General features: G+C 71.9%; 86 protein-coding genes (1 of these 86 only partly in view). 37 read left to right on the plus strand and 49 right to left on the minus strand.

Features of this window, described 5'->3' with window-relative positions:
• The 4 genes in view from AB0K03_RS22065 to AB0K03_RS22080 are tightly spaced (each overlapping or abutting the next) and all read right to left on the minus strand, a layout consistent with a single transcriptional unit that may run on beyond the window.
• A protein-coding gene (locus AB0K03_RS22065) for an NADH-quinone oxidoreductase subunit L (RefSeq protein ID WP_364687634.1) crosses the window boundary here: on the minus strand, positions 1 to 508 show its 5' end (the start). Its footprint begins 1,376 nt before the window's first position; only the first 508 of its 1,884 coding nucleotides appear in the window; the start codon lies at positions 506 to 508; the stop codon falls past the left edge of the window.
• Complete coding sequence (nuoK, locus tag AB0K03_RS22070) at positions 505 to 825, minus strand: NADH-quinone oxidoreductase subunit NuoK (RefSeq protein WP_249609509.1); 321 nt, start codon at positions 823 to 825, stop codon at positions 505 to 507. Before nuoK ends, AB0K03_RS22065 begins: the two co-directional genes overlap by 4 nt.
• Positions 825 to 1,379 carry an NADH-quinone oxidoreductase subunit J gene (locus AB0K03_RS22075; protein ID WP_364687636.1) on the minus strand — a complete coding sequence of 185 codons (555 nt, stop codon included), beginning with the start codon at positions 1,377 to 1,379 and terminating at the stop codon, positions 825 to 827. Before AB0K03_RS22075 ends, nuoK begins: the two co-directional genes overlap by 1 nt.
• Positions 1,376 to 2,053, minus strand: a complete 678-nt coding sequence (locus tag AB0K03_RS22080; protein ID WP_364687638.1) for an NADH-quinone oxidoreductase subunit I — start codon at positions 2,051 to 2,053, stop codon at positions 1,376 to 1,378. The genes AB0K03_RS22075 and AB0K03_RS22080 overlap by 4 nt, the downstream gene beginning before the upstream one ends.
• A 106-nt stretch (positions 2,054 to 2,159) precedes the next feature.
• Here AB0K03_RS22080 and AB0K03_RS22085 point away from each other — a divergent pair, with 106 nt between their 5' ends.
• Both AB0K03_RS22085 and AB0K03_RS22090 read left to right on the plus strand, forming a co-directional pair.
• Entirely contained in the window at positions 2,160 to 2,729 is a 570-nt protein-coding gene (locus tag AB0K03_RS22085) for a Uma2 family endonuclease (RefSeq protein WP_364687640.1), read from the plus strand.
• A 146-nt stretch (positions 2,730 to 2,875) separates the two neighbouring features.
• Entirely contained in the window at positions 2,876 to 3,298 is a 423-nt protein-coding gene (locus AB0K03_RS22090) for a hypothetical protein (RefSeq protein ID WP_364687642.1), read from the plus strand.
• 218 nt (positions 3,299 to 3,516) lie between these two features.
• On the opposite strand, the gene AB0K03_RS22095 is transcribed toward AB0K03_RS22090, so the two are convergent.
• A complete protein-coding gene (locus tag AB0K03_RS22095; RefSeq protein WP_364687644.1) occupies positions 3,517 to 3,903 on the minus strand; it encodes a helix-turn-helix domain-containing protein in 387 nt (128 codons plus the stop codon).
• Positions 3,904 to 3,999: 96 nt separating this feature from the next.
• On the opposite strand from AB0K03_RS22095, the gene AB0K03_RS22100 reads away from it, so the two are divergent.
• On the plus strand, positions 4,000 to 4,407 hold the full coding sequence (locus AB0K03_RS22100) for a RidA family protein (protein WP_364687646.1): 408 nt from the start codon (positions 4,000 to 4,002) through the stop codon (positions 4,405 to 4,407).
• A gap of 9 nt (positions 4,408 to 4,416) precedes the next feature.
• Here the strand turns inward: AB0K03_RS22100 and AB0K03_RS22105 are convergent, their stop codons facing one another.
• The 3 genes from AB0K03_RS22105 to AB0K03_RS22115 form a co-directional block, all read right to left on the minus strand.
• On the minus strand, positions 4,417 to 5,376 hold the full coding sequence (locus AB0K03_RS22105) for a complex I subunit 1 family protein (RefSeq protein ID WP_364687648.1): 960 nt from the start codon (positions 5,374 to 5,376) through the stop codon (positions 4,417 to 4,419).
• Positions 5,376 to 6,479, minus strand: coding sequence for an NADH-quinone oxidoreductase subunit C (locus tag AB0K03_RS22110; RefSeq protein ID WP_364687650.1), 1,104 nt, complete (start codon positions 6,477 to 6,479; stop codon positions 5,376 to 5,378). Before AB0K03_RS22110 ends, AB0K03_RS22105 begins: the two co-directional genes overlap by 1 nt.
• Positions 6,480 to 6,613: 134 nt before the next feature.
• Positions 6,614 to 7,918: a DUF2252 domain-containing protein gene (locus AB0K03_RS22115; RefSeq protein ID WP_364687652.1), complete on the minus strand. Its 1,305-nt coding sequence runs from the start codon at positions 7,916 to 7,918 to the stop codon at positions 6,614 to 6,616.
• A gap of 144 nt (positions 7,919 to 8,062) precedes the next feature.
• Between AB0K03_RS22115 and AB0K03_RS22120 the strand changes: the two genes are divergently transcribed.
• A complete protein-coding gene (locus AB0K03_RS22120; RefSeq protein WP_364687654.1) occupies positions 8,063 to 8,569 on the plus strand; it encodes a sigma-70 family RNA polymerase sigma factor in 507 nt (168 codons plus the stop codon).
• On the plus strand, positions 8,562 to 9,245 hold the full coding sequence (locus tag AB0K03_RS22125) for a hypothetical protein (protein ID WP_364687656.1): 684 nt from the start codon (positions 8,562 to 8,564) through the stop codon (positions 9,243 to 9,245). The genes AB0K03_RS22120 and AB0K03_RS22125 overlap by 8 nt, the downstream gene beginning before the upstream one ends.
• 7 nt (positions 9,246 to 9,252) lie before the next feature.
• Here AB0K03_RS22125 and AB0K03_RS22130 read toward each other — a convergent pair whose 3' ends face one another.
• Genes AB0K03_RS22130 through AB0K03_RS22140 form a run of 3 tightly spaced genes read right to left on the minus strand, consistent with a single transcriptional unit; the run spans position 9,253 to position 12,631 of the window.
• Positions 9,253 to 9,837, minus strand: coding sequence for an NADH-quinone oxidoreductase subunit B family protein (locus AB0K03_RS22130; RefSeq protein WP_364687658.1), 585 nt, complete (start codon positions 9,835 to 9,837; stop codon positions 9,253 to 9,255).
• 16 nt (positions 9,838 to 9,853) lie between these two features.
• On the minus strand, positions 9,854 to 11,302 hold the full coding sequence (locus tag AB0K03_RS22135; protein WP_364687660.1) for an aminotransferase class V-fold PLP-dependent enzyme: 1,449 nt from the start codon (positions 11,300 to 11,302) through the stop codon (positions 9,854 to 9,856).
• 9 nt (positions 11,303 to 11,311) lie between these two features.
• The gene (locus AB0K03_RS22140; protein ID WP_364687662.1) at positions 11,312 to 12,631 is read right to left on the minus strand and encodes an MFS transporter; all 1,320 of its coding nucleotides are present in this window, start codon (positions 12,629 to 12,631) and stop codon (positions 11,312 to 11,314) included.
• A 117-nt stretch (positions 12,632 to 12,748) separates the two neighbouring features.
• Between AB0K03_RS22140 and AB0K03_RS22145 the strand changes: the two genes are divergently transcribed.
• Positions 12,749 to 14,167: a gamma-glutamyltransferase gene (locus AB0K03_RS22145; protein ID WP_364687664.1), complete on the plus strand. Its 1,419-nt coding sequence runs from the start codon at positions 12,749 to 12,751 to the stop codon at positions 14,165 to 14,167.
• Positions 14,168 to 14,195: 28 nt separating this feature from the next.
• On the opposite strand, the gene AB0K03_RS22150 is transcribed toward AB0K03_RS22145, so the two are convergent.
• On the minus strand, positions 14,196 to 15,113 hold the full coding sequence (locus tag AB0K03_RS22150; protein ID WP_364687666.1) for an NAD-dependent epimerase/dehydratase family protein: 918 nt from the start codon (positions 15,111 to 15,113) through the stop codon (positions 14,196 to 14,198).
• Positions 15,114 to 15,212: 99 nt separating this feature from the next.
• On the opposite strand from AB0K03_RS22150, the gene AB0K03_RS22155 reads away from it, so the two are divergent.
• Complete coding sequence (locus AB0K03_RS22155; protein ID WP_364687668.1) at positions 15,213 to 15,896, plus strand: TetR/AcrR family transcriptional regulator; 684 nt, start codon at positions 15,213 to 15,215, stop codon at positions 15,894 to 15,896.
• Here the strand turns inward: AB0K03_RS22155 and AB0K03_RS22160 are convergent.
• Positions 15,880 to 16,182 carry an MGMT family protein gene (locus AB0K03_RS22160; RefSeq protein WP_364687670.1) on the minus strand — a complete coding sequence of 101 codons (303 nt, stop codon included), beginning with the start codon at positions 16,180 to 16,182 and terminating at the stop codon, positions 15,880 to 15,882. The genes AB0K03_RS22155 and AB0K03_RS22160 overlap by 17 nt on opposite strands.
• A gap of 61 nt (positions 16,183 to 16,243) precedes the next feature.
• Here AB0K03_RS22160 and proB point away from each other — a divergent pair, with 61 nt between their 5' ends.
• Positions 16,244 to 17,356: a glutamate 5-kinase gene (gene proB / locus AB0K03_RS22165; protein ID WP_364687672.1), complete on the plus strand. Its 1,113-nt coding sequence runs from the start codon at positions 16,244 to 16,246 to the stop codon at positions 17,354 to 17,356.
• A 30-nt stretch (positions 17,357 to 17,386) separates the two neighbouring features.
• Positions 17,387 to 18,625 (plus strand): glutamate-5-semialdehyde dehydrogenase, encoded by a 1,239-nt coding sequence (locus tag AB0K03_RS22170; protein ID WP_364687674.1) that lies wholly within the window; start codon positions 17,387 to 17,389, stop codon positions 18,623 to 18,625.
• Positions 18,626 to 18,807: 182 nt separating this feature from the next.
• Here the strand turns inward: AB0K03_RS22170 and AB0K03_RS22175 are convergent, their stop codons facing one another.
• The 5 genes from AB0K03_RS22175 to AB0K03_RS22195 all read right to left on the minus strand — a co-directional run bounded on the left by AB0K03_RS22175 (position 18,808) and on the right by AB0K03_RS22195 (position 25,134).
• Positions 18,808 to 19,614, minus strand: a complete 807-nt coding sequence (locus tag AB0K03_RS22175) for a prenyltransferase/squalene oxidase repeat-containing protein (protein ID WP_364687676.1) — start codon at positions 19,612 to 19,614, stop codon at positions 18,808 to 18,810.
• A 174-nt stretch (positions 19,615 to 19,788) separates the two neighbouring features.
• On the minus strand, positions 19,789 to 20,970 hold the full coding sequence (gene moeZ / locus AB0K03_RS22180) for an adenylyltransferase/sulfurtransferase MoeZ (RefSeq protein ID WP_364687678.1): 1,182 nt from the start codon (positions 20,968 to 20,970) through the stop codon (positions 19,789 to 19,791).
• Positions 20,971 to 21,255: 285 nt separating this feature from the next.
• On the minus strand, positions 21,256 to 22,101 hold the full coding sequence (locus AB0K03_RS22185) for a DUF3152 domain-containing protein (RefSeq protein WP_364687680.1): 846 nt from the start codon (positions 22,099 to 22,101) through the stop codon (positions 21,256 to 21,258).
• A 46-nt stretch (positions 22,102 to 22,147) separates the two neighbouring features.
• Positions 22,148 to 23,107, minus strand: a complete 960-nt coding sequence (locus tag AB0K03_RS22190) for an alpha/beta hydrolase (RefSeq protein WP_364687682.1) — start codon at positions 23,105 to 23,107, stop codon at positions 22,148 to 22,150.
• Positions 23,107 to 25,134, minus strand: coding sequence for a Daple (locus AB0K03_RS22195; RefSeq protein ID WP_364687683.1), 2,028 nt, complete (start codon positions 25,132 to 25,134; stop codon positions 23,107 to 23,109). The genes AB0K03_RS22190 and AB0K03_RS22195 overlap by 1 nt, the downstream gene beginning before the upstream one ends.
• Positions 25,135 to 25,295: 161 nt before the next feature.
• On the opposite strand from AB0K03_RS22195, the gene AB0K03_RS22200 reads away from it, so the two are divergent.
• The 3 genes from AB0K03_RS22200 to AB0K03_RS22210 all read left to right on the plus strand — a co-directional run bounded on the left by AB0K03_RS22200 (position 25,296) and on the right by AB0K03_RS22210 (position 28,173).
• Complete coding sequence (locus AB0K03_RS22200; RefSeq protein ID WP_364687685.1) at positions 25,296 to 25,958, plus strand: TetR/AcrR family transcriptional regulator; 663 nt, start codon at positions 25,296 to 25,298, stop codon at positions 25,956 to 25,958.
• Between the two features lie 36 nt (positions 25,959 to 25,994).
• The gene (locus AB0K03_RS22205; RefSeq protein ID WP_364687687.1) at positions 25,995 to 26,219 is read left to right on the plus strand and encodes a DUF3107 domain-containing protein; all 225 of its coding nucleotides are present in this window, start codon (positions 25,995 to 25,997) and stop codon (positions 26,217 to 26,219) included.
• A gap of 253 nt (positions 26,220 to 26,472) precedes the next feature.
• Complete coding sequence (locus AB0K03_RS22210; protein ID WP_364687689.1) at positions 26,473 to 28,173, plus strand: DEAD/DEAH box helicase; 1,701 nt, start codon at positions 26,473 to 26,475, stop codon at positions 28,171 to 28,173.
• A gap of 51 nt (positions 28,174 to 28,224) precedes the next feature.
• On the opposite strand, the gene AB0K03_RS22215 is transcribed toward AB0K03_RS22210, so the two are convergent.
• A complete protein-coding gene (locus AB0K03_RS22215; protein WP_364687691.1) occupies positions 28,225 to 29,172 on the minus strand; it encodes a biliverdin-producing heme oxygenase in 948 nt (315 codons plus the stop codon).
• A gap of 87 nt (positions 29,173 to 29,259) precedes the next feature.
• On the opposite strand from AB0K03_RS22215, the gene AB0K03_RS22220 reads away from it, so the two are divergent.
• On the plus strand, positions 29,260 to 30,396 hold the full coding sequence (locus AB0K03_RS22220; protein ID WP_364687693.1) for an SAM-dependent methyltransferase: 1,137 nt from the start codon (positions 29,260 to 29,262) through the stop codon (positions 30,394 to 30,396).
• A gap of 143 nt (positions 30,397 to 30,539) precedes the next feature.
• Here AB0K03_RS22220 and AB0K03_RS22225 read toward each other — a convergent pair whose 3' ends face one another.
• The 3 genes from AB0K03_RS22225 to AB0K03_RS22235 form a co-directional block, all read right to left on the minus strand.
• Positions 30,540 to 31,712 (minus strand): hypothetical protein, encoded by a 1,173-nt coding sequence (locus tag AB0K03_RS22225; RefSeq protein WP_364687695.1) that lies wholly within the window; start codon positions 31,710 to 31,712, stop codon positions 30,540 to 30,542.
• Positions 31,705 to 31,917, minus strand: coding sequence for a cation transporter (locus AB0K03_RS22230; RefSeq protein ID WP_364687697.1), 213 nt, complete (start codon positions 31,915 to 31,917; stop codon positions 31,705 to 31,707). The genes AB0K03_RS22225 and AB0K03_RS22230 overlap by 8 nt, the downstream gene beginning before the upstream one ends.
• A gap of 217 nt (positions 31,918 to 32,134) precedes the next feature.
• Positions 32,135 to 32,437, minus strand: coding sequence for a metal-sensitive transcriptional regulator (locus AB0K03_RS22235; protein ID WP_364687699.1), 303 nt, complete (start codon positions 32,435 to 32,437; stop codon positions 32,135 to 32,137).
• A gap of 575 nt (positions 32,438 to 33,012) precedes the next feature.
• On the opposite strand from AB0K03_RS22235, the gene AB0K03_RS22240 reads away from it, so the two are divergent.
• A complete protein-coding gene (locus AB0K03_RS22240; protein WP_364687701.1) occupies positions 33,013 to 33,933 on the plus strand; it encodes an NlpC/P60 family protein in 921 nt (306 codons plus the stop codon).
• Positions 33,934 to 34,017: 84 nt separating this feature from the next.
• On the opposite strand, the gene AB0K03_RS22245 is transcribed toward AB0K03_RS22240, so the two are convergent.
• Entirely contained in the window at positions 34,018 to 36,174 is a 2,157-nt protein-coding gene (locus tag AB0K03_RS22245) for a DEAD/DEAH box helicase (RefSeq protein ID WP_364687703.1), read from the minus strand.
• 134 nt (positions 36,175 to 36,308) lie between these two features.
• Between AB0K03_RS22245 and AB0K03_RS22250 the strand changes: the two genes are divergently transcribed.
• Positions 36,309 to 36,698 (plus strand): hypothetical protein, encoded by a 390-nt coding sequence (locus tag AB0K03_RS22250; protein WP_364687705.1) that lies wholly within the window; start codon positions 36,309 to 36,311, stop codon positions 36,696 to 36,698.
• 204 nt (positions 36,699 to 36,902) lie between these two features.
• On the opposite strand, the gene AB0K03_RS22255 is transcribed toward AB0K03_RS22250, so the two are convergent.
• From AB0K03_RS22255 to AB0K03_RS22265, 3 genes are all read right to left on the minus strand, one after another.
• The gene (locus AB0K03_RS22255; RefSeq protein ID WP_364687707.1) at positions 36,903 to 38,756 is read right to left on the minus strand and encodes a hypothetical protein; all 1,854 of its coding nucleotides are present in this window, start codon (positions 38,754 to 38,756) and stop codon (positions 36,903 to 36,905) included.
• Positions 38,757 to 39,016: 260 nt separating this feature from the next.
• Entirely contained in the window at positions 39,017 to 39,316 is a 300-nt protein-coding gene (locus tag AB0K03_RS22260; protein WP_364687709.1) for a hypothetical protein, read from the minus strand.
• Between the two features lie 431 nt (positions 39,317 to 39,747).
• Entirely contained in the window at positions 39,748 to 40,473 is a 726-nt protein-coding gene (locus AB0K03_RS22265) for an SDR family oxidoreductase (RefSeq protein WP_364687711.1), read from the minus strand.
• Positions 40,474 to 40,964: 491 nt separating this feature from the next.
• Here AB0K03_RS22265 and AB0K03_RS22270 point away from each other — a divergent pair, with 491 nt between their 5' ends.
• Complete coding sequence (locus AB0K03_RS22270; RefSeq protein ID WP_364687808.1) at positions 40,965 to 42,260, plus strand: potassium transporter TrkG; 1,296 nt, start codon at positions 40,965 to 40,967, stop codon at positions 42,258 to 42,260.
• A complete protein-coding gene (locus AB0K03_RS22275) occupies positions 42,253 to 42,924 on the plus strand; it encodes a TrkA family potassium uptake protein (protein ID WP_364687713.1) in 672 nt (223 codons plus the stop codon). Before AB0K03_RS22270 ends, AB0K03_RS22275 begins: the two co-directional genes overlap by 8 nt.
• 9 nt (positions 42,925 to 42,933) lie before the next feature.
• Here AB0K03_RS22275 and AB0K03_RS22280 read toward each other — a convergent pair whose 3' ends face one another.
• From AB0K03_RS22280 to AB0K03_RS22295, 4 genes are all read right to left on the minus strand, one after another.
• Positions 42,934 to 44,652, minus strand: coding sequence for a serine/threonine-protein kinase (locus tag AB0K03_RS22280; RefSeq protein ID WP_364687715.1), 1,719 nt, complete (start codon positions 44,650 to 44,652; stop codon positions 42,934 to 42,936).
• 116 nt (positions 44,653 to 44,768) lie between these two features.
• Positions 44,769 to 46,274, minus strand: a complete 1,506-nt coding sequence (locus AB0K03_RS22285; protein ID WP_364687717.1) for a fused MFS/spermidine synthase — start codon at positions 46,272 to 46,274, stop codon at positions 44,769 to 44,771.
• A 29-nt stretch (positions 46,275 to 46,303) separates the two neighbouring features.
• Positions 46,304 to 47,314, minus strand: a complete 1,011-nt coding sequence (locus tag AB0K03_RS22290; protein ID WP_364687719.1) for a hypothetical protein — start codon at positions 47,312 to 47,314, stop codon at positions 46,304 to 46,306.
• 65 nt (positions 47,315 to 47,379) lie between these two features.
• The gene (locus AB0K03_RS22295) at positions 47,380 to 48,171 is read right to left on the minus strand and encodes an SDR family oxidoreductase (RefSeq protein WP_364687720.1); all 792 of its coding nucleotides are present in this window, start codon (positions 48,169 to 48,171) and stop codon (positions 47,380 to 47,382) included.
• Between AB0K03_RS22295 and AB0K03_RS22300 the strand changes: the two genes are divergently transcribed.
• Positions 48,161 to 48,517 (plus strand): VOC family protein, encoded by a 357-nt coding sequence (locus AB0K03_RS22300; protein WP_364687722.1) that lies wholly within the window; start codon positions 48,161 to 48,163, stop codon positions 48,515 to 48,517. The two genes, AB0K03_RS22295 and AB0K03_RS22300, sit on opposite strands and share 11 nt — an antisense overlap.
• 45 nt (positions 48,518 to 48,562) lie before the next feature.
• Complete coding sequence (locus AB0K03_RS22305; RefSeq protein ID WP_364687724.1) at positions 48,563 to 49,846, plus strand: serine hydrolase domain-containing protein; 1,284 nt, start codon at positions 48,563 to 48,565, stop codon at positions 49,844 to 49,846.
• Positions 49,847 to 49,849: 3 nt separating this feature from the next.
• Here the strand turns inward: AB0K03_RS22305 and AB0K03_RS22310 are convergent, their stop codons facing one another.
• From AB0K03_RS22310 to AB0K03_RS22330, 5 genes are all read right to left on the minus strand, one after another.
• A complete protein-coding gene (locus tag AB0K03_RS22310; protein WP_364687726.1) occupies positions 49,850 to 50,656 on the minus strand; it encodes an inositol monophosphatase family protein in 807 nt (268 codons plus the stop codon).
• Positions 50,649 to 51,104 (minus strand): response regulator, encoded by a 456-nt coding sequence (locus tag AB0K03_RS22315; protein WP_364687728.1) that lies wholly within the window; start codon positions 51,102 to 51,104, stop codon positions 50,649 to 50,651. The genes AB0K03_RS22310 and AB0K03_RS22315 overlap by 8 nt, the downstream gene beginning before the upstream one ends.
• Complete coding sequence (locus AB0K03_RS22320; protein WP_364687730.1) at positions 51,101 to 52,693, minus strand: ATP-binding protein; 1,593 nt, start codon at positions 52,691 to 52,693, stop codon at positions 51,101 to 51,103. Before AB0K03_RS22320 ends, AB0K03_RS22315 begins: the two co-directional genes overlap by 4 nt.
• A complete protein-coding gene (locus AB0K03_RS22325; RefSeq protein WP_364687810.1) occupies positions 52,690 to 53,850 on the minus strand; it encodes a fused response regulator/phosphatase in 1,161 nt (386 codons plus the stop codon). The genes AB0K03_RS22320 and AB0K03_RS22325 overlap by 4 nt, the downstream gene beginning before the upstream one ends.
• A 214-nt stretch (positions 53,851 to 54,064) precedes the next feature.
• Entirely contained in the window at positions 54,065 to 54,412 is a 348-nt protein-coding gene (locus AB0K03_RS22330; RefSeq protein WP_364687732.1) for a hypothetical protein, read from the minus strand.
• 77 nt (positions 54,413 to 54,489) lie between these two features.
• Between AB0K03_RS22330 and AB0K03_RS22335 the strand changes: the two genes are divergently transcribed.
• Positions 54,490 to 56,865, plus strand: coding sequence for a M28 family peptidase (locus AB0K03_RS22335; protein ID WP_364687812.1), 2,376 nt, complete (start codon positions 54,490 to 54,492; stop codon positions 56,863 to 56,865).
• A 9-nt stretch (positions 56,866 to 56,874) separates the two neighbouring features.
• Here AB0K03_RS22335 and AB0K03_RS22340 read toward each other — a convergent pair whose 3' ends face one another.
• Both AB0K03_RS22340 and AB0K03_RS22345 read right to left on the minus strand, forming a co-directional pair.
• Complete coding sequence (locus tag AB0K03_RS22340) at positions 56,875 to 57,159, minus strand: Smr/MutS family protein (protein WP_364687734.1); 285 nt, start codon at positions 57,157 to 57,159, stop codon at positions 56,875 to 56,877.
• Between the two features lie 9 nt (positions 57,160 to 57,168).
• Positions 57,169 to 57,558, minus strand: a complete 390-nt coding sequence (locus tag AB0K03_RS22345) for a tetratricopeptide repeat protein (protein WP_364687736.1) — start codon at positions 57,556 to 57,558, stop codon at positions 57,169 to 57,171.
• 137 nt (positions 57,559 to 57,695) lie between these two features.
• On the opposite strand from AB0K03_RS22345, the gene AB0K03_RS22350 reads away from it, so the two are divergent.
• Entirely contained in the window at positions 57,696 to 59,858 is a 2,163-nt protein-coding gene (locus tag AB0K03_RS22350) for a hypothetical protein (RefSeq protein WP_364687738.1), read from the plus strand.
• Here AB0K03_RS22350 and AB0K03_RS22355 read toward each other — a convergent pair.
• Complete coding sequence (locus AB0K03_RS22355) at positions 59,845 to 61,263, minus strand: hypothetical protein (protein WP_364687740.1); 1,419 nt, start codon at positions 61,261 to 61,263, stop codon at positions 59,845 to 59,847. The two genes, AB0K03_RS22350 and AB0K03_RS22355, sit on opposite strands and share 14 nt — an antisense overlap.
• Positions 61,264 to 61,442: 179 nt before the next feature.
• Here AB0K03_RS22355 and AB0K03_RS22360 point away from each other — a divergent pair, with 179 nt between their 5' ends.
• Together AB0K03_RS22360 and AB0K03_RS22365 are read left to right on the plus strand one after the other, a co-directional pair.
• Entirely contained in the window at positions 61,443 to 62,180 is a 738-nt protein-coding gene (locus tag AB0K03_RS22360) for a response regulator transcription factor (RefSeq protein WP_364687742.1), read from the plus strand.
• An 82-nt stretch (positions 62,181 to 62,262) separates the two neighbouring features.
• On the plus strand, positions 62,263 to 63,738 hold the full coding sequence (locus AB0K03_RS22365) for a HAMP domain-containing sensor histidine kinase (RefSeq protein ID WP_364687814.1): 1,476 nt from the start codon (positions 62,263 to 62,265) through the stop codon (positions 63,736 to 63,738).
• Here AB0K03_RS22365 and AB0K03_RS22370 read toward each other — a convergent pair.
• Positions 63,685 to 64,089 carry a hypothetical protein gene (locus AB0K03_RS22370; protein ID WP_364687744.1) on the minus strand — a complete coding sequence of 135 codons (405 nt, stop codon included), beginning with the start codon at positions 64,087 to 64,089 and terminating at the stop codon, positions 63,685 to 63,687. The two genes, AB0K03_RS22365 and AB0K03_RS22370, sit on opposite strands and share 54 nt — an antisense overlap.
• 276 nt (positions 64,090 to 64,365) lie before the next feature.
• On the opposite strand from AB0K03_RS22370, the gene AB0K03_RS22375 reads away from it, so the two are divergent.
• The 4 genes from AB0K03_RS22375 to AB0K03_RS22390 all read left to right on the plus strand — a co-directional run bounded on the left by AB0K03_RS22375 (position 64,366) and on the right by AB0K03_RS22390 (position 69,350).
• Entirely contained in the window at positions 64,366 to 65,445 is a 1,080-nt protein-coding gene (locus tag AB0K03_RS22375) for a 3-deoxy-7-phosphoheptulonate synthase (RefSeq protein ID WP_364687746.1), read from the plus strand.
• Between the two features lie 73 nt (positions 65,446 to 65,518).
• The gene (locus AB0K03_RS22380) at positions 65,519 to 67,567 is read left to right on the plus strand and encodes a glycosyltransferase family 39 protein (RefSeq protein WP_364687748.1); all 2,049 of its coding nucleotides are present in this window, start codon (positions 65,519 to 65,521) and stop codon (positions 67,565 to 67,567) included.
• A 119-nt stretch (positions 67,568 to 67,686) separates the two neighbouring features.
• Entirely contained in the window at positions 67,687 to 68,928 is a 1,242-nt protein-coding gene (locus tag AB0K03_RS22385) for a bifunctional glycosyltransferase family 2/GtrA family protein (RefSeq protein ID WP_364687750.1), read from the plus strand.
• A 122-nt stretch (positions 68,929 to 69,050) separates the two neighbouring features.
• Positions 69,051 to 69,350 (plus strand): DUF3040 domain-containing protein, encoded by a 300-nt coding sequence (locus tag AB0K03_RS22390; RefSeq protein ID WP_364687752.1) that lies wholly within the window; start codon positions 69,051 to 69,053, stop codon positions 69,348 to 69,350.
• A 149-nt stretch (positions 69,351 to 69,499) separates the two neighbouring features.
• Here the strand turns inward: AB0K03_RS22390 and AB0K03_RS22395 are convergent, their stop codons facing one another.
• The 4 genes from AB0K03_RS22395 to AB0K03_RS22410 form a co-directional block, all read right to left on the minus strand.
• A complete protein-coding gene (locus AB0K03_RS22395; protein WP_364687754.1) occupies positions 69,500 to 70,594 on the minus strand; it encodes a DNA glycosylase AlkZ-like family protein in 1,095 nt (364 codons plus the stop codon).
• Positions 70,595 to 70,612: 18 nt separating this feature from the next.
• On the minus strand, positions 70,613 to 71,221 hold the full coding sequence (locus AB0K03_RS22400; RefSeq protein ID WP_364687756.1) for a GNAT family N-acetyltransferase: 609 nt from the start codon (positions 71,219 to 71,221) through the stop codon (positions 70,613 to 70,615).
• A gap of 71 nt (positions 71,222 to 71,292) precedes the next feature.
• Positions 71,293 to 72,090: an IclR family transcriptional regulator domain-containing protein gene (locus AB0K03_RS22405; RefSeq protein WP_364687758.1), complete on the minus strand. Its 798-nt coding sequence runs from the start codon at positions 72,088 to 72,090 to the stop codon at positions 71,293 to 71,295.
• Between the two features lie 3 nt (positions 72,091 to 72,093).
• Entirely contained in the window at positions 72,094 to 73,524 is a 1,431-nt protein-coding gene (locus AB0K03_RS22410) for an amidohydrolase family protein (RefSeq protein ID WP_364687760.1), read from the minus strand.
• A 155-nt stretch (positions 73,525 to 73,679) separates the two neighbouring features.
• On the opposite strand from AB0K03_RS22410, the gene AB0K03_RS22415 reads away from it, so the two are divergent.
• From AB0K03_RS22415 to AB0K03_RS22440, 6 genes are read left to right on the plus strand one after another with little or no spacing between them, the layout of a single operon-like run.
• Positions 73,680 to 74,804, plus strand: coding sequence for a CoA transferase (locus AB0K03_RS22415; protein ID WP_364687762.1), 1,125 nt, complete (start codon positions 73,680 to 73,682; stop codon positions 74,802 to 74,804).
• Complete coding sequence (locus AB0K03_RS22420; protein WP_364687764.1) at positions 74,786 to 75,568, plus strand: citryl-CoA lyase; 783 nt, start codon at positions 74,786 to 74,788, stop codon at positions 75,566 to 75,568. Before AB0K03_RS22415 ends, AB0K03_RS22420 begins: the two co-directional genes overlap by 19 nt.
• 11 nt (positions 75,569 to 75,579) lie before the next feature.
• Entirely contained in the window at positions 75,580 to 76,443 is an 864-nt protein-coding gene (locus tag AB0K03_RS22425; RefSeq protein ID WP_364687766.1) for an extradiol ring-cleavage dioxygenase, read from the plus strand.
• A complete protein-coding gene (locus AB0K03_RS22430; protein ID WP_364687768.1) occupies positions 76,440 to 76,799 on the plus strand; it encodes a hypothetical protein in 360 nt (119 codons plus the stop codon). Before AB0K03_RS22425 ends, AB0K03_RS22430 begins: the two co-directional genes overlap by 4 nt.
• Positions 76,799 to 77,737 carry a zinc-binding alcohol dehydrogenase family protein gene (locus AB0K03_RS22435; RefSeq protein WP_364687770.1) on the plus strand — a complete coding sequence of 313 codons (939 nt, stop codon included), beginning with the start codon at positions 76,799 to 76,801 and terminating at the stop codon, positions 77,735 to 77,737. The genes AB0K03_RS22430 and AB0K03_RS22435 overlap by 1 nt, the downstream gene beginning before the upstream one ends.
• Before the next feature lie 39 nt (positions 77,738 to 77,776).
• Entirely contained in the window at positions 77,777 to 78,349 is a 573-nt protein-coding gene (locus tag AB0K03_RS22440; RefSeq protein ID WP_364687771.1) for a hypothetical protein, read from the plus strand.
• A gap of 3 nt (positions 78,350 to 78,352) precedes the next feature.
• Here the strand turns inward: AB0K03_RS22440 and AB0K03_RS22445 are convergent, their stop codons facing one another.
• Positions 78,353 to 79,222, minus strand: coding sequence for a LysR family transcriptional regulator (locus tag AB0K03_RS22445; protein WP_364687773.1), 870 nt, complete (start codon positions 79,220 to 79,222; stop codon positions 78,353 to 78,355).
• Positions 79,223 to 79,292: 70 nt separating this feature from the next.
• Between AB0K03_RS22445 and AB0K03_RS22450 the strand changes: the two genes are divergently transcribed.
• Both AB0K03_RS22450 and AB0K03_RS22455 read left to right on the plus strand, forming a co-directional pair.
• Positions 79,293 to 79,658, plus strand: coding sequence for a nuclear transport factor 2 family protein (locus tag AB0K03_RS22450; RefSeq protein ID WP_364687775.1), 366 nt, complete (start codon positions 79,293 to 79,295; stop codon positions 79,656 to 79,658).
• Between the two features lie 40 nt (positions 79,659 to 79,698).
• Positions 79,699 to 80,463: an SDR family NAD(P)-dependent oxidoreductase gene (locus tag AB0K03_RS22455; protein ID WP_364687777.1), complete on the plus strand. Its 765-nt coding sequence runs from the start codon at positions 79,699 to 79,701 to the stop codon at positions 80,461 to 80,463.
• Positions 80,464 to 80,675: 212 nt separating this feature from the next.
• On the opposite strand, the gene AB0K03_RS22460 is transcribed toward AB0K03_RS22455, so the two are convergent.
• From AB0K03_RS22460 to AB0K03_RS22470, 3 genes are all read right to left on the minus strand, one after another.
• Complete coding sequence (locus AB0K03_RS22460; protein WP_364687779.1) at positions 80,676 to 82,235, minus strand: hypothetical protein; 1,560 nt, start codon at positions 82,233 to 82,235, stop codon at positions 80,676 to 80,678.
• 109 nt (positions 82,236 to 82,344) lie between these two features.
• The gene (locus AB0K03_RS22465) at positions 82,345 to 83,295 is read right to left on the minus strand and encodes an ABC transporter ATP-binding protein (RefSeq protein WP_364687781.1); all 951 of its coding nucleotides are present in this window, start codon (positions 83,293 to 83,295) and stop codon (positions 82,345 to 82,347) included.
• Complete coding sequence (locus AB0K03_RS22470; protein WP_364687783.1) at positions 83,292 to 83,933, minus strand: TetR family transcriptional regulator; 642 nt, start codon at positions 83,931 to 83,933, stop codon at positions 83,292 to 83,294. The genes AB0K03_RS22465 and AB0K03_RS22470 overlap by 4 nt, the downstream gene beginning before the upstream one ends.
• Before the next feature lie 221 nt (positions 83,934 to 84,154).
• Between AB0K03_RS22470 and AB0K03_RS22475 the strand changes: the two genes are divergently transcribed.
• Complete coding sequence (locus AB0K03_RS22475; protein WP_364687785.1) at positions 84,155 to 84,757, plus strand: SDR family NAD(P)-dependent oxidoreductase; 603 nt, start codon at positions 84,155 to 84,157, stop codon at positions 84,755 to 84,757.
• Positions 84,758 to 84,907: 150 nt separating this feature from the next.
• Here the strand turns inward: AB0K03_RS22475 and AB0K03_RS22480 are convergent, their stop codons facing one another.
• Both AB0K03_RS22480 and AB0K03_RS22485 read right to left on the minus strand, forming a co-directional pair.
• Entirely contained in the window at positions 84,908 to 85,432 is a 525-nt protein-coding gene (locus tag AB0K03_RS22480; protein ID WP_364687787.1) for a hypothetical protein, read from the minus strand.
• Between the two features lie 151 nt (positions 85,433 to 85,583).
• Complete coding sequence (locus AB0K03_RS22485) at positions 85,584 to 85,955, minus strand: nuclear transport factor 2 family protein (protein WP_364687789.1); 372 nt, start codon at positions 85,953 to 85,955, stop codon at positions 85,584 to 85,586.
• A gap of 61 nt (positions 85,956 to 86,016) precedes the next feature.
• On the opposite strand from AB0K03_RS22485, the gene AB0K03_RS22490 reads away from it, so the two are divergent.
• A complete protein-coding gene (locus AB0K03_RS22490; RefSeq protein WP_364687791.1) occupies positions 86,017 to 86,616 on the plus strand; it encodes a TetR/AcrR family transcriptional regulator in 600 nt (199 codons plus the stop codon).
• Positions 86,617 to 86,910 lie beyond the last annotated feature (294 nt).

The following is an 86,910-nucleotide window of genomic DNA, read 5'->3' on the forward strand; positions in this document are numbered from 1 at the left end:
CGAGAAACGCCTTCACCGCCGCCGCGGGCGCCTCCGGCAGGCGCCGATCGTGGCCGATCAACAGGTACGAGCAGACGCCCATGACCTCCCAGCCGAGCAGCAGAAGTATCAGGTCGTTCGCCGAGACGACCAGCAGCATGGCGCCCGTGAAGAGGCTGATCTGCGCGGCATACGGCGCGTACCGGCGGTCGTCGTGCAGGTACGCGACCGAGTAGACCTGCACGCACAGCGCGACCACGGCGACGGCCAGGGCCACGTACAGGGCGGCCGGGCCGAGCGAGAAGCCGAGCGTGACCGGCAACTCCCCGAAGGTCACCCAGCGGTGCGTCACCTCGACCGGCTCGTCCACCACGATCAGCAGCACGATCGTCACGAGCAGCGCGATCGCGGCGCCCGCGATACCGAGGGCTTGGCCGTTCCTCTTGTCGCCGCGCTTGAGGACGAGACCGATCAAACCCAGGAGCAGGGGTACGCCGGGCAGCAGCGGCGTCAGGACGTCGGCGGTCATCCGGCCTCCGGCTCGTGGTGCAGCGCGACCTCGTCCACGTGCACGGCGGAGCGCATCCGGTAGTACTGCAGGACGATCGCGAGGCCCACACCCACCTCGGCGGCGGCCAGCACGATCACAAACAGGGCGAACGCGCCGCCGCGGTGCCCACCCGGAGCGGGCAGCGTGACGTCGGCGGTCACCAGCAGCAGGTTCACCGCGTTGAGCATGAGCTCGACGGCCATGAGTACCAGGATCGCGTTGCGCCGGCGCAGGACGCCGTAGACGCCCAGCCCGAACAGCAGGGCGGCCGTGACGTACGGGATGACCGCGTGCATCAGGCCTCCACCTCTGCCGCGTTCCGTTCCGGCTTTTCCGGCGTGCCTTCTGCCTTTGGCGCTCCGATGTCGGGGCGGGACAGGACGATGGCGCCGACCAGGGCGGAGAGCAGCAGGATCGACAGCACCTCGAACGGCAGCACCCACGAGCCGAACAGCTCGGCGCCCATGCGGTCGGTCGTACCCGGGACCGGCAGGGCGTGGACCGTCCAGCGGAAGGCGTCCACGAGCAGGGCGGTGAGCCCCACCCCCACGCCGCCGCCGACGACGAGCGCGGGCCAGGCCGGCCGATCCAGATCCGGGGAGGGGCCGATCGGCGCGTGGGTGAGCATGACCGCGAACAGCAGAAGGACGACGACGGCGCCGACGTACACCAGGACCTGCACCCAGGCGACCAGCTCCGCGCCGAGGACGAGGTACAGGCCGGCCATCGCGCCGAGGCTGACCACCAGGTAGAGGCCGGCACGCACGATCTGGGTGCTGGTGACGACGAGGGCGCCCGAGCCCACGGCGATGGCGCCGAGCGCCACGAGCAGCGCGTCGGCGACGGTCACTGCTTCTCCCCCGGCGTCGTCTCTCCCGAGGTCTTCTCGCCCGGCGTCCCGGTCGGCTTTCCTCCCGGCGTCTCTGTCGGGCCGGCTTTCGGGGCGGCGCCGGGGCGGGCCGCTGCCGGGCGGGCAGTCTTGGCGGGGGTGGCCGCGCCCGGGCCGGCGGCCTTGCGGGCGGCCGTGGCCTCCTCCTTCGACGGCTCGCCGAGCACGTCGTGGGCAGGCGGCGGCGGCACGGTCGGCATCCACTCGCCGAGGCGCTGCTTGTCGTGCAGCAGGTCGAGCACGTCCAGCTCCGAGTACTCGAACTCGGGCGACCAGTGCAGCGCGTCGAACGGGCACACCTCGATGCAGATCCCGCAGTACATGCACAACGAGAAGTCGATGTCGAACCGGTCGAGCACGTTGCGCTGACGGGCCCGCGCCGCGCCGGGGACGACGACCTCCTCCTTGTGGGAGTCGATGTAGATGCACCAGTCCGGGCACTCCCGGGCGCACAGCATGCAGACCGTGCAGTTCTCCTCGAGCAGCGCGATGACCCCGCGCGAGCGCGGCGGCAGCTCGGGCTCGACGTCGGGATACTGCTGGGTGCCGGAGCGCCTGGTCATCGTCTTGAGCGTGACGGCGAGCCCGTTGACCAGGCCCTTGCCGGGCGCGGACCGCTCCCCGTGCTCACTCATAACCGCATATCCTGCCCGGTCGCCGGACCGGAGGCGAGCACACCCCCACCAGATCTTCCAGTACGGTGATGAGAGGGGTGAGAGACCCCGTTCCTGGAGGCCCGTGATGACCGCTGCGCTGAGCGACCACCCGCCGTCCGACGGCTGGACCACGGACGATCTTGACGCCCTGCCCGATGACGGCTTCCGCCGCGAGTTGCTCGATGGAGTGCTCCTCGCGTCCCCCTCCCCCACGGACATCCACCAGGTGATCGCCGCCCGTCTCGTAGTCGCATTGGAGGACGGCTGTCCGGAGGATCTTCATGTGACGCAGGCTGTGGAGATTCGGATCAACCCGCGACGGTCGTTCATTCCCCACGTCCTGGTGACGACGGACGAGGCCGCGAGCCGGGGCGGGCGCTTCTACACGCCCGAGGAGGTCGTGCTGGCGGTGGAGATTGTTTCGCCGACCTCGCAGAGCATGGACCGCGTGATGAAGCCGGCCCTGTACGCGAAGGCCGGCATCCCGCACTACTGGCTGGTCGAGACGCAGGGCGGCCTGGAGGTGCAGACGTACCGCCTCGACCCGGAGGATGAGGTTTACCACCCGTCCCGAACCTTCAGCGAGACCATCGAGATCGATGAGCCGTGGCGGATCGAGATTCCCGTGGCGCGGCTGCGTCCGCGTCACCTCTGATCGCCGCGCCCGGATTACCCGGACAATCTCTGTTCAGCGGTTTCACAGTTTTCTTCGCGAATAAAGATGATCGTCAGTTTGCGACCCGTGTGTCCGGTTAAAGGGCTGCTCGACAGGCAGCAACCGACCACATTGGAGGAACGCTGATGACCGTCACCACCCGTACCCGGGCCGGTCTGACCGCCGCGCTCGCCGCCGCCGGAGCCACCGCCCTGCTGGGCGCCACCGTTCAGCCCGCTGCGGCCGCGCCCACCGCGCAGCAGGCGACGCCGTGCGTGCAGAAGATCGCCGTCGTGAACAACGGCGGGTTCGTCATGAACTTCCAGATCACCACCCGGGACGGGCAGCTGTCCGCGCCGACCGACGACTACCCGATCAACCAGTGGCGGCTCGTTGATCTGACCTCCACGGCGCTGGCCGAGGGTGTGGACGTGCGCCCGCTCGTGCACGCCACCGCCGGGGACGACGTGCTCGGCAACAACTTCGTGTCGTACTGCACGAACGGGCAGACGGCCACGTACACGGCCAGCGGCACGACCCTGAACTACACGGTCACGCTGCTGACCTGATCCATTCCGGCTCACGACGGCCGGGCGGCCCCGCCGCCCGGCCGTCGAGTCGCGGCCCCGCCGCCCGGCGGCCAGGTCGCGGCCGCGGATCGCCGCCCGGCCGTGAGGTCACGCAACCCTGCCGCCCGGCCGTGAGGTCACGCAACCCTGCCGCCCGGCCGTGAGGTCACGCAACCCTGCCGCCCGGCCGTGAGGTCGCGCGGCCTCGCCGTCCGGCGTCAGGTCGTCGCGTCGAAGGCGCTGCGGGCCGCCTCGATGTGGGTGATGTACCGGTGGGTCCAGTCGCACATGCCGCTGACCGTCTCCCGCAGCGCCCGGCCCGGCTCGGTGAGCGCGTAGTCGACGCGGGGCGGGACCGTGGGGTGGACCGTACGCTCCACCAGGCCGTAGCGCTCGAGCATGCGTAGGTTCTGGGTGAGCATCTTGTGGCTGATGCCCTCGATCTCGGCACGGACCTCGGTGAAGCGCAACGTGCGGTCGCCGAGGCTTTCGATGATCAACAGGGCCCACTTGTTGGCGACGTCGGAGAAGATCTCCCGCGCCAGCGAGTCGGCGCGGGTCAGATCCGCCTCGTCGAGATGGCCGCCGGCCTGCTTGGTTCCCATCGGGTTCCCCAGTCACGGAAAAGTGCGCTCTACCCTGCCGCGTAACACTCTCCTACGGTTCCTGGGTAACCACAAGTGACCGCAGGAGGCAGGCACATGGCCATCACACTGGTGAACCCCGACGGATTGCCGACGATCGACGTGTACCGGCAGGTGTCCGTCGCGACCGGGTCGAGGCTGGTGTTCGTCGCCGGCCAGGTCGCCTGGGACGCCGACGGGAAGACGGTCGGCGAGGGCGACCTGGCCGCGCAGGTCGAGCAGTGCTACCTCAACGTGGGCACCGCGCTGGCCGAGGTCGGCGGTTCGTTCCGCGACGTGGCGAAGCTCAACGTCCACGTGGCCGGATGGACGCCCGATCAGATGCCCGCGCTCCTGGACGGCATCGCCCGGGCGGTGGCGCGGCTCGGCATGCCCGTGGCGCCGCCGGCCACGCTGCTCGGCGTCGCGGCTCTCGACGTACCCGAGCATCTTGTCGAGGTTGAAGCCACCGCGGTCCTCGACTGAGCGCGCGGCTCAGAGCGCGACCTTCACCGCCGCGGTGAGCACGAGCTGGCCCAGCGAGACCGGCACCAGCACCAGCCAGCAGAGGCGCTGGAGCTGGTCCTCGCGCAGCCGTGGGTAGCTCACCCGCAGCCAGATGATCACGAACGAGACGGCGAAGACCTTGACGAGCGTCCACAGCCAGCCGAGGTGGTCGGCGGCGGGCCCGTGCCAGCCGCCGAGGAAGAGGACGGTGGTCAGCGCGGCGATCACGACGATGCCGACGTACTCGGCGAGCAGGAAGAACGCGAACCGCAGGCCGGTGTACTCGGTCATGTAGCCGAACACCAGCTCCGAGTCGGCGATCGGCATGTCGAACGGCGGCCGGCGGATCTCTGCCAGCCCGGAGATGAAGAAGACCAGGGCGGCCGGCGCCTGCCACAACAGCCACCACGGCGACCACGCCTCGACGATGCCCGGCAGGCTCAAGGTGCCCGCGGCCATGGCGACGCTCGCCGCGGACAACACCAGCGGCAGCTCGTAGCCGAGCAGCTGCGCCGCGCCGCGCAGGCCGCCGAGCAGGCTGTACTTGTTCGCCGACGCCCACGCCGACATCAGCACGGCCACGACCCCGACGCCGAGCACGGCGAGGACGAAGAACAACCCCACGTCGAGGGTCTGAGCGACCAGACCGCCGGGCCCGAGCGGCACGGCCAGCAGCACCAACAGGTACGGGAACAGCGCGACGAGCGGGGCCAGCTGGAACACCCGGCGGTCGGCGTCCCGCGGGGTGATGTCCTCCTTCTGCACGAACTTGACGCCGTCCGCGACGAGTTGCGCCCAGCCGTGGAAGGCGCCGGCGTACATGGGACCGAGGCGGCCCTGCATGTGCGCCATGACCTTGTGCTCCGCCTGCCCCACGACCAGCGGCAGGACGAGGAAGGCGGCGACGACCGCGACGACCCGGACGAGCAGGTCGAGCCAGAGCGGCATCAGCGCTTCCCCTCATCGGTGTCGGTGTCGGCGTTCTCGGCGGCCGCGGCGTCGGCGGCGTCGGCCGCCTCCGCGGCGTTCTCGGCTCCCGCGGCGTGGGCCGGGGTGGAGGGCGGCCCGGGCGGCGGGGTGACCGGCTCCGGGGCAGGAGGCGGGGTGACCGGATCCGGGGTACCGGGCGGGGTGACCGGTCCCGACGCGGGCGGAGTGGTCTCCGCCTTGGGGTCGCCGGGGGCGCCGGGGGTCGCGCGGTCGGGGATGTCGCGAACCGGGCGGTCGCCCGGCGCGGGGCGCGCGGCGGGGCCGGCGGGGCCGGCGGCCGAGCGTTCGCCCGGCGGAGCTGCGGGCCGGGCCGGGCGCTCACCCGTCGGGCGGGCCGGGCGGTCACCCGCCGGGCGTGCGGGGCGGTCACCCGCCGGGCGGTCACCTGCCGGGCGGGCCGGGCGGTCTCCCGAGGCGCGGCGGGGCGGGGTCTCCGGGGGTGGGACCTTCCCCTTGAGCGGGCCCCAGTCGTTCGGGTCCGGGACGCCCGGCGGCCGCATGGGGGCGCGCTTGGCCACGCCGGCCTCGGACTCGCCCGGCTCCTTCGCGCCGGGCCAGGCCTTCGCGACGCGGGACGCCAGGACGAACTCCTTGCGCAGCGGGTGGCCCTCGAACTCCGGGGGCAGCAGCAGCGGGCGCAGGTTCGGGTGGCGGTCGAAGCCGATGCCGAACATCTCGTGGGTCTCGCGCTCGTGCCAGGCGGCGCCCGCGTAGAGGTCGACGACGGACTCGACGATCGGGTCCGTGCGGGGCACGCGGGTGCGGACCAGCAGACCGTGCCGGCGCCGGGTGGACCACACGTGCGCCACGATGGTGAAGCCCTCGTCCAGCTCGTCGACCGCGGACAGCCAGTCGAAGAAGTCGCAGCCCAGCGCGCCGGGGTCGCGGGCGGCGCGGAGGGCCGTCCACCACAGCGCCGGCGGCACGTCGATGACCGCGCGTTCGTGGCCGGTGCCGCCGCCGGACACGCTCGTGGTCAGCGCCGAAGGGTCCACGGGGGCGTCGGTGTCGGCGGCCGTCAGCAGCGCGACCATCCGCTCGCCGACCTCTTCGGGCGTCATGCCGCCCATCCTATGATCCGGCCCGGCCGGTCCCGGTCCCGCGGCCGCGAGCCTGTGGACAACCCTCCGGTCCCCTGGCCGCGGGCACCCCACCGGTGGGGAGAAGCGAAAGGCATGCCGGCCGGAGCGAACCGTCAGGCGAGGCCGGGGAGGCGGCCGTTGCGGAAGAGGTCGACGAAGTCCTGGTGGTCCTCGCGGGCCTGGTCGCCGTACCGGTGGGCGAACTCCACCAGCAGGGCGACGAAGCCCTTCTCGTCCTTGTCGACCGCCGCCACGATGGCCTCCTCCGTGGAGAAGTCGACCAGGTCGTGGCTGGACTCGTCGTCGGCGACCGAATGCATGCGGGCCACCGCGCGGCCCAGGTCGGCCAGGACGCCGGTCAGTTCCTCCGGTTCGTTGACGTCGGACCAGTCGAGGTCGTTCGCGTACGGGGAGACCTCCGCGACCAGCTGCCCGACGCCGTTGAGCTCGGTGTAGCCCAGCCACGGGTCGGCGTGCGCCTGCAGGGCGCGCTGGGATTCGGCCGTACGGTGGCCCTGGTGCTGGAAGTAGCCGCGGACCCGTTCGTCGTCGATCCAGCGGGCGACCGCCGGGACCTGGGCCTGCTTCATGTAGATGATGACGTCGTTCTCGAGGGCCTCGGTGTGCCCCTCGAGCAGCAGGTTGTACGAGGGCAGCCCCGCCGAGCCGATGCCGACGCCCTTGCGCAGCTTGATGTCCTTGATGTTCGTGGACACGCCCGTGCCCTGGGACGGCAGCGTACGCAGGTAGTCGCGGAAGGCCGCCGTCACCGTGGCCGCGGTGGCCTCATCGACCTCGTACACCCCGTCGCCGAGCGAGAAGCGGCGCTCGTACTCGTCGATCGTGGTCTGTGCGGCGAGCAGGTCCACCCGGGTGTTGAGCCGGGCCTCCTGCAGCACCCGGCGCAGGACGCCGTCGGCGTTCTTCAGGGTGATCGAGCCGATGGCGTCGTCGCCGCCGTGGGCGATGGCCCGCAGTTCCGTGAGGTACGCGTCGGCGAACGCGGTCACCAGCGAAGTGATCACGTCGTCGGAGAGCGCCTTGCTGTAGCCGATGAGGGCGACGCTGGCCGCGAAGCGTTTGAGGTCCCAGATGAACGGGCCGACGTACGCCTCGTCGAAGTCGTTGACGTTGAACACGAGCTGGCCGGAACTGTTCATGTACGTGCCGAAGTTCTCGGCGTGCAGGTCGCCGTGGATCCAGACCCGGCTGGTCCGTTCGTCGAGGAACCGGTCGTCGCGGAACGGACCGGTCATGTCGGCGTAGAACAGCGACGCGCTGCCGCGGTAGAAGGCGAACGGGGACGCCGCCATCTTCCGGAACTTGCGCCGGAACGCCGCCGGATCGATCGCCATCAGTTCGCCGAATTCCCTGGTCAGCACGTCGATGATGACGTCGGCCCGCGGTTGGTCACTCATGATCGGAAGAGTAGACCGCCACGGCTATAGCTGTATGTCACAGATACGACGAAGCGGCGGGCGAGCCGTGACCTTTTCGTGATCTTCCCGCGCAATCGGGTGCCGGCGCGGGGCGTGTGTGAGTCACATCCGGGGAAGGAGCCCATGCGCGACGCGGAGGACTTCGACACCTTCTACGCGACGTCCGCCCGTCGCGTGCTCGCCCATGTCTCGATGATGGTGGGCGGGCAGGCCGAGGCGGAGGACGCCGTGGCGGAGGCGTACCTGCGGGCGTGGAACCGGTGGCAGCGGATCAGCCGGTACGACGACCCGGAGGCCTGGGTACGCCGCGTCGCGTACCGGCAGGCGGTGAGCACCTGGCGCAAGGCCGTCAACCGCTTGCAGGCGCACCGCCGGGACGCCGTGGACCAGCACGTCGAGGCGCTGAACCCGGACCACGTGGCGGTCGTCGAGGCACTGCGCAGGATCCCCGCCGGCCAGCGCCGCGTGATCGTCCTGCACCACCTCGCCGGGCTGAGCGTGGCCGAGATCCACCGCGAGACCGGCCTGCCGGCGGGGACGATCACCACCTGGCTGGCCCGGGGGCGCCGCGCCCTGGCGGACCATCTGACCGAGGACACTGCGATGGGTCGGGAGGGACGCGATGTCTGACGACCGCATCGAGGAGGGGCTGCAGGCGTACGCCGACCACGTGCAGCGCACCGCCGTCGTGGCTTCCGCCCGGGACATCCGCGAGCGGGCGGCCCGGCGGCGGACACGCCGGGCGGCCGCGGCGGCCTTCGTCGCCGTGCTGCTCGCGGGGTTCGGGGTCGGTCTCACACTCGGCCGGGGCGGTGGCGAGACGCCCGCAGTGCCGCCGGTGAGCGTGTCGCCACGGGTCCTGCCGTCCAGCACGGTCAGCTCCGACGTGACGCAGCTGGAGGAGATCGGGATCGACCTGAACGTCGCCGTGCTGATCGACGTCCCGGACGACGGCGTCGACCGCTTCCTGGAAGTGGGCCGGGACGGCGTCGTGGACTTCACGGGTACGGCGAAAGCCGACTCCACGAAGATGGCGCTGCGCCCGGCTCCCACGGCCGGGAGGAACGAGGTGTGGATCGCTCCGCCGGTCTGGAACGAGTGCGTCACGGCCACGTCCCGGGCAACCCTGAGGCTGGAGCCGTGCCGGTTGGGCGACGAGTCGCAGACGTGGCGTGTCGTGCCGGCCGGGGACTCCGGGCAGTTCGAACTGGAGGGCCGCTACGGCATCCTGCGGGTGGACAACGGCCTGCTCACCGCCGGCGAGACCGGGCGTACGGGCCTGCAGACGATCCCGTTCGAGCGGTGAGTCCCGATCAGGTGGCGGGCCGGCGCACCATCGGCGCCGTCAGCGACGCGGCGTCGCGGACTGCCGCGGGCTCCGGCGGCCCCGGGACGAGCTCGCCGGCGCTCAGCGGGTCACGGCGCGAGACACCGCCCGGGCCCGACTCCTCGGCGGCGATCTTCTCCTGCAGGCGCAGGATGCCGTGCAACAGCGCCTCCGGCCGCGGCGGGCAGCCCGGCACGTACACGTCGACGGGGATGAGCTGGTCGACACCCTTGGTCACCGAGTACGAGTCCCAGTACGGCCCGCCGCAGTTGGAGCAGGAACCGAACGAGATGACGTACTTCGGCTCGGGCATCTGGTCGTAGAGGCGCTTGATTGCCGGGGCCATCTTGTCGGTGACCGTGCCCGACACGACCATGAGGTCGGCCTGGCGGGGGCTGTGCGCGAACGGGATCACGCCGAGCCGCATGAAGTCGTGCCGGCCCATGCTGGTGGCGATGAACTCGATGGCACAGCACGCGAGCCCGAAGTTGAAGACCCACAGCGAGTAGCGGCGCCCCCAGTTCAGCACGAACTTGATGGGTTCCCCGAGCACTCCTGGCAGACCGGCCACGGTGCCAACCTACCCTTCACCAGGAGGGTCGTTGGAGCAGGCTCAGGAAGCCGGCGAGCAGCGCCTCGCGCAGGGCCGGCGGCGCGGCGTCGAGCAGCGTGTTCACCGCCGCCATCGGGCCGCCGGCGCCCTCGCCGAGGCCCAGTCCGCCGGCGAGCCCCTCGATGAGCTCCGGCGTGACGGCCTCCGGGGTCAGCGCACCCGCTGCCTGCATCAGCTCGGCGGGCAGCTGCACCGGGCCGCGGGCGCGGGTCGCCGCCACCGCCTCGGCGAGGCCGGGCGCGAACTGGTCGGCGGTCGCGCCCACCGCGGCGGTCACGGTCAGGTGGATGGTCGGCGGGAGGTTCGCGTACGCCATCTGCGGCTGGGTGTGCCAGCCCCGCGCGGCGAGCTCGTCGGCGAGCACGAACAAGTCGACGCCGTCCGTGGTGGTCAGGCAGACGACGGTCGTCTCCGGCGGGGCGAAGAGGCATACGCCGTCGGTGGCCTCGACCGCGCCGGCGAGCACCGCGACCGCGTCCCGCGTCGTGGTGGCCAGCTTCAGGTAGCCGTCGTCGCCGAGATGCCGCAGGGTGGCCAGGGCCGCCGCGATCGGGCCCCCGGACCGGGTGGAGGAGATCACCGGGTTGACCATCGTGTAGCCGGGCCAGTCCGCGTACGCGAAGAACTGCGGCAGCCGCAGACCCGCGTCGCGATGCAGCAGGACCGAGACGCCCTTGGGCGCGTACGCGTATTTGTGCAGGTCGACCGAGACGCTCGTGACACCCGGCACGTCGAAGCCGAAGGCCGGCAGATCCGCGCCCAGCCGCCGGAGATAGGGCAGCACCCACCCGCCGAAGCAGGCGTCCACATGGAAGCGGGCGCCGCGTTCGGCAGCGAGCGCGGCCAGCTGCGGGATCGGGTCGACGACGCCGTGCGCGTAGGAGGGCGCCGACCCCACGACGAGGACGGTGTCCGGACCGATGCGCTCGGCGGTCGCCGCGACGTCGGCGCGCAGGCCGGCGCCGACGGGCACGACGTCGAGGGCGACGCGCAGATAGTGGGCCGCCTTGGCGAACGCGGCGTGCGCGGTGGACGGCACGACGATCCGCGGCCGATCGGTGGCCGCCGCGTCGCGGGCCGCCTTCACGGCGAGGATCAGGGATTCGGTGCCGCCGCCGGTCACGCTGCCGACCACGTCCGGCGCGGCCGTGCCCGGGCCGCCCCCGAGCAGCCGGCCGGCCGCGGCGACCAGCGCGTTCTCCATCGCGAGCAGCGACGGGAAGGCGGTCGGGTCCAGGCCGTTGACGTGGGCGGAGATCGCGTACGCCGCCCGCGCCAGCTCGTCCAGGCCCGCGACGGCCGGGTCGTAGACGTACGCGAACAGCCGGCCGCCGTGCGTGGGCAGATCCGCCTCCCGCAGCTTGCCGAGCTCGGCGAGGACCTGCTCGGCCGGCACGCCGCGGGGCGGCAACGCTTCGATCATCGCCTCAAGCTAGTCCTCGTACCGGCGCAGGAGCAGGACTGCCGCTCCGACGAGGATCGCGGGCACGACCGTGAAGCCGAGCAGGATGCCCAGCCGCGCGGTGTCGTCCTGGGCCGCTGCCGCTCCTGTGGATGACGGCACGTAGCCGAAAAGCTGCAGGACCAGGGCGAACACGCCGGGTCCGAGGGCGAGTCCGAGGGTCTCCCCCGCTGTCCACAGGCCGGTGAAGACGCCCGCCTGGCGGCGGCCCGTTCTGGCAGTCTCGTCGGCGATGCGGTCGGGCAGCATCGCGAGCGCGAAGACCTGCTGGCCGGCGTAACCGCAGCCGATCAGCGCGACGATGAGGTAGGTGAGCGTGACGGGGATGTGGCCGGCCGAGAGCAGTCCGAGGGCTCCCGCGGCGAAGAGGAGCGAGGCCAGGATCAGGGCGCGGAGCTTCCCGGCGCGCGCACCGACGCGGGTCCACAGCGGCATGACGAGCAGGGCCGGGCCGACGAACGCCGCGAAGAGGAAGGTCGCCCCGGCCTCCTGGACGATGACGTGGTCGGCGAAGTACTGCACGCCCGCGAGCATCGTGCCGATGCCGGCTGCCTGCACCACCCAGCAGGCCAGCAGGCCACGGAACGGCACATTCGATGCCGCGATCCGCAGTTGCCCGCGCCAGCTGGGTTCCGCACCCGGGGCTGTCCGGGACTCTGCTGTGCGCGTACCGAAGAAGACGCCCAGCGTGCCCACCACGATGAGGGCGCCGACGAAGGCGCCGGACCACCGGTGGCCGGTGCGGCCGCCACCGCCGAGGTCGACGACCAGCGGGGCCAGCGCGCCGGAGACCAGGATGGCCAGTGCCAGGACGGCGACGCGCCAGGTCATGAGCCGGGTGCGCTCGGCGTACCCGTCGGTGAGCTCGGCCGGCATCGCGACGTAGGGCACCTGGAAGAAGGCGTACGCGGTCGCCGCGGCGAGGAAGGCGACGGCGACGTAGGCACCGGCCGGGCCCGTGCCGCGGAAGGGCCCGGCGAACATGGCCGCGAACAGGACGGCTAGCAGCAGGCCGGCGCCGAGCAGGAACGGGCGGCGGTCGCCGGTGCGGTCGGAGATGCGGCCGGCGACCGGGTTCACGAGCACGTCCCATGCCTTGGGCAGCAGGACGAGCAGACCCGCCACGCCTGCGGCGACGCCGAGCGTGTCGGTGAGATACGGAAGGAGGAGCAAACCGGGAACAGTGCCGAAGGGGCCCGTGACCAGCGAGCCGAGCGCATACCCGGCCAGCGTCCGGCGCGGCAGCGGGGGCTGCTGCCGTACGTCGGGCGAGGGACCGGCCGCTGTCATGGACGCAGATCGTCACCACGCACGGGCTGCTGCTGCCGTACGTCGGGCGGGGGACCGGCTGTCGTCATGGACGCGGATGGTAACCACGCATGGGCCGCTGCGCCTACGCTTCGCCGAATGGAGATGTCCGCAAAGTCCCAGCGGGTCGCCGCCGGGATCGCCGCCAGCCACCCGGAGACGGCCGCCGCGGGGCTGCGGATCCTGCGCGCCGGGGGTACGGCCGCGGACGCCGCTGTGGCCGCGGTGCTCGCGACCTGCGTGGCCGAGACCATCTACACCGGACTGGGCGGCGGCGGGTTCGCCACCTACCTCGACGCCGCGTCCGGCGACGTGACGTGCTTGGACTTCTTCGTGTCCGTGCCGGGCACGGACGGCGATCGCCGGGCCGGCCCGATGGTGGCGGTGGACGTGTTCTTCGGTGGGGTGCCGCAGGTCTACTCGATCGGCGGGGCGAGCGTCGCGGTGCCCGGGGTGCCGGCGGGCTGCGGTGAGGTGCATCGGCGCTGGGGACGGCTGCCGTGGGAGTCGCTGGTGGCGCCGGCATACGAGCTGGCCGTGTCGGGGGTGCCGCTGCCTGCCGCGCACGCGCGGACCCTGGAGTCGTGCGCGCCGGCCCTGGCGTACGGGGAGGGAGCCGCGATCTACGCGCCGGGCGACCGGCTGCTCGAGGGCGGCGACCGGCTGTTCCATCCCGGGCTGGCGAGCGCGCTGGAGGCTCTCGCCGCGGAGGGGCCCGCGCTGTTCTACACCGGCGCGTACGCGTCCCTGATGGTGGACACCGTACGGGCGGCCGGCGGCTCGCTCGGGCCGCACGACCTCGCCTCGTACCGGGTGCTCGAGACGCACGTCGACCACGCGCGGCTGGGCGCGCACCGGGTGCGGGCCCGGCACGACCTCAACCGGACGGTGGACACGATCGCCGCCCTGCCGGCCTCGCTGCCGGACCTGCCCGGGCCGGCCCGCGCGGTCGCCCTGGCCGCGGCGCTGCGGGACCGCGGCCGGCAGAAGATCGGCGACACCACCAACGTCTCGGTGGTCGACGGCGAGGGCAACGCCTGCGTCATCACCACGACGATGGGCCTCGGCGCCGGCGTCTGGCTGCCCGGGCTGGGCATCAACCTCAACTCGATGCTCGGCGAGGGTGAGCTGATCACCGCCGACCTCGCCCCCGGCCGCCGGATGTCGTCCAACATGTGCCCGCTCGTGGTGATCGACCGGCAGGGGGCGCTGGCGGTGGCGGCGGGATCGGCCGGCGCCTCCCGCATCCGGACCGCGCTGATCGGCACGCTGATGGGCGTGCTGGTCGACGGGCTCGACATGGGGGCCGCGATCCAGCGGCCCCGCTTCCACGTCGTGGACGACACGGTTCATGCGGAACCGGGTTGCCCGCGCGAGGAGTTGGAGGCGCTGGCGGAGGCCGGGTGGTTGATCCACGAATGGTCGGAGATCAACCACTACTTCGGCGGGGTGACGGCCGTGGGTGCCGGCGGGGCGGCCGGCGATCCCCGGCGCGGCGGGGTGGGACTCCTCCTTTAGCGAGTGCGGCGGGGGTCGGGTTGCTGCTTCAGCGGGCGCGGGTTGCGGTCGCTGCTTCCTCCTTGAGGGCGATCTCGAGGTCCGTCGCCCTCAGGCCGAAGGTCTGCTCGGTCTCGCTGGAGTCGAGCAGGAACGGTCCGTAGAACTGGTAGTCCATCTCGGCCAGTTCGCGGGCCATCGGGATCACCAGGCCTGCCGTGCGCATGACGGCCCGTGGCAGCTTGCGGACCCGTACCGCCGGGGAGCCGGTCAGTGCGGCGTAGCGGGCCGCCAGCTCGCGGACGCTGATCGCCGGCGCGGACGGCACGTGCCACGCCCGGCCCCAGGCCCGCTCGTCGCGGGCGAGCGCGATGAGCGTACGGGCCATGTCGCCGACGTAGGTCCAGGTGTGCGGGGCGTCCGGGTCGCCGGGCATCCACGCCGTGCGGCCCTTGGCGATCGCCGGGTTCAGCACCGACGAGACCACCCCGGTGGCGCCCGCGCCGACGTAGTCCGAGCCGCGGGCTTCGAGCGTACGGATGCCGGCGGCGAGGGCGTCCTGCCACATGGCGATGCGTACGCGGCCCTTGCGTCCGGTGGCCGCGAGCGGCGTGTGCTCGGACATGCGGCCGCCCGGCTGGGGGCCGTACCCGTAGAGGTTTCCGGTGATCGCGAGGACCGCGTCGTTCTCCCGCGCGGCGGTGATCATCGCCGCCGACATCGGCGGCCACAGCTCCCGCCATTTCGTGTACGCCGGGTTCGCGCAGTTGTAGAGCACCTCGGCGTCGCGGGTGAGCTCGGTGAGCCGCCGGGCGTCGCTCGCGTCGGCTGCTACGCGCTCGATCAGCGGATGGTCGGGGCCCGAGCCGCTGCGCGTCACGATGCGGACGGTCTCGCCGGTCTGGGCGAGGAGGCGGGCGACCGTGGAGCCCACCGGGCCGGCACCGACGATGACGTGATTCGACATGGCGCTCTCCTTTGCGAGCAGTGCTCTCTGTTGGGACCACCTTCCCGCTTCCGGCCGCCGCCGTCAAGAGCAGTGCTCTCGTTGTGGCACACTGTTCACATGACTGCCGCTTCGATCCGGGCGCGCCTGCGCGCCGAGATGACCGACGAGATCAAGGCGGCCGCCCGGCGCCACCTGGCCACCGACGGCGCGAACCTCTCGCTGCGGGCCGTCGCGCGGGATCTGGGGATGGCGTCCTCCGCCGTGTACCGGTACTTCGCCAGCCGCGACGAGCTGCTCACCGCGCTGATCATCGACGCGTACGACTCGCTGGGCGCGGCCGCCGAGAACGCCTCCGGCACGGGCTCCGCCGTGGACCGGTGGTTGGCCGTCTGCCACGCCGTACGCGAATGGGCGCTGGCCAACCCGCACGAGTGGGCGCTCGTCTACGGCAGCCCCGTACCCGGGTATCAGGCGCCCACCGACACGGTCGGACCGGCGATCCGGGTCATCCTGGCCCTCGGCCGCATCGTCCAGGACGCGTCAGCGTCCGGCGAGGTGGTGCCCGGCGAGCCGATCGGCGGCCGGCTCGGCGAGGAACTCGCGGTCGTCGCCGAGCAGGCCGCTCCGGGCGCGCCGCCGCAGCTGGTCGCGCGCAGCATGGCGGGCTGGATCCACCTGTGCGGAGCGGTCAGCGCGGAGCTGTTCGGGCAGCTCAACAACACCATCGACGCGCGGCGCGACTTCTTCGACTTCCAGATGCGCGGCGCGCTGACGTGGATCGGCCTCAGGGCATCCAGCTAGCGCGGGCCATGTCGACATGGTCACCCTTCAGCGGTACGCCCTCGCTGAGCAACCGCTGCCGCGCCTCCTGCTCGTGGCCCGGTGGCAGCCGCCCCGCGCTGGTGACCACCCGGTGCCACGGCACGCCGCCGCCGTGGCGGGCCATGATCGTGCCGACCTGCCGGGCCGAGTTGCGCCCCGCGCGGTCGGCGAGCGCGTCGGCCACCGCCCCGTAGGACATGACCCGGCCCTCGGGGATGCTCTCCACGAGCCGGAGAACCTCTTCGACGTACTCCTGCGGTGTCACCGTCGCCACGATATGGGATCTCCCGGCGGCCGCGGACGTCGCGGCGAGCAGAATGGGCCTGGTGCGTGAAGAGGTGACCGGCGCCCGCCGGATCGTGGTGAAGGTGGGGTCGTCCTCGCTGACCACGGCCGCCGGCGGCATCGACGAGCAGCGCGTCGACGCCCTGGTCGACGTGCTCGGCAAGCTGGCCGCGCAGGGCCGCGAGGTGGTCCTGGTCTCCAGCGGCGCGATCGCCGCCGGCCTCGCCCCGCTCCAGCTCCGCCGCCGGCCACGCGACCTGGCCACCCAGCAGGCGGCGGCGTCGGTGGGCCAGGGCCTGCTGATCGGACGGTACGCGGCCGGCTTCGCCCGCCACGGGCTGACCGTCGGACAGGTGCTGCTCACCGTCGACGACGTGACCCGGCGGGCGCACTACCGCAACGCGTACCGGACTTTGCGCAAGCTGCTCGACCTGCGCGCCCTGCCGATCGTCAACGAGAACGACACGGTCGCGACCGAGGAGATCCGCTTCGGCGACAACGACCGGCTCGCCGCGCTCGTGGCCGCGCTCGTCCACGCCGACCTGCTCGTCCTGCTCTCCGACGTGGACGCCCTCTACACCGGCGATCCGTCCGCGCCGTCGTCGCGGCGCATCACCACCGTCCGCGACGACTCGGACCTGGCCGGCATCGCCATCGGGTCCGCCGGAAAGGCCGGTGTGGGCACGGGCGGCATGGTCACGAAGGTGGAGGCCGCGCGGATCGCCACCGGCTTCGGCATTCCGGTCGTGCTGACGGCCGCGCCCCTGGCCGGAGCCGCGCTCGAGGGCGACGAGGTCGGCACGCTCTTCCACGCCGCCGCCCAGCGGCCCACCGCCCGGCTGTTCTGGCTGGCGCACGCCACCGCCCCGCGCGGCCGCCTGCACCTCGACCCCGGCGCGGTCGCCGCCGTGGTGGCCCGGCGCAAATCGCTGCTCCCGGCCGGCATCACCGCAGTGGACGGTTCCTTCGCCGCCGGCGACCCGGTCGACCTGGTCGACGCCGGCTCCGGCGCGCCGGTGGCCCGCGGGCTGGTGAACTACGACGCGGTGGAGCTCCCGGCGCTGCTCGGCCGCTCCACCGGCGAACTGGCCGCGGCGCTCGGGCCAGGATATGAACGAGAGGTTGTCCACCGCGACGACCTGGTGCTTCTCTGACCACACACCGTTCTCTCCCCAGGAGTCATCATGAGTGTCCTGCAGCAGGCCGCCGAGGCCCGGGTCGCCGCCATCGACCTCGCCGCCGCCACCCGGGCGGAGAAGGACGCCGCGCTGTTGCTGATGGCGGAGCGGCTCGTCGAGCGGACCGAGGACATCGTCGCCGCGAACGCCGTCGACGTGCAGAACGCGCGTACCGGAGGCCAGACGGACGCGATGGTCGACCGGCTGACGCTGACCCCCGAGCGGGTCGCCGCGATGGCCGACGGGCTGCGGCAGCTGGCCGCCCTGCCCGACCCGATCGGCGACGTGGTCCGCGGCTCGACCCTCGCCAACGGCCTGGAGCTGCGGCAGGTGCGGGTGCCGTTCGGCGTGGTCGGCATCGTCTACGAGGGCCGCCCCAACGTGACCGCCGACGCGGCCGGCATCTGCCTCAAGTCCGGCAACGCGGCGCTGCTGCGCGGCTCCGGGTCGGCGATGAGCTCCAACGCGGCCATCGTGTCGGTGCTGCGCAAGGCGGTCGCCGACGCCGGCCTGCCGGCCAACGCCGTCCAGCTGCTCGACGCCACCACCCGCGACTCCGTGAAGGAGCTGATGCGCGCCCGCGGCCTCGTGGACGTGCTCATCCCGCGCGGCGGCGCGTCGCTGATCAAGACCGTGGTCGAGGAGTCGACGGTCCCGGTCATCGAGACCGGCGTCGGCAACTGCCACGTGTACGTGGACGAGTCCGCCGACCTCGAGAAGGCGCTCGGCGTGGTGATGAACTCGAAGACCCAGCGGCTGTCCACCTGCAACACCGCCGAGTCCCTGCTCGTCCACTCGGCGCTGGCCGAGTCGTTCCTGCCGCTGGTGATCGAGGAACTGATGAACGCGGGCGTGACCATCCACGGCGACCCGCGCGTGGCCTCGTTCGACGGCGTGGTCCCGGCGACCGAGGAGGACTGGGGCAAGGAATACCTCTCGGCCGACATCTCGGTCGCGGTGGTCGACTCCATCGACGACGCGCTCGACCACATCCGCCGCTACGGCACCGGCCACACCGAGGCCATCGTCAGCGAGAGCACCACGGCCGTACGCCGCTTCGCCGCCCGCGTCGACGCCGCCGCCGTGATGATCAACGCGTCGACGCGGTTCACGGACGGTGGCGAGTTCGGATTCGGGGCGGAGATCGGCATCAGCACGCAGAAGCTGCACGCACGCGGACCGATGGGGCTGCCGGAGCTGACCTCGACGAAGTACATCGTCACGGGCAACGGCCACACCCGCTGACGCCGCCGCGCCGGGGGCCGGGCGGGCAACGGCCAGGCCGGGAGCGGGCGGGCAGCAGCCGGGCCGGGTCACGCCGGCCCGGGGCCACGCCGACCCGGGGCCACGCCGGGCCCGGGGCCACGCCGGGCCCGGGCGGCTCGGCGCGGCCCAGGCGCGGGGTCGGGCCGCCCCGGCCACGCGGGTCAGCGGCAGGCGCGGATCGCGGTCAGGGTGGTGTTGACGTCGAAGATGGGGCCCTCGTCACTGTCCCAGCCGCCGTCCGTGCGCTGCGTCTCCGCCAGCCGTTTGCGGGCGGTCTGCAGCAGCCAGTCGTCGCCGAGGTTGACCCGGCGCAGGGCCGCCGCCATGTTCGCCACGTCCGCCGGGGTCATGTCGCCCATGCGGTCGCCGAGGACGAGCTGGACGCGGGCCGACTCGTAGAAGAACTGCTGTTCGTGGAGGAGCCCGGCCGCGTGCCAGCCGGTCGCGAGGAAGGACGGCCAGCTGCCGTCCGGGCGAAGCTGGGCGACCACGTAGCGGGCCGCCGCGGCGAGGGTGGTCGCGTACCGGGGTGGGGCGTCATGGCGGGGGTGGGCTTCGAACTCGGCGACCGTCATCCAGAAGCCGGCGACCGCGGTCAGGTAGAGGGTGGCTTCGGGGTCGCCCGGCATCGCCCAGGGCGGCGCCTCCGGGGCGAGGGATTCGTCTTCCTGCCAGGTGCCGTCGCTGCGCTGGACGCCGGCGAGCCAGGCGAGGGCGCGGTCGACCTGCGGGCCGCGGAGGCCGCCGAGGTCGTCGAGCTCGGAGAGGCGGAAACAGGTGGCGTCGACGGACGGTACGGGGCTGTCCCCGCTCGCCGGCCAGCCACCTTCGGGGGTCTGGCCGCTCTCGATGCGGTCGAGGACGCCGGGCGGTGGTTCGCTGCCGGTCCTCAGGTAGGACAGCCGCGCGCGTTCCACCGGGTCACCGTGCGCTATGACGTACCCGATCGCGGCATCCATGTCGACCACGACGGTGACGCTACAACCCGGCCCGCGTTTTCGCCGTGTCGTTTCGGTAGTTGTCTATAAGGTCGCTTCCGTCCCCCACGATCAGCGGACATTGACAGCGGGTGATGCGTACGTCATCACTTACAGCGAACGGCCGCTCACCCACAGCGGGGTGAGCGGCCGTTCCTGTCGACCTCAGTACGACGGCAGCGACGGATCCACCGTGTTCACCCAGGAGACGATGCCGCCCTGGACGTGCACGGCATCCTTGAAGCCGGCCGACTTGAGCGCCGCGAGCGCCTCCGCCGAGCGCACGCCCGACTTGCAGTGCAGCACGATCTGGCGGTCCTGCGGGAAGCGGGACAGCGCCTCCCCGGAGAGGATCTCGCCCTTGGGGATCAGCGTGGCGCCCGGGATCCGGTTGATCTCCCACTCGGCGGGCTCGCGGACGTCGACCAGGAACAGGTCCTTGCCGGCGTCCTGCCAGTCCTTGAGCTCGCGCGCGGTGATCGTCGCGCCGAGGGTGGCCTCCTGCGCCTCGGTCGAGACGGCGCCGCAGAAGTCCTCGTAGTCCTCGAGCAGCTCGGTGACCGTCGGGTTCTCACCGCAGAGCGCGCAGTTCGGGTCCTTGCGGACCTTGATCTTGCGGTATTCCATCTCGAGGGCGTCGTAGACCATCAGCCGGCCGACCAGCGGCTCACCGATGCCGGTGATGAGCTTGATCGCCTCGTTGACCTGGATGGAGCCGATCGACGCGCAGAGCACGCCGAGCACGCCGCCCTCGGCGCAGGACGGGACCATGCCGGGCGGCGGGGGCTCCGGGTAGAGGCAGCGGTAGCAGGGGCCGTGCTCCTCCCAGAACACCGACGCCTGACCGTCGAAGCGGTAGATCGAGCCCCAGACGTACGGCTTGCCGAGCAGCACCGCGGCGTCGTTGACCATGTAGCGGGTCGCGAAGTTGTCGGTGCCGTCGACGATGAGGTCGTACTGACTGAAGATCTCTTTGACGTTGTCGCGGTCCAGCGCGGTGTTGTGGATGACCACGTTCACCAGCGGGTTGATCTCGCGGATGCTCGCCGCCGCGGACTCGGCCTTGGGCCGCCCCACGTCGGAGACGCCGTGGATGACCTGCCGCTGCAGGTTGGACTCGTCGACGGTGTCGAAGTCCACGATGCCGAGCGTGCCGACGCCGGCCGCGGCCAGGTAGAGCAGCGCCGGCGAACCCAGGCCGCCCGCGCCCACGACGAGCACCTTGGCGTTCTTGAGCCGCTTCTGGCCGTCCATCCCGACGTCCGGGATGATCAGATGACGCGAGTAGCGCCGGATCTCATCGACGGACAGCTCGGCGGCCGGCTCGACGAGCGGGGGCAGTGACACGGTGAACTCCCCGGGTTGACGGAAGGTGCGGCCACCATTGTTGCTCGTGAATCGCCGTCATGGGCATGACGTGGACCACCGGCCCGGCATGCGGGAAACGGGAATCAAATCTCACCCGCCGGGGTTGCCGCCGCGGGCCGTCTCGGCCGCCACGAAGACCGCGACGGCGAGCGTGAACAGGATCAGCGCCGTGATCCACCGGCGCCGCAGGTACGGACGCATCTTCTCCATGACACGGTCAGGCTGCCAGAACGTACCCGCCGACACGGGACATTTGCCCTGATTTCATCTGAGCGCCGGGCCCTGGAAGAGGCGGTTGTCGCGGCGGGGCCACGCGTACGGCACACAGCCGCGCAGCGTCAGCGTCTGCTGCACCATCACCGGCGCCGGACCCCCGCGCTTCGGGCAGCCCTGGTGGCCGTGCCCCAGCTCGTGGCCGACCTCGTGGTTGACGACGTACCGGCGGTAGATCGGCAGGGGCACCTTCGCGGCCACGTAAGGCGGCGCCGACAGCCGCCAGCGGTCCAGGTTGACGATCGCACGCCCGGTCGTCCGGCAGGACGTGTACGGCCGCCCGCCCACCGTGATGTTGACGCCCCCGTCGGCGCACATCCGCCCCGCGGTCTCCCGGGTCGCCAGGAACACGGTGAAGTCGACCTTCTCCCCCGCCGGTACGCGTTGCAGCCGGAACCGTCCGTCGCCGATCCAGCTGCGCCGGTCACCGAGAGTGGCCTCGACCTGGGTCGCGAAGGCCGCCAGGTCCTCGCCGCTGCCATGTTCCACCGCCACACGGAAACGGCGTACGCCGCCAGCCGTACCCAGAATCCTGCCGCGGCCCGGCGCGTACGCGAATGTGCCCGACCCTCGCGCAGGCACCGCGCCCGGCAGCGAGAGCAACGTCTGCGGGACGGACCGCGCGGGAGCGGGCTGGACCGCCGCCGGCGGCGCGGCGGAGGCCGCGAGGGCGGGAGCGGGCACGACGGCGGATGCGACGGGCATCGGGACCGGCGGGCCGGAGGCCCAGACGGTGGGCAGCAGCAGACCACCGGCCACCAGCAGCGCCGCCACCATGACGGCGGCGAACCAGATGCGGCGCCGCCGGACGGGCAGGGGCGTACGGGTGTCGATCATTTGCCGCCAGCGTGCCACATCACGGGTGCGCAGGCAGCCGGAGTCGTCACCCCACCGGGGAAGCGACGTCCTCGAGCAGGCCGATGATCGCCCGGGCGGCCAGCCGGGGCACCTCCATCTGCGCGACGTGACCCACGCCGGGCAGGACGAGCAGCCGGCTGTCCGGGATCGCCTTCGCCACCTGCGCCGGCACCCGCGGGTCCACCAGGCCGTCCTTCAGGCCGCCGATGACCAGCGTCGGCGCGGCGATGCGGGCGGCGAGCCGCCACTGCGAGTTCACCCCCGGCAGGTACGCCCGCAGGAAGCTCGACACCAGCCCGCGCAGCGTCCCCGTGTACGCCTTCGAGTAGTGCGCGACCGTGTACCGGAGTTTGATCTCCTCGATCGCCTCGGCCCGGCGCTGGGCGCTGACCTTGGTGGTGTCGCCGAAGCACGCCAGCAGCACCTGCTCGGCCATCTCCTCGGCGGTCATCCGGGCCATGCCCCACGCGATGATCCGGTCGGCGCGGGGCAGGGCGAGCACCGGCAGCACCGGGCCCTGGGCCGTACGCCGGGGGTCGAGGAACGGCATCGCCGGGCTGATCAGGCTCAGGGTGCGGACGAGGTCGGGGCGCAGGGCCGCCACCCGTACGCAGATGGACCCGCCGAGCGAGTTGCCGACCAGGTGGACCGCACCGCGCCCGGAGTGCTCCAGATAGCCGATGAGCCGCTCGGCGAACGCGGCGATCGAGTAACGCCGGCTCGGGTCGCTGTAGCCGAACCCGGGCAGGTCCACGGCCTGGCCGTCGAACCGGTCGGTGAGCAGCCCGGCCAGGTCGGTGAAGTTCTGCGACGAGCCGCCGAGGCCGTGCACGTACACCGCGGGCTCGGCGCCGGGCGTGGTGGCCGGGGTGTCACGGACGTGCAGCATCGCGCCGTCGATCATCACTTTGCGGGCCGGCCACGGCGGTGGCAGGCTCCCGTCCGGCGGCAGGACCTCGTCCGCCGCGAGTTTCGCGCCCTTCATCAGGACAAGAGTGCCTCGAGCCGCCGGTTGACGGCCGCCAGAGTGGCGCGGACCATCGCGTGCCGGTCGTCACCCGTGACGACGGCCGAGCCGGCGAGCTGCTCCACCCAGCCGTCGGTGGCCAGCAGGACGACCACCACGGCCACCTGGATCGAGCCGAACGGCACGGCCGCCGCGTGCTCCACGAAGCACTTCGCCGGGCCGTCCGCGTGGTCTGAGTGGGTCAGCAGGTCGTCCACGGCCGTGGCGGTCGCCATCGCACAGAGGCGCAGCAGGTAGCCGTCCACTGCCGGGCCGGTGGCCTCCCCCACCGCGGCCTGACCCCCGACGATCAGCTGCACGCGCACGGTCGCCTCGCTGCCGAACGTGTTGACCTGCACGTTGTCGATCATCACGCGGGGCCCGGGGCGCTCCCCCGGCTCGAGCAGCGGTCGCGGCGGCGCCGGGTCGATGCCGGTGGGCATCCGCGGCGTCGCGGCGGGTGCCGGCATCGCGGAAGGGCTCGGCATCGCGGCGGGACTCTGCGGCACGGCCCGCCCGGCCGGGTTGGGCTGCGACGGCACGAACGGCGCCGGTGCGACCGGCGGCGCCGAGGCCTGCGCGGCCGAGGAGGTGCGGGTCGGCAGACCCCGGGTGGTGGCCTGCGCGGGCGGCGCGGACCGGGGTGTGGGAGCCGGGGGAGCCTCCTCCGGCGTCCGCGCGGGCGCGAGCGGAGAAGCGCCCTGCATGGCGGCGTCCAGGCCCATGCGGTCCTGCAGGAGACGGGCCACCTGGCGGCTCACCTCGGCCGGGTCGGCGCCCTCGGCGAGGTCCAGCCGCAGGCTGTGGGCGCCGGCCGGGGTGGTCCGCAGCGCGGCGTCCCGGACGCCGTCGACCTCGCGGACCGCCTCCAGGATCGCGTTGACGTCGAAGCCGTCCTGCCGCTCCTGCGGGGAGAGCGCGTCGTCGCGGCGCAGGTGCGTCGCGATCCGCGCCAGCGCGGGGGTCTCGGCCGAGGGCTCCACGGACGGCGGCTCCGGGACGGTGGGCACGTCCGGCTGGGCCGGCACGCGCTGCGGCAACGCGGCGAAGGGCGGCTTCCCGGCCGGGCCGGCTCCGGGGTCGCCGGCGGGCCGTCCGGGGTACGCCGGCTGCGGGGATTCGTACGGCAGCCGGCGCGGAAAGCTGGAGGGATCGTACGACGACCGGCCGAGCCCTTGATCGCCGGAACGTGACCCGCCGGTAGCTTCCGGCGTACCCACCCGGGGCATGCCCTCGGCCGGGGTCGGCGGGTCCAGCGCGTGCCGCGCGGACTCGGCGGTCGTCCACTCGGCGCGGCGGCCACCGGGGGTCGCCGGCCGCACGGCGGGGAACGGCGCCCGCTGCTGGGCGGCCGGGGGCCGGTTCGCGTCGTCGAGATCGCCCTCGTACGGGTACGGCGGGGCGCTGGCCGGCAGGGGCGGCGGGGTGGCGCGCAGCTCGGTGGTCTCCTGGCCGCCGCGCAGCATCTCGGGCGAGAGCGGATCGGGGCGCGGCGGCGGCTCGGGCGCCCGGGGCTCCTCCTGCCGCGGCTCGCCGCCGGTGGGCCGCCGCTCGCCGTCCGTGGGCTGTCGCCGCTCCCCACCGGTCGGCAGTCGCCGCTCGCCGGCGGGCGAGAGGGGCGAGAGCAGGTCGTCGTAGCGGGCGCGGCTGTCGGACCAGCGCGACGATGCGGCGTTCTCGAGCCCTTCCCTCCGCGTGGGCGTGCCCTCGGCGGGCGCCGCGGGCGACTGCTGGGCCGGGGTGAACGACGGTGGCGGCGGTGGGGTGGCGAACGGGCGGATGTCACCCGACGGGGGGTCGGTCGGAAGGGGCCGGTTGAACGGCCGCACCTCCGTCGCGGGCCGGCGCCACGCCGGGACCTCGGTCTCCGGGTCCAGGGCAGCTCCGGCGTTCGACCACGGGCTCTCCCGTGCGGCCCATCCGTTCAACAGGGTGCGGTCACGCGATTCAGCACCGGCACCGCCCTCGGCGGCCCCGGCGTCACCGGAATGCCCTGTTTCGTCCACCACGCGCTCCTCGCTTGCCCCCTGCTGAGGCTACCGTGTGGTTGCAGTGGCGATAAGTTGCAGCGTCGCGACAATTGCCCGCCCGGAACGCGACAGACGACGAACCGGGCAATCCGCGTCGCTTCAAGCGCGGTGGGAATCGAGCTGAAGAGGATGGTGACATGACCGCTGCGTCCGGCGGGGCACAGACGGCGGGGCGCCCCACGCGCCTGCCGCGCTCCGCGCGCCGTAAGCAACTGCTTGCCGCCGCGCAGCAGATCTTCGTGGCCCAGGGCTACCACGCCGCCGCCATGGACGAGATCGCCGAGCGGGCCGGCGTTTCGAAGCCCGTGCTCTACCAGCACTTCCCCGGCAAGCTGGAGCTCTACCTGGCCCTGCTCGACACACACTGCGACGCGATAATCGCCAAGGTGCGCGGCGCGATGCTGGCCACTCCGGACAACAAGGAGCGGGTCAAGGGCGCCGTACGGGCGTACTTCGACTTCATGGACCACGAGAGCGAGGCGTTCCGGCTCGTCTTCGAGTCCGACCTGCGCAACGACCCGCAGGTGCGCGAACGGGTGGAGCGGGTCGAGCAGGGCTGCATCGCCGCGGTCACCGACACGGTGGTCGCGGACACCGGCCTGACCCAGGCGAAGGCCGAGCTGCTCGCCGCGGGACTCGTCGGCGTCTCCGGCCAGGCCGCCCAGTACTGGCTCGCCACCGGCCGCCAGGTGGCCAAGGACGAGGCGGAAGCGCTGGTCGCGGCCCTGATCTGGCGCGGCATCGCGTCCTTCCCGCTGCAGGGTGAGTCAACGCCGGGAACGTCTGCGGAAATCGGCTAGCCTTCATGTCGGAAGACTGCTGAGAGGGAGGGCCCCGTGGAGGTCAAGATCGGCGTGCAGCACGCCCCGCGTGAGCTGGCGCTGGAGAGTGCGCAGACGCCGGCCGAGGTCGAGCAGGTGGTGACCGAGGCACTGGCCAAGGACAGCGTCCTGACCCTGACCGACGAGAAGGGCCGCAAGGTGATCGTGCCGATCGCCAAGCTGGCCTACGTGGAGATCGCCGAAAGCAGCACCCGCCCGTTCGGCTTCACCACGCGATAGGCGAGGCTGCACAGCGACCAGGGGGCCCTCGGGCCCCCTGACGCATTTCCGGCCCCGGTCACGTTCGGCCTGAGGTGCGCAATCTCTCCGTCGGGTAGACTTGGCCCGTCGCCGCCGACGTCGATCCATTTCTCTGGTTCCGCCGCGGCGACGCGCGTGCGGCCCGCGAGCTTTCTCGCGTGTGGCCCGCGCCCTATCCAGACCGCGCCCAGGACTTCGACGGGCGCACCACGAGAGGCACCCGCAGAACTCCATGACCGACATCGAAGCCAACGAGACAGAACCCGCACTGGTACCGGTCCTCACCCGCGCCCCCGTCCGCGCCGACAGCCCCACGTTCGCCGAGCTGGGCGTCCGCGCGGAGACCGTGGAAGCCCTGGCCGCGGCCGGCATCACCCGGGCCTTCGCCATCCAGGAGTACGCGCTCCCCATCGCGCTGCGCGGCACCGACCTGATCGGCCAGGCGCCCACGGGCACCGGCAAGACCCTGGGCTTCGGCCTGCCCATCCTCGAGCGCATGACCGCCCCGTCCGAGGGCGCCGACGGCAAGCCGCAGGCGCTGATCGTCGTACCGACCCGTGAGCTGGGCCTGCAGGTGGCCCGTGACCTCGCCGCCGCCGGCGCCACCCGGGGCGTACGGGTGCTGCCGATCTACGGCGGCGTGGCGTACGAGCCACAGGTCGAGGCGCTCAAGAAGGGCGTCGAGATCCTGGTCGGCACCCCCGGCCGCCTGCTCGACCTGGCCAAGCAGAAGCAGCTCAAGCTCACCTCGATCAAGGCCCTGGTGCTGGACGAGGCCGACCGGATGCTCGACCTCGGCTTCCTCGAGGACGTCGAGAAGATCCTCGCCATGCTCCCCGAGCAGCGCCAGACCATGCTGTTCTCGGCCACCATGCCCGACCCGATCGTCGCCCTCTCGCGCCGCTTCCTGCGCCACCCGGTGACCATCCACGCCGGCCACACCACCGAGAGCGGCCCGTCGCCGCTGACCAAGCAGGTCGTCTACCGCACCCACCCGCTGAACAAGCTGGAGATGGTGGCGCGCATCCTGCAGGCCCGCGACCGCGGTCTCACCATGATCTTCACCCGGACCAAGCGAGCGGCCGACCGGGTCGCCGAGGACCTCGACTTCCGCGGCTTCGCGGTCGCGGCCGTCCACGGTGACCTCGGCCAGGGTGCTCGGGAGCGGGCACTGCGCGCGTTCCGTACGGGGAAGATCGACGTCCTGGTCGCCACCGACGTCGCCGCTCGCGGCCTGGACGTCTCGGGTGTCACCCACGTCATCAACTACGACTGCCCGGAGGACCCGGACACGTACACGCACCGCATCGGCCGCACCGGCCGCGCGGGCGCGACCGGCGTCGCCGTGACGTTCGTGGACTGGGAGGACATGCCCAGGTGGGTGCTCATCGACAAGTCGATGGGCCTCAACATGCCGCAGCCTCCGGAGACGTACCACACCTCCCCGGCGCTCTACGCCGACCTGGACATCCCGACGGACATCTCCGGCACCCTGCCGACGGCCGAGCGCAACCGCGCGGGCCTGTCCGCGGAGGTCGAGGAAGACCTGGGCGGACGCCGCCGCGGCAAGGACAGCAGCCGCTCCCGGCCCCGCAGCGGTGGTCCGCGCCGCCGTGGCGGGGACGACAGCGCGCCGGAGGCGGCACCGGCCGCCGAGGGCGAGACCTCCGAGCGCCCGCGCCGGCAGCGTCGCCGCCGCCGGGTCGACAGCGCTTCGCCGGATGCCGTCGACACTTCCGCTGCCACAGCCTCCGATTCCCCCGCGGCGTCCTCCGCCGACTCCCCCGCGGAGTCTTCCGGGGACTCGGACGAGAGCGGCCGTCCGCGGCGCCGGCGTCGCCGGGGTGGCGGCCGGGGTGCGGCGGAGGCGACCGGTGAGATGACCGGCGGCTCCGACGCGGGGGTCGGCACGGGCTCGGGTTCCGAGGACTGACGACGTACGCGAAAGGGCGTTCCACCGAGCCGGTGGGACGCCCTTCGCCGATCAGTGGGCCGGTGGGATGCCCAGGGCGGCACACGCCTCCCGATACATGCGGACGGCTTCGCCGCGCACCTGCCGACGCTCGGTGAGCCGCTCCCGGAACGGAATCCGCACCGGTACGGCGATCCCGTCCACGGTGGCCTCGAACTCCATGCCGTCGGCGTCCAGCCCGGACACCCGTGCGGCGGTCGCGGCCCCCACACCGCCGAGCCCGCGCACGATCAGCACGTTGTCCTCGGCGTGATCGTCGTTCATGTGCCGGGCGATCTGCTCGACGGCCTCCGGTGTCAGTTCGAAAGCACCCACCCAGCGCTCCTTGAGTCCGGCGAGAACGGCGATGTTCAGGCGGTACGCCTCCGACACCTCGGCCACCAGGCGGTCCTCATCGGCCGCCGACAGGGTCAGGTCGTCGAGGAGAGAACGGTAGCGCGCCCGGAACGCGGGCGGGGACACGCCGTCGAACACGAAGAAGCGGTGGCCGGCGCCGTTCAGGCCGTACGCCTTCGCGATCGCCGGGCCGAGGTACTGGCCGCCGGAGAGGTCGCCCAGGTAGCGGGTGTAGTGGTGGGCGATGAACGCCCACGGCCGGTCGAAGGCCACCTCGCGGAGACGGGCCCGGTAGCGTTCCGTCGCCGGTAGCGGGCTGCGCCGGTCCTGGTGCGGGTCGCGGCCGGCCAGGAGCGTGAGGTCGGCGGTGAGGGCGGGGAGCCGGGTCAGCTCCGGGAAGACGAACGGGCCCGCCACCGGGTCCCCGGCCATCGCCGCGGCGGCCTGCTCGAGCGTCTCGTAGAGGAACCAGTGCTGGGTGGCGAGGTCCGCGTACGCCGCCCGCGGCAGGCCGCCCGACGCCAACCGGTCGAGAAAGCCGCTGCCCTGCGCCTCGTCGTGGTCGGAGCGGGTCTCGGAGCGCAGCCGGACGGACAACCGGGCGGGAGGGTCGGCCAACGTCACAGCAGTAACCTCTCTCCGCGTTAGGTGAGCCTAACCCTTCCCGAGCCGGTCCCGGGTCGCGGGATGCCGCCGAGGCAGAATGGGGGGATGCCGCAATCCCTGGAAGCCGTCCTCGCCGAGGTCCGTGACCTGCTGCTCGACCCGGCGCTCACCCGTGCGGTCGCGGCGGGCCGGCGGCGGGGCGTCACCCCCTCGGTGCAGCGGGCGGAGCTACGGCCGGTCGAGCTGAAGACCGGGCGGAAACTGCAGATCGTCACGAACGACGGCTCCCGGCCGTACACCCGCAACGTCTCCGGCGGCGAGGCCGCGGCCGCGGTCGATGCGCTGCTGGCGGAGCCGTTCGGTAACTGGCACGTGGAGACCGCGACGTCCACGGTGCAGGTGAGGGTCACGAAGAAGGGCGACGCCCAGGTCCACCGCTCCGGCGCGAGCACCGCCGCGGCCGCGCCGGCGCAGCACGACCGGGCCAAGCAGTGGCTGCTCGATCCCGGCGACCCGCTGTTCACCGTCATCGGCGGCAACGCCGCGAAACGCCGGCAGGTGGACGCGTTCCTGCGCGCGCTGGCCGCCACGCTGCCCGAGGAGCTGCCGTCGCCGCTGCGCGTCGTCGACCTGGGCTGCGGGAACGCCTACCTGACGTTCGCGGCGTACCGCTATCTGGCCGACCGGGTCGCCGACGTCCGGGTCGTGGGGGTCGATGTCCGCGAAGATCAACGCGTACGCAACACCGCCGTCGCCGAGGAGCTGGGCTGCGCCGACGCCGTCCGGTTCGTGGCGGGAACCATCGAGGACGCGCGGGTCGACGAGGCGCCCGACCTCGTCCTGGCCCTGCACGCCTGCGACACGGCGACGGACCAGGCGCTGGCCCGCGCCGTACGGTGGAACGCCCGCTGGGTGCTGGCGGCGCCCTGCTGCCACCACGACATCGCCGCCCAGCTCAAGGGCCGGGCAGCGCCGGCGCCGTACGCGGAGGTGACCCGGAACGCGATCCTGCGGGAGCGCTTCGCGGACGTCCTCACCGACTCGCTGCGGTCGTCCTTGCTGCGGCTCAACGGCTACAAGGTGGACGTGGTGGAGTTCGTGGACTCCCAGCACACGCCACGGAACCTGCTGCTGCGGGCCCGCCGGACCGGCGCCGCGCCGACGGACGACCAGCGTTCGGAATACGAGACGCTGACCGCGCAGTGGGGCGTGACGCCGGCCCTGGAGAAGCTGCTGGCCTGAAGTCCGCCGGCCTTCGATTTCGACCGGCCGCTTTCCGCCGGCCTTTTGCGCTCAGCCGGCCGCCTTCCGGCCTTCCGCCGGCCTTTTGCGCTCAGCCGGCCGCCTTCCGCCGGCCTTTTGCGCTCAGCCGGCGGCCTTCGGTCTCAGCTGGCCGTGGCGGTGAAGGCGGCGGTGTGGACCTTGCCGGCGACCTGGAAGTCGAAGAACATCCGGTACCGGCCGGGACCGGGTGCGGCCAGCCAGAACTTCACGGCACCGTCGACGGGCTGCGGCTCCGGATGCACATGGACGTAGCCCACGTCACCCTCGCGAAGCACCACCAGATGACCGTACGCACCCAGGTACGGCTCGAGCGCCGCCGGTTTGCCGTCGGGTCCCCGTACGGTCATGAAGATCGGCTGCGACGAGCCGGTCTGCGGCGTACCCCCGTACTCGATGGTGAAGGCGTCAGTGCTCACCCGGGTGACCGGCGCAGGAAGGGCGACCGGAGCGTAGTTGCCGGCGACCGAGAGGTCGACACCGAGCGTGACCGGCGTCTGGCGGCCGCCGACGATCGCGGTGAAGTCGGCGATCGCCCGGTAACTGCCGGGCTGGGCCAGCGTGAGATCGATGCTCCACGTGCCGTCGGGCGCCATGGTGGGATGAAGATGCTGGTAGCCGGTGAGATCACGGCGCACGACCACCAGGTGGAGGGGCTTCTCGTGCACGACCGCGTACGTGGTCACGGGAGCCCCGCCGGCCGCGATGACCCGGAACGTCAGCGGCTGCTTGCGGCCCGCCGGGAAGCTCGTGGTGCCGGGCTGCAGGGTGAGGCCACCGGCGGTCATCGCCAGCCCGCCGACGGACTGCGCAGCGTCGGCGCCCGATCCGGCGACCTGCGTCACGGTGCCGTCGGCATTGTGCACATGCGGCGCCGCGCCGGTGTCGTCGTGCGGGACAGCGCCGGCGGCGTTGCCTGTCCCCGTGGCGGCTTCCGTTCCGGTCGCGCTGTGCCCGTGTGCGTCGGCCGCGACCTGCGTGGAGGGGGCGGACTGCGCAGTCTCCACCGATTCGTTCAGGCGGCCGATCCCGTACCCGGCAAAGAGCACCACCACCAGGACTGCGCCGAACGCGGCGAGCCGGAAGGCGGTGCCCTTCTCCTCGCCGGCCGCGGGCCGAGCCGACCCGAGGCTTTGCGCCGGCCGGCCCGTCGCAGTGCTTTGCGTGGAGTCGCCGCTTGCAAGACCTTTCTCGGGCTGGCCCGTAGCCGTGTCCTGCGGGGGCCGGTTCTGGGGGTCGTCTTGCGCGGTGGGTTGCTGCTTGCCGGTCTCAGGCATCGGCGAGCTCGTAGCCGGCCTCGTCCACCGCGGCGCGTACGGCGTCCTCGGCGAGCGGCTCGGCACTGGTCACGGTGACGGCACCGGTGGGCAGGTCGACCTGCACGGCGTCGACGCCGGGGAGGGCGGAGAGTTCGCTGGTCACGGCCTGGACGCAGTGGTTGCAGGTCATGCCGGTCACGGTGTACGTGGTGGTGACGGCCATGATGGGCCTCCTTCTTCGAGTTCTCGTGATGCCTCTGTGGGTCGCGGGCGGCGTTCGGTTCGTTCCCGGGGCGTCCGGTTCGCTTGCGGGGCGTCCGGTTCGCTTGCGGGGCGTCCGGTTCGCTTGCCGGGCGTCCAGCTTGCTCGCCGGGCGTTCGTTCGCTCGCCGGGCGTTCGGCTCGCTCGCCGGGCGTTCGGCTCGCTCGCCGGGCGGCGGGTCAGGAACGGACCAGGCGCGCGATGGCGTCGGAAGCTTCCTTCACCTTGGCGGTCGGGTCTCCAGCACGGGCCGCATCGACGACGCAGTGCGCGAGGTGGTCCTCCAGCAACCCGATGGCCACCGCGTGCAGCGCGCTCTTGGCGGCAGAGATCTGGGTGAGAACGTCGATGCAGTACGTGTCCTCGTCCACCATGCGCTGGAGTCCCCGGATCTGCCCCTCGATGCGCCGCAGCCGCCCGAGCAACGCGGCCTTGTCTCCCGAGTATCCGTGCGGGCCCGGGTGTTCTTGGTCGGCGGTCATGCCACCAGCATACCCCCCTCCGGTATCGAGCAAGACGGCAGCGTCACCCCCGCCCCATTCGGTCCGGCTCCGCCGAAGCCGTGCGCCGCAACCTCAGGCCACTTCGTCAAACGCGTCGCTTTTGCCTGTTTTGCCTCGTTAAGGGCGTTGTGTCGTTTACCGTGACCACCCGACCCGTCATTGTCGCCCTGATGTCGGCGCTGTTGCTCACGGGCTACGCCACCGTGATCCCCGCTTCCCCGGCCGCGGCAGCTCGTCGAACGTCGCTTCCGGCTCGCGGTGGCGTCAGGGCCCCAGCCGCTCCGCCGGCCAATCTCCCGGCTGATCTTCCAGCCGCTCTCCCGGCGGATCTCCCGTCGGCCGTCCTGCGGGAGTTGTCTGCTGCGAGCACGGCGTCCGCATTCAGTCCCGCGGCACAGCGACGCGCCCGTGCGGCTGGGGCGTCCGTGCTCAGCCCCCTGGCACCGCGACGGATCCGTGGGGCCGCGGCGTCCGCGTTCAATCCCGCGGCACCCCGACGCCTCCGTGTGGCCACAGCGTCCGCGTTCAGTCCCGCGGCACCCCGGCACCTCCGTGTGGCCGCGGCGTCGGGCTCGCCGATCGTCCGGGAGGACCGTCCGTCGGGGGCCGAGCTGGACAAGCGCATCACCGCGGCCGCCCGCCAGCTGGAAATCCTCGTCGAGCAGTACAACGATTCCCGTGAGGACCTGCGGACCACCAAGCTGCAGATCTCGCACCTCGGCAGCCGGCTCGGCCCCCTGGTCCGCGACCTGGAGGAACGGCAGGCCTTGATGGACGGTCTGATGTCGAGCACGTACCAGCGCACGCGCACCGGCCCGACGGTCGCGCTGTTCGCCTCCGACCAGCCGCACGAGTTCGTCGACAAGCTCCTCGTCCTGCACCAGCTCGCATCCGAGGAGCAGCGTGCTGCCGAGGAGCTGCGCGAGGCCCGTACCAAGGTCGACGCGACACGTGCCGCCCTCAACTTGCTCGCGGCGCAGCAGACCCGCCAGCAGACCGAGCTCAACACCCGCAAGGCGACCGTCAAGGGCGAGATCACGGCCCTCAAACAAATGCGAGCGATCGCGTACGGCGAAGGCTCCCGCTACCGCGACTCCGGCGCCTTCCCGGTCCCCGAGTACGTGCCGGGCCCCGCAGCCGACGTTGTCGCGTTCGCGTTCGACCAGCTCGGCAAGCCGTACCGCTGGGGTTCCGCAGGCCCGCGCTCGTACGACTGCTCGGGCCTGACCCTGGCCGCCTGGCGAACCGCGGGAGTAGGCCTGCCGCACAACGCCGCCAGCCAGTACGCGTCGATGGCCCACGTGAGCAGGGACCAGCTGAGGCCCGGCGACCTGGTGTTCTTTTACAACCCGATCAGCCACGTCGGCATCTACATCGGCGGCGGGCGGATGATCCACGCGCCGGAGTTCGGCGAGAACGTGCGGGTGGCGACCATCGACTCCCAGCCCATTCGCGGGTTCGGGCGGCCGGGCTGACGGACGACCGGGCCGGCCGGGGGCACGGCGCTATCGGGGCACGCCGTTCGGTTGGGGGGCCAGCCCGGGGTGTGCAGGCGTGCGTCATCCCGCCACCGCGAGGGCCAGCGGCAACACCCCCGATGCGCCGGCGCGCCGCAGCACCCTGCCCGCCAGGGCCATGGTCCATCCCGAGTCGACCAGGTCGTCCACCAGCAGAACCGGCCCTTCCAGATCCTGCAGAGCCTCGGCGACGGCCAGTGGGACCGTGAAGGCGTCGTGCAAGGCGAGCACCCGCTGGGCGCTGTTTCCCCGGTGCCCAGCGGCAGAGGTGTGGGAGGAGGTCAGGGCGCCCAGCATCGGGAGCCGGCCGACCGCCGCGATGCGAGCGGCTGTGCTCGTCACGAGGTCGGGACGGTTGCGTGAGCCGACGGCCACGACGCCGGCGGGGCGTTGTTCCCATGCGTCGTCGCCGCGTGCCCACGCCTTCAGCACTTCCACCACGGCGGCAGCCAGGTCGTCGGGGATGGGGGTGTCCGGTGCGCCGGGGGTGACGAGCGCGCGGAGCCTCGTACCCCATCCTTGGTCCGACAGGCGGCCCACCGCCCGGCCCGGCAGGATCTGCTCGGCCGGGGTGATCTTGCCTTTGAGGTCGACGCCCACGGAAGCCATGCCGGTCGGCCAGAGCTTCTTCGGTGCGATGTCGACGCCGGGACGGCCGAGGAAGGCCTGGGCGGCGGAGAGCGACTCCGGGGAGACCTCCGCGTCGAAGAGGGGCTCGGCGCACGTGTCACAGCGACCGCAAGGCTGGGCTTCGGGGTCGTCGAGGCAGCGCCGCAGGAACTCCATCCGGCACGCGGTGGTTGTCGCGTACTCGATCATGGTCTTCTGCTCGGCCGTGCGGGCCTCGGCGACGCGTCGCAGGCGCGCGGTGTCGTAGGTCCAGGGTTCGCCGGTGACGACCCAACCGCCCCGGGTACGCCGCACAGCCCCGTCGACGTCGAGCACCTTGAGCATCAGCTCAAGACGCGTACGCCGCAGGTCGACGATGGGTTCGAGCGCCTGCGTCGACAGCGGGCGATCCGGCGACAGAGCCGCCAGCACCGCACGGACCTGCTCCTCGGGCGGGAACGCCAGGGACGCGAAGTAGCGCCAGATCGCCACGTCCTCCTGACCCGGGAGCAGGACGACCTCGGCGTGCTCGACGGCGCGGCCCGCCCGGCCCACCTGCTGGTAGTAGGCGATCGGTGAGGGCGGCGCGCCCAGATGGACGACGAACCCGAGGTCGGGCTTGTCGAAGCCCATGCCGAGCGCTGAGGTGGCCACCAGCGCCTTGATCTTGTTGTCGAGAAGGTCCTGCTCGGCTGCGCGACGGTCGGCGTCCTCAACCTGCCCCGTGTACGACGCGACGGGGAACCCGCGGGACCGGAGGAACTCCGCTGTCTCGGTCGCTGCGGCCACTGTGAGCGTGTAGACGATGCCGGAGCCCGGCAGCTTCTCCAGGTGATCTGCCAGCCACGCCAGGCGGTGCGCGGGGTTGGGCAGCTCGAGCACCCCGAGACGCAACGAATCGCGGTCGAGCGAGCCGCGCAGGACCAGGGCGTCGCCCAGCTGGTCGGCGACGTCCGCAGTGACGCGCGCGTTGGCGGTGGCGGTGGTCGCCAGCACCGGCGTGCGCACGGGCAGCCCCGCCAGGAACGTGCGCAGCCGCCGATAGTCGGGGCGGAAGTCGTGACCCCAGTCGGAGACGCAGTGGGCTTCGTCGACCACGAGCAGGCCGGTGCTCGCTGCGAGCCCGGGTAGCACGTTGTCCCGGAAATCCGGGTTGTTGAGCCGCTCGGGGCTGATGAGCAGCACGTCGACCCCACCGCTGCGGATCTCGGCAGTGATCTCGTCCCACTCGTCGAGGTTGGCCGAGTTGATCGTGCGGGCGCGGATGCCCGCTCGTGCGGCGGCCTCCACCTGGTTGCGCATCAGCGCTAGCAAGGGGGACACGATCACGGTCGGGCCGGCCGGCGGGTCACCGGGCTCGGCCGTGATGCCGTCCCGCAGCAGAGCGGTGGCGACGAAGTAGACGGCGGACTTGCCCCAACCCGTACGCTGCACGCACAGCACCCGCCGCCGGTCGACCACGAGCGCCTCGATCGCCCGCCACTGGTCCTCCCGGAGCACGGCGTGCTCACCCGCCAGCCGCCGCAGAACTTCCTCGGCGCACTCGCGGACGGCCACCCGCTCGGCCTCGCTGACTGCCTGACTCGTCATCTCCACCACGACCGCATGTCTACCAGCCCGGTCCGACATCGGGCGGGTTATCCACAGGCCGGCCGTTATCCACAGGCCCGGCTGATTTCGTCCCCAAGATCAGCGGTCGGTGGCAGCGTAAAGGCATGTCCAAGATGATCGCCGAGAAGCTTTTGATCAAGCCGAACAGCACGGTGTGGGTGTCGCATCCGGCGCACCTCCCGTTGCTGACCCCGATGCCTGACGGCGTGCGGGAGAGCAATGACCCGGCGACGGCCGGTGCGGCGATCGTCTTCGCCGACGACGCGGCGAGCGCTCGGAGGCTATTGGAGGAACACGCCGAAGCCCTGAAGTTGCCGGCCGCGGTCTGGGTCGCGTATCCGAAGGGCAACAAGACCGACATCAACCGGGACACGCTCTGGCCCATCGTGGCCGACTTCGACATGCGTCCGTGCGGACAGGTGGCGATCGACGACCGCTGGTCGGCGCTGCGGTTCCGGGCGAACCGGCCGGGAGAAGGCCGTTTCACCGGCGCAGCCGGGTGAAGGTCATGCGCCGGCAGAGCTGGCTAAATGACGTTCCACCCCGCGGTAACAGTGAAGGCCAATCGCCAGCAACGCTTGATTAAGGCCGTTTCACCAGCACATCCGGATGAAGGCCGTTCGCAGTGACCGTGAATGAATGCCGTCCACCGGCGCAGCCGGGTGGAAGCTGTTATCGCGCAGCCGGGTAGGCGTGCATCAGCGCCCCTACCCCTCATCCCGCACCCGAGTCGCGGGATAGTCCCGATCATGCTGGGAGTGCAGGAATGTGACGAAAGCCGGCTCGGCGGCCAGCGACCGCAGGTCTGGGTCCACGGAAATCCAGTCGTACGGCCGTTCCATCTCGCAGTCCCGATCATCGACTACGGCTTGCAGGAGGGCCACCGCCCGGGCAGTCAACTGTCTGCCGGTAGGCAGGCCGGTCGACGCACGAGCCGGCGCGTCGAGCGTCGCGGCCGCGCCGACAACCACTGCGTGCAGGCATGCGGCGTTGTACAGGGCGACCCATGACCAGCGCCAACCGCGGACGCCGCTTCCGCCGTCCGGAGAGAAGCGGTCGATCTGCCGACGAATGTCGGCCCACTGGCCCGCCAGGACAGCGAGGCGGACCGCGGTGAGCGCCTCTGCCGTCTTGGCGCCGGTCAGTTGTCTGCGCCGCGCCACGCGAGCTTGCCGGATCGGGAGGAGCATCGGACGCAGGTCGCCTCGCTGATCTCGATGAGCCAGACAGCGACCGAGGAGGAACCAGAAACCGACGGTCCGCCGATACCGCCGGAATTGCCGTTGTGCGAGGACGAGCATGTGCCGCCGCAGATGCCGAGCGTGGGAACCGCCGAGCGGATGCATGCAGAGCGCCTCGTCCAGGATGGGATCGAATCCGCGTTCGGGGAGGCCGCATTGCCGCAGCATTCGTGCCAAGTGGACACGCTCGTCAGGGGCGCATCGGGTCCACAACGATGCCAGGTCCAGCCCGGCGACCATTTCCAGCGACATCGCGAGCCGGTAGCGCACCCGGTGAAAGCGTGGGTACTGGACGCAATTCACCGCGTGCAGGTGCAGCGCGGCGACGTGGTTACCTTGCAGGTCGCGCAGCAGCGCGAGTTCGTACCGGGTCACGCCGGCTCCTGGGCTGTTGCGCACCGCGTGGTCCAGCAGCTCGGCTTTCCGGTCGCGGAGCCGGCCGGCTTCTGCGGACGAGCACGGATTGGCTGTCATCTGCTGCGCCATGAGGTAGGCGGCCAGGTCTTCACCGTCGAAGGAACCGACCGACCACCTCGGCGTGTTCACATCCGCGGCGAACACCGTCCGAGCCGCGAAGCCGGCCACCCGCTCGGCCACGTCCTCCTTACCGCAGCACAACGTGCGTACCATCCGGCTCTGCTGGGTGCGGGCGTCGCGGACGTCGACGGTGACGTGTCGACCTGGCCGGACGCATGCCGATGCCGGCGGTTTCTCTTCCCGTACCTTGACGACGAATCCGGGCGGCCTCGGCCACACCGCGCCGGCCAAGCGGACGAGTTGCGCGTAGAGACCGGCGCCGGGCACCTGACTCTCGGCCACCACGGCTGCCATGGTGTCCGAGCCGGCTCCCCCGGGAACGACCGAAGGCCGGTGCACCAGGACGGCCGGCAGCCGGAATTGCATCTCCTTGACGATGTCCGCCGCGTTGGTGTCGTCATCGACGTGGACAGTGGGCGGCTCGAAGCGCGCGGACCATCCCTCCAACAGCCAGTACAGGACAACCAGAACGAGACCGAAGGCGGCCACACTGATGTCGTCCGGCCAGGGTCGGCGGTCGGGGACGAGCGCGTACAACGGAGCGAAGAAGAAATCCGAGGCATTGCCGGCGCCGTCCACGAACGCCGCGGTGAAATGCCGGTGAGTCGTCTGGCCCCAGGCGGCGAGCGTGATGACCCCCGTCAACGCGATCAGCGTGGTGACGACCCGCAGGGTTCGCCGGCTGAAATACCTCCCCACGGCGATCAACAGAATGACAACCGCGGCCACCGCTGCCCAGACATATCCGATCTGGTACCAGATGAACTCCCCGCGATGATTCATCGCACCTCCTCGCAGGCGCGGGGCCAGACAGAAACGCAGCACAGGACCCGGCCGAAGACCCGGCGCAGGGCCCGGCCGAAGGCGCAGACGCACGGCCGGCCGAAGACCCGGCGCAGAGCCCGGCCGAAGGTGCAGACGCACGGCCGGCCGAAGACGCACGGCCGGCCGAAGACGCAGGCGCAGAGCCCGGCCGAAGGTGCGAGCCATTCGGCCGGGACATTCACCTGGACAGAACCGGCAGGGCGACGACCTGCGTGCGACTACACGCCTTCCGCCTCTCCGGTCATCTCAGCGGTCGTCTTGATGCCGTTCTCGAAGCCGCCGCCGCTGCCGGAGAAGAGCAGGTACATGGGCTTCTCATTGCGCAGCAGGTCCACGACGTTCGGGAAGTCCTTGGCGTGGTAGTAGACGCTGTCGGCCGTGTCGGGAGGAAGGGTCGCGCCGTCTGGCTTGAAGACCAACTGTCCGATGTAGGCACCCTGGTGCTTCAGCCAGATGCGGGGCGAGAAGGTGTTCGCGGAGTACATGACTTCGTACTCGTCGATCTGCGTGAGGGGCATGACGATCCTTTCTTGAGGGTCGCCGGCCGGAGCGCGAGCCGCGGGATCGGATGTGCTGAGTCGCAGATCCCGGCCCGGATCGCCGGGAAACGGCGTGGGAATCGCTCCGGCTGCGACTGTCGATGCGTCCATCAGACGCGCGCCCGGGCGCGCGGAGGTAGGGGCCAAAGTCCCGCCCCATCATTCATCGCCAGGAATGCCGTCGGCACTGCAAGTTACTGCAATATCAAGGGCTCGAATGCGCACCGGAGCTCAGGTTCGCCATGTGAAGACGCCCATTTCCCGGCAATATCAGGCCACGAATGCGGCTTCGCTTCGGGTGCATGGGCGCGAGCTACCAGGAACCAGCGGGGCCGCCGCCAGAAGCCGGCGAGCGGCCAGGAACCGGCGAGCGGCCAGGAACCGGCGAGCCGCCGGCGGCGCCGTGCGGCTCAGCGGCCGAGGACGGAGCCGCCGTTGACGTTGATGATCTGGCCGGTCACGAAAGTGCCGCCGGGGCCGACGAGCCAGCGGACCGCCTCGGCGATGTCGTCCGGTTCGCCGGCCCGCTTCACCAGGGTGGCGTTCACCCGCGCCCGGTGGCCTTCCTCGGTCATCCGGCCGGCGAAGAACTCGCTGTCGGTGATGTAGCCCGGCGCGATGACGTTGGCCGTGATGCCGTCCGGGCCGAACTGCGTGGCGAGGTCGAACACCCAGCCGTGCAGGGCTGCCTTCGCCGCCGAGTACGGCCCGCCGCCCCCGCGCTGGGCGGCGATGGAACTGGTCAGGATCACGCGGCCGCCCGGGCGGCGCAGGAGCGGACGGAGGGCCTCGGTCATGAGGACGGCGGTGATGACGTTCGAGTCGAAGGTGGCGCGCCAGCGGTCCTTGAGCCCGGCGAGCGTCGAGTCGTCGCCGGAGACGTACGCGCCCGCGTTGTTGACCAGGACGTCGACCGCGCGGCCGCCGACGGCCTCGACCACCGCGGGGATCTGCTCGGGGTCGGCGCAGTCGGCGGTCACGGTGGTGGCTTGCGGCCCGATCCACTTCGCCGCGTCCGTGAGCACCTCGGGACGCCGGCCGACGATGATGACGTCGTACCCCTCGCCGGCCAGCATCCCGGCCGTCGCCCGGCCGATCCCCGTGCCGCCACCAGTGACAACCGCAAGCCTCGCCATGCCGCCGACTCTAGAACAGTCCGGCCCGGCGCCGCCGCGGACCGCCCGGCACGCGGCCGACGACGAAGGCCAGCAAGGAAGGGCCGGCGACGAAGGCCAGCAAGAGAACGCCGGCGACAAAGGCGACAAACGCAGGGCCGGCGGTCAGGACAGAACCGGCGGGAAAGGCGAAAGGGGAACGGACGGCCCCGGGTCAGGAATGCGGAGCCGGGAAACGGGGCATGACGAAGGCGCGACGCAAGGTGCGTCGACAGGGTACGCAAAACGAGCTCCTCGAGCGGAGAAGGGCAGATGGCCGTTGAGCCGCCCGATCCGAGGAGCGAGGCAGTACGAGGTCCTCGCTACCGGGCGAAGACCGATGCCATGTCGAGTTGCATCACGCACCCTTTCTGTCGGGTAATGGGACACCCTAGCCGGGGCACTGTCGGACGCGGAGGTATTTACGGGTGCGTGATCGCTCGCCGTGGCGGTATCCCGCCCGGGTGGTGCCGTTGGCCTTTCTGGGGGCCATTGCCGTCGGTACGGGGCTGATGATGCTGCCCGCCGCCCGCGCGGAGCCCGGGGGTGCGCCGTTCGTCACCGCGTTGTTCACCGCGGCCAGCGCCGTGTGTGTCACCGGGCTGTCCGTGGTCGACACGCCTTCGTACTGGTCGGGGTTCGGGCTGGTGCTGCTCACCGTGCTGTCGCAGATCGGCGGGTTCGGCATCATGACGCTGGCGACGCTGCTCAGCCTGCTGGTGTCGCGGCGGCTGGGGTTGCGCAGCCGGTTGCTGGCCCAGGCCGAGAGCGCCGGGCTGCTGGGCGGCAACATCCGGGGTGTGCTCGTACGGGTCGCCCTCGTGATGTTCGTGTCGGAGGCGCTGATCAGCGTGGTGCTCACGGTGCGGTTCCGGGCGGCGTACGACTATCCGTGGGGGCGGGCCGTGTGGGAGGCCGTTTTCCACGCCGTGCAGGCCTTCAACAATGCCGGCTTCGCCCTGTACCCGGACAGCCTGGTGCGGTTCGTCGGAGACTGGTGGATCTGCGTACCCCTGGCTCTCGGGGTGCTCGCGGGGTCGATCGGGTTCCCGGTGCTCTTCGAGCTCGCGCGCGAGTGGCGTACGCCCGGATCCTGGTCGACCCACACCCGGCTGACGGTGTGGGGCACGGTGTTGCTCAGCGTCAGCGGGTTTCTGATCTTCCTCGTCTTCGAGTGGAGCAATCCGGGCACGCTGGGGCCGCTGGGCACCCCGGCCAAGGTCCTGGCCGCCTTCACGCAGGACGTGATGACGCGGTCCGGCGGCTTCAACAGCATCGATCTGGGCGCGATGAACACCGAGACGATCGCCGTCACCAACGGCATGATGTTCATCGGCGGCGGCAGCGCGAGCACCGCCGGCGGCATCAAGGTGACGACGTTCTTCCTGCTGGCGTACGTGATCTGGGCGGAGATCCGGGGTGAGCCGGACGTGGTGATCGCGAAGCGGCGCATCGCGGAGGAGACGCAGCGGCAGGCCGTCACCGTGGCCTTGCTCGGGGTGGCGCTGGTCGCCGCCGGGACGCTCGCGATCGTCCTGCTGACCGACGACGTGCCGTTCGACCGGGCCCTGTTCGAGGTCACGTCGGCTTTCGCCACGGTCGGGCTGAGCACCGGCGTCACCGCCTCGCTGCCGACTTCGGCGCAGGTCGTGCTCGTCGTGCTCATGTACGTGGGTCGCGTCGGCACCATCGCCGTCGGCACCGCCATCGCGCTCAACACGCGGCGGCGGCTGTACCGCTATCCGGAAGAGAGGCCCCTCGTTGGCTGAGCAGAGGACGATCGACACCGTCGTGGTGGTGGGTTTGGGGCGCTTCGGCGGGGCCGTCGCCGAGTCGCTGGTCAATCTCGGTCACGAGGTGCTCGGCATCGACTCGGATCCGCGGATCGTGCGGGACTGGTCGGATCGGCTGACGCACGTCGTCGAGGCCGACGCCACCGACACCGACGCGCTTCGGCAGCTGGGCGTACCGGAATTCTCCCGGGCCGTGGTCGGGATCGGCACGAACCTGGAGACGAGCGTGCTCACCGTGCTGACCCTCGCCGAGATCGGGGTGACCGAGATCTGGGCGAAGGCGACCAGCGCCAAGCACGGGCAGATCCTGTCCCGGGTGGGGGCGCGGCACGTGATCTTCCCCGAGTCCGAGATGGGCGAGCGGGTCGCGCACCTGATCACCGGCCGGATGCTCGACTACATCGAGTTCGACGACGGCTTCGCCATCGCGAAGGTACGGGCGCCGCGCGACGCGGCGGGCAGGTCGCTCGCCGAGCTGGGGCTGCGCTCGAAGTGGGGCATCACGGTGGTCGGCACGAAGCTGCCGGGAGAGGACTTCACGTACGCGGTGCCGGAGACGGTCATCCCCCACGGCGGCTGCATCCTCATCGTGGCCGGCGAGACGTCCAAGGTGGAGCGCTTCGCCGCGGCGGGCGGCTGAGGGGCCGGCTCAGATGTCGACCGAGAAGCCGCCCTTGGCCCTGTCGGTGGAGGTCTGCGGCGACGGCTTGGACCGGTCCTTCTTGCGCGTGGCCGCCGGCGCGGGCGACGAGTGCGGCGAGGAGGAGGGGGACGGCGAAGCAGCCGGTGACGGCGAGGTGACGGCCCCGAGGACCTCGGCCTGGCAGGGGTGCCCGTTGAGGGCGAAGGTCAACGGCAGTGGGTTCGTCGCGCGGTAGCTGCCGGTGACGGTGACGGTCACCGAGCGGCCCGGACGCAGCTTCGTGCCGCTCCGGGGACGCAGCACCACTTTCCGGCCGCGCTGGGCGAGACGTTTCGGCGCATCGGTGAGGCGCTGGCCGCCGGTGAACGTGAACTCCAGCCGCCAGCCCGCCAGCACGTGCTCCCCCGTGTTCACCACGGTCAGTTGCGCGCCGAAGTCCGTACCCGTGTCGCGCTGGACCTGGTAGCGGACCTTGCAGCCGGTGCCGTGCGGGACCACCGACCCGGGCCCGGTGCCCGCCGCCGCGGCCTGCGCCGTCGTGACCTCCTCGGGTTCGCGGGTGGACGACCAGACCAGGCCGACGGAGGCCACCAGGACGAGCGTCGCCACCGCCGCCTGCACGCGGTGCCGGGCGGCGAGCACGGCCTGCCCGAGCCGGCCCCCGGTGAGCAGGTCGCGGGCCAGGACGCCGCCGCGGAACAGGCCGCCGCCGAGCGGCACCGGACCGCCGACGCGCAGGGCCCGGGCGAGCCGCAGACCGGTACGCAACCGCAGAAGGCGCCGAGGTGACAGGCCGGGACGCAGGCGGCGGCGTGACGGGCCGGGATGCGGTGACGGCCGGAAGCCGGCGAGCGCGGGGACCGCTCCCCCGGCAGCCACCGGCGGGATGATCGGCTGCAGGCCGACGAGGGCGGCCAGCAACGTCGCGACCTCGTCGGCGCGGGGCCGGTCCTCCGGCTGCTTGGCCAGGCAGCGCAGGCACAGGCCGGCCACGTCCGCCGGCATGTCCGGCAGATCGGGTACGGGTTCAGGGTCCGCGTACAGGTGCGCGCGCAAGGCCTCGGTGGTGCTGCCGGCCGGCCACGGGAGCCTGCCGGTCAGCAGGCGGTACAGGAGCAGGCCCAGGGCGTACACGTCGGCGGCGGGGGCGACGGGGCCGCCGGCGAGCCGTTCGGGCGCCAGGTAGGCGGGGGTGCCCAGCAGGCTGCCGTCGGGTGCGGCGTCGCGCTGGCCGGTGAGCGCCGAGATGCCGAAGTCGACCACCTTGGCGCCGGCGCCGGTCAGCATCACGTTGGCCGGCGTGACGTCGCGGTGCACGATGCCGCGGGCGTGCGCGGTGGCCAGCGCCGAGGCGACCTCCGCGGCGATCGTGACCGCCTCGCGCCACGGGAACGGCCCGTCGCGGCGCAGCCGGGCGGAGACCGGCTCGCCGTCGTTGAGCTCCATCACCACGTACGGGACCTGCCGGTGCTCGCCGAAGTCGAACACCCCCGTGATGTGCGGGTGGCACAGCCGTGCCGCGGCGAGCGCCTCCTGCCGGAGCCGGGTGCGTGACGACGGCTCGGCGACGAGGTGCGCGGAGAGCATCTTGATCGCGACCGGCCGGCCGAGGATCTCGTCGTGGCCGCGCCACACGACCGACATGCCGCCGGTGCCGAGCCGTTCGATGAGGCGGTAGCGGTCACCGACGTGCCCGTGTTCCGCACCCGCCGCCCGCCACCCCATGTGCCGATTGTGGCCCGAGGGACGCGGTGGTCACGGGCGTCTGCGGAAACCGGCCCGGGCGGCCGCGGTGGTCTGACCGGCGGCACGCTCTTTGCCCGAATTCCACCGTGCCCGGCTCAGCCGGCGAGCAGCTGATCCACCGGCGCGTAGTCGTCGGTCAGCACCCGCGCGTCCCCCACGAACTCCGCCAGCGCCGTCCCGGACACCAGTTCGACCGGCTCGTCGACCAGGTCGAGGTGGCTGCGGATCTCCTCGAGCGGCAGCGGTGACGCGGACGCCACGATCACGAAGTTGGCCCCGATCCGGCCCTCGAGGGCGTCCTTCGGCGCGATCAATGCGACGTTCGGGAAGGCGTCCGCGACCGTGGCGACCTCCGCGCGGATGAAGCGGCCGGGCGGGTAGTCGATGACGTTCTGGGCGTACATGCCGCCGGGGCGCAGGACCCGGGCGATGTCCGCGGCCATCTCCCGGGTGGCGAGATGCCAGGGGACCACCAGGTGGCCGAACGCGTCGCCCACCACCAGGTCGTACGCGCCGGTGGGCTGGCCGGCGAGGCCGACGCGCGCGTCGCCGACGCGAACCCGCAGATCGGGGCCCGTGGTGAGGCCCAGCTCGCGCTTGTCCAGGTCGACCAGCCCACCGTCGAGCTCGAGGACGACCTGCTTGCTGCCCGGGCGGCTGTGCGCCACGTACTCGGGCACGGTGAAGCCGCCGCCGCCCAGGTGCAGGGCGTCGATCGGGGCGGCGGCGGTCTTCTGGATGTCGACCAGGGCGCCGAGCCACTGCACGTACGCGAACTCGAGGTGGGCCGGGTCGTCCAGGTCGACGTACGAGTGCCGCGCCGAGTTGAGGATCAGCGTCCGCCCGCCGGGCACCTTCGGGTCGGCGTCGACCCGCGCGCAGTGGTACGCGGTCTCCACGTCGCACGGCGTCGGCGCGGAGGCGCCCAGCCCGGAGCCGACGAGCCCGATCGTGACGAGCACCGCCCGGGTACGCGGCCTGCCCGGCACCGCGAGCGCGGGGTCACGCCGGCGCAGCCACCATCCCAGCCCGAACCCGGCGACGGCGAGCAGCGCGGCCAGCGTGAGAATGATCCAGCTGCTCGGCATCGCGGCGACGAAGATGAAGCCGGTGCCGAGCGTGGCGGTGATGGCCCCGAGCGTGCCGAAGCTGGAGAGCCGGCCGACCACCTCCCCGGTCCGTCGCAGATCGCCGAGCTGCAGCTTCACCGTCAGCGGGGTGATCGTGGAGAGCAGGAACGCGGGCAGGAACACGGCCAGCGCCGCCAGCAGCAGCACCGCCGGGGCGGCTCCCCCGCGCAGGAGCTCACCGCCCCAGCGGACCAGCGGCAGGGTGATCGCCGTGGTGATCGCCCCGAGCAGCAGGGCGGGGGCGAGCAGGATCCGCGGGTCGTACCGGTCGGCGAGGCGGCCGCCGAGCCAGGTGCCGTACGCGATGGCGGCCAGCGAGATGCCGATGACCGAGCTGCTCACCTGCAGGGTCACGCCGACGTACGGCCCGACCAGGCGCAACGCGACGATCTCGAGGACCAGCACGGCCCCGCTGGCGAAGAAGACGAGCGCGGTGGCGAGGCCGGACGGCAGGGCCCGTGGGGATTCCATCGGCGGAATGCTACCGACGGAACCTGGGCTCACAGGATGGACAGGTGCACGTGGTTGGTGTGTGTCGCCGCCGGCCCGCCGGAGCCGCTGTACGAGCGCCAGCCCAGCCCCGGTTGCCAGATCTGGCGGTACCAGATCACGTACATCACGCCCAGGCGGTTGGCGTTCTTCACGAAGTACGCGGCGAGGTTGTTGCCGTACGTGCGGTCGCCGCCGGTGGCGTTGACGTTCTCGAAGCCGCCCGCCGCCGCGGAGAAGTCGCAGGCCCGCCCCTTGGGGTGCTCGCCGGAGGACCGCTCGCTGAAGCAGGCGGTGTAGCGCTTGAAGCCCGCCGCCCGGGCCTGCTGGTACGCGTTGAGCAGCCGCGGCGTGATGCAGCCGGAGCTGGTCGGGTCGTTGACCGTGCAGGACTCCCGCGGCCAGGAGCCGTCGGAGTTGCGGGGCGCGGGCTTGGCCAGCGGCGAGTCGGCGTTGACGAAGCCGCCGGCCACCGCGCCGCCACCGGCCGCGGCCAGGGCGTTCTCGGCCTGCTGCTTCTTCTTGGCCAGGACCGTGACCTGCTTCTGCTGCTCCTTGATCTCCAGCTCGATGGCCCTGGTCGCCTTCTCGGCGACGGTGACCGCGTCCTGATACTCGGTGAGGGCGCGCGAGTCGACCTGCGCCATCTGCTCGAGCCGCAGCGCCCGCTCCATGAACGTGTCCGGCGTGCTCGCGTTGAGCAGCAGCGACATCGTGCTGAAGCGGCCTTGCCGGTACGACCGGGCGGCCACCTCACGGACCCGGTCCTTCAGCCCGGCTGCCTTCTCCTGCGCCTGCTTGAGGGCGGCCTTGAGCTGCACCTGGCGCTTCTTGGACGCGTCGAGTTTCTGCTTCGCCTCGACGTGCCCCTTCGCCGCCGATTCGAGCTGCTCGCGCAGGGTCTTCGAGCCGCCCTCGGGGTCGGGCGCCGCATGGGCGGCCGGGGCCGCCACGAGCAGCACGAGGACCGCCGCCAGCAGGGCGAGCGCAGGCTGGGCTCGGCGCAGGTAAGTCGCCGCCACGATCTACCTCCCAAGTGGTGAGCGCGGGTGACTCTACCGCGCTCACCCCTGTCAAGGCAGATCGATCATGTCGCCGAATATCCACCATCGACGAAGAGTGTCTGCCCGGTTACGGCAGCGCTCGCGGAACTCGCCAGATAAACGGCACAACCGGCAAAATCCTCGGGTACGCCGTTCCGCCCGATCATGGTCCGCCGGGCGTGGGCGGCGACCTTGTCCGGGTCGGCGAACACCGGCTCGGTCAGCGGGGTGTGCACGACCCCCGGCGCGACCGCGTTGCACGTGACGCCGCGACCGGACCACGCCTCCGCCTGCGACCGGGTGAGCCCGACCAGGCCGGCCTTCGCGGCTCCGTACGCGCCGCTGTTGCCGTACGCGCGGAACGCCTGCTGGGAGACGACGTTGATGATGCGGCCCCAGCCCCGTGCGGCCATCGCCGGGCCGAAGCGCTGCCCAAGCAGGAACGGCGCGGTGAGGTTCGCGGCGAGCGTCACGTCCCAGTCGTCGTCGGTCAGTTCGTCCATCGGCGGCCGCCGGTTCACCGCCGCGGCGTTGACGAGGATGTCCACGTCCTCGTACCCGCCGACCCGCGCGACGTCCGTACGGTCCGCCAGATCGGCCGCGACGATCTCCACCGCGACGCCGTCCGCGCGCAGCTCGGCGGCCGTGTCACGCAGCGGCTCCGGCCGCCGCGCGACCAGAACGACCCGCGCGCCGGCCCGGCCGAGCGCACCCGCCATCGCCCGGCCGATCCCGGAACTGCCACCGGTCACCATCGCGGTCCGGCCACCCAGACCGAAAAGCTCATCGAGGTACGAAGCCATGCGCCACCCTAATATCGAAAAGATGGCGTACACCGAGGCATTTCCCGTGATCACCGTCTCCGACCTGCCCGCCGCTTCCGCCTTCTACCGCGACCAGATGGGATTCACCGAGCAGTACAGGTTTCCCGGGGAGGGCGACCCGGTCTTCGTGACGCTGGCGCTCGGCACCAGCAAACTCTCCCTCGCCGCCGGGCCCGCGGCCGACTTCGACCTGTGCGTCTACGCCGACGACTGCGACGCCGCGGTACGGCAGCTGCGCGACGCGGGCGCCGAGGTGCTGGAGGAGCCGGCGGACCAGCCGTGGGGCGAGCGCATGGCCCGCCTTCGCGACCCCTCGGGACACCGCATCCTGCTCATGGCCCCCCTCGACGACGCCTGAGCCGCCGGGCGCGCAGCACCGTGCGACCACGGCTTTCGTGGCATCATGCTGGCCGTGCCTGTCTCTCGGCGTACGGTGCTCGGCGCCGGCCTGACCGCCGCTCTCGCCGGCTGCGCGCCGCAGCGGACCGCCACCGTCTGGAGCGAGCCGGCGTCGGCCGCCGACCGGGCGACGGTCGCGCCGTTGACGTCCGCCGCGGTCAAGACCCCATCCGCGCAGCGGGTGCACGACACACTGGCGAAATACCTCAAACCGACCCCCGACAACCCGAAGCATCCCGGGTACGCCGGCGCCGTCGCGCTGGTCATGGTCGACGGGAAGACGACGCTGCACACGGCCGTCGGGCACGCCCTGCGCTACAAGGCCGGCCCGGTCGAGCTGGCCGCCGCCAAGCGCGTCGCGATGCGCAAGGACTCGATCTTCGACCTGGCCTCGCTCACCAAGGTCTACACCGCCCTGCTCGTGCTCCAGCTCGCCGACCAGGGCAAGGCCGATCTGGACTCGCCGCTGCAGCGCTACCTTCCGGACTTCACGGGTACGGGCAAAGACAAGATCACCATCGCCCAGCTGCTGGCGCACACCTCCGGCCTGCCCGTGGGCGCGAAGGTCACCGGGCTGCCGGACAACGCCGCCCGGTGGAAGGCCGTGATGACAACCCCGATGATCCGGGGTGCCGTCCCGGGCGACACGTTCCGCTACTCGAGCGTGGGCCTGATGGTGCTGGGCCGGCTCGTCGAGAAGCTCACCGGCAAGACCCTCGACCGGGCCGTCCGCGACAACCTCACCACCCCGCTCGGCCTCAAGGACACCGGCTTCCGGCCGCTCACCTGGGTCGCCGACCGGCAGCGCCTGGTCGCCACCGACGCGCGCTCGTCGGGCGGGCTGCTGCGGGGCACGGTCCACGACGATGTCGCCAACCACCTGGGCGGGGTCGCCGGGCACGCCGGTCTCTTCGGCACGGCCCGCGATGTCGCCGTCATCGGTCAGCTGATGCTCAACGGCGGCACGTACAGCGGCAAGCGGCTGCTCTCCGCCGAGGTGCTGCAGCGGGCGCTGACCAACGTCAACAAAGGCAAGTGGGCCATCGACGCGGAGCGGCCGACCCGTACGGCGGACCACGGTCTCGGTGTCGAGCTCAACCAGCCGTGGTTCATGGGCCGGCTCGCGTCACCGACGAGCTTCGGGCACACCGGCTTCACCGGAACCAGCCTGCTCGTGGTGCCCGCCCGCAAGATGGTGGTCGTGCTGCTGACCAACCGGGCGCACCCGAACTGGAGCTGGTCCAACCCGGACACCCACCGCGTGGCGGTGCACAACGCCATCGCGTGAGCGCTACGGCAGCAGCGTGCCGCGGACCGTGTGCCAGATGTCGTCGTTCGCCGCGATCAGCAGGCCGCGCTCGCTGTCGGTCGGCCGGTAGATCGCGCCGTCGAGGTGCAGGGCCGTGCCGCCGGCCTCGGTGAGGATGAGCGTTCCCGGGGTGTGGTCCCACGGCAGGATGCGCCAGAAGACCGCGAACTGCTGCTCGTCGGTGGCCACGGACGGGTACTCGTAGCCGGCGCAGTGGTGCCCGCCGGTCACCTTGCCGAGCTTGCCCGCGTTCTCGTCGATGCCCGCGCGCAGGTCGTCGGGGAAGTAGTTCCGCGAGATCATGCCGGTCAGGCTCGCGGCGCCCGGGTCGTCGGTGCGGGTCTTCAGGCGTACGCCGTCCCGGAACGCCCCGCTGCCGGCCTCCGCCACCGTCATCCGGTCCGCGACCACGTCGAGGATCCACGCGGCGGCCGGTTCGCCGTCGCGCAGCAGCGCCACCATCACGGCGAAGGGCGCCTTTCCCCCGGCGAAGTTGTTCGTCCCGTCGACCGGGTCGACGATCCACACCGCGCCGGCGTCGCCGACCCGCTCCAGCACCGCCGGGTCCGCGGCCACCGCCTCCTCGCCGACCACGGCCGAGCCGGGCAGCAGCGCGGTCAGGCCGGCCGTCAGCGCCCGCTCGGACTCCTGGTCGGCGACGGTGACGAGGTCACCGGGCGACTTCTCCTGCACCTCGTCGTCGGCGAGCCGCCGCCAGCGCGGCAGCACGACGGTCGCGGCCACCTCACGGACCAGGTCGGTGACCCGGTCCAGCACGTCGTCACGCACGCGGTGGCAGCTTCACGACGCTGACGAAGAACTCGTCGATCTGCCGGATCACCGCGATGAAGCGCTCGAAGTCCACCGGCTTGGTCACGTACGCGTTGGCGTGCAGCTGATAGCTGCGCAGGATGTCCTCGTCGGCCTGCGAGGTGGTGAGCACGACGACGGGGATGCGGCCCAGGTCCTCGTCCTTCTTGATCTCGGCGAGCACCTCCCGGCCGTCGCGGCGCGGCAGGTTGAGGTCGAGCAGGATGAGGTCGGGGCGTACGGCGTCCGCGTACTGGCCCTCGCGCCGCAGGTAGGACAGCGCCTCGGCGCCGTCGGAGACGACCGTGAGCCGGTTGCGGACCTTGTGCTCCTCGAACGCCTCCTGCGTCATGAGCACGTCGCCCGGGTCGTCCTCGACGAGCAGCACCTCGATCGGGGTCCCGTCCTGGCGAATCGCTCCGGTCATGTGGCGACCTCTTTCACTTTCTCCTGAACGGGTACGCCCGCGAGCAGCGGCAGCGTGAACCAGATCGACGTGCCTTCCTCGACGTCGAGGTCGAGCCAGATCCGCCCGCCATGGTATTCGACGATCTTCTTCACGATGGCCAGCCCGATGCCGGTGCCCTCGTACGCGTCCCGCGCGTGCAGCCGCTGGAAGATGACGAAGACCTTGTCGGCGAACTCGGCCTCGATGCCGATGCCGTTGTCCCGGACGTTGATCTTCCACTCCTCGCCGTCCTGCCCGCCGGTGACCCGGATGACCGGCGGCACACCCGGGCGGCGGAACTTCAGCGAGTTGCCGATGAGGTTGACGAACAGCGTGGTGAGCAGCGGCTCCTCGCCCTCCACCGTGGGCAGGTCGGACCAGGTGATCTCGGCGTCCTCGCCGGCGCGTGGCTCGAGCTGCGACTTCACCTCGGTCATCACCCGGTTGAGGTCGATGTCGGTGAAGCCCGAGGTGAGCCGGCCGATCCGGGAGAACGCGAGCAGGTCGTTGATCAGCCGCTGCATGCGCTGCGCGCCGTCGACCGCGAACCCGATGTACTGGTCGGCCCGCTCGTCGAGCTTGCCCTCGTAGCGGCGCTGGAGAAGCTGGCAGAAGCTGGCGACCTTGCGCAGCGGCTCCTGCAGATCGTGCGAGGCCACGTACGCGAACTGCTCGAGGTCGCGGTTGGACCGGGTCAGCTCGTCCGCCTGCTGCTTGAGCTGGTCGTTGACCCATTCGATCTGCCGGCGGGCCTCGCGTACCTCGGAGAGCTCCGCGGCGATCTGCCGCCGCATGCCGTCGACGTCGCCGGCGAGCTCGCGCAGCTCGGGCGAGCCGGTGCTCTCGATGTGCCGGTCGTAGTCGCCGTCGGCGACCTCGCGGACCTGCCGCGCGAGGTCGGTGACCGGACGGCTGATCAGCCGGTCGAGCAGCAGCAGCAACGCCACACCGGCGATGACGATGATCGCCGCCGCGGCGATCTGGATGGCGACCATGCGCTTGCTGGCCTGCTTGGCGTCGGCCGCCGACCGGTTCCGCAGCTCGCCGATGTCGTTCTGCATCTTGGTGACCGCCGCGCGCAGGGCGTCGAACTGGGCGGTGGTGCCGGCCTCGATCAGCGCCTGCCCGGCCTCGGGCCCCCGGGTGCGCACGGCGTCGAGGATCGGATCGGCCACGGCGGTGTGCCAGGCGTCCGAGCGCAGTCGCACCTCGGCGACGTCCGCGCGGATCCGGTCCTCCAGCGGGCCCTTGCGCAGCAGACCGGTGATCAGATCGATCTCGGCCCGTTCGGACGCGAGCCCCTCGGTGTACGGCCGGAGGTTGTCCTCGCGGCCGGCGATCGCGAACCCGCGGATGCCGGTCTCCTGGTCGACCAGGGCCGTGTTCAACCGTTCCCCGGCCGCCCGCATGGGGCTGGCGCGGTTGACCACGTCGTCGAGCCGGCTGTTGCTGTTGGCGGCCGTGAACGCCGCGATGACGCCGAGGGCGGCGAGCACCAGGCCCACGGTCACGCACAGCGCCAGCACCCGGCGGCGCAGGGTCCAGCTGTCCACGTTCAGCAGGCTCATCGACCGCCGCCGCGGGAGATCAGCAGCATCGCCACGTCGTCGGCGAGCGGGCCGCCGTTGGCCTGCTCGGCGCGCCCGACCAGCCACGCCGGCAGCGCGGCCAGCGGCACGTCGCGGGCGACCGGTTCGGCGAGCAGGCCGCAGAGCCCTTCGACGTCGAGACGCTCGTTGCCGACGCCGGTGTGGCCCTCGATCAGACCGTCGGTGTACATCAACAGGGACCAGTCATCGCCGGTGAACTCCACGTCGGTCGCGGGGGTGGGAGTGGGGCGCACGCCGAGCACGATGCCGGTCCGCGCGGTCACCGGCCCGGCCTTGCCGCCGGAGAGCAGGACGGGCGGCGGGTGGCCGGCCAGGCGTACGGTGGCGCGGTTGCCGACCAGATCGATGGAGACCATCGCCACCGTGGCGAAGACCTCCCGCGCCCGCCGCTCGGTCATCAGCACCTGTTCGAGTGACGCCAGCACCTGCTCCTCGGGCACCCCCGCGAGCACCAGCGCCCGCCACGCCACCCGGAGCTCGACGCCCAGAGCCGCCTCGTCGACGCCGTGGCCGCAGACGTCCCCGACGATCACGTGCAGCTTCTCCGAGCCTGCCTGCACGACGTCGAAGAAGTCGCCGCCGAGCAGGCCCATCGCGCGCCCGGAGCGGTAGAACGTGTGGACCGCCACCTCGGTGGTCTGCATGAGCGGCTGGGGCAGCAGGCCGCGTTCGAGGCGGGCGGATTCCGCCTGGCGCAGCTCGACCTCGCGCAGCCGCTGCGCGTTCTCGTCGGCCCGCTTGCGCTCGACGGCGTAGCGCAGCGCGCGAACCAGCAGGACGCCGTCGACCTGACCCTTGACCAGGTAGTCCTGCGCGCCCTCGGCGACCGCCTGGACGCCGAGGTGCTCGTCGGAGCGGCCGGTCAGCACGCACACCGCGGCGCTGCCGGCGACGGCGAGCAGCTTGCGCAGCCCGTCGATGCCCTCCGCGTCGGGCAGGCCGAGGTCGAGCAGCACGCACTGGATGCCGCGCAGCATCGGCCGCGCCTCCCGCAGGCTGGTCGCGACCTGCACGTCGAACGAGGCGCCGGCCTCGGCGAGCAGCTCCTGGACGAGGAAGGCGTCGCCCTCGTCGTCCTCGACGAGCAGCACGCGCAGACGCTCGGGCGCCTTCATCCGCGGGGGCGGCGGGGCGAGTTCGGTCACGGTGTCACCCCGCCCGGCGTCGGGCCGTGAGCGGCACGCGGAACCGCGGCTTCGGCTCGGCTGGCACGGTTGATGGCTCGACTCCTTCGGCGGGCATGACCCGCTGATCGTCCACCACGGGTCCGGGAGGCACAACACCGCCCACCCCCGAGCATCGTCCCGGCGGACGCGTGGGTGACCGTGTTCACGCGGGCGGGCCGTACGAGGGGTCCTCGGCCACCCGCCGCGCGTGGCGTGCGATGACCTCGCCGAGGATGCCGTGCAGCCGCCCGCAGTCCCGGCAGTGCAGGTTCTCGTCGAGGCTGCGACTGCCGCACCCGATGCACAGGCCCCGGTCGTCGGGATCGCGGTACGCCTCCAGCGCCCGGCACAGCGCCCGCACGACGTGATCGCCGAGCTGGAACGTCACGTCGCCGAGGGCCGTACGAAGCCCGAGCACGGCCACCGCTCCCGCCTCGGGCGCCGGGTCGTACGGAGCCACCCGCCCGACGAAGTCGGCGAGGACGGCGGCGGGGTCGATCGGGGCTGTCACGCCGACAAAGTTATGCCACCGGGCCGTAAGATCGCCCGGCTAGGGTCACGAGGTCCGCGAGGCGCGTGGGGGATTCTGTGGGGGTTCCGGGCACCGAGGCCGCGGACCGGGCGCTGACCCGGCCCGCCCGGCGCGGCTGGGCGGCCCTCGTCGCGATCCTCATCCTCGCCGGGGCCGGGGCGTTGTCGGTGCCGGCGGTGCAGCCGCCGGACGCCCGTCCCGCCGACGCCCCCGCCGCTCAGTTCAGCGCGGGGCGTGCGTACGAGCACGTCAAGGCGATCGCGGCCACGCAGCACGTGACCGGCAGCGCGGCCAACGACGCGCCCCGCGAGCACGTGCTGAGCGCCCTGCGGGGCCTCGGCCTGACCCCCGAGGTGCAGGACACCGTCTCGGTGCAGGGCAGTGACCTGTCGTCGAGCGCCGGCGGCATCGGTCTGGCCCGGGTCCGCAACGTGGTCGCGCTGTGGCCGGGCACCGCCTCCACCGGCCGCATCTTCCTCGTGGCGCACTACGACTCGGTGCAGACCGGTCCCGGCGGCAACGACGACGCGGCGGGCACGTCGGCGATCCTGGAGACGGCCCGGGCCCTGACCAGCGGTCCGCGCCTGCGCAACGACGTGGTCCTCGTGCTGACCGACGCCGAGGAGGCGTGCCTGTGCGGCGCGAAGGCGTTCGTGGACCAGCACCCGCTGGCGCGCGACGGCGGCGTGGTGCTCAACCTCGAGGCGCGGGGCAGCAGCGGCCCGGCGATCATGTTCGAGACGGCCGCCCGCAACGCGGGGCTGGTGGACGTCTTCGGCCACGCGGCGCACCCGGTGGGTACGTCGTTCGCGGTCGAGGTCTACCGGCTGCTGCCCAACGACACCGACTTCACGGCTTTCCGGGAGAAGGGCTTCACCGGGCTGAACTCGGCGTACATCGACGGGGCGGCGGTCTATCACACGCCGCTGGACACGCCGGCGGTGATGAACCGGGACAGCCTGCAGCATCTCGGCGACAACGTCCTGTCCCTGACGCGGGAGCTGGGCGATCGGGACCTGCCCGCGCTGCGGTCCGGCGGCGACGCCACATACTTCCCGGTGCCGGGCGGGCTGCTGCACTACCCCGGCTCGTGGACGTGGCCGCTGGCCCTCCTGGCGCTGGCGGCGGTGCTCGCGCTCGCCGTCCTGGCCCGCCGGCGCGGGCTCGCCACCGCGCCGCGGCAGATCGCCGCGTTCGGGCTCACCCTCGTGCCGGTCCTGGCCGCCCCGGTGCTCGCCCAGCTGCTCTGGGCGCTGATGAAGATCATCCGTCCGGGGTACGCCGAAATGCCGATCGACCCGTACCGCCCGTGGGGCTATCGGCTGGCCGTGGTGGCGCTGACCGCGGCCGTGGTGTTCGCCTGGTACGCCCTCCTGCGCCGCCGCATCGGACCCGCCGCGCTGGCCGTCGCGGGCCTGCTGTGGCTGGCGCTGCTCGGCGTCGTCCTCGCCGCGCTGGCCCCGGGCGGCTCCTATCTCACCGCATTGCCGGCCCTCGCCGGTGCGCTCGCGGGCATCCTGGCCGTCGTGCTGCGCCGCGGCTTCCCGGCCGCTCTGGTGCTGTCGCTGGGCGCCTGCGCCGGGGTCGTCATCCTGCTGCCGACGCTCGTCATGTTCTTCCCGGCGCTGGGCATGAACCTGGCCGGCTCGGGGGCCTTCATCGTCGCGCTGCTCGCCCTCGCGCTGCTGCCGATCGTGGACCTGCTGCACCCCGAGGCCGGCGGCCAGCGCGGGACGGGCGCGCTCCGGGCCCGGCGGCGCGGCGCCCTGCCCACGCTGGTGGCGATCGTCGCGATGATCGTGGCCGCGGCGGTGGGCCTGTCGGTGGACCGGCTCGACACTGCCCACCCGGCACCCACCCACCTGATGTACGCGCTCGACGCCGACACCGGCCAGGCCCGCTGGCTGAGCGCGTCCGCCACGCCGACCGACTGGACGGCGCAGTACGTCGGCGACAAGCCCGCCACGGTGACCGACTCCCTGCCGGCGTTCGGCCCGGAGGAGCTGCTCTCCGGCCCCGCCCAGCCGGCCGGCCTGCCGGCGCCCGTGGTGACCAAGACCTCGGACACGACCGGGGCCGGCGTCCGCACTATCGCCTTACGCCTGACCCCGCAGCGCCCGGCGCGGCTGGTGACCCTGCACGTGGCCGCCGACGCCCAGGTCACGTCCGCGACGGTCGGCGGCCGGCAGGTGCCGGTGGACCGTACGGCGGGCGGGGCGTGGGGCTTCGGGTTCGTCTTCCACGGCCCGCCTCCGGCCGGCGTGGACGTCGTACTGACCGTGCGCGCCGGCACCCCGCTGCGGGTACGCGCGATGGACGCGAGCGACGGCCTCTCGGCGCTGCCCGGTTTCCGGGAGCGTCCGGCGGACGTCGGCGTCGTCGGCTCACACAGCTCCGAGATGCTGGCGGTCGCGCAGACCTACACGTTCTGAGCGGCGTCGCTACCGGCCCCGGCCGCGGCGGCCGGTGGGCGCGTCGAAGCGGAAGTGCACGAACAGCCGCCCCCAGTTGTCGCCGTCCTTCTCGACGCGATGGTAGAGCTGCTTGATCTCCTTCTGGTCGAGGAAGCGCAGCACCTTCTTCTTGAGCGCGCCGCTGCCCTTGCCCGGGATGATCTCGACCAGCGTGGCCTTCTTCTGGATCGCCTCGTCGATGATGCCGCGCAGCGCCTTGTCGATCTCGGTGCCCTTGTTGAAGATGTCGTGGAGATCCAGCTTGAGCTTCACGAAGGCAGCCTACTCAGCGCCGAACGCGGTCCGGCCGCCGTTCTTGCCGACCCACGCCTCGACCCGGCGCAGCGCGTCCTCGTAGTCCTCGTGCCGCTTCATCGCCGCCGCCAGCCGCAGGTGGGGCAGCGCCTCACTGAAACGGCCGGCCCGCTCCAGGGTCCGGCCGAGCACGTGGTGCGCATAGTGGTCCGATGGGTCACGCTCGATCAGCGTCCTGAGCTGGGCCTCCGCGCCGGCGAGCTGGGCCGAGTTGAAGTACGCCCGGGCGAGCAGCTGGCGGACGGCGGTGTTGTGCGGTTCGGCCTCCACGATCGGCTCGAGCATCCGGGCCGCCCCGCGGGGGTCGCCGGACTCGAAGACGAAGGTGGCCCTGCGGTACTCCTCCAGAAGATCCATGAACCCGCTCCCCCACGCTCGCGCCGCCCACTGAAATCAACGCTGGCACAACTCGAGTCGAACGGCGAGTGTTCCGCGGCTCCACTTTCCCGACAATTCCTCCCATTCGGTGAGCCTCGGCGCAGCACAATGCCGGAGTGGGGGACTTCCCGGCCCATCTCGTCCAGGCGCCCGTACGCCCGCGGCCGGCACGCGCCAAAGCGGCCGTCATCGGGCTCGTCACGCTGACCATGTGCCTGTTCCTGGCGGGCGCGACGCCACGGCCGCCGCTCACCTCAGCGGCGTTCGCGATCCCCGGCATGCAGGCGCTCGGCGCCCCGCCGGCCGGTCCGTCCTGGGCGCCGGCGCCCCGCGCCGACCGTGGGCTGTCGAGCGTCGCGACCGCCCGGGGCCAGACGTTCGCGCTGCACACCGCGGCGGGCGACATGACGTTCCTGCCGGGGGTCAACCTCGGCAGCACCACTCCGGGCCACCAGCCGGGCGAGCTGTCCGTCACGGCCGGGCAGTACCGCACCTGGTTCGCCGCGATGGGCTGGCTGGGCATCCGGGTGCTGCGGATCTACACCATCCACCCGCCCGCCTTCTACCGGGAGCTCGCCCGCTACAACCGCGCCAACCCGGGCCACCCGCTCTACCTCATGCAGGGCGTCTACCCACCGGACGAGTCCTACGCCGAGAAGGGCGACCTCTACGACAGGGGCGTCACGACGGCGTTCCGCGACGAGATCCGGGACGCGAGCGCGGCCGTACGGGGCCGGCTCAGCCGCGAGCCCCGCCCGGGCCGGGCCGCGGGCGCCTGGGACACCGACGTGACGCCGTGGCTGGCCGGGTGGATCGTCGGGCTGGAACTCGACCCGTCCGGCGGCCACCTCTCCGACCTGCACAACCGGGACGCGCCCGCGATCCGCGGCCGGTACTTCCGCAGCACCGCCCGGGCCACGCCCAGCGAACGGTGGCTGGCGGCACGCATGAACGAGCTGGCGGCGTACGAGGCGGCGCAAGGGCTGAGCCAGCCGATCGCGTTCGTGAACTGGCCGACGACCGACCCGTTGCGGCACCCCGAGGAGCCCCTCGGCACCGAGGACCTGCTCCAGCTCGACGCCAACCACGTGCTGCCCACGGCGCAGTGGCCGGCCGGGACGTTCGCCAGCTATCACGCGTACCCGTACTATCCGGATTTCCAGCGGCACGAGCCGGCGCTGCAGCGCTATCGCTACGACGGCCGGGTGGACCCGTACGCGGGCTACCTCGCGGCCCTGCGCCGCCACCACCGCGACATGCCCACGCTGATCACCGAGTTCGGCGTCCCGTCGTCGATCGGGTCCGCGCACAACGGCCCGCTCGGACGCTCCCAGGGTGACCACAGCGAACGCGAGGCGATGCGGATCGACGCGGAGCTGCTGCGGTTGATCAAGGATCAAGGGCTGTCCGGCGGCTTCCTGTTCGGCTGGGCCGACGAGTGGTTCAAGTTCACCTGGAACACCGTCCAGCACCAGGTCGCGGAGCGCCGCCAGCTGTGGCACGACCCGTTGACCAACGAGCAGCACTTCGGCCTGATCGCGATGGACGCGGCCGGCTCGCCCGACGCCCCGGCCGAGTACCTGCTCGACGACGAGTCGGCGTGGCCGGCCCGGCGGGTCACCGCGCGGGTGGACGAGTCGTTCGTCCAGCTGCGGATCGGGCTCGGGACGCCGGCGCCGAACGCGCTCACGCTCGGCTTCGACGTCCTCCCCGGGCTGACCGGCCCACCCGCGCCCGGCACCGGGAGCCGCGAGGCCGACGCCGCGTTCGTGCTGGACCCGGTGGCCCGCATGGGGCAGGCGTACCTGCGGAGCGCGCTCGACCCGATGCCGCTGGACTACGACGTGCCGCTCGCCCGGCGCGGGCCGGCGCCGGACGGCTGGCGGCGCTTCGAGCTGATCGTGAACCGGGACCTGCGGGTCCCGACGACCGGCGAGCGGTTGCCGGCCGAGCTGCAGAACGCCGGGGAGCTGCGGTACGGCACCCCGGCCGACGACAACCGCAACCTCTGGTACCGCGACGGCGACGACCTCGTGGTCCGCGTGCCCTGGGCGATGCTCGCGTACGCCGACCCGTCCAAGCACCTCGTCGGCGTGCCGAAGAAGGCGCTGACGACCCGGGTCAGCCCGGGCATCGGGGTGAGCGTGTCGGCGTCCGGCACCGACCAGGCCGTCGGGCACGTGACGTGGACGAACTGGAACCGGGTCTACTACACCGAGCGGCTCAAGGCCGGCGCCGCGCAGTTCCGCGACGCCGCGTTCGAGGTCACGGCTTCCTGACCAGCAGGGCCACCAGCCCGCCGCCGAGCAGCATCGTGCCGATGGAGAGCAGCGCGACCGGGCTCAGCCCGGTGACCGGCAGGCCGCCGCCCTCGCCCGGCTGCAGCTCGCGCGGCGGCGCCGACGGGTACGCCGACCCGGACGGCTCCGGGGCGACATCGGACGGCGCAGCGGTGACGTAGTCGCTGATCGTCAGGCCGTCCCGGGTCCGTACCACCACCGCCACGTCGTACGACCGGCCGTTGTGCAGCCCGAGCACCTCGCACCCGGACGCCGTGGCCTGCGTCAGCACGCAGCCGGAGGCGTAGTCCGCGGTCGCCGCCCAGAAGAACTCGAACGGCCCGGAGCCCAGGTCGGCCGGGGGGCGCCAGGAGATCCGCAGGCCGCCGTCGAGCGCGCGCACCTGCACGCCGGTGGCCGCGCCGGGCGGCCGCGGCAGACCGCCGACGCGCGCGGGTACGCCGTCCGCGCCCCAGCACGACACGTAACCCTCGAGGTCGACGCCGCACGCCTGGCCGGCGCCCACGTCCAGGTCCCGCATCCGGCCGCCGACCTCGCTGCGTCGCCCGTCCGCTGCCCAGCAGGACGTGCGCCCCTCGCGGTCGATGCCACAGACCCGGTCCCTCCCGGCGCTGACGCGGTCGAGCGCCGCCCCTCCGGTGTCGAGCCGTCCGCCCTGGCAGGACGCAAGCCCGTCGGTGTCGAGAAAGCACTCGTGTCTGCCGCCGACCGTGACCTGACGCGCCCCCCGGACCCGGGGGACGCGCGCCGGCCTCTCACCCGAGGCCCAGCAGTACGCCTCTCCACCGGCGGTCGCGGCGCACGTGGTGTCCCCGCCCGCGGCGATGTCGACGATCGGGGCGTCGATGCCGGCCACCCGTACGGGCGTCGCCGACCCGTCGCCCCAGCACCACGCGGTTCCCTCGTCGTCGACCGCGCAGGTGTGCCGCGCTCCCGTGGCGACCTGGACGAGAAGGTGGCCGTCCAGCCCGCCGACCTCGGCCGGCTCGTCCCGGTCCCGGCCCGCGCCGTCGCCCAGCTGCCCGGCGGAGTCGTCCCCCCAGCAGTACGCGTTCCCGTCAGCGCCGACCGCGCAGGTGTGCGCCTGCCCCGCGTCGATCTGCACCGCGGCCCGGAAGGCGAACACCGCCTGCCCGTTCTCGTGCGGACGGGTCCCGTCGCCGAGCTGCCCCGACGAGTCGTCGCCCCAGCAGTGGACGTCACCGAGGCTGGTGATCATGCAAGCGTGCGACCCACCGGCGGCGACGACACCCTCGCTCACGCCGGCGGCCCGCAGATCCTCGGCGCTCACCCCGGCCGGGTACGGCGCGTCCGCGGCGGCCGGCGCCGCCGTGAGGGCGACCATGGCGAGCGCGGCGAGCGCCGTTCCGATCCGGTGTCGCACCCGTGTGTCTCCGCTCGCCGCCCGATACAACGCGGGCAATTATGCGGAGTATCAAGGCTTTAGTCCGATTCCGACACGCCTCCGGCGGCTCGCCGTCGCGCCCGGGCCCCGGAACCGTCCACAGGTGCTACACAGGAAGCGGAAAGGCGCCGCAAAGCGTCGCCCGCGACAGTGGGGACATGACGATGGCGAACGCAGAACCCGGCACCGAGCTCCGGCGGCCGGACGGCGGCCCGGTCCGGGTCCTCGTGGTCGACGACGAGCCCACTCTGGCGGAGCTGCTCTCCATGGCGCTGCGCTACGAGGGCTGGGACGTGCGCAGCGCGGGCGACGGGCTCACCGCCGTACGCACCGCCCGCGACTTCCGCCCGGACGCCGTCGTGCTCGACATGATGCTCCCCGACATCGACGGCCTCGAGGTGCTGCGCCGGCTGCGCGGCGAGACGCCCGAGGTCCCGGTCCTGTTCCTCACCGCCAAGGACTCGGTCGAGGACCGCGTCACCGGCCTGACGGCGGGTGGCGACGACTACGTGACCAAGCCGTTCAGCCTGGAGGAGGTCGTGGCCCGGCTGCGCGGGCTGATGCGCCGGATGGGGCACTCGCCGATGCGGACGGACTCCCAGCTCGTCGTCGGCGACCTCACCCTCGACGAGGACAGCCACGAGGTGCGCCGCGGCGGAGACCTGGTCACGCTGACCGCCACGGAGTTCGAGCTGCTGCGCTACCTCATGCGCAACCCCCGCCGGGTGCTCAGCAAGAGCCAGATCCTCGACCGCGTGTGGAACTACGACTTCGGCGGCCAGGCCAACGTCGTCGAGCTCTACATCTCGTACCTGCGCAAGAAGATCGACGCCGGCCGGGCCCCGATGATCCACACCATGCGCGGCGCGGGCTACGTGCTGAAGCCGGCGGACTGACGTGCCCGCTGCCGCCACCACCCACCCGGCCCGCTGGCGCTCCCCGGCGGGCTGGTCGCTGCGGACCCGGCTCATCGCGATCATGGTGGTGCTGCTGACGGTCCTCGGCCTGGTCGTCGGCGGCACCGCCGAGATCTACCTGCGCAACACCCTCTACCACCGCCTCGACGAGCAGCTCCAGGAGACGGCGGGCCGGGCGCAGAAGCGCCCGAGCTTCCCCGGCGGCGAGCCGCACCTCGGCGGCGGCCAGTTCAGCGGCCGGGTGCCACCCGGCGCGCGGTCCGGCTCGATCTTCCTCAATCTGACCGCCGACGGCGGCGTGGACGGCGGCATCGTCACGCTGCGCGCCGACGCCGAGGGTTACTACGACAACCGGTACGAGCGCATTCCCGGCGCGACGGTCAGCCGGCTGAGCGCGGTGACGCCGACCAACGACCCCACCGACGTCGATCTGGGCGACCTGGGTGACTACCGCGTCGTCTCGACGGTCACCCAGGACGGCGTCGTCGTCGCGGCGCTCCCGCTCGAGGAGACCCACCAGACGCTGCTGGCCGTCGCGCTGGTCACCGGCGGGGCGGTGCTGGTGGCGCTGGTGGCGGCCGGGTGGGCGGGAGCGGTGATCATCCGCCGTACGCTCAAGCCCCTGAACCGGGTCGCGGCGACCGCGACCCGCGTCTCCGAGCTGAAGCTCGACCGCGGCCAGGTCGACCTGGCCCAGCGGGTGCCCGAGGCCGACACCGACCCGCGCACCGAGGTCGGCGCCGTCGGCGCCGCGTTGAACCGGATGCTCGACCACGTCGGGAACGCCCTGGAGGCGCGGCACGCCAGCGAGATGCAGGTACGCCAGTTCGTCGCCGACGCCAGCCACGAGCTGCGCACTCCGCTGGCGGCGATCCGCGGCTACGCCGAGCTGAGCCGCCGCAGCCGGCAGCCGGTGCCGGACGAGATCGGCCACGTGCTGGGCCGGGTGGAGTCCGAGGCGAAGCGGATGACCGCGCTGGTCGAGGATCTGCTGCTGCTGGCCCGGCTGGACGCCGGACGGCCGCTCGCGCACGACCCGGTGGACCTGACGATGCTGGTCGTCAACGCGGTGAGCGACGCGCACGCCGCGGGGCCGCGCCACGACTGGCAGCTGGATCTGCCGGAGGAGCCGGTCACGGTGACCGGGGACGAGCAGCGCCTGCACCAGGTGCTGGTGAATCTGCTGGCCAACGCCCGTACGCACACGCCGGAGGGCACGACCGTGACCGTCGGCGTGGCGCAGGAGCACGGCGCGGCGGTGATCCGGGTGACGGACGCGGGCCCGGGGATCCCGCGGGACCTGCAGCCGAAGATCTTCGAACGGTTCGCGCGCGGGGACAGCTCCCGGTCGCGGGCGGCGGGCAGCACGGGCCTCGGCCTGTCCATCGTGCACGCGGTGGTGACCGCGCACAGCGGCACGGTGGCCGTCGACAGCGTCCCGGGCCGTACGGAATTCACCGTCCGGCTGCCGGCGAGCCCGGAGCTACAGACCGCGCCGGAGCCCGTCCATGAGTACGTCGCGCAGGTCGTCCAGTAGCGCGCCGGCCGCATCGCCGTCCGAGACGTGCAGTTCCAGCGGGACGGACTCGCGGTCCCGGCCGACCAGCACGTCGAGCGCGCACAGGGCCCGGCCGGCCAGTTCGCCGGTCACCCCGGGCACCGCGGCGGCGCGCAGCCGGCCGTCCAGCCACGGCCGCCCCTGGGCGCCCGGCAGACCGGCGGCGATCGCCGCGATGGCGGCCAGCGCCTGGGCCGGCGGGATGTCACCGAGCAGGAGCTGCGGCGTCTCCCACACCCGCAGCACCACCACCGAGACCGCCTGGTGCCGCTCGGCCGGGGAGAGCTCGGCCAGACCGTCCAGGAGGTACGGCGCGCTCGCGTTGTTCATGCGTCTCATGTCAGCACACGCAACTTGCATGTGCCCATACCCCGGCTGACGGACATCGCACGACGGCGATGGGCTACGATGGCCGCGTGTCCCGTTGGTATTCGTGGTTTACGAGGCCGGCTCCGCCGGTGCCTCGGCCATGAGTTCATGACCTGAGACACCCCAGCAGGGCCGGCAGAGGCAGCGACGCTTGAGTCGCTGCCTTTTCGTTTGCGACGAGCCGGCCTGAGCTCGGGGACGCCGGCCCCGGGATGCCGGCGGAGAAGGAAGTCAGCCGTGACCATCCCCGAGGTTCAGCGGGTCAGCGACCACCGCATCGAGCGCGTCGTCCCGTTGATGAGCCCCGCCCTGCTGCACCACGAGCTGCCGCTGACCCACGAGCTGTCCGCGAGCGTGCTGGACGGCCGGCGGCAGGTGGAAGCCGTGCTGGACGGCCGAGATCCCCGCTTGCTCGTCGTCGTCGGGCCCTGCTCGGTGCACGACCCCGCGGCCGCCGCCGAGTACGCCGACCGCCTCGCCGCCGAACGCGAACGGCTCGCCGACGACCTGCTGATCGTCATGCGGGTGTACTTCGAGAAGCCGCGGTCGACGGTCGGCTGGAAGGGCCTGATCAACGACCCCGCGCTCGACGGGACCGGGGACGTGGGCAAGGGGCTGCGGACGGCCCGGTCCCTGCTGCTGCAGGTGCTCGAACGGGACCTGCCCGTCGCCGTCGAGTTCCTCGACCCGATCACGCCGCAGTACATCGCGGACACCGTGGCGTGGGGTGCGATCGGGGCCCGTACGGTCGAATCGCAGGTGCACCGCCAGCTCGCCTCCGGCCTGTCCATGCCGATCGGCATGAAGAACCGCCCGGACGGCAGCATCGCGACCGCCATCGACGCGATCAACGCCGCGGCCGTGCCGCACGTCTTCCCCGGCATCGACGTCTCCGGCACCCCGGCGATCATGCACACCACCGGCAACCCGGACTGCCACCTGGTGCTGCGCGGCGGCAAGGGCCCCAACTACAGCGCGGCGGACGTGCAGGCGGCGCTCGGGCTGCTGCGCGACGCGGGCCTGCCGGAGCGGGTCGTCGTCGACTGCTCGCACGGCAACAGCAACAAGGACCACCTGCGGCAGCCGATCGTGGCCGACGACGTCGCCGGCCAGCTCGAGGCGGGACAGCAGGGCGTCCGCGGCGTGATGCTGGAGAGCTTCCTGGTCCCCGGGCGGCAGGACCTGGGCGGCGAGCTCACGTACGGCCAGAGCGTCACCGACGCGTGCATGGGCTGGGAGCCGACCGTGGGCGTGCTGGAACGGCTGGCCACGGCGTCCGCCAAGCGCCGTTCCGGCCTCACAGGCGGCGCACAGTAAGGGCATAAGGGCCCGACAGGCGGGCGGAAGACAGTACGAGGGTCAATGCTTCCGCCTGCCTTAAGGACCCTTGATGACCTCGACGTTGCCCGTACCGCCGACGGTGGAGCCGGTGTACCCGCCGGCCGGGCCCCCCGCGGCGCGCGACGCGCCGTGGGTGCGCCCCGCGCTGATCTCTCTGCTGCTGCTCACCGGGATTCTCTACCTGTGGGGGCTGGGCGCGTCGGGCTGGGGCAACGCCTTCTACTCGGCCGCCGTGCAGGCCGGGTCGGAGAGCTGGAAGGCGTTCTTCTACGGCTCGTCGGACGCGGCCAACTCCATCACCGTGGACAAGACGCCCGCCTCGCTGTGGGTGATGGCGCTGTCCGTACGGATCTTCGGCCTGAGCTCGTGGAGCATCCTGGTCCCGCAGGCGCTCATGGGCGTCGCGACGACCGGCCTGCTCTTCGCCACGGTCCGCCGCTGGTACGGCCCCGCGGCCGGCCTCATCGCGGGCACGGTGTCGGCGCTGACCCCGATCGCCGTGCTGATGTTCCGGTTCAACAACCCGGACGCGCTGCTCGTGCTGCTCATGGTCGCCGGGGCGTACGCGACCGTGCGGGCGATCGAGAACGGGTCGACGAAGTGGCTGCTGCTGGCCGGGGTCTTCGTCGGCTTCGGCTTCCTCACCAAGATGCTGCAGGCGCTGCTCGTGGTGCCGGCGTACGCGCTCGCGTACCTGGTCGCCGGTCCGCCGAAGCTCGGTAAGCGGCTCGTACAGCTGGTGCTGGCCGGGCTGGCGATCGTCGTCTCGGCGGGCTGGTACATCGCGATCGTCGAGCTGGTGCCCGCGTCGATGCGGCCGTACGTCGGCGGCTCGCAGAACAACAGCCTGCTCGAGCTGACCCTGGGCTACAACGGCCTGGGCCGGCTGAACGGCGACGAGACCGGCAGCGTCGGCGGCGGGGGTGGCGGCAACCGGGGTGGCGGCTGGGGTGAGACCGGGATCCTGCGGATGTTCGACGCCGCGCAGGGCGGTCAGATCTCGTGGCTGCTGCCGGCCGCGCTGATCGTGCTGGTCGCCGGCCTCGTGCTGACGCTGCGGGCCGCGCGGACGGACCGGCTGCGGGCCGGGCTGCTGTTGTGGGGCTCCTGGCTCGTCGGCACCGCGCTGGTCTTCAGCTTCATGCAGGGCATCTTCCACGCGTACTACACGGTGGCGCTGGCGCCGGCGGTCGGCGCGGTGGTCGGCATGGGCTCGGCGCTGCTGTGGCGGCACCGGCGCAACGTGTTCGCCGCGCTGACGCTGGCCGCGGCGATCGGCGTGACCGCCTGGTGGTCGTGGCACATGCTCGGCTGGAGCCCGGACTTCGTGCCGTGGCTGCGCTGGGTCGTGCTGATCGGCGGCGGCGTGGCGGCACTCGGCGTTCTCGCCTCGCTGCGGCTGCCCGCGAAGGTGGCGCTGGCCGGCGCGGCGGTGGCCCTGGGTGCGGTGCTCGCCGGGCCGGCGGCGTACGCGGTCCAGACGGCGTCGGAGCCGCACACCGGGTCGATCCCGTCGGCGGGACCCGCGACGCAGGGCGGCTTCGGCCCCGGCGGCGGCCGCGGCGGGCGCGGCTTCCCCGGCGGTGGCTTCCCCGGCGGTGGGCCGGGCGGCGGCTTCCCGGGCCGCGGGCAGGGCGGGTTCCCCGGTGGAACGGCGCAACCGGGCACGCCTCCTCAGGGCGGCTTCACCGGTCGCGGCGGCGGGATGCGCGGCGGCGGCATGGGCGGCCTGCTCGACGCGGCGACCGTCAGCGACCAGATGAAGGCGCTGCTCGACGCGAACGCGGACCAGTACACCTGGGTGGCGGCGGCCGTCGGCTCGCAGAGCGCCTCGGGCTACCAGCTCGCCACCGAGGACCCGGTCATGGCGATCGGCGGCTTCAACGGCAGCGACCCGTCGCCCACGTTGGCGCAGTTCCAGGAGTACGTGGCCGAGAAGAAGATTCACTACTTCATCGGCGGGGGCGGTTTCGGCGGCCGTGGCGGCGGCACCGGCGGCAGCAATGCCGGCTCGCAGATCGCCTCGTGGGTCGCGGAGAACTTTCCGTCCCAGACGGTCGACGGCGTGACCGTCTACGACCTGACCACCACCAAGTGACGCGCCACGACTGCCCGCAGGCGGCTCCCGGATCCGGGGGCCGCCTGCGGCGTCGGCCGCACAGTCCGGGCACAGGCTCATCACACAAGGGACAAAGCGCGGCCGACGACCTTGATGGCATGAGCCTTTCCACCACGTTGCCCTCGCCCTCCGCCGGGCGGGACCGGGTCGTCGCCCCGGTCCTCGACGTCGTCGTCCCGGTCTACAACGAGGAGATCGACCTCGAGCCCTGCGTCCGCCGGCTGCACGCGTACCTGGCGGCCGAGTTCCCGTACCGGTTCCGGATCACGATCGCCGACAACGCGAGCACCGACTCGACCGCTGACGTGGCCCGCCGGCTCACCGAGACGCTGCCCGGCGTGGACTCGGTACGCCTCGCGGAGAAGGGGCGCGGCCGGGCGCTCAAGCACGTGTGGACGCACTCCGACGCGGCCGTGCTCGCGTACATGGACGTGGACCTGTCGACCGATCTGGGCGCGCTGCTGCCGCTGGTCGCGCCGCTCATCTCGGGCCACTCGGACCTGGCGATCGGCTCCCGGCTGGCGCGCGGGTCACGGGTCGTCCGCGGCGCCAAGCGTGAGTTCATCTCCCGCAGCTACAACCTGCTGCTGCGCGGCACCCTCGCGGCGCGCTTCTCCGACGCCCAGTGCGGCTTCAAGGCGATCCGGGCCGACGTGGCCGCCCGGCTGCTGCCGATGGTCGAGGACACCGGCTGGTTCTTCGACACCGAGATGCTGGTCCTCGCCGAGCGGGCCGGCCTGCGCATCCACGAGGTCCCGGTGGACTGGGTGGACGACCCGGACAGCCGCGTCGACATCGTGGCCACGGCGATGGCCGACCTGCGCGGCATCGCCCGTCTCACCCGCGCGCTGGGCACCGGCCGCCTCCCGCTGGCCGCGCTGCGTGAGCAGCTCGGCCGCAACCCGCTGCCGGTGGCCGGCGTCCCGGCCGGCCTGACCGGGCAGCTGCTGCGCTTCGCCGCGGTCGGGCTCGCGAGCACCCTCGCCTACCTCGCGCTCTTCGCGCTGCTGCGCGCCGGCATGGGCCCGCAGGGCGCCAACCTGGTCGCGCTGCTCGCGACGGCGATCGCCAACACGGCCGCCAACCGCCGGCTCACCTTCCGGGTACGCGGCACCGACGGCGTCTGGCGGCATCAGGCCCAGGGCCTCGTGGTCTTCGCCGTCGGCCTCGGGCTGACGAGCGGCTCGCTCGCGGTGCTGCACGCCGTGACCAGCCCGCCGACCGTGGTGGAGCTCGGGGTGCTCATCGTGGCCAACCTCGTGGCGACGGGCGTCCGCTTCCTGCTGATGCGCATCTGGGTCTTCCGCGCGGCCCGCGGCTCACTCACGCACATGCCATGAACGCAAGCCTCCGAACGGTATGAATTCTGTGACCTACGGGTAACAATGGACCCATCGATCGGGGTGGTTCCGACGTCCCCGGTCGTCGTGCCCCTACGTCCGGGCCCCGCCGGAGGTGCGACATGCTCAGCAAGGAAGACAGCCGCCGGCTGGCGCAGCTGGAACGTCAGCTGCGCCGCGAGGATCCCGACTTCTGCTCGCGCATGGCCGGCGGCCGCCCGGCCCGCCGGCACGTCCCGCTGTCGCTGATCCTCGCCGCGACCGTCGTGTGGGCGGCGGCCCTGGTCCTAGCCGTCGTGGGATGGTGGGCGGCGGCGATCGTGGCGGGCGTGTGGGCGCTGGTCATCATGGTCGCGATCGGCTACCGCTGCCGCCCGGGACGCGGCACCGACATCCCCGACGTCCTCCCGCCCGCCTGGTAGACCCCATCAACCGACGTCCCCCGCCCGCCTGGTAGACCTCAACCAACCGGCGGACGGAGGGCCGCCTGGTCGACCCCAACCAACCGGCGGACGGACGCCCGCCTGGTCGACCCCATCAGTCCGCGGACGGACGCACACCCGGCGGGAGATCAGCCGAAGCTGAGCGTCGCCTCCGGCGCCTCGCGGGCCCGGGCGACCACCGCGGCCTCCTCCTCGAGCGCCTTGCGGGCCTTGGCGCTCACCGTCCCGAACGGCGTAACCGACAGCTCCACCCGTTTGCGGCCGGCCATCTTGGCCCGCCACACCCCCGCGATCTCCCCGTCCACGAGGATCACGCCCGGGTTGCCGAGGATGCGCCACACCTCCTTCTGCCGGGCCCGTTCCGGCAGCAGCACGTCGCGGTCGCGGGCCTGCAGCAGCGCGTCCATCGCCGGCACGAACCGCACGCCCGTCACCGGGCCGGCCGCCGCCAGCGCGGCCACCGAGCCCGCCGGGATCCACGTCTTGCGGCCGTCGAGGCGTACCTCCTCGAGGCGGCCGGCCGGCCACACCTTCTTGATCTCGGCCGGCGCCGACCCCAGGTACTTCGCGACCTCGGACGGGGTGGCCGGGCCGAGGAGGCGCAGGTAGGTCTCGATCAGGTCCTCGATGCCCTCGTTGGCGACGGGCTGCGGTGGCGCGTCCGGGATCGGGCCCAGCGTGGCGTCCCTGCCGCGGGACTCCACCTGGACGCCGCCGGCCAGGCCCGAGTGCTGCCACACGCCTCCCGAGACGTGCCGGGCTCCGCAGGTGCGGCAGTCATACGTCAGCTCGCGCGGCACCCGCCGGCTCACCTCGGTGCTCGCCTCGCCGCGCGGCATCGACCTCGTCACGACCTCCCGGAACGCGGCGGCCGTCGCCTCGAACGCCTTGATGCCGAGCTTGACGCCCTGCGCGATCTGCCGGCTGTTGATCCGGGCGGACGCGTCGGCGTCGCTGACCGGCCACAGCGCCTTGACGAGCGTGCCGAGGTCACGCCGCCGATGCAGGTGCGGCGCTCCACGGGCCGCCCAGACCATCAGCAGCCGGTCGTCGTCGAGCGCCGCATCCGTGCGGGCCGCCAGCCCGACCTGGACGGAACCCGGCGTGTACTCCTGCACGCCGAGGTCGAGCACGGGCAGGTCGCCGGGGCGCGCCGAGCCGCGGTCCGCCAGCCCCAGCGCGGCCACCCGGTAGGCCATGGCCTGCCTGCGGTCCACGTCCATGGGCACCTCCAGGAAATCTCAGCCGCGACGACCGTACCGCCGGGATGCGACATTTCTCAGCCGCTCCATCCGGCTGCCGCCGACCGAGACCAGTTCCCACGTGTCGAGGCTGCTGGGGCCGTACGGGCCCTCCTGCAGGATCGGCGGCTCGCCGGTGAGGCGGTAGCCGCAGCGTCGCGCCACGGCGGTGCTGGCCGTGTTCCCCGGGTCGATGCGCAGCAGCAGCCGGTTCAGCTTCAGCGTGCTGCGGGCGTACGCGGACAGCAGCGAGAGCGCCCCGGCAGCCAGCCCGCGCCGGCGGTGCTGAGCGCCCACCAGGTATCCCAGCTCGGCCTCCCGCAGCCCGGCGTCGACGCCGAAGAGCAGCACCTCACCCAGCGGTTTCGCGCCGTCCGTGGTGATCACCAGCTGGATGCGCTGACCGCTGAGGCGGCCCTGCCTCGCGCGTTTCAGGTACGCGACGCCGGCCTCGGTGTCGAACGGCGACGGCATCGGGGTCCACCGGGCGATGTCGGGCTCGTCGAGCATGGCGACCAGCTCGTCGAGGTCGTCGTCCCGCCACTCGCGCAAGGTGAGGCCGTCCCCGGAGAGGGTGATCGGGTACGGCAGGCGGCCGGGGGTGGTCATGGGCCGATCCTGCCCGTAAGGACCCGGTTCCTGCCAGTAGGCGGGGCTTCATAACCGGGTGAATGAAAGCCTCAGGCGCGGACCACGATGGGTGCGGAATCCCGCAAAGCCCAGTCGTGGCTTATGTCTGCGGCCGCGTGCAGCAACAGCGGCAGGTGGTGGCCTGTCAACTTATCGACAGAGGTCTCCGCGGCGTGCACGGTCACGTTCAGCGCCGCCACCACCCGGCCGTCGCCGTTGCGGACGCCGGTCGCGATGGACCGGATGCCCAGCGCGAGGTCCTGATCGGCGAGCGCCCAGCCCTTGGCGCGCACCTCGCGCAGCGAGCGGTCCAGCTCCTCTCGGTCCGGCTGCCACCGCGCGTCGATCCCCGACCGGCTCTGCTGTGCCAGGACCGTCTCCAGCTCGGCCGGGCTCAGCGCGGCGAGCAGCACCTTGCCCATCGAGGTGGCCGGCGCCGGGAAGCGGGTGCCGATCGAGACGGCCAGGGTGACGATCTTGGGTACGGCGACGCGCGCCACGTACACGATGTCCGAGCCGTCGAGCTGGGCCATCGACGTCGACTCGCCGGTCTGCGCGACGAGCCGTTCCATGTGCGGGCGGGCCACGTCCCACATGTCGAGGCTGTGCACGTACGCCATGCCGAGCTCGAGCACGCGCGGGGTGAGGGCGTACCCGCGCTCCTCCGCGCGCACGTACCCGAGCTCGGTGAGGGTCAGCAGGATCCGGCGGACCGTGGGCCGGGCCAGCCCGGTGTCGGCGGCGATCTCACTCAGCGTCGACACCCGGCGGCCCGGCCGGAAGCTGCGCAGCACGTCGAGCCCGCGCGCGAGGGCCTCGATGAAGTCAGGTCCGGCTTCGCGTGGCACGCGCTAATGCTTCCACTGCGCCGAGCCGGCGTCCCACTCGGTGTAGGTGTACGGGTTGTCCATCACCTTAGTTTCCGGGATGTCCGGGTTCATGCCCTTGAGCCACGCCTCCTCGCCCATCGTCGAACGGAGGTGCTCGATCGTGCGGCCGACGGCGGCGCGGGCGGCGGCGAGGTCGACCCCGACCAGCCGGCCGTCGCGCTTCACGATGCGACCGTTGATCACGACGGTGTCGACGTCGCCGCGCTGCGCCTGGAAGGCGACGTGGCCGTAGGGATGCAGGATCGGCGTCATCACCGGCGAGTGGTCGTTCTTGAGCAGCACCACGTCGGCCTTCTTGCCCGGCTCGAGGCTGCCGACCACCGAGTCGAGCCCGAGCGCCTTGCTGCCGCTGCGGGTGGCCCAGTCGACGACCTGCTCGGCGCGCAGGTGCACGTGCGTCACCGTCTCGGCGCGGCGGTGCGCCTCCATGTGCTCGCGCGAGCGGTCGGCGCCGAGCGTGGTCCGCATGGCCGAGAACAGGTCGCCGCTCCACCACACGCTGGTGTCCATCGACAGCGAGACCGGGATGCCGTGGTCGCGCAGCGTCCAGGTGGGCGGGTAGCCCTGACCGGCGCTCTGCTCACTCTCGGTCGAGACGGACACCGAGCCGCCGGTCGCGGCGATGCGGTGGTACGAGTCGTGCGTCAGCGTCGCCGCGTGCACGTACACGGTCTGCGGGGTCATGAAGCCGTTCTCGTGCATGAGGCGGATGCCGTCGTCGTTGGTCGCGCCCCACACGCCGGCGTGGGTGGTGACCGGTACGCCCAGCTCCCGGGCCACCTCGAACGCGGCCTTCTCGGGGAAGGACGGGTCGCCGGTGACGTCGAAGGCCATCTGGAAGCCCAGCATGTCGCCGCCGCCGGACATGCGCCGGTTGACGAAGTCGCGGAACTCGGGGCTGGTCGCCCACTCCCACGGGCCCTGCTGGATGTTGCCGTACGCGAGCACGAACCGGCCGGGCACCGCCTGCAGCGCGTCGACGGCGGCGTCCGCGTGCTGGGGCGTCTGGAGGCCGTGGGACCAGTCGACGGTGGTGGTGACGCCGGCGTCGATCGCCTCGATCGCGGCGAGGAGGTTGCCGGCGTACACGTCCTCGGGGCGGAACAGCTTGCCGGATTCGAGGTAGTACCAGACGAAGTACTGGGTGAGCGTCCAGTCGGCGCCGTACCCGCGCATCGCGGTCTGCCACATGTGCCGGTGGGTGTCGATCATGCCCGGCATGAGGATGCCGCCGGAGGCGTCGATCTCGGTCGCGCCCTCGGGTGCGGTGAGGCCGGTGCCGACCTCCGCGATGCGCTCGCCCACCACGAGCACGTCGGCGCCGGTGAGCACGGTGTGCTGGTCGTCCATCGTCAAAACGGTGCCGTTGCGGAACAGAACTGCCTCGGACATGGCCCTCCTTCGCTCCGGCGGACAGGCGTCCGTCTGGCGGTCAGTGTGTGACCGGCCGTGAGGACTGTCAAGGTTCCTCGTTGACATCCATGGTGATGCCGCCGCAAACTGACGGACATCTGTCCGCTATGCGGGCACAGATCGAAAGGCGGCTCATGGGCGCACTGGACGGACTGCTCGTCGCGGACTTCTCCCGGATCCTCGCGGGGCCCTACGCGACGATGCTGCTGGCCGACCTCGGTGCCACGGTGGTCAAGGTGGAGGGTCCCGGCGGCGACGACACCCGGACGTGGATGCCGCCGGTCCGCGCCGGCGTCTCCACGTACTACCTGGGCATCAACCGCAACAAGCGCTCGATCGCCCTGGACCTCAAGAACCCCGAGGATCTCGAGGTCGCGCAGCGCCTGGCCCACCGCGCCGACGTGATGATCGAGAACTTCCGGCCGGGCGGCCTCCAGCGCTTCGGCCTCGACTACGACACGGTCGCCGCCGCCAACAGCAAGATCGTGTACGCGTCGATCAGCGGCTTCGGCACCGGCGCGGGCGCGAACTACCCCGGGTACGACCTCATGGTGCAGGCGATCTCCGGGCTGATGAGCCTCACCGGCGATCCGGACGGGCCGCCGTACCGGGCCGGGATCTCGGTCTTCGACGTCATGGCCGGCCTGCACGCGAACATCGGCATCCTCGCCGCCCTGCACCACCGGGCGGCCACCGGCGCCGGCCAGCACGTCGAGGTCAACCTGCTGTCCTCCGCGCTGTCCGGCCTGGTCAACCACTCCAGCGGCTACGTCGCCGGCGGCACGGTGCCGTTCCGGATGGGCAACGCGCACCCGAGCCTGTTCCCGTACGAGCCCCTGCCCACCTCGGACGGCGAGCTGATCGTGATCGCCGGCAACGACGGCCAGTTCCGCAAGCTGTGCCAGGTGCTCGACCTGCCCGACCTGCCCGACGACCCGCGCTTCGGCCGCAACCAGGACCGTACGGCCAACCGCGAGCAGCTGCGCCCCATCCTGGTGGAACGGCTCAGCAAACGGACCAAGGACGAGTGGTTCCGCGATCTGCTCGCCGCCGGGGTGCCGTGCGCCCCGATCAACACGATCGACGGTGGCGTGGCGCTCGCCGAGGAGCTCGGGCTCGACCCGGTGGTGACGGTCGGCGGCGTCCCCGGCGTACGGAATCCGATCACGTTCTCGGACACCCCGGCCGGCTACGAGCTCCCCCCGCCCGGCCTCGACGAACACGGTGAGGAGATCCGCACGTGGCTGATGCAGGACTGAACTTCCCGACCTCGCTCGGTACGTCCGACGAGAAGCAGATCCGCCTGCTCGGCCAGGACCTCGCGGCCGACCTCATGGGCAAGGTCGGGTTCGGGGAGCTGGCGTTCTGGCTGGTCGCCGGCCGGCGGCCCACGCCCGGGGAGACCCGGGTGTTCGAGGCCGTGCTCGTCGCGCTCGCCGACCACGGGTTCACCCCGACGGCGATCGCGGCGCGGCTCACGTACCTCAGCGCCCCGGAGTCCCTGCAGGGCGCGCTCGCCGCGGGCCTGCTCGGCGGCGGCAGCCGGTTCCTCGGCGTGACCGAGGACTGTGGACGGTTTCTGGCTTCCACGCTGGCGGAGGCGGGCCCCGATCCGGACTACGACGCGGTCGCACTCGAAGCCGTCCGCAAGGCGCGCGAGGCGAAGAAGTTCGTGCCCGGCCTCGGTCACCCCGTCCACAAGCAGCAGGACCCGCGTACGCCCGTGCTCATGGCGATCGCGGACGAGGAAGGGCTCAAGGGCCCGCACCTGCGGTTGTTCGAGGCGATCGGGCGCGTACACCCGCAGGTCCTGAACCGGACCCTGCCGCTGAACGGAGCCGGGGTGTGCGGGGCGGCCCTGGCCGACCTCGGCCTGCCGGTCGACCTGCTGCGCGGCTTCGCGCTGCTGGCCCGGGCCGCCGGGCTGCTCGGCCACCTGGCCGAGGAGCGGCGCCGGCCGCTCGGCATGGACATCTACCTGACGGTCGACCGCAACGCGGTCTACATGGACACCGAAGACTGAGAGGAGCCGCCATGGCTGAGGTCGTCGCGGTCATCGCCTCCACGCACCATCCCTTCTACTACCGGGCCAGCACGGCCACCGGCGAGGACCGGCCGCCGTTCGCCGACGAGTGGGTACGGAAGATCACCGGCTTCCGGGAGACGCTCACGAGGGCGAACCCGGACGTGCTGGTGATGGTCGGCTCGGACCACTTCCACCAGCTGTGGCTGGACAACATGCCGCAGTTCCTGGTCGGCAAGGCGCCCTTCTACGACGCCAACTGGTACAACGAGGAGCGCGAGTTCGGCCTGCCGCGGATGCTGCTCAAGGGGCAGGAGGACCTGTCCGCGCACATCCTGCGCGCCGGCCTCGACGAGGGCTTCGACCTGGCGTTCAGCAACGAGCTGCGGATCGACCACAGCGTCACCTGCCCGATCATCACGCTGCGGCCCGAGGCGGACCTGCCGATCGTGCCGATCTACACCAACATCTTCGCGCCGCCGCTGCCGCAGCCGAAACGCTTCGTCCAGCTCGGCCAGGCGATCCGGGAGATCGTCGAGAGCTGGCCCAGCCACCTGCGCGTCGCGATCATCGGCACCGGGCACCTGTCGCTGGAGCTCGGCGGCCCCCGCCAGTTCGGCCCGCACGGACCGGACCCCGAGTTCGACCGGAAGGCCGTCGAGTGGATCGCCACCGGCGACCTGGACCGCTGCCTCGCCGAGGTGACCCTGGACAGCCTGCACTCCCCCGGCAACGCCACCCACGGCTTCATGGACTTCATGCTGATGATGGGCGTCGCCGGCGCCGGCCAGAAGGCCGACTACGTGGACAGCCTCGACCTGTTCCACACCATGGAGGCCTACTTCACCTGGTACCCGAACGGAGCCCCGCGATGAGCAAGTACCTCGTCGACAAGTTCCTGTTCACCATCGACCGCGACCCCGAGCTGGTGGAGCGCTACCGCGAGCAGCCGCGGGAGACCGTGGACTGGTGGGAGGCCGAACGCGCCAACGCGGTGCTCAACTGCCATGCCGGCGAGGCCTCCACCTGGCTGCGCTTCACCGACGAGGAACGCGAGGCACTGGGCACGCACGACCACGTCAAGCTGTTCGAGCTGGGCGCGCACCCGTTCCTGACGCTGACCCTGTTCATCGCGATGTTCGAACGCGACCACGGGCCGCTCGAGTACCAGAAGGCGTTCGGCGCCCGGCTCGCGCATTTCAACCTGCCGTACCCCGACATCGCCACCTGATGCGCGCCGCGCTGCTGCACGAGTGCGGGTCGCCGCCGGCGGTCGGCGAGCGCCCGCTGCCGACGCCGGCCGCCGACGAGATCCTGGTACGGGTCACCGCCGCGTCCATCACCCCGCTGGATCTGCTCTGCGCCACGGGCACGTCGTACTTCGGCACCCCGCCGACCCCGTACGTGCCCGGGGTGCAGGGTGTCGGCGTCCGCGACGACGGCGTCGCGGTGTGGTTCCCGACCACCGCCGGCATGCGCCCGGGCGACGGCAGCCTCGCCGAGTACGCCGCCGTCCGCGCAGCCGACACAGTGGAACTTCCCCCGGACGCCGACCACGGTTTGATCGCGGCCCTGGGCCTGTCAGCGGTCGCGGCCCACATGGCGCTCACCTGGCGTGGCGGCCTGCAACCGGGCGAGGGGGTCCTCGTCCTGGGAGCGGGCGGTGTCGTCGGTCAGGCCGCGATCCAGCTCGCTCTGCTGGAGGGCGCCGGCCGGGTCGTCGGTGCGGCTCGCTCCGCCGACGGCCGGGCGCGCGCGACGCAGCTGGGCGCGGCGGCCGTCTGCGATCTCTCAGGTGACGTTCCGGCACTGGCCGCACGGTTCCGGGAGGCCGCGGAGGGACCGCTGGATCTCGTCCTCGACCCGCTCTTCGGCATCCCGGCCGCTGCGGCGTTGCGCGTCCTGCGGCCCGGCGGCCGCCTCGTCAACCTCGGCAGCTCGGCGGGTGAGACCGCGCCCGTCGACTCGGCGACGCTGCGCAGCGGCTCGCTGCAGATCCTCGGCTACACCAACAACTCGCTCACAACGGCCCAGCGGTCGGCCTCGCTCGGCCTGATCGCCGGGCACGCCGCGGCGGGACGGCTGACGGTCGCCCACGAGACCGTACGGCTCGACGACGTCGGCGCCGCCTGGTCACGGCGGGACATCCGGATGGTCGTCACCCCTTAGCGCCCATCACCGCCGGTTCTGTCGTACGTTCTAGAGACCATGAGCGTCATCGATCTGGACCGCCCTCCCGCCGCGCCGTCGCCGCCCAGCCCTCGCCGCCCCAACCGGCGCCTGTTGACCGCCGCGGCCATCCTCGCGACCGGAGCGGTCCTCGGCAGCGCCGGCACGTACACCTACCTGCAGTCACGCACCGACCGCTCGCTCGAGAGCACGGTCTCCGTGCTGGTCCTGCCCGACACCGGCCCGCAGGCGAACGACGCGGGCGTCGGCGGCGTGGTCGTGCACGGCAAGGTCACCGACGCCACGCTCACCCGCCGGGTCACGCTCGTCAACGCCGGTCCCCGTCCGGTCAACGTCCACAACCTCAGCGTCGTCCGGCCCGGCCTGGTCGTCCGGGGCGTCGAGAAGCAGCGGTGGATCCGGCAGGGCGAGGCGGTGCCGGCCGACGCCGACATCACGATCATGTGCTCGCGCGGGCTGCCGATCGGGCTGCTGTCCGTACGGCTGTCGGTCCAGACGAACGACGAGCGGGAGCGTACGGTGACCGCCGTGCTGGACGGCTCACAGTGGAACGACCAGGCGCGTGTCGCCTGCGACGGGCACCTCTCGTAGCTGTCACAACCCGGCGGCGGCGCAGTGCGGCAGCAGGGCCCGCAGCACCGTGCTGTCCTCCCGCCGCCACACCAGAGCCAGCACCGCCGGAACGTCGATGCCGGTGATCGGCACGGCGGTCAGCTTCGAGTCCGCGCCCATCGACGCGCTGAGCACGGCGACCCCCAGGCCGCGGGCGGCCAGATCCATGACCGCGCCGGGCGCGGTCGCCTGCAGGGCGACATCGACCCGCACCCCCGCCGCCGCGGACGCCTGGTCGAGCACGGCACGCACCCCGGTCCCCACCGGCAGACAGATCAACGGGTACGCGCACAGCCGCCGCAACCCGACGCTCTCCTTGCCAGCCAGCGGATGATCCTCGGGCACCAACGCCACGAGCCCCTCGCTGACCACCGTCCGGTACGCGAGATCCGCCGGCGTCGTTCCCGCCGCCCCCACCAGAGCGATGTCGATCCGCCCGGCGCGGACGTCCTCGACGAGTGCGTCGGAGTCGCCTTCGCTGAGCGACACCTCGATGCGCGGATGAGCCCGATGGAAGGCGGCCAGCGCGTCGAAGAGCGCCGTCACCGTGCACGCCGTCACCATGCCGAGGCGCAGGTGTCCGCGTACCAGGCCTTTCACCTGATCGATCGCGGTCTGCACGGCCGCGGCGGCGGCGAGGGCGGCGCGCGCGTGGGGCAGGGCGGCGATGCCGGCGTCGGTGAGCCGTACGATGCGCGAGGACCGGTCGAACAGCTCGGCGCCGACCTCCCGCTCGAACTGCCGGATCTGCGCGCTGACCCCGGACTGGGTGATGTGCACGCGCTCGGCGGCCTTGGTGAAGTTGGCCTCCTCGGCCACGGCGACGAAGTACTCGAGCTGCCGCAAATCCATGACCGCGAATCATACCTACGGCAAGAACTATTTGTTGGACTTGTCACCGGCGTGGCGCAAGGCTGGGCTCATGACCGTACGAGAGAAAGCCCTTCACCCCGAAGACCTCACCCGCCTGTTCGTGGCACGGGCCAATGCGAAAGACGCCGAAGGCCTCTCACTGCTGTACGAACAGGACGCCGTGATGGCGTACCCGCCGGGCCGGCAGACAGTGGGCCGCGACGCCATCCGGGAGCTGTGGGAGAAGGCCTTGCCGCACATGCCGGCATTCGAACCGGAAGAACCGCTGCCGACCCTGATCAGCGGCGATCTCGCATTGACGTCGACGCCGCCGAAAGACGGCGCCGGGGCCCGCGCCCAGGTCGCCCGCCGCCAGCCCGACGGCAGCTGGCTGCGCGTCCTCGATCAGCCGGAGTTCTCATCCCCGGACAAGTGATCCATGCACAACCCCCGGGCGCCTGGGAAGACTTCCAGCCATGAACATCTCCGGAAACACCGTCTTCATCCCCGGCGCCACGAGCGGCATCGGCCTCGCCCTCGCCGTGGCCCTGAAGGACAAGGGCAACAGAGTCATCGTCGGCGGCCGCCGTACCGAGCTCCTCGAGCAGATCGCCGAGAATCACCCGGGCATCGGCACGGTCCGCATCGACACCGCCGACCCGGCAAGCATCGAAGCGGCAGCCAAGGAGGTCATCACCGGTCATCCCGACCTCAACGTGGTGATCGCAATGGCCGGGATCATGCGGGTCGAGGACTGGCACACCCCCGCCGGCTTCCTCTCCTCGGCGGAATCCATCATCACCACGAACGTCCTCGGTCCGATCCGCCTCATCGCGGCCTTCATCGAGCACCTGCGCACCCGCCCGGACGCCACCATCGTCACGGTCTCCTCGGGCCTGGCCTTCGCCCCGCTCAAGGCGACACCCAGCTACAACGCCTCGAAGGCCGCCATCCACATGCTCAGCGAATCGATCCGGCTCCAACTCGCCGACACCAGCGTGAAAATCGTCGAACTGGTCCCGCCGGCCGTGCGCACCGAGCTCCTCCCCGGCCAGGAGACCAGCGAATTCGCCATGCCGTTGGACGAGTACGTGACCGAGGTCGTCGGCCTCTTCGAGAACCACCCGGAAGCCAAGGAGATCCAGGTCGAAAGAGTCAAATTCCTCCGGTACGCCGAAGCCCGCGGCGACTACGACCAGGTCGTCACGACCCTCAACGCGGCCGACCCGCACGGCAAATAGCTCGGCGGACTTCGCCAGCCTGGTCCTCGACTCCGGAGGGGCCCGAGCTGCCGTGGCCGTCCTGGCCGGCCGGCTGGCGACCCGGCTGACCCGCTCGGTCCTCGCCGGCGCCCTGGCAGCTCTGGTCGTCCCGGCGGGGTGCGGCGCTCGCGATGCTGCTGGTCCCGCCGCCGTCGGACAGTCCGATGGCCCCGTGCGCCCAGAACCCGGCGCTACATCTGCGGTACGTCCCGGCGGCGGAAGGCGATGAACCCGGTCATGACCAGGGCGATAGCGACGACGGTCAGAGCGGCCAGGCCACCGGTGGCGACCGTTCCGAGCGGCGGGTACCCGACGTGCGTGGCAGGAGCAAGGTCGAGTGCCCACTGCGCGAGCTGGAGGCCGGGGCCGAGGAGAGCGATGAAGGTTGTCGCCGCATACCCCGCCCAGGCGAGAGCGAAGCCGCGGGGAAACAGGCCGAACAGCGCCAGGGCGAGACCGGCGAGCACGAATTCCGCCGGCACATAGCTCAGACCGGCCTTGACGGTGGCGCCGAATTCGTCGGTGCTCGCGACCGACCACGTGGTCGACAGCGCCAGAACCAATGAGGAGCACACGACGATGAGGATCAGTCCGGCCGCGACGGCGGCGCCGTGGGCTGCCAGCCAGCGCAGGCGGGACAGCGTGCCGGCCAGCCGGGCCTCCAAGCGGCCCTCGGCCTCTTCAGCACGCCATGTGCCGATCGCCTGGATGGCATACCCGGAGGCGATGACCGCCACATAAAGCTGAGTCGCGGCGATGAAGCCGTCCAGCGGTCGATCGCCTTCGATACCCATTGCCTCGGCCAGTGAGGGATTGCCGGCCACTGCGTCCAGGAACTGTCGGGAGAGCGCGCCCATCATTGCGGTGAGCAGGACTCCGCCGGCCAGCCAGCCCGCGACCGCAGGGCGGTGGATCCAGGCCGCGAAGCCGATCGGTCGCCGCCGGAAGCGGGTCGCACGTGCCGGGCCTGCGCCGCCGCGCAGCAGGGCGCTGCCGACGTCGCGGCGAGCGGCCAGCCTCACGGCCGCGCCACCGAGGATGAGACCGGTGACGGCGGGGACGGCGAGCACCCACCACCGCTGGTCGCCGAACGGCGCGGTCTTCTCCGCCCACCCCAGCGGAGACAGCCAGGTCAACCAGCTCATGGTCGTGTCACCGACCCCGCGCAGGACGTACGCCACGGCGAGCGCGATGAGGCTCCACGTGTAAAGCCCGCGGGGATGCAGCACCAATTGCGCCAGCAGAGCCGCAAAGCCCGCGAACACGAAGGCCAGCGAGCCGAGCGCCGCACTGTAGAGGATCGACCCGGACACCGGGACCCCCGCGACGGTCAGCCCGATGGCGAACAGGACGGACGTGGTGAGGATCGCCGCGGTCGCCACGATGAGGGCCGCCTGAGCAGGCTGGTGCCGGGCGATCCGGCCGCCGAGGATCGTCTCGAGTCGGCCGGACGCCTCTTCGCGTCGGGTCGAGGTGGCGATCAGGGCTATGCCGAGCAGCGGGAGCAGAAACGAGGCCAGGAACCCGAACTCATCCTGGATGACCCCACCCAGGCTGTCGATGCCGTCGACATGGCCGTTGATCGCGGCCAGCGCGTTGCCGGCGGTGACGGCCTCGGCGTAGGTGTGAATCTTGGCCGACGTGTCGTAGAGACCGGCGACGGCGGCAGCCGTCCCGATCATGCTGACCGCAAGGACGATCACCCAGACGAGGATGCCCCGGCGGTGGGTGCGCCAGACGATCCCGGCCATCGTGCCCAGGTGAGGCGGGCGGGGAGTCGCCGCACGGCTTCGGATGCTGATCGGCTGTCCCTCTGTCGTCATCGGACACCCCCGATGAAGCGCTTTGCGGCCCCAGTCCTCATCGCGCGGCCTCCGCAAGCGCCTCGCCGGCCTCCGGGGTGTCGGAACCCGCTCCGTAGCTACGCAGGAACAGCGCATCGAGGCTGGGCGGGGTGACGGTCAGCGTGTGGATCCGCGCGGCGTGCAACCTGCCGATCATCGCGTCAAGGTGTTGCGGGTCGACGGTGAACCTGATGTCGACGTGCCCGTCCAGGCGTTCGCAGACGCAGTCGGCCACCCCCTCCGCCCGGGCCACCCCCTCGGGTTCACGGGTGGTGGTCGCGTGCACCGATGTCCGGGTGTGACGGCGCAGGTCGGCAAGGCTGCCGGTGGTGACGGTACGGCCACGGCGAATGATGCTCACCCGGTCGGCCAGCGCCTCGACCTCCCCGAGGATGTGGCTGGACAGGAGCACCGTGACGCCTTCCTCCCGCCGCTCGCGTACGCATTGCTGGAAGGTCTGCTCCATCAGCGGGTCGAGCCCGGACGTGGGCTCGTCGAGGACGAGCAGGTCCACCTGCGCGGCCAAGGCAGCCACCAGGGCGACCTTCTGGCGGTTGCCTTTCGAGTAGTCCCGGATCCGCTTCGTCGGATCCAGGTCGAAGCGGTCGATCAGGTCTTTCCGGCGCCTCTCGTCGACCCCGCCGTGGGTCGCGCCGATCACGTCGAGGCACTGGCCACCGGTCAGTCCGGGCCACAGCGCGACGTCCCCGGCGACGTACGCCAGCCGCCCGTGGAGGCGGGCGGCATCCCGCCACGGGTCGGCACCGAACAGTTCGACGTGGCCGCCGGTGGCCCGGATCAATCCGAGCAGGATACGGATGGTGGTGGATTTGCCGGCCCCGTTGGGACCCAGAAAGCCGTGCACCTCACCCGGATGCACAGTGAGATCCAGACCGTCGAGAGCACGCGCTCTCCCGAACGTCTTGGTGAGTTCCTGGAGGTGGATGACAGGGCCGGGCTGACTCATGAGGGCTTCTCCTCTCCGGGCGCGATCACGAACGCGCCCTGCGTATAGACCGCGGCGACCTCTTTGGCCCAGCGGGTGATCCCCTCCGGCGTGAGCGGGTCGACGCCGATCGCCGCGGCGATCGGGTTCCGAAGCAGGATCAGCGCGAGGTCGTTGACCAGAAGGAACGCGGCACGAACCGCTGGGTCCGCACCGGGCCGGGCGACGCCGACCTCGGCCATGGAATCGAGAAGCCGGCGAGTCAGGGCGTACCAACGACCGAACAGCGCCGCGCCCGCCGGGTCGTTGACGAGCAGCAGGCGGCGCAGGTAAGCGGGCAACGGAGAGCCGTGCGGGAAGGCGTGCGCGAACATCTCGGCGACGGACATCCAGCTGTCCCCCGTCACCGCCTCGGCCAGGTCTCGCTCGTCCATCGCGAACAGCGAGTCGAAAGCCTGCCCGGCATATTCGTCCACCGCGGCCCGCAAACCGTCCTTACTGCCGAAGTGATGCACCACCAGCGCCGGCGACACCCCTGCCGCCGTGGCGATCTCCCGCACGGTCACGGCGTCAGGCCCACGCTCGGCGAACAGGCGCAGCGCCGCGTTGCGGATGATCGCTTTGGCCGTGAGGTCACCTTCACCAGCGACTGAACTCATGTTCAATAGACTAAACAGATGTTCAGCACGGGTCAAGAAGTACCGACTCCGCCCTCGGCATGGTCGATGCCCGAGGGGCCCGCGCGGCTCAAAGACGAGCCCGGTCCACTTCTCAGACGGCGCTACCCTGTGCGAACGAACGAGCATGCGACTGCTGAGGCGGCCCACCGAGGTAACGAGTTCCGCGGTGGACCTGCGACGGCGGAACCCCGGAGACGTCGATGAGCGACCGGCCGGCAACCCGAACCGCCCTGATCACGGGCGCCTCCTCCGGCATCGGCCAGGCGACTGCCGACGCGTTCGCCCAAGCCGGCTGGCGCGTGTTCGGCACCAGCCGCCGACCCCGACCGCACCGTCCCGGCGTCCACATGCTTCAACTGGACGTACGATCCGACCAGGCCGTCATCGCATGCGTGAGCGACGTCATCGCCGAGTCAGGTTGCATCGGCGTGCTGGTCAACAACGCCCGCATGATGCACACCGGCATGGCGGAAGAGACCACCATGGAGCAGGCCCGCGGAGTCTTCGAGACCAACTTGTTCGGGGTGGCCCGGCTCACCAACGCCGCACTGCCACACATGCGCGCCCGCAGGCACGGGCGGATCATCAACATCGGCTCGGCCGCAGGGTGGATCGGCGAGCCCGGCGAGGCGGGTCGGCAACATCATCGGCGGCAACACCTTCGACGCGTTGATGATTTTCGTGGCGGATGCGGCGTACCGTCCGGGTTCGGTGTATGCCGGAGCAGCAACGGCGGGACTCCTGCTCACCGGCACGACGGCGATCATGACAGCGGTCCTGGCCGCTGGTCTGATCCTTCGTGAACGTAAGGGCATCGGGTTCGAAGGCGTGGCCACTCCCCTGATCTACGGCACCGCCGTCGTCATGCTCCTCGCACGGGCCAATATCTGAAGATCCGACGTGGTGACCACGGCTTCTCAAGTGCCACGCTCTCACCCGCTTGGACTGTCACGTCACCACCGGCGCTGGCGGCGCAGCCGCGAGGGGCGACCGTCGGGGTCGTAGAAGAGCAGGTAGGGCGGAGTGGCCCTGGCCCGGGTGAACGCCGACAGTCGCCGGGGGCTGTGCCGCCGCAGCCGTCCGGGTGGCCGGGTGCCATGCCGTCCGCCTTGGTGCCAGGCATCGAGGGCGTCGGCGGCTGCGTCCAGGGCGTGCAGGGCGTCGGCGGGATCGAGAAGGTCGCCGTCGTCACCCGGGTCACGATCGAGGTGCTCACGCATGAGTGTCATGCGCAAGTCGCGGGCGAACACCCGGGCGTGGTCGCCGAGTCCGGCCGGGTCGTGCGGTGGCAGCGGGTCGGCGCGTACGGGACGGCCCGCGAGCCGGTCACGAAGCATGGCCACGGGGTTTCCGGCGCGCAGCGGAGCGGGGTCGTTCCACCGTTCCCGAAAGGTGTGTTCGAGCTCGGCCACGACGGGGCCGCGGAGTTCGAGCTGAACATCGTGCCAGGGCGGCCGGTCACCGTAGACGCCGGCCATTCCGACCGGCTGTGGATCACCGGTTGTGACCCACTTCAACAACGGCGTCCTCCCTGTTTCGGCCTGCCGCGGCCGCTGCTCGACGGTCACCGGCCAATCCGTGGACAGCATCGCGTGTCGTGACGGCGTGAAGCGCGTGTCGCAGCCGGCGTCACTGGCTGGTGGACACGTCGCGGGTGATCTGATCGACCCGCTGGAGCCGTCCATCCGCCGAGAGCTGGCCGAACATGTAGATCTCTGTTGCGATCGTGTTCCCGGTGGCCATATCCGCAGTCAGGGTGTACCGCGCGGCCACCCGGTCCGCCATGCGCAGAGTCGCGTGCACCTCGACGCGAACGCTCTTGGCGCGCTTACGCGCCGGACGCACGTGCGCAAGCAACCTCTCCCGGCCGAGCTCGATGCCGTCACTACACATGACGAAATCCGGCGCGTGGTAGCGGTCGAACACGGTCCCCGCATCGTGGCCGCCGAACGCCACCTCTTGCGGATATCGGACGAGATAGTCAGCGACGGTGACATCCATGCTCAGCTCCTAACTCTGACATCACTGTCAAAGCTAAAGCCGTGCGGTAAATTTGACAACCGTGTCCGACCTACAGGAGCCGAGACGACGTCAGCGCGCCGACGCGCGGCGCAGCATCGCCGCGGTTCTGGATGCCGCCGTCGCCCTGCTCGGTGGGAAGCCGGACGCATCAATGGACGAAATCGCCGTGGCCGCCGGCGTCTCCCGCCAGACGATCTACGCGCACTACTCCTCCCGAGACGCGCTGCTGCACGCGGTGACACGGCACATCACTGCCGAGGTCGCCGTCAAGCTCAGCGGCCTCGATCTCGACAGTGGCAGCGCCGTCGAAGCCCTGGGCCGATGGATCGGCGCCAGTTGGACACTGCTGGAGCGCTACCCGGTGCTGCTCACTCCCGCAATTGTCACGCCGGACGGCGACGAGCAAGAGCGCCACGAGCCAGTGACGGGCGGACTGATCCGGCTCCTCGAACGAGGGCGCCATGGCCGCGAATTCGACCCGGCGATGCCCACCACCTGGTACCTCGCGGCCATCATCGGCCTCGGCCACGCCGCAAGCCAGGAGGTCCTCGCCGGCCGAATGACCCCGGACGAAGCCGGCGCGGCATTCAGGGAAAGCGCAATCAAAATATGCCGAGCGACGGATGCACCGGCACGCTGATCGGTCCGAACGAATTCGTGTGGCGTCGTCGCGCCGCACAGCGTGGGTGAACTCGCCACCCGGAGCCGCGCTGCTCGGCGTTCCTGCTCGCCGCCGGCTATGAGCAGGCCGCGTTCAAGCCCCGGTCACGCGCCCCGAACCCACGAAACGCAGGTCCGGGCTATTCCGATGTCCTGAGACATCACAGGGTGCCCCCGGTAGTGTGCTGGCTCAGGACATCGGAATAGGGTGTCTCGGGTCATCGGAATAGGTATGTCTCGGGTCATCGGCATGGCTGCGTGACCAAGCGGCCGC

The sequence above is a fragment of the Actinoplanes sp. NPDC049316 genome (assembly GCF_040677315.1).
Taxonomy (GTDB): domain Bacteria; phylum Actinomycetota; class Actinomycetes; order Mycobacteriales; family Micromonosporaceae; genus Actinoplanes.

Bases quoted from the DNA above. Each gene is read 5' to 3' on its own strand.
- nuoK (WP_249609509.1), bottom strand. From the start codon at position 825: ATGCACGCGGTCATCCCGTACGTCACGGCCGCCCTGCTGTTCGGGCTG.
- AB0K03_RS22080 (WP_364687638.1), bottom strand. From the start codon at position 2,053: ATGAGTGAGCACGGGGAGCGGTCCGCGCCCGGCAAGGGCCTGGTCAAC.
- AB0K03_RS22085 (WP_364687640.1), top strand. From the start codon at position 2,160: ATGACCGCTGCGCTGAGCGACCACCCGCCGTCCGACGGCTGGACCACG.
- AB0K03_RS22090 (WP_364687642.1), top strand. From the start codon at position 2,876: ATGACCGTCACCACCCGTACCCGGGCCGGTCTGACCGCCGCGCTCGCC.
- AB0K03_RS22095 (WP_364687644.1), bottom strand. From the start codon at position 3,903: ATGGGAACCAAGCAGGCCGGCGGCCATCTCGACGAGGCGGATCTGACC.
- AB0K03_RS22100 (WP_364687646.1), top strand. From the start codon at position 4,000: ATGGCCATCACACTGGTGAACCCCGACGGATTGCCGACGATCGACGTG.
- AB0K03_RS22105 (WP_364687648.1), bottom strand. From the start codon at position 5,376: ATGCCGCTCTGGCTCGACCTGCTCGTCCGGGTCGTCGCGGTCGTCGCC.
- AB0K03_RS22110 (WP_364687650.1), bottom strand. From the start codon at position 6,479: ATGACGCCCGAAGAGGTCGGCGAGCGGATGGTCGCGCTGCTGACGGCC.
- AB0K03_RS22115 (WP_364687652.1), bottom strand. From the start codon at position 7,918: ATGAGTGACCAACCGCGGGCCGACGTCATCATCGACGTGCTGACCAGG.
- AB0K03_RS22120 (WP_364687654.1), top strand. From the start codon at position 8,063: ATGCGCGACGCGGAGGACTTCGACACCTTCTACGCGACGTCCGCCCGT.
- AB0K03_RS22125 (WP_364687656.1), top strand. From the start codon at position 8,562: ATGTCTGACGACCGCATCGAGGAGGGGCTGCAGGCGTACGCCGACCAC.
- AB0K03_RS22135 (WP_364687660.1), bottom strand. From the start codon at position 11,302: ATGATCGAAGCGTTGCCGCCCCGCGGCGTGCCGGCCGAGCAGGTCCTC.
- AB0K03_RS22140 (WP_364687662.1), bottom strand. From the start codon at position 12,631: ATGACAGCGGCCGGTCCCTCGCCCGACGTACGGCAGCAGCCCCCGCTG.
- AB0K03_RS22145 (WP_364687664.1), top strand. From the start codon at position 12,749: ATGGAGATGTCCGCAAAGTCCCAGCGGGTCGCCGCCGGGATCGCCGCC.
- AB0K03_RS22150 (WP_364687666.1), bottom strand. From the start codon at position 15,113: ATGTCGAATCACGTCATCGTCGGTGCCGGCCCGGTGGGCTCCACGGTC.
- AB0K03_RS22155 (WP_364687668.1), top strand. From the start codon at position 15,213: ATGACTGCCGCTTCGATCCGGGCGCGCCTGCGCGCCGAGATGACCGAC.
- AB0K03_RS22170 (WP_364687674.1), top strand. From the start codon at position 17,387: ATGAGTGTCCTGCAGCAGGCCGCCGAGGCCCGGGTCGCCGCCATCGAC.
- AB0K03_RS22185 (WP_364687680.1), bottom strand. From the start codon at position 22,101: ATGATCGACACCCGTACGCCCCTGCCCGTCCGGCGGCGCCGCATCTGG.
- AB0K03_RS22190 (WP_364687682.1), bottom strand. From the start codon at position 23,107: ATGAAGGGCGCGAAACTCGCGGCGGACGAGGTCCTGCCGCCGGACGGG.
- AB0K03_RS22200 (WP_364687685.1), top strand. From the start codon at position 25,296: ATGACCGCTGCGTCCGGCGGGGCACAGACGGCGGGGCGCCCCACGCGC.
- AB0K03_RS22210 (WP_364687689.1), top strand. From the start codon at position 26,473: ATGACCGACATCGAAGCCAACGAGACAGAACCCGCACTGGTACCGGTC.
- AB0K03_RS22220 (WP_364687693.1), top strand. From the start codon at position 29,260: ATGCCGCAATCCCTGGAAGCCGTCCTCGCCGAGGTCCGTGACCTGCTG.
- AB0K03_RS22225 (WP_364687695.1), bottom strand. From the start codon at position 31,712: ATGCCTGAGACCGGCAAGCAGCAACCCACCGCGCAAGACGACCCCCAG.
- AB0K03_RS22230 (WP_364687697.1), bottom strand. From the start codon at position 31,917: ATGGCCGTCACCACCACGTACACCGTGACCGGCATGACCTGCAACCAC.
- AB0K03_RS22235 (WP_364687699.1), bottom strand. From the start codon at position 32,437: ATGACCGCCGACCAAGAACACCCGGGCCCGCACGGATACTCGGGAGAC.
- AB0K03_RS22245 (WP_364687703.1), bottom strand. From the start codon at position 36,174: ATGACGAGTCAGGCAGTCAGCGAGGCCGAGCGGGTGGCCGTCCGCGAG.
- AB0K03_RS22250 (WP_364687705.1), top strand. From the start codon at position 36,309: ATGATCGCCGAGAAGCTTTTGATCAAGCCGAACAGCACGGTGTGGGTG.
- AB0K03_RS22255 (WP_364687707.1), bottom strand. From the start codon at position 38,756: ATGAATCATCGCGGGGAGTTCATCTGGTACCAGATCGGATATGTCTGG.
- AB0K03_RS22260 (WP_364687709.1), bottom strand. From the start codon at position 39,316: ATGCCCCTCACGCAGATCGACGAGTACGAAGTCATGTACTCCGCGAAC.
- AB0K03_RS22265 (WP_364687711.1), bottom strand. From the start codon at position 40,473: ATGGCGAGGCTTGCGGTTGTCACTGGTGGCGGCACGGGGATCGGCCGG.
- AB0K03_RS22280 (WP_364687715.1), bottom strand. From the start codon at position 44,652: ATGGGGTGGCGGGCGGCGGGTGCGGAACACGGGCACGTCGGTGACCGC.
- AB0K03_RS22285 (WP_364687717.1), bottom strand. From the start codon at position 46,274: ATGGAATCCCCACGGGCCCTGCCGTCCGGCCTCGCCACCGCGCTCGTC.
- AB0K03_RS22300 (WP_364687722.1), top strand. From the start codon at position 48,161: ATGGCGTACACCGAGGCATTTCCCGTGATCACCGTCTCCGACCTGCCC.
- AB0K03_RS22305 (WP_364687724.1), top strand. From the start codon at position 48,563: ATGCTGGCCGTGCCTGTCTCTCGGCGTACGGTGCTCGGCGCCGGCCTG.
- AB0K03_RS22315 (WP_364687728.1), bottom strand. From the start codon at position 51,104: ATGACCGGAGCGATTCGCCAGGACGGGACCCCGATCGAGGTGCTGCTC.
- AB0K03_RS22320 (WP_364687730.1), bottom strand. From the start codon at position 52,693: ATGAGCCTGCTGAACGTGGACAGCTGGACCCTGCGCCGCCGGGTGCTG.
- AB0K03_RS22325 (WP_364687810.1), bottom strand. From the start codon at position 53,850: ATGAAGGCGCCCGAGCGTCTGCGCGTGCTGCTCGTCGAGGACGACGAG.
- AB0K03_RS22345 (WP_364687736.1), bottom strand. From the start codon at position 57,558: ATGGATCTTCTGGAGGAGTACCGCAGGGCCACCTTCGTCTTCGAGTCC.
- AB0K03_RS22360 (WP_364687742.1), top strand. From the start codon at position 61,443: ATGACGATGGCGAACGCAGAACCCGGCACCGAGCTCCGGCGGCCGGAC.
- AB0K03_RS22365 (WP_364687814.1), top strand. From the start codon at position 62,263: ATGGTGGTGCTGCTGACGGTCCTCGGCCTGGTCGTCGGCGGCACCGCC.
- AB0K03_RS22370 (WP_364687744.1), bottom strand. From the start codon at position 64,089: ATGAACAACGCGAGCGCGCCGTACCTCCTGGACGGTCTGGCCGAGCTC.
- AB0K03_RS22380 (WP_364687748.1), top strand. From the start codon at position 65,519: ATGACCTCGACGTTGCCCGTACCGCCGACGGTGGAGCCGGTGTACCCG.
- AB0K03_RS22385 (WP_364687750.1), top strand. From the start codon at position 67,687: ATGAGCCTTTCCACCACGTTGCCCTCGCCCTCCGCCGGGCGGGACCGG.
- AB0K03_RS22390 (WP_364687752.1), top strand. From the start codon at position 69,051: ATGCTCAGCAAGGAAGACAGCCGCCGGCTGGCGCAGCTGGAACGTCAG.
- AB0K03_RS22395 (WP_364687754.1), bottom strand. From the start codon at position 70,594: ATGGACGTGGACCGCAGGCAGGCCATGGCCTACCGGGTGGCCGCGCTG.
- AB0K03_RS22400 (WP_364687756.1), bottom strand. From the start codon at position 71,221: ATGACCACCCCCGGCCGCCTGCCGTACCCGATCACCCTCTCCGGGGAC.
- AB0K03_RS22410 (WP_364687760.1), bottom strand. From the start codon at position 73,524: ATGTCCGAGGCAGTTCTGTTCCGCAACGGCACCGTTTTGACGATGGAC.
- AB0K03_RS22415 (WP_364687762.1), top strand. From the start codon at position 73,680: ATGGGCGCACTGGACGGACTGCTCGTCGCGGACTTCTCCCGGATCCTC.
- AB0K03_RS22425 (WP_364687766.1), top strand. From the start codon at position 75,580: ATGGCTGAGGTCGTCGCGGTCATCGCCTCCACGCACCATCCCTTCTAC.
- AB0K03_RS22430 (WP_364687768.1), top strand. From the start codon at position 76,440: ATGAGCAAGTACCTCGTCGACAAGTTCCTGTTCACCATCGACCGCGAC.
- AB0K03_RS22435 (WP_364687770.1), top strand. From the start codon at position 76,799: ATGCGCGCCGCGCTGCTGCACGAGTGCGGGTCGCCGCCGGCGGTCGGC.
- AB0K03_RS22440 (WP_364687771.1), top strand. From the start codon at position 77,777: ATGAGCGTCATCGATCTGGACCGCCCTCCCGCCGCGCCGTCGCCGCCC.
- AB0K03_RS22445 (WP_364687773.1), bottom strand. From the start codon at position 79,222: ATGGATTTGCGGCAGCTCGAGTACTTCGTCGCCGTGGCCGAGGAGGCC.
- AB0K03_RS22450 (WP_364687775.1), top strand. From the start codon at position 79,293: ATGACCGTACGAGAGAAAGCCCTTCACCCCGAAGACCTCACCCGCCTG.
- AB0K03_RS22455 (WP_364687777.1), top strand. From the start codon at position 79,699: ATGAACATCTCCGGAAACACCGTCTTCATCCCCGGCGCCACGAGCGGC.
- AB0K03_RS22460 (WP_364687779.1), bottom strand. From the start codon at position 82,235: ATGGCCGGGATCGTCTGGCGCACCCACCGCCGGGGCATCCTCGTCTGG.
- AB0K03_RS22465 (WP_364687781.1), bottom strand. From the start codon at position 83,295: ATGAGTCAGCCCGGCCCTGTCATCCACCTCCAGGAACTCACCAAGACG.
- AB0K03_RS22470 (WP_364687783.1), bottom strand. From the start codon at position 83,933: ATGAGTTCAGTCGCTGGTGAAGGTGACCTCACGGCCAAAGCGATCATC.
- AB0K03_RS22475 (WP_364687785.1), top strand. From the start codon at position 84,155: ATGAGCGACCGGCCGGCAACCCGAACCGCCCTGATCACGGGCGCCTCC.
- AB0K03_RS22480 (WP_364687787.1), bottom strand. From the start codon at position 85,432: ATGGCCGGCGTCTACGGTGACCGGCCGCCCTGGCACGATGTTCAGCTC.
- AB0K03_RS22485 (WP_364687789.1), bottom strand. From the start codon at position 85,955: ATGGATGTCACCGTCGCTGACTATCTCGTCCGATATCCGCAAGAGGTG.